Source organism: Streptomyces yongxingensis (assembly GCF_055597465.1).
In genome coordinates this window covers 8,901,972-9,017,314 of the sequence record NZ_CM145717.1, presented here as the reverse complement: position 1 = coordinate 9,017,314, position 115,343 = coordinate 8,901,972, and the positions used below count along the sequence as shown (strand labels likewise).

The following is a 115,343-nucleotide window of genomic DNA, read 5'->3' as shown; positions in this document are numbered from 1 at the left end:
CCGCCACCCCCCTCGCGAGAGGAACCGGCCGATGAACCACCTGCACATGGCCCTGTGGGGCGTCCTCCCCTACCTCGTCCTCACCCTCTTCACCGTCGGCGCCGCCTGGCGCTACCACTACGACCGGTTCGGCTTCACCACCCGCTCCAGCCAGCTCCACGAACACCGCATGCTCGCCATCGGCGGGCCGCTCTTCCACTACGGGCTGCTCTTCGTGATCGCCGGCCATGTCGTGGGCCTGCTCATCCCCGAATCGCTCACCGAACGGCTGCACGTCGGCGAATCGCTGTACCACGCCAACGCCCTGCTCGTCGGCGGCACCGCGGGGCTGGCCACCGTCGCCGGCCTCGGCATCCTGCTGTACCGGCGGCTGCGCGTACCGGCCGTACGCGCGGCCACCAGCCGCAGCGACAAAGCCGTCCACCCCCTGCTCGCCACCGTCCTGCTGGCCGGTCTCACCGCCACCGCGACCGGCGCGCGCCCCCACTCCTACGACTACCGCCAGGGCGTCTCGATCTGGTTCCGCAGCCTGTTCACCCTCGACCCCGACGTGCCCGCCATGGCCCACGCACCCCTGGTCTACCGGATCCACGCCCTGCTGGCGATGGCCCTGTTCGCCCTCTGGCCCTTCAGCCGCCTCGTCCACGCCTTCACCGCCCCCGTCGGCTACCTCACCAGGCCCTACGTCGTCTACCGCTCCCGCACCCCGGCCCCCCGGCGGCAGCGGGGGCCGGGGCATCGCTCGGTCAGGACGGGTTCTCCGCGTGGGTGAGGGTCGTCCAGGCGTTGAAGTAGTTGTCCGTGCCGGACGGACGGTGGGCCTCGGTGTACTTCTGGGTGTTGGACATGCTGATGCCGAGGCGGTTGTGGAGGGCGTTCAAGCCGACCTCGGTGACCTGGTCCAGGCCCTTCTTGACGGAGCCCCCGCACAGCCAGGACGGCACGGCGGCGCCGTTCTCGTAGGCGGTGTGGAAGCCCAGTGCGTAGCGCAGCCGGTCCTGGATCTTCGGGTAGAGGTCCTGGCCCTGGATGCGGCTGGTCTCCGCGATGTCCGCGATGGAGGCGATGCCCCAGCCGGTGTGCCCGAAGTCGCGGCAGGTCTCCTGGGCGAGGCCGTCGGCGAAGGTGCTCTGCCCCTGCCAGTACTTGATGATCTCGGCCTCGGTGTCGATGCTGCTGTCCGCGGGCGGCTTGGGCAGGTCGCCGTCACTGGTCAGGTAGACGTACGCCGGGACGCGGTCGAGGTAGGTGCTGACCGCCTTGTCGTAGGCGGAGCGGTCATCGAGGAAGACCGCGATGCCGATGGCCGCCTCGGTCATCACCAGTTCCCAGTTGCCGTTCTTGGTGGCGGCGCCATTGATCACCTCGGGGAGGTAGACGTTCCGCAGCATGGTGGCGAAGCGTCCGGCACCCGGCCAGCCGCCGTCGTAGGTGTACTTGATGATCTCGGCGGCGCGCGGCCAGGTGGCGCCGGACCAGCCGGACTGGAGCGGGGCGTTGCTGTTGGTGTGATCAGTGATCGTGGCGGACCAGGCGTCCATGATCTCGATCGACTTCTTGGCGTATCTGCTGTCCCGGGTGAAGTACCAGGCGAGCGCGTCGGTGTAGGCCGCGATGGCGTCCTGGCGCTCCTCGGTGCACCCGCGGTTGGGGTTGGACGATGAGCCGCACTCCACCACGGCGCGCGGTTGGGGGGTGCGCGACAGCGAGGCGTAGGAGCTGCCCATCATGTCGTCGTAGGCGGCCTTCCAGGGCTGCTGCCCGGCCTGCACCTTCGAGCGGGCGTAGTCGAGTTGGGCCCGGCTCACCAGCACCCCGGGGTGGGTGAAGGCGGCCGGCGCGGCCGTGGCCCGCGGGGCCGGTCCGCTGAGCTGAAGGCTCAGCAGACCGGCCAGCAGGGCGAGAACACTGAGTAACGCGGTTCTGGTTCGTGCCATCCCATGACCTCTTCTGTTCATGGATGAGAACACAGTTCCCAAATACGGACAGGAATGGCCTGGACCATAAGGACTGCCGGTGAACATGTCAATGAGTTCGCCGACTGGTTCCGCGACGACGCGGGACGTCGTCAGCGGACGCCGTAGGTCAGGTGTGTCGCGGTCGCTGTCGAGGTCACGCTCCGCTGGACCAGTGTGCGCGGCGCCCCGCCGGTGAACAGTGGCGTTCCGGCACCCAGCACGATGGGCGCGAGATGCGGCGACAGCACGTCGACCAGCCCGGCCTCGAGCGCCGAGCCGACCGTGGCGCCGCCGCCCATGAGGACGACGTCGAGGTCCTTGCCGCTGTCCGACGACGCCGCCTCGGCGCGCTCCCGCGCGGCGGCGACGGCGTCGGGCGGACCGGTGGTGACGAACGTCCAGTCGAGGTCGGCGAGCCGCACCGACTCCGGCAGCGAGCTCGTCACGACGACGAACGCGGGCTTGCCGACCTCACCGGCGCCGTAGCCGGTCGTGTCGTCCCAGCCGTTCGGCCCGTCGACCACGTCGAAGAGCCGGCGGCCGAGGACGACGGCGCCCGAGCGGGTGGTCCCCTCGCGCAGGACCCGGCGGTCGTCGGGGTCGCCGGAAAACGCCCAGGTGTGCAGGGCCTCGCCACCGGCGCCCAGACCGCTGTCCGGGCCGGGGTCGGGCCCGGTGACGAAGCCGTCGAGGGAGACCGAGGAGAACGCCGGGCTATCATACTTGTCAGTCAACACGCAAGTTACTTGTTAGGATCCCCGCATGGTCACCACTCGCCGCACCCAGCAGGAGCGCCGCGCCCAGGCCGAAGCCGCGCTGCTCAACGCCGCCGCCGAACTGGTCGTCGAGCACGGTGTGCGGTCGCTGACGCTGGCGCGGGTCGGCGAACAAGCCGGTTACAGCCGCGGAATCGTCACCCACCACTTCGGGTCCAAGCAGGCCCTGATCGAGCGACTGGCCCGCACGACGCAAACCGGCTTCGTCCCCGGGCTCGCGGACCTCCCACCCGGACTGGACCGGCTCCTGCGACTCGTCGACGGCTACGTCGGCGCCTCCGGGGGCGCCGGAACCATGAACCGGGCCTTCCTGCTGCTGTGGGCCGAAGCGGCCACCGCGTCCGAACTGGCCCCGATCTTCCGGGAGCGCGACGAGGCGTTCCGCTCCGACCTGCGCATCGACGTCGCCGCCGGCATCGCCGACGGCGACGTGCGCCCTGACGTCGATCCCGACGACGTCGCCATCGCGCTCCTCGGACAGCTGCGCGGGATCGGACTGCAATGCCTCCTCGACCCCCACACCGTCGACACCGCACGGCTGCGCCACACCGTCACCGACTACTGGCGCCGGGCATTGCGCGCCCCATAAGGCCCGGGTCACCCCGCAGTCGCGGAAGCCGGGGCGGTCGGCGGCGTCGAGGAGTTCGGTCGGCAGCAGGAAGGTCATGGCGAGCGTCGAGCCGGGCGCGAGCCCGGCGATCTGGCGCAGGGTGGCCGCGGTGGCCTCTTTGGTGAGGTACATGGTGACACCGGTGGAGACGATGACCGCGGGTCTGCCGGCGCCGAAGCCGGCGGCGGCCAGTTGCTTCAGCCAGTCTTCGCTCGCCTCGAAGTCGACCGGCACCAGGTGCAGCCAGTCGGGGACGCCGTAGCCGAGTTCGTCCAGGCGACGGCGTTTCCATGCCTGCGGGCCGGGCTGGTCGAGACGTACGGCCCGTCACCGTTGCGGAGCTGCCCGGAGTTGTGGTCGGTCGCGAACTCCAGCTCGTACCCCAGCGCCTGGAAGAACCTCGCCGACTTGCCCCAGGTTCCGGCGGCGGACCTGTCCGCCCTACTCCAGCCCCCGCTTCCCCGGCGCCCAGAACGGCTTGGTGAGCACCGCGCGCCGGTCCCAGCCCGCCTCCCGGACGAGCACCTGCCGCACCTGCTGCACGACACGGGCCTCCCCGGCGACGTAGGCGATCCCGCCCGGCTCAGGGGCGAGGCGCCGCACCGCGTCCGGGAGTGACGTGCCGCCCCTGGTCAGCCAGTCGAGGCGGTCCGAGTGGGTCAGCGGCAGCCGGTCCCCGGCCGTCTCCGTCTCCACGCAGCCGGAGACACGCGCCCCGGGCGGCAGCGCGGCCAGCATCGCGCCGAAGGCGACGGAGGCCGTCTCCTCCCCGACGAAGACGTGATGGGCGGCCTCGGGCCGGAGCGTGAACGACCCCTCGGGTTTGCCCAGCCGCACCCGCTCGCCGACCTCGACGCCGCCGCCCCAACGCGCCCCCGGACCCGCTCCGGGGTGCTCCAGCACGCACAACTCGACGGCACCGGAGGGGTCGTAGCGCCACACGGAGTACGTACGGCGGGTCAGCCCGGAGCCGACCAGGACGCGCACCTGCTGCCCGGGGCGGACATCGAGCCCGGCGAGGGCGTCGCCCTCGATGCGCAGCCGGCGCATGCGGGCGGCGATCGGCTCGGTCTCGGTGACGGTGCCGCGGAGCATCAGCAGGTCCAGGACCGGGTCCAGCAGCGTGGGCATGGGAGTGCTCCTCGGAGAAATCGGGTGCGTGCGGGGGGGGAGTTGGAGGTCAACGCTCGACCAGAACGCGATAGTACGCGTTCTCGATCAAATGCGATAGTGCGCGACTGGCGAGGGCGTTTGTGACCACCGCGAATCCCGAGGCCACGGGCTCATCCGCCGAGGTGCGGGACTCCGGGCCAACGCCGGCGGACGTACCTGCGAGATCGGCGGCTTCCCGGGTGTGGACCTCAAGTCCGAGAACGGCGGTCAAGCGCTACGCCCCGGCGCCCCGCCGAGGTCGGGCGCCTACTGGCCCAAGAGCGGGAGCCTCACACCGGCTTCCCCGCGCCGCTCGCCTCGTTCCCTCCGGACAGCAGGGTGTCCAGCATGTACTGGCGCGAGCGTTCGATGCCCTCGAGGACGACCTGCCTGATCTCATCCTCCGAGCCCCTCCTGATCGCCTCGACCAACCGTCCGTGGTTGACGCTTGTGTAGGGGGGCCGACCGAGTTCACCCCGGAGGTTGAGGAAGCGTTCGATCTCTTCGTGCAGCGTGTTGATCATGGGAATCATCAGCGACACGCGCGCCACTTCGGCGATCGCCACGTGCAGCAGCCGGTTCGCTTCGTTCAAGTCGGGACGCGAGGCGTTCGCCGCCACGGTCGCCGCGCTGAGTGCGTCCAGGCGGTCCAGATCTTCGGCACCGGCTCGCTGTGAGGCGAGCACGGCCGCTTCCGGCTCGAGGAGCCGTCGCAGGCGATAGGTGTCCTGGAGGTCGCCGAGGTCCGTCGGCTTGACGAAGGTGCCGCGCCGCGGGACGACGACGACAAGACCTTCCCTGCGCAGCGCGTTGATGGCTTCGCGCACCGGGGTCTTGCTCATCCCGTAGCGCTCGGCGAGCCACGCTTCGACGATGACGTCGCCGGGGCGGAGGCGGCATCGGATGATGTCGCGCTTGAGGGATGCGTACGCCTGTTGCGCCATCGACGATCCCGAACTCAAAACCACAGCTCCTCTTCAAGCACTGTGTGGCGGCCCTCGTCATCCGGCGACCACCTGCGCGAAGACCTGTTGACAGCTACCTTTCGCAGCGTATCATCCCTGTGAAATATCACAGGGATTGCACGGGTCGGCGGGGCTGATTCGTGCTGGACAGAAGCGGAATCCTCCCCGTGAGCACCTGCTGACCGATAAGGCTCCAGATGACGCAACTTCGAAGCAGCAGTCCCACCGTGGATGGCTCTATGAACCGCTTGTTCCGGGCTCTCAGCGCCCTGGAACGCGCGGGAAACAGGCTTCCCCATCCGTTCTGGCTGTTCTGGATCTTCGTGGCACTGCTCGGTGTGCTCAGTGCCGTACTGGCCGGCGTGGGCGTGTCCGTCACCCTGCCGTCGACAGGTGACTCCGTCGCGGTCAAGAACCTGCTCTCGCTTCAGGGAGCCAAGTTCGCCGCGGAGTCAGCGCTGGACAACTTCGCCGGGTTCGCGCCGCTGTCGGTCGTGGTCGTGGTCCTTCTCGGCGTCAGCGTCACCGAGAAGAGCGGCCTTCTCACCGCGCTTCTTCGCGTCACGATCGGCCGTCTGCCCGTTCGGTGGCTGACCTTCTCCATCGCGTTCGGCTCCATGATCGCGCACGTCATGAGCGACTCGGCCTACATCGTGATGATCCCGCTGGGAGCGCTGGCCTTCCGGACCGTGGGCCGCAGCCCGGTGCTCGGCCTGATGGTCGCCTACGCCTCGACGGCCATCGGCTTCAACGCCAGCCCGCTGGTGACACCAGCCGACGCGGTCAGGTCGTCCCTGGCAGCCGAGGCCGCGCACACCGTCGATCCGGACTATGTCATCACCCCGGTGGCCACCTACTTCTTCACCGCGGTCTCATCGGTGTTCCTCGCCGCCGTCATCGCCCTCACGGTCGACCGCGTCCTGGCCCAACGGCCCGAGTTCACAGCCACACCCGAGGACGACGCGGCCGCCGACAGGCTCTTCAACACCACCGCCCACGGCGAGGCACCCCAGCACAGCGGCCCGGCCGACGCGGCCCCCTCCTCATTCGCGCTGAGCGCCGTCGAGAAACGCGCCATGAGGCTGACCGGCGCGGTGCTCGTGCTCTACGTCCTGGCGGTGTCCGCGCTCCTGCTGCCGGGATCCCCGTTCCGCGGCGAGGGCGGCAGCATCGTCCAGTCCGTGGTCGTGGTGAACATCGCCGTGTTCATCTCCCTGCTGTTCGCCGTCCTCGGCATCGTCTACGGCATGCAGGTGGGCACGATCCCCTCACTGTCGTCCGTCCCCACCGCCATGGCCGACGGGGTGAAGTCCTTCGTCCCCGTGATCGTGCTGTTCTTCGTGGTCTCGCAGTTCCTCGCCTACTTCACCTGGACCGGCATCAGCAATGTGATCACCGTCGAGGGCGCCCGGCTCCTGAAGTCCCTGGACGCGCCCCACCTCATCATCCTGCTGGTGATCATCCTGGCCATCAGCGGACTGAACATCATCATCAGCAGCGGTTCGGCGATGTGGTCCATCCTCGCCCCCGTCGTGGTCCCCCTGGCGATGTACATCGGGCTCTCCCCCCAGGCGGCGATGGTCTCCTTCATGATCGGGGACTCGGTCACCAACACCACACCCATGAACGCCTACTTCGTCCTGGCCCTGGGATTCCTTCAGCAGTTCCGGAAGGGCGCGGGCATCGGAACCATGCTGTCCTTCACGGTTCCCGTGGCTCTCGCCGTACTCGTCTCGTGGTCGTCCTTCTTCGCCCTCTGGTACGCCCTGGGAATTCCGCTCGGCCCAGGGGTGCCCGTCAGATGACGCACCACCACGTCAGCACCTCGCACAGCTCGGCAACGCCGAGCCCACCCCCGCACCACTTCGACACGGAAGAGTCACGCACTATGGGCAGCATCGCCATCATCGGCGCAGGCAACGTCGGCCAGGCCATCGCCGGCCACATGTCCTTCAAGGGACACGACGTACGGATCTTCGACAGGTGGGGCCGCGATCTTGAACCGATCGAGGCCAACGACGGCATCGACATGACCGGAGACGTGGAGGGCCACGGCACACCCGCAGTGCTGACGACCGACCTCGGGCAAGCCGTGACCGGCGCCGAGGTGGTCATCGTCGCCGCGCCCGCCTTCGCACACGCCTACCTGTCCCGGCAACTCGCGTCCGTCCTCGAGCCGGACCAGCTGGTCCTGTTCCAGCCGGGCGTGCTCGGCAGCGGCGTCGAACTCGCGCGCATGTTCACGCTCGCCGGCCGACGGCCCTGCCTCATCGCGGAGACGCCGACCAGTCTGTACACGTGCCGGCTGCGCCGCCCCGCGCACGTCTACATCGGGGCGATCAAGCACGCCGTCCCGCTGGCCGCCGTACCCAGCGCGGACACGCCCCGGGCTCTCGACATCCTGCGAAGCTACTTCGGCGACCGGTACGTGCCGGGCGAGGACACGCTGACCGTCGGGCTCAACAACTGCAACCCCATCTACCACGTTCCGCCGGCGGTGCTGAACTTCAAGACGGTCGAGGACGCCGACTGCCACCCGCTGCACAGCCTGGTGACACCGCGCATCGCCGAGGTCATCGACGCCCTCGACCGCGAACGCCTTGCCCTGGCGGACGCCCTGGGAGTGAAGGCGGCCAGCTTCTGGGACTTCCTCAACACCGCGTACGAGGTGACCGAGGGCAGCTTCGTCGAGCGCATCGTGCAGGGCTACGGCCGTCAGGGATTCCCCGAACCCGACTCCGTCAAGCACCGGTACTTCACCGAGGACATCCCCTTCGGACTGGTCACCTGGAGTTCGCTGGCCGCGCAGATCGGACTCCCGCTGCCCCTGACCGACTCGTTCGTCGCCCTGGGCACAGCCCTGTGCGGACAGGACTTCGTGGCCGGCGGCCGCACAGCGCAGACGCTGGGCCTGCTCGGCTCCGACGTCGACGGCATCCGCGCCGCGTTCGTCGACGGCGCGGTGTAGACGCGCGCCACATCCCGTAATCCGCCGCCGCACGCCTCAATCGCCCGCCGTGCGAGCCGCCCGCTGCCCCGGAAGGCGCGATGCCATCCGGGGCAGCGGCCGGACGCCCCGGGCTCGGCGCTCCATCGCGCGGTGCGGAGGAGGCCCGGTTCGTGCGCCGAACTCCCGAGCCTCGCCCCAGAACCCGCCGCCCGTGCGGTACGGGCCGGGACCGGTTATGGCAGTACGACCAGTTCACGGCTGGTGCGGTTGAGTCGTTCACCGCCGTCGTCGGTGCAGATGACGATGTCCTCGATGCGGGCTCCGAACCGGTCGGGAAGATAGATGCCCGGCTCGACCGAGAAGGCCATGCCAGGCTCCAGCGGCAGGTCGGAGCCCGCCACGATGTAGGGCTCCTCGTGAGTTTCCAGCCCGATGCCGTGACCGGTGCGGTGGATGAAGTGCGGCCCGAAGCCCGCGTCCGTGATGACGTCCCGGCCGATCGCGTCCAGTCGCTCGGCGGTGATACCGGGCCGCACCGCATCGGTCTGGGCACGCTGGGCGGTCAACAGCACCTCATACAGCCGTCGGTACTCCGCCGGCGGCTCGCCGACGACGTAGTCGCGGGTGGAGTCGGAGCAGTAGCCGTCTTCGGTGGTCCCCCCGATGTCGACCACCACGGGGTCACCGGGCAGGATCACCCGGTCCGACAGCTCATGGTGGGGACTGGCGCTGTGGGGTCCGGAGCCCACGATGACGAAGTCGACCCGCACATGGCCTTCGGTCACGATGGCTTCCGCGATGTCCCGGCCGACCTCGCGTTCGGTGCGCCCGGCGCGCAGCCACTCGCCCATGCGGGCATGCACCCGGTCGATGGCCGCCCCCGCCCGGCGCAGCGCCCCGACCTCGGCCTCGGTCTTGCGGATCCGCAGCCGGCCGAGTACCTCTCCGGCGAGTGCCTGGTCGGTGCCGGGCAGCACGGCGCGGAAGGCGACGACCTTCTCGGCCCACATGTGGTTGTCGACGCCGACCCGGGCCATGCCGGCGGGCAGCCTGGCCGCGACGAGGGCGTACGGGTTCTCGGTCTCGGCCCATCCGGTGATCTCGATGCCGAGGTTCCCAGCCGGGGACGCGAGCGCGGCAGGCCGCTCCAACTCCGGCACCAGGAGAAAGGGTTCGCCGTCCACGGGGAGCACGAGACAGGTGAGCCGCTCCAGGGGCAGGGCGTGGTAACCCGTCAGATAGCGCAGGTCGGCGCCGGGGCTGATCAGCAGCGCGTCCAGGCCCGCGCCGGCAGCGGCCTCCCGGGCGCGCTCCAGACGGTCGGCGGGGTAGAGATCGGTGGGGATCACAGGGAGTTCTCCGTCCGGGTGTCGGGCTCTCGGCCGTCGAGACGACGAGCATCATCGCAAGATGCCCTCCACTCGGCGACATCGCCCTCGTGCGGCAGGCGCGCCCGCACCGGCGCAGGCGGCGGCCCCGGCACCGGACCAAGCGGCGGCCCCAGCACCGGCCCCGGCCCCGGCCCAGCACCGGAGACGGACCCCGAAGCCGTCGCGGTGGTCGGCCTCGGCGGTCACCGAACCGGTCGGCGACCGGGCGTCGCCCTTCCCTCAGTGCGCGTGATGATGCTCGTGGTCGTCCCCGTGGTCGTGGCCCGGGGGACGTCGCGCCAGGGCCTGGGTGCGCGTGCTCACTTCGTCCGTGGACACGACGCACAGGCCGACGAGCACGTCCTCCAGGGCGGCCAGCCAGAGCTGGTAGTAGCGATAGGGCTCGTCCCGGGTGAAAGCGGTCTCCCAGGCCGCGATCCGGGCGATCAGCGCGTCCTGGAATCGCGGCCAGGTGAACGCGCCTGCCTCGTACAGGCTGACGGCCATGGCGAAGGCGCGGCCCTCCCATGGCTCGGCGAACACCAACTCGCCGTTGCGGCGCGGTGGTGCGGCCGGGCCCTCGATGTCCAGTGGCGCGGTCATGGCGCCGCCACCTTGGCCACGCCGACCATCGCGTCCCGGGTCACCAGCGGCACGAGTTGTTCTTCGGACAGGTGCTCGGTGCCGGCCGGACGCTCGGGCAGTACGAACCAGCGCACCTCACTGGTGGAGTCGTGGACGGTGATCCGCACGTCGTCGCCGAGTTCGAGTCCCATCTCGGACAGCACCGTGCGGGGCTCCTTCACCACGCGTGCGCGGTAGGCAGGGTCCTTGTACCAGCTCGGCGGCAAGCCGAGCACCGGCCACGGGTAGCACGAGCACAGGGTGCACACCACCACGTTGTGGGTGGTCGCGGTGTTCTCCACAACGACGATGTGCTCGCCCTGCGGCCCCGAGAAGCCGAGCTCCTTGATGGCCGCCGTGCCGTCGTCGAGCAGCCGCCGCCGGTACTCCGGGTCGGTCCAGGCCCTGGCGACGACCTTGGCGCCGTTGAGCGGGCCCACGTTGGTCTCGTAGGTGGTGATCACCCCGTCCATCACCTTCGGGTCGATCAGGCCCCGTTCGGTGAGCAGTTGTTCGAGCGCCTCGGTGCGCAGGGCCACGGGAAGGGTCTCGTCCGGCCCGGCATTGGTGGCGGTCATGAGGTGGTCTCCAGGTAGCTCTCGAACAGCTCGGCGGTGAGCGCGAAGGGTTCGGCGTCGGCGCCCCACAGCTCGCGTGAGGCGAATCGCACCGAGTAGACGTGCTGCGGATGCTCGCCCTGGAAGTGGGCGTTGGTGTCCGGCAGCACGAAAGCGGGCTGGACGATCTCGACGATCCCGGTGTGTCCCCGTACGTAGCCCGGCAGCCGGGTGTGGCCGGGCACCGGCATGGCCTTGGCCCGTACACGCTCGCCGACAGCGAAGGCAGGCGGGGTGGCCACGGAACGCAGCGAGCCCTCGGCGGTCGGCGCGTAGTCGGGTACCGCGGGCTCGGGGACCGGCGGCTCCGCCACGTGTTCGCCCCGTAGGTTGCGGGCGCGGGCGTCGATGGCGCCCGGCGCCAGGATGGCGCTGTCGGTGAGCATCAGCTCCGCGCCGTTGAGCCATCGCCCGTAGTAGCCGTCGTCCAGGTAGGCGGCTCGGTCCAGACGCTCGAGCGCGTGCCGGAAGGCGTCCAGGTTGACGCCGCCGTACGCGATACGGCCGGAGAGACTCGCCAGCGCGAAGGCCCGGCCCTGCCAGGGCTCCTCGAAGACCGGCTCATCGCGCCTCGGCGGATGAACGGGACCCCATCCCGGGGTACCGCCCATGTCGGCAATCCCCTCCACGACACCACTCCCCGAATGACCACATAACGGGCTAGACGCCCGAATCGTATACGCCAGGTGGCATCCGTGCCGCGATGACGGCGCCTCGCGTACGCCGGTGCCGCGCCCCGGCACTGTTCCGTACTCTGGCGGCATGCGCATGCGCCCCACCTTGAGCTGGACCCCCGCCGAGGACCTGCCGCCGGGCAGCACGGATCTGGAACCGGTCGCCGATGCGCTGAGCACCGGCGGTGTGCTGGTGCTCAGCGGGGCGGGCATCTCCACGGAGTCGGGCATCCCCGACTACCGGGGCGTGGGCGGGAGCCTGAGCCGGCATACCCCGATGACCTACCAGGACTTCACGGCCGACGCCCGGGCCCGGCGCCGGTACTGGGCCCGCAGCCACCTCGGCTGGCGCACCTTCGGCCGCGCCCGTCCCAACGCCGGGCACCGGGCCGTGGCCGGGTTCGCACGGCATGGCCTGCTCTCGGGGGTGATCACCCAGAACGTCGACGGCCTGCACCAGGCCGCCGGCAGCGAGGGCGTCGTGGAACTCCACGGAAGCCTGGACCGGGTCGTCTGCCTTTCCTGCGGCGCGTTCAGCCCGCGCCGCGAACTCGCCCGGCGGCTGGAGGAGGCCAATGTGGGCTTCGAGCCGGTGGCCGCCGGAATCAACCCGGACGGTGACGCCGACCTCACCGACGAACAAGTCGGGGACTTCCGCGTGGTGCCCTGTACGCTCTGCGGCGGCATCCTCAAACCGGACGTGGTGTTCTTCGGCGAAGCCGTTCCGCCGCGGCGGGTCGAGCACTGCCGTGAGCTGGTCCGTGAGGCGGCCTCGCTGCTGGTCCTGGGCTCCTCACTGACGGTGATGTCCGGGCTCCGGTTCGTCCGCCAGGCGGCCCGGGCCGGGAAACCGGTGCTGATCGTCAACCTGGACCCGACCCGGGGCGACCGGCACGCCGTCACCCGGGTCGCGCTCCCGCTGGGAACGGCCCTCACCGCCGTGGCCGGCCAACTGGGCATCCCAGGGACTGCCGGAGGGCCGTCCCAGCCTGGAAGCCCTGCGTGAGAACGGCTGGACGCCGGTGGACGTCGGACTTCACGGCCGGGCTCCCGCTCACAAGGAACCGGTCAGGAGTTGGAGAACGAGGCTGGTGACCGAGACCACGGCCCACAGGCAGGCACCGAGGATGAGCGGTCGGGGGCCGGTGCGGCGCAGGCTTGCGAGGTCGGTGGCCAGGCCCGTCGCGGAGAGCGCGACGGTGATGAGGAAGACCGACAGCTCGCCGAGTCCGTGGTGGGCGGCAGCCGGGATGAAACCCAGGCTGTTCGCCGTGGTCATCAGCAGGAAGCCGATCAGGAACCCGGGCACCAGCCTGGCCACCTGAAGCCGGGGACGGGCCGTGGCCTCCGCCGCGGCCCGGTTGCGGCGCCTCACCAGCCAGGCCAGTCCCAGGCAGATGGGGATGATCATGAGGCTGCGGGTGAGTTTGACGACGACCGCGTAGTCCGCCGCGGTCCGGCCGTAGCTGGTGGCGGCGGCGACCACTGAGGACGTGTCGTTGACCGCCGTCCCCGCGAAGAGGCCGAAGCTGTGCAGGCTCATCCCCAGGAGGTGGCCGAGCAGCGGGAAGGTGAGCACGGCGGCGATGTTGAACAAGAAGATGGTGGAGACCGCGTAGGCCACCTCGGCCCCGGCCGCGCCGATGACCGGGGCGGCCGCCGCGATCGCCGACGCGCCGCAGACGCCTGTGCCCACGCCGATCAGCGTGCGCAGGTCCCCACCGATCCCGAGCCACCGGCCGATGCCGTATGCGGCGGTCAGACAGACCACCAACGAGCCGATCATCACCGGAATCGAGCCGACGCCCACCTGGACGATCTGGGCCAGCGACAGTTGCGAGCCCAGGACGACGACCGAAACCGGCAGCACCCGCTTGCTCGCGAAGCCGATGCCGGGGCGCAACCGGGCTCCTGGCCTCACCAGGGCGGCCAGCAGCACACCGAGGACGATCCCGGCCACCGGGCCGCCGACGAGCGGGAACGTCTTCCCCACCGCCGTGCCCGCCACCGCGAGAGTCAGGACGAGGGCCAGACCGGGCAGGAAAGAGGCCACGGCGGGCCGGGACGCCCGCGCCGGTTCAGCGTCCGGCCGTGCAGCCGGTTCAGCCTCCGGCCGTGCAGCCGGTTCAGCCTCCGGCCGTGCGGGGACCGGACAGTCCAGATCTTCACTCATGACCTCGACTCTGATGTGCTCCGGACCACGGTTGTAGCCCCGAGATCGTGAGGAGGTCATAGCCAACGGGCATGACTGCCGACCGGGTCCGACCCATACCCTGGAGCTATGAGCCAGTTGCCGGATCTGGAATCACTGCGGCTGCTCGTCCTGATCGGGGACGTGGGGAGCCTGAGCGGTGCGGCGGCGCGGCTCGGTCTGACGCAGCCGTCGGCGAGCAAGCGGCTGTCCATGCTGGAGCGCAGGCTGGGCCTGGTGCTGGTGGACCGAACGCGGCGGGGATCGCGGCTCACCGACGCGGGCCGGGCCGTGGCGGGCTGGGCCCAGCGGGTCCTCCAGGAGGTGGAGGGGCTGCTGACCGGCACGGAGGCGCTGCGTACGAAGCGGGACGCCGAGTTGAGGGTGGCGGCCAGCATGACGGTGGCCGAATGTCTGATACCGGGCTGGATCGGCGAACTCCGCCGCACTCGGCCGGAGTTGTACGTCGGCCTCCACGTGACCAACAGCGAACACGTTCCGGATCTGCTCCGCAGCGGGGCGGTGGACCTGGGGTTCGTCGAGTCCCCGCGGGCCCCGGCAGGGATGTCCGCCCGGCGGGTCGCCCGCGACCGGCTGCTCGTGGTGGTCGCCCCGGGGCACCCCTGGACGCGCCGCCGTCGCCCGCTGAGCGTCGCCGAGCTCGTGGCCGCGCCGCTGGTGCTGCGCGAACGCGGATCGGGCACCCGCGAGACCCTGGACCAGGCTCTGCGCAAGGCCGGCGTGGGCGAACCGCTGCCTCTCCTGGAGCTGGGGTCGGCGACCGCCGTGCGCAACGCCGTGATCGCCGGAACCGGCCCGGCAGTGATCAGCGAGCTGGCGGTAGGGGCCGACCTCGCCGATGGCCGCCTGGTGTCGGTGGAGGTCGAGGGCATCGAACTGCACCGTGACTTGCGAGCTGTCTGGACTTCGGGACGCGTCCTCGTCGGCCCCGCGGCGGAGCTTCTGGCCGTGACGAGACGCCGCGGAAAGAAGGCATGAGGCGTCCGCGGGGCGCGATGCGAAGGTGCTCGGCCCACGGGCCGGTGACGCCAAGCGCGGCCCTGCCCCCAGCCGGCCTGTAGTGCGCAGGCACCAGGACGCGCGAGTGGCTGGTCCGGGTGCACCAGGGGAAGACGGCGGCGGAGGACGATGCCCGGCAGGGGCGCCGGAGGGAAGTGTGGGAGGCGCGTGAATCTCGCGCATTCCCCTTGCCTAGCGGTGTCTGGAGTGATCAACAGGTGGCGACATTTCTCTACCGGATCGGACGGTGGGCCTTCCGGCGGCGCCGTCTCGTGGGTGGTGTGTGGCTGGGTGTCCTGGTGGTGGCCGTGGTCGCCGCCGCCGTGGCGCCGGCCGGGGAGGAAGAGGACCTCTCCATGCCCGGCACCGAGTCGCAGCAGGCGTTCGACCTGCTGGACGAGCGCTTCCCACGGAGCAACTCCCAGGGTGCCGAGGCCCGCTTGGTGTTCCAGGCCCCGGACGGGCAGTTGGTGACGGCCAGTGAGAACAAGGCGGCCGTCGAGGACACGCTCGGCTCGCTGGACGGGGGCGATCAGGTCGCGTCGACCACCGACCCCTATGAGACCGGCGCTGTCAGCGAGGACGGCACCATCGCCTACTCCACGATCACCTACGCCGCGGACGCCGTCGACCTGACCGGGTCGACGAAGAGCGCCCTCGAGGACGCCGCGAGCCGGGCCCGGGGCGCGGGGCTGACCGTGGAGATCGGCGGCTCGGCCCTGGACGCGGAAGAGGAGCCGGGCGGTACGACGGAGATCATCGGCGTGGCGGTGGCGGCGGTGGTGCTGGTCCTCGCCCTCGGGTCCCTGGTCGCGGCCGGATTGTCGCTGCTGACCGCCTTCGTGGGCGTGGCCATCGCCTTCGGCCTGGTCTCCGCGCTGGCCGTGCCGCTGGGCCTGACGTCCACCGTCGCCATCCTGGCGCTGATGCTGGGGCTGGCGGTCGGCATCGACTACTCGCTCTTCATCACCTCCCGCTTCCGCGACGAGCGCGCCCAGGGCAGCGAGCCGGAGGAGGCCGCCGGCCGGGCGGTGGGCACGGCCGGATCCGCCGTCGTCTTCGCCGGCGCGACCGTCTTCATCGCCCTGGTCGGGCTGGGGGTCGTCGGAATCCCCGAACTCACCAAGATGGGCATGGGCGGCGCGGGCGCCGTGGCGCTTGCCGTACTCGTCGCGCTGACCCTGGTCCCCGCGCTGTTCGGCTTCTTCGGCCGCCGGATACTGTCCCGCGCCGTCCGCACGGCACACTCGTATCGCCGGTCGGGAAGCGAGCGCCCGCACCCGGTGCCCACCGCGGCCGGCCGGGCCGGGCTCGCCACCCGCTGGGCGCGGTTCGTGCTGCGCCGGCCGGCCGCCGTGCTGCTGATCGCCGGACTCGGTCTCGGCGCCGTCGCCGTACCGGCACTGAGCCTCGAACTCGGGCTGCCCGGAGACGAGTCCAAGTCGGTGGAGACCACCCAGCGCCGTGCCTACGACCTGCTGTCGACAGGCTTCGGCCCCGGCTTCAACGGCCCGTTGACCGTGGTCGTGGACGCCTCGGAGTCCGCGGACACCCGGGCCACCACGGACCTGGTCGTCAAGACCCTACGGGGAGTGGACGGGGTCGCGTCGGTCGGTGATCCGGTTCTCAGCCGGACCGAGGACACGGCCGTCCTCACCGCCGTCCCGCGGACCGCGCCGAACAGCGGCGAGACCAAGGACCTGGTGCACGCGATCCGGGGCGCGGTCTCCGGTGTCGAGGCCGACACGGGCGCCGACATCCTGGTGACCGGCACCACCGCGATGAACATCGACATCTCCGAAGCCATGTCCGACGCCCTCATCCCCTATCTGACCGTGGTCATCGGCCTGGCGGTGCTCCTGCTGACGGTGGTCTTCCGCTCGGTCCTGGTCCCGGTCAAGGCCGCGCTCGGCTTCCTGCTGTCGGTGGGTGCCGCCTTCGGCGTCCTCGTCGCCGTCTTCCAGTGGGGCTGGGCGGCAGACCTGGTCGGCATCGAGCAGACCGGACCGGTCATGTCGCTGATGCCGATTCTCATCATCGGCATAGTGTTCGGTCTCGCCATGGATTACGAGGTCTTCCTCCTCACCCGGATGCGGGAGGTCTACGTCCATGGCGCGTCCCCCGGCGAGGCGGTCGTGGGCGGTTTCCGGCACAGCGGACGTATGGTGGCCGCGGCGGCGATCATCATGGTCAGCGTGTTCGCCGGATTCATCGGGATGAGCAGCCCGACCATCCAGACGATGGGTGTCGGCCTGGCCGCCGCCGTCGCCTTCGACGCCTTCGTGGTCCGGATGGCGATCGCACCCGCGGTCCTGGCACTGCTCGGCCACCGGGCCTGGTGGCTGCCCCCTATCCTGAACCGTGTGCTGCCGAATGTGGACATCGAGGGCGAGAAACTGAGCAGGCATGTCCCGGCCTCCGCGACCGTGCCGGACGCGGCGGTGCCGCGGCTCCCCGTCGGCCGGGACCGGCACTGAGCCGGCCATGACGAACACGGGTGGCGGTGGCCCGCGACCACGCGGCACGTGGTGGCGGGAGGCAGCGATCACGGCGACGGCGTTCGCGCTCTGTCTGCTCGGCGGCGTGGTGCGGGAGGACGGCAGCACGCTGTCACCGCCGCCTGCCGCCGCCTACGTCATCGCCGTGGTGTCCTGTGCCGTGCTGCCGGTGCGGCACCGGGCGCCCCTGGCCGCCATGGCGGTCACGACCGCGAGCGGCATGCTGGTGCCGCCGTTGGGTCTCCTGCTGAGCCCGCTCATCGTGGCCCCCGCCGTGATCACCGCCTACTCGCTCACCGTGCGCACCGCACGGCACGCGGTGAGCGCGGTGTCGCTCACCTCCGCGGCGCTGCTGGTCGCCTCCGCCCCCTTGTTCGGGGCCCTCTCGTGGAAGGACGCGAGCAGGGTGGCAGCGGTGGCGGCGTTCCCGCTGGTGGCCGGCGTACTCGGGCACTCGGTGCAGAACCGGCGGGCCTACCTGGCGGCCGTGGAGGAGCGGGCCCGGCGGGCCGAGAAGAGCCGGGAGAGCGAGGCGCGCCGGAGAGTGGCCGAGGAACGGGTGCGCATCGCCCGGGAACTGCACGACCTGGTGGCCCATCAGATCACCCTGGCCAACGCGCAGGCCACGGTCGCCGCCCACCTCTTCGACGCCCGTCCGGAGCAGACCCGCACGAGCCTGAAGGAGCTCGTCGAGACCACCGGCCACGCGCTCGACGAACTGCGGGCCACGGTCGGTCTGCTGCGTCAGTCCGGGGACGCGGCCGGGCCCGCCGAACCGGCGCCCGGCCTGTCCCGGCTTCCCACACTCCTCGAGTCCTTCCGCCGCGCGGGTCTGGAGGTGTCGGTGCACCAGGAGGGCACGGCCAGGCCGCTGCCGCCGGGAGTGGACCTCACCGCCTACCGCATCGTCCAGGAGGCCCTGACCAACGTGACCAAGCACGCCGGTACCGGTAGCGCCCGGGTGCGCCTCGCCTGGAACCGCGTTTCCGTGACCATCACCGTCGCCGACGACGGAGGGGGAGCCGGTACGGCGCCGACCGCGTCCACGGGACCGAGTGCGGCCACGGTGCCGGACCGTTCGCCCGGTTACGGTCTGATCGGGATGCGTGAACGTGCCACCGCGGTCGGGGGACACCTCTCCGCGGGCAGGCGCCCGGAGGGCGGCTTCCTCGTCTCCACCCAGCTGCCTCTCCGGCCCGCCAAGGACACGACGCGGAGGACTGACGGAGCGACAACCATGGAGGGGCGGATGGCCGACGGAGCGCCGGACGACGGACGGACGGGCGACGGAGAGGCCGGGGGTGCGCCGTGACGCTCCGGGTGCTGCTCGCCGACGACCAGGCCCTGCTGCGCGGTGCCTTCCGGATGCTTCTCGACAGTGCCGACGACATCACCGTGGTCGGCGAGGCCGCCGACGGCAGGGAGGCGGTGAGACTCACCCGGGAGCTGCGCCCGGATGTGGTGATCATGGACATCCGTATGCCCGAGGTGGACGGTCTCACCGCCACGTCGGAGATCTGCGCGGACCCGGAACTGCGTGCCAGCCGCATCCTGATCCTCACCACGTACGAGACCGACGAGTACGTCGCTCAGGCGCTGCGCGCGGGGGCCGGCGGCTTCATCGGCAAGGGCATCGGGGCCGAGGACCTGCTGGACGCCGTGCGTACGATCGCCGACGGCGACACTCTTCTGTCCCCCGCCGCGACCCGCTCCTTGGTCGCCCGTTTCCTGGCCACACCGGACGACGCCCCGCGGCACCACCCCGAACAGCTCGCCGTGCTCACCCCGCGCGAACGCGAGATGGTGGCTCTGGTCGCGACCGGCCTGTCCAACCAGGAGATCGCCGAGCGGATGTTCCTGAGCCCCTTCACCGTCCGCGCCCACGTACAGCGCGCCATGACGAAGCTGGAGGCCCGCGACCGGGCGCAACTCGTCGTCATCGCCTACCGGACGGGCCTCGCCCACGCCGCCCCCGACGGCGGCACCGGCCGCCTGTCGTAGTCCGACACCGGGGCCGGTCACGGCATCGGGGCGCATTCGGGCAGCGTAAGGGCCGAGTGGGCCGGTCGTGCTGTCGCGGAGGGCATGGTGACGAGGTCGCGCAGCATGGTGTCGCGTTGCTCCAGGGCCCGCGCCGTGGTGGGGAAGAGCGTGGCCGCGCCGTTGTCGACCAGGGCCTGATTCATGGCGACGAACTCGCGAATGTCGCGTTCGTAGGCGGCGAAGGCCGCGGTGTGGTCCCGGTGCGTGGCCAGGGCGTTGGCGAGCATGTAGGCACCGACCAGCGCAAGGCTCGAGCCTTGTCCGGTGAGGAACGACGGGGCGTACGCGGCGTCGCCGACGAGCGCGACGCGGCCGCTGGACCAGCGGGGCATACGGATCTGACCGGCCGTGTCGAAGAACAGGTCGTCCGCGTCGCGCATGGCGTTGACCATGCCAGGGACCTCCCATCCCGCGCCCGCGAAGACCGTGGCGACCAGGTCCCGCTGGGCGTCGGGGTTCCGGAGGGCATCGAACGGCGGTTCTGGTCGGTGGAAGTTCAGGAAGGCGTGCAGCTCGTCGTGGTCCCCGACGGCGTAGAGGGCCGCGGCTCTCCCCGGGGTGTTCCACAACACGAGCTCGCGGGAGAGCCCGAAGGTGTTCGGCATGGTGAAGATGGCGAAGCAGTAGCCGAGGTAGCGGTGGAACTGTTCTTCGGGGCCGAACACGGACTCCCGGGTGTGTGAGTGCATCCCGTCGGCGCCCACTACCAGGTCGAACGTGCGCCGTTGCCCACTGCGGAAAGCGACGTCGACCCCTTGTCCGGACTGGTCGAGGGTGTCGATGCAGTCGTCGAACAGGAATTCCACGTCGTCGCGGACCTTTCCGTAGAGGGCCGTGGCCAGATCCCCACGACGCACCTCGAGGTCCTGTCCCTCGACACCGCCGGCGACGGCGCTCGGGCTGAGCGAGGCCACTTCTCTGCCGTCGGCGCCGAGGAAAGTGCAGCGACGCGAGTCGATGTGCGCGTCCCGCAGTCGCGGCAGTATCCCCATCCGCCGGACCACCTCTGTCGCGGTACCGCGGACGTCGATCGGGTAACCACCGTCGCGCAGCGCGCCTGCCTTCTCCACCACCGTGACCGCGCATCCGGACCGGTGCAGCCAGTACGCGAGGGCGGGTCCGGAGATACTGGCCCCGGAGATCAGAACCGTGCGCTTCGGTGTCATGCCTGGACTCCTTTGTTCGTGTTCTTCGTGATACGGACAACGAGCAGTGACAACGCGGCGATGAGGCCGGCGAAGGCGAAACCCGTGACGAAGGCCGATTCGGCCGGCCGGCCCGTCATCGGGTCGGCCCCGGCGTCGAGGATCGCGCCGCCGGCCTGGGCGCCCAGGGCGACGCCGATCACGCGTGTCACCACGAGCAGGCTGGTGGCGATGCCGGTGTCCCCGGTCTCGACGGCGGTCGCGGCGCCGGCGAGCAACGCCGTGGTACCGACGCCCGCGGCGAACGCGGTCAGCACCTTCGCGAGGACGAGCTGCCATGCCGCGGTGTGCAGCGACGCCAGGGCGATCATCGTGGCCGCCGTGACGACGGTGCCCACGATGACCACGGCACGCGGGCCGAAACGCCGCGCCGCGACCCCGCCGACCGAATCGCTCACCGCCCCGGCGACGGCGCCGGGCAGCAGGAACAGTCCGATGTCGGTGGTGCCGGCTCCGAAGCCGTACCCGTCGGCCGATACCGCGAACAGCTGCGGGAGCAGAAAGATCACCATCCCGGAACTGATGGTGATGACGAAGGTGAACACGCACGCGTTCCACATCGCGGGCTGTGCCAGCATGCGGAGATCGACCATCGGCGAGGCGGCCCGGCGCTCGACGACGACCCATCCGGTCGCGAGGGCGGCCACGGCCACCGTGAGGGCACCGACCGCGAGCGGCGGCAGGTCGCCGCTCGTCACCTTCACGATCCCGATCATGAACGCGAGCAACGTGCCGCTCAGCAGAACCACGCCGGGCCAGTCGATCCTGTTGTCCGATGGGATCGGCGGATCATGCGGCATCAGCCGAGCCACGACCACCGTCGCCGCGATGATCGCGACCGTCGGCAGCGCGAACATCCCGTGCCAGGACACTCCTTCCGCGATCGGCCCGGCAAACAGCGTTCCCACCATGCCGCCGCCCGTGAAGAGCGCGACGACCAGCCCGATCGCCACCTGTGACTCTCCTGCCGGAAGGTGTTTGCGCACCAGGATGAAGGAGAGGGGCAGCGCACCCACCATGACGCCCTGCAATACCTGACCGAGCAGCAACACCGGCAGGTTCGGCGCCAGGCTGGCCAGCAGACCACCGGCCGAGACCACGGCCATCAGCCGGACCAGCACCCGCTTTCCGCCGTAGCGGTCGCCGAGTTTGCCCGCGACGGGTGTGACGACCGCGCCGGTGATGAGTAACGTATTGCCGACCAGTGCCCCTTCGGCAGGACTGACCCCCAGCTCGCGTTGGAGCAGCGGGAGCGCAGGCTCCACCACTGACTGAAGGGCGCCGAGGGCGAGTGCCAAGATGCCGAGGGCACCGATCGGCAGCCTCCCGATGCGGACCGGGGAAACCACAGCTTCGGACATGGACGTCCTTTTCATCCGGGGGGAATGCGCGAGGTTCACGCGCCTCCCACACTTCCCTCCGGCGCCCCTGCCGGGCATCGTCCTCCGCCGCCGTCTTCCCCTGGTGCACCCGGACCAGCCACTCGCGCGTCCTGGTGCCCGCGCACTACGGGCCGGCCGGGGGCAGGGCCGCGCTTGGCGTCACCGGCCCGTGGGCCGAGCACCGGGCCGCCGCCCCCGTATGGCCCGGTGGGCGCGGAGCGGTCAGCGCACCGTCAGGCGCCGCAGGCGTGGAGTCGCCGCATGCGCCGACCCGTCGACCTCGAGGCTGACGTAGCGGGCCGTCTCGGAGGCGGTCAGCCGGCGCACGCGGCCCCGGCCGGTGAGGGTCCCGGCGTCCCGGTAGGTGATGCCGTCCGTGCTGAAGCCGACCTTCGCGTCCGGCGCCGCGTCCGCCGTCCACTCGGTCTCCACCCGGCGGACCGGGCGGGCCGCGCCGAGGTCCACGACCATGCGGCCGCGCGGGCCCGGCTGCCACGCCGTGCGGGCGTCGCCGTCCACCGCCGCCGCGGGGTCGGACATGCCCTCCGGCAGCGGGCTCGTGGGGAAGACGGTCCTGCCGAGGGCCAGGTCGTCGAGCGGGTGGGCGGCCGCGCCGTCCAGGACGACGGTGATCGTCCGGCCCGCTGTGACGACGGCGACCTTGCTGCGTCCCTGGGCCCGGACGCGCAGGGTGCAGGAGGCCCCGGACAGGCGCACGGTCGCGCCGTCGACCACCTGGACCCGCAGGCCCGACGGCAGGCGTCGGCTCGTGACGGGGGTGAGCGTGAAGCGCGGGGGCAGCACGACCGCCGTGGCAGCGGGCAGCGCGGCCTCGAAGACTGTGCCGTCGGCGGTCAGGCTCTGCGTGCCCTCGAAGACCACCGTGTCCGTGCCGGTGCTCGGGATCGCGATCCGCGTCCTGACGGGCTCGCCGGAGAGGTTGAACAGGGTCAGGTGCCCATCCGTCAGCGTCGTGCGCACCGCGGTGGCCTCCGCCGTGGGTGCGGTCCCCCGGGCGATCGCGCGCAGCTTCCCGGCCGACGTGCCGGGGAAGCCCTCGACGAGGAGAGGGGCCGCCGGGCCGTCGCCGAGGACGATCGTGTCGTCGTAGACGCCGATCGGGTTCCGGCCGTCACGCACCACGAGCCCGGCGCGTCCCTCGACGTCGAGCCAGCCGCCGCGGCTGCTCACCGCCGGCCTCGGCCCGGTCGCCAGATCTCTCCAGTTCCGGCCGTCCGTGGAACCCTGGATGCGGTAGGCGCGACCGGCCGCCGATTCCCAGCGCAGGGTGACCCGGTCGATCCGGCGCTCGGCGCCGAGGTCCACGGCCAGCCAGCTGTCGGCGCGCGGACGGTCGGCCTTCGACACCGCCCAGCGGGTGGCGGCGTCGCCGTCGACCGCGAGCGGCGCGCCGTACCCGGCGTCGGCCGACGAGGCGGTGGCGGACCCGCCGCGCGCGAGGTCCGCGCCCTGGGCGCCGTCGCGCACCTCGAAGGCGTACAGGGAGTACCCGTAGGCCGGGTCGGGCCGCACGCCGAGCATGCGGACGTGGCGCACCGTCGTGGGGGTGAAGCCGAGGTCGTCGACCCGTCCGGCGGGTTTGTCGGTGGAGGTGTCGCGGGCGCGGACGGTCGCCTCGCCCTCCTCGAAGCGGTAGGTGCGCGTGCCATCGAGCCCCGGCATGCCGGGCATGGTCAGATTGTGCACGTCGAGGTGGCCCTCCGCGTCGGCGGTGCCACCGCTCGCGTAGACGATCGAGCCCGTCGGGAGCGTCGCGAACCCGGCCCAGCCGCCGTCGAGGCGCAGGAGCGTCGCGCTGCCGTCGAAGCCGTCGCGCGGGGACTCGTAGACGCGCACGGTACGGCCCTTGACCTTCGCGGCGGTGGCGGGCAGGAACATCGGGGTCGCGCCGCTGAGCCGGAACAGCCAGTCGTCGTGGGCCGGTTGCCAGGCGAACTTCACGAACCCGGGCTTCGTCACGGCACCGGCCCACGCGGCCCGCGACTGGTGCGACACCAGTCCTGGGCCGGTCCCGAAGTCCGTGACACCGGAGGCCCTCGCGAAGAGTTCCTCGCGCGACAGCGCCTCGACGGGCCGCCCGGACGCCGCCGCCCACACGTGCAGCAGGTAGCTGATCGCGATCTCGGCGCGTGCCTCCGGCTCGTACTTCGGCTCCCCCGAGAACTTCGCCATCCGGTGCTCGGGCGGGTACTGCTGGTATGCCTCCAGCCGCGACGCCAGTTCCTGCTCCGCACGCGCCGCGGCCTGGTCGCGCATCACCTGGGAGAGGAAGGCGAGCGGGATGACGTCCCTGCCGTAGAGGTGCTCGCGGTCGTTGACCATCGGCATCAGCGGTTCGCCCGCGTCGCTCATGACGCCCAGCAGCGTGTGCCACAGCGGCTGGGCGTTCGGCTGCCGCGCGAGAACCTGCGGGAGGGGGCGTCCGGCGGCCAGGAAGTGCGCGGCGTTGCGGCCGGAGGTGCGCCACAGCTCCTCTTGGTAGTGCGGGCCGAAGGAGCCGTGGTTCTCGACGATGAAGGTGTCGTACAGGTTGCGGGCGGTGTTCTCGGAGACGGGGACGCCGTCCACGCGGGCGGGGTTGGCGAGGTCGGCGGGCGGCAGCCCCGCCTCGTTGCGTGACCAGATGCCGTACCACGTGGCCCAGTCGGCGGCGCGGCGGTCGTCGTGGGCCCACGCGAGCGCCGGTGCGAGGGTCTGCGCGTACAGGCCCATCTCTTCCAGCTTGGTGTCGCCGACGTGTCCGCCGCTCAGGCCGTTCGGCGTCCAGTCGCCCGAAGCGGGGTCGTCGCCGCTGCCCAACGACACCGTGTACGCGGCCTGTTCGCGGACGATGGTCTCGATGTTCTGCTGCGTCGCGGTGTCGAGGTCCTTCCACAGCAGCCGGGCGGCGAGGACGAAGTACGACTGGAAGGTGGTGTCGAAGAAGAGCTTGCGGCCCCACTCGCTGCCGCCGGTGAGCCGGTTCGACGCGGCGAAGTGACGGATGGTGGCGAGCGTGCGCCGCTCGAGGGTCTCCCGGTCGATGCCCGCGCGCGCCGCGTCGTAGGTGCCGTGGGTGAGCAGGACCGCGTTGCCGAGGACCACGGCGAACCCGAAGTCCTTGGCCCGGTAGTGGCCCTGGGCCTCGTCCCACTGCGTCTCGGACCACCGGGTGTGGTCCGAGAGCACCCGCAGGTAGGTGGCCGCGACGGGGTCGGGCGGCGGGTCCGTGCGGCCCCGCGCCGCGTGGGCGCACGCGGCTCCGGTGAGCGGGGGCAGGGCGGCCAGCGCGCCCGTGAGACCGGCGAGGTGCAGGAAGCGGCGGCGGTCGAGGGGCGGGAATGGGTGCGACACGGAGCGATACCTCGGAGGAGTAGACAACGTTGTCAGAAGCGGGATGCCGCACATTCTTCGGCGGTCCCGGTCCGCGCGTCAACGGGTGCGACGTCAGCCGTTCACCGGTTTTCGCGGGGTACTACGGCGTTACATCCGGGTCCTCAGCCACCTCAGCTTCGCCGCCGCCTGGTACGGCCCGCCGCCCTCGTGGCCGTTGAAGTCGTATACCTCGATGGACTTCTCCTCGTGGGCCCAGGCGTTGAAGGCCGCGAACACGGTGGAGGGCGGGCACGTCTGGTCCTCGAGGGCGGTGGAGAAGAGCGCGGGCGCCCGGCCACGAGCGGCGAAGTGGACGCCGTCGAAGTAGGAGAGGGTGCGCAGCGCTTCTTCGGTGCGACCGCGATGCGTGCGGAGGAAGAGGCCGATCTCCCGGTACGGGCCCGAGTCCGTCAGAGTGGTGGCGCGCGGGAAGTCGCACAGGAACGGCACGTCCGGGGCGACCGCCAGCAGGTCGGGGACCAGCCCTCCCACCGCTATGGAGATGCCTCCCCCCTGGCTCTCCCCGATGACCGCCGTACGGGAGGCGTCGGTGAGGGGATGTGTGCGGGCGGCCTCCACCGCCCGCACGGCATCCGTGAACACCCGCCGGTAGTAGTGGTTCCCGGGCGCGTCGATCCCGCGGGTCATGAATCCCGGGTAGGCGGGGGCGGCGCCCACCGGGTCCGGAGTGCCGCCACCGCCGCCCCAGCCGCTGCCCTGGCCGCGGGTGTCCATTACGAAGTGCGCCCGGCCGGTGGACGCCCAGAGCAGGTGCTCGTGGGGCAGTCCCCGCCCGCCTCCGTACCCCACGAACTCCACGACGAGGGGCACCGGCTCGGCGACCGCCGCGGGCAGCGTCAGCCAGCCCTTCACCGGGTGACCGCCGAAACCGGCGAACGTGGCGTCGTACACCCGCACGGTGCTGAGGCCCGTGTCGACGGGCTCGAAGCGGGCGTCGAGGTCGTAACTCCGGGCCTCCGTCAGCGTGGCGGACCAGAACGCGTCGAAGTCGTCCGGTTCGGCGGAGGCGCCGCGGTAGCGGTGCAACTGTTCGCGTGGAAGGTCGAAGAGTGCCATGCGGGACCGCTTTCCCCAGGAGGACGGATGGTCGTGCGGTGGGTACCCGGTGCCGGCGGGGACCGTGTCTACCCCCGGGCCATCGCGATGGATCCGGCGAGGCGTTCACCCGCTTCGTAGATCATGTACGGGACGCCGTGGTCCGTGCCGAAGGAGGGGGCCGCGGCCCGGCCGTTCTCGGGTGCCGACGAGCGGGAGTTGTAGAAGACGCCGAGGTGGTTGCGGAGCGAGAAGTCCTTGCCCACCTCGGTGATCATGATGTCGCCGCCGCTGGACTTGTCCTTGTTGTAGACGACGAACGCGGAGCCGCCGCGGGTCAGCAGGTGCGGGCCGCCGACGTTGATCGCGCCGACGTCCGAGTGGCGCACCAGGGGCGTCTGGGCGAAGGTCCAGTCGCGGCCGTCCGCGGACCAGCCCCAGCCGATGTCCCGGTGGTTGGTGGTGTTGTTGGTCATGAACAGCATGACGTAGTGGGCGCCGCGGGAGGGCAGGTTGTGCCGGAACACCCGGGCGTAGGACGTCTCGGTGGTGCCGGCGGGCATCATGGACGTGGTCAGGACCACCTTGTCGTAGGTGAAGTGGATCCCGTCCTTCGAGCGGGCGAGGCGGGTGGTGGTGTTCTCGCCGTGGAAGTACAGCCAGAACTCCTTGACGTCCTCCTTCCACAGCACGTGCGGCGAGGAGACGTGGCTGACGGAGTAGTGGGGGTCCCATCTGTTCGACACGATGGGGTTCTTCGGGTACTCGGTGAACGGGCCTTCCAGGGAGTTGCCGTAGGCCAGGCAGATGCCGCCCGGCGCGTCGTGCGGCGCGTAGTAGAGGTAGTACCGGCCCAGGGGGTTGGCCAGCTTGTCGTACACCCCGCGGATCGTGGGGAAGATGATCTCGCCCGTCGGGTTGTACTTCAGCTTCGACGGGGTGAGCAGCGTGCGGACGTAGCTGTAGTCCGGGAATCCGCCGGGCGCGGCCGAGGCGGACGGCGTGGCCGAGGCGGACGGTATGGCCGGCCCGCCGACGGTGAGCGCCGCGCCGGACAGGGCGCTGGCGCGCAGGAACATACGGCGGTCGAGGCCGGATTGCGGTTCGGACATGATCGGCTCCTTGGGTCGGACACTGCGGGTTCGGTGGCTACGGGGTCGGGTGGCCACGGGGTGGGGTGGCCACGGGGCCGGGTGGTTGCGCGGGTCGGTCGAGGCGTGGGTCGGGTCGCCTTTGGTCACAGCTCCGTGAAGGCGGTGACGCACAGGCCGCCGAAGGCCACGGCCCACACGTACGGCAGGGTGCGCAGCATCACCTGGTGCGGGGAAACGCCCGCGTACTGGGCGCTCCACACGGTCTGGGTGCTGGTCGGGTCGGACACGCCGAAGACCTGGTTGTACGAGGCGGTCATGCCGAGGACGGCGACGGCCGGGTAGATGCCGGTGGCGACGAGGACACCCGCGATGCCGGCGCCGAGGCCGAAGACGTTCAGGGGACCGCGGAACAGGCACAGCGGCACCAGCAGGGTGAAGACGAGGATGAACAGGACGGTGTTCTGCGGGCTGACGGCCTTGACGAGGGGCTGCAGGGCGTCGACGGCGCCGGGCAGCTTCACCGCGGCGAGCAGGATGCCGATGGCCACGAAGAGGGTGATGGGCGGGGCGGCCACCTCGAATCCGCCGTAGAGGGTGCGCAGCAGGCGGCGGTTCATCTCCCGCGGCCGGGTCGTCGTCACCAGCGCGTACAGCACGCCGCCGAGCAGCGAGGGGATGATGGCCACGTCCAGGCCGAGGGCGAGGGTGAGCGGGACCGCCGGGGTGAGCAGGGCGTACCAGGGGGCGTCGCCGAGCCGCCGGCGGCGGTCGCCGCGCGAGGGCCGGGCCCGCACCGACTTCAGGGACCAGGTGTGCTCGACGCCACGGCGCCGGGACTCCACGAGGACGTAGGCGACGGCGGCCACCAGGGCGAACGGGAACAGCTTCACCATGAAGCCGCGCACCGTGTCGATGGGCAGGTCCAGTGCGGTGGAGAAGAACTGCCACACCGGCAGTTCGAAGGGCACGCCGACGGCGATCCCCATGAGGATCGTGCCCGCCGCGGTCACCTTGGGGATGCCGACCGCGATCATCGCGGGGATGCCGATCAGACCGGCGAGCATCGCGGCGGGCGCCGATCCGGTCACGGTGCCGACCAGGGCGGACACGGCGAGCACGCCGAGAGCGACGAACACCGGCCGGTCGCCGCCGAATTCGACGATCTTGCGGACCAGGGTGCCCGCGATGCCGGTCTCCTCCAGGAGCTTGCCGAGCCACGAGCCGAGCAGGATCGCGATCATCGTGGCGGCGAGCGCGGGCGCGCCCTCCTGGAGCACCGTGTCGAGCACGCCGCCCTTGCCGGACAGTGGCGCGTCCGCCAGGAACGCGATCACCACGGCGAGCAGCACCAGGGCGAACGCCGTGGGCAGCTTGCGGCTGAGCATGGCGGCGACTCCCGCCGCCATGACGAGCAGAATGACGACACCCATCGTTCAGTTCTCGCTTTCCGAGGACACGGCGGCGGCGAGCGCCTCCGTGAGCAGCAGGGGGCTGCGGCCCAGGCCGCAGGCGGCCTGGGCGTAGGCGTGCGCGGCGATCTCGTCCGCGCCCGCGACGTACGCGTACAGGCGGCGCCGCCCGAGTCGCAGCGTCGTGTGGCCCAGCGCCCGTTTGAACTCGGCGCGCACCGCGGCGTGGTGGAACCAGGCGTGTGCCCGCTCGTGGGCGAGGGCGGCGGCGCGCACCGACCCTTCCGGGAACAAGTGGCGCCAGCCGCGCTCGGCGACCAGCCGCTCGGCGCGCTCCACGGTGTCGGCGTACACCTCGACGACCGGCGGCCGGGACCGGTACCGGGCCAGCAGCCCGGCCTCCAACCCGCCGTCCCGTTCGACGACCCGGACGGTCTCGGGCCGCGGGGTCATCCGGCGGCCGAACTCCGTTGCCGCCAGGGCCCAGTGGCGCAGCAGCGCGGGATCGCGGTCCTCGTGCGTGGGGGTGCCCGCGAGGAGGCACACCGCGAGGTCCAGGTCGTGGTCGTCGTTCATGTCCGGGACTCCACGACGGCGACGACCGGCTCCCGGGGTCCGCGCGGACGCAGTTCGGTGCGGGCCAGCGCCAGCAGCGCCTCGGGGTCGAGGACGCCGGAGAGGTCCGCGATCCGGCCGCCGACCAGGAGCCGTACGGCGGGGGCACGCATTCCCCCGTCGCCGTAGGAGGTCGTGTCACGCACCAGTGCGGCCAGCGCCTCGCCGGACTCCTCGACGGTCATGGTCTCCACCCGGGCGTCCGGGGCACCGAGCCGCACCACGCCGTCCGCGTCGACCACGCGCACCGGGTGGCGGTCGGCCCGCAGCCGACGCCGCACCTCGGTGCCGTACACCGTGTACGCGTCCGTCCCCGCCAGCACTCGCACCCGTGCCTCCCGCGCCTTGAGGCTGGTGGCGGCGGCGCGCAGCCGCTCGTCCGCGTCGGCGCGGTGGGAGCGGTCCTGGGTGCGCAGTTCGGTGGCGCCCGTCGCGACCGCCCGGACGGTGTTGGTCTGCGGGTCGACGGTCACCTCCACCTCGACGCCGTCGGCGGCGGCGCCCTGGGCGACGACGGCCTGTTCGGCCTCGGCGCGCACCGCGAGGATCTGCTCCTGGGTGGCGCCGGGCACGATGCGCTCGACCTGTTCGCGCACCAGCGCCAGCGCCACCCCGATGGGGCTGATGACCTCGCTGTGCCGGGCGATGCGTCCTTCGAGCCCGGTGGAGGCGGCCAGATGCGGGGTCACCGCCGCCGCTCCCCCGCCGCCGCCCACGAGGAGGGCGGTGTCGCGGTCCAGGCGGTAGTCGTGGATCATCGCGTCCACCACCGTCTCGACCTGCTTGGTACCCGCGTCGAGCACCGCCCGTGCCGCGCCGGCCACGTCCGTGCCGAGCGCGGCGGCCAGCGGGGCGAGGGCGGCCCGCGCGACGTCCTGGTCGCTGCGCGCGAAGTCCCCCTCGCCGACCCGTCCGAGGGCGTTGGCCGCACAGGTCATCGTGACCGCGAAGCGGCCGCCGGCGGCGTCCAGGACCAGGTAGTCGTCGGGGTCGCCGTCCATCGGCCGGACCGTGGCCACCCGGGCGTCGCGCAGTTCGCCGGGCGAGGCGAAGCAGGCGTAGGGCAGGCCCGCGATGTGGGCGCTGCGCGGACCGACGCCGACCACCCGGCCGCCGGAGACCCGCACCATGGAGCCGCCGCCGACGCCGACCGTGCGGACGTCGAGCGCGTTCAGGTACGAGGTCTTGCCGAGGATCGTGGCGTGGCGCACCGCGACCCGGCCCCGCCGCACGACGCTGATGTCGGTGGAGGTGCCGCCCGTCTCCAGGAACACCCCCTCGCTGATCCGCTCCCGCATCAGCGCGCCCGCGACGCCCGCCGCCGGACCCGACAGGATCGTCAGGAGCGGGCGGCGGCGCATCTCGTCCAGGGACATGACGCCGCCGTCGCAGCGCATCACCATCAGCGGGGCCATCACACCGGCCTTCGTGATGGAGGCGTCCACCAGGTCGGCCGTCGCGAGCATCCGGGGCAGGATCGCGGCGTTGACCACCGCCGTCCGGGTCCGCTTGTGCAGTCCGTACATCGAGGTGATCTCGTGGGCGGCGGCCAGCGGCAGGCCCGTCGGCCGTGCGGCGTCGAGGACGGCCTGCTCGCCCTCGGGCCGGTCCACGCCGAACGGCTCGGTGGCGACGAGGACGTCGGCGCCGTCCGCGCGCACCCGCTCCACGGCCGCCAGCACCGCGGCCCCGTCGGAGGGGTCGGCCACGTGCGCGTAGGCCAGCGGGAGCCGCTTGCCGGGGGTGAGTTCGAGCTTGCCGAAGGAGGCGAGCCGCCGGGTGACCACCGCGCCGGGGCCGGCGCCGATCCCTATGAGGCCGACCTTGGCGACGTCGCCCTCCAGCAGGGCGTTGGTGGCCTGCGTCGTGCCGTGGGCCAGGAAGACCACGTCGGACGCGGTGCGGCCGGACTCGTCCAGGAGCCGCTGAAGCGCCTGGACGATGCCGTGGGCGACGCCGTCCTCGTGGTGGTGGCTGGTGGGCACCTTCACCTGGCCCACGAGGGCGAGCGTGGCGGCGTCGACCGCCACGGCGTCGGTGAACGTGCCGCCCACGTCGATGCCGACGCGGATGCGACGGTCTGGAGTCATGGCGGGCACCTCCTTGTGCGTTGACATGGGTGGGGTCGAAGACGTGGGGGCTCGAAGGGAGTGGGGGCGGGCGGTGAGGCGGGGCCGGTGAGCCGGGGCCGGTGACGCGGCGGGCCGGATCAGTAACCGCGGACGTCGGGCCAGCGGCGTTGCACGCCCGAGCGGTCCAGGAGGCGGCCGAACTCCTCGAACCGCTTGTCCTCGGCCTGCACCTGGTGCGGTTCGACCCCCTCGTCCAGGCAGTGGGCGGCGAGGGCGCCGGCGACCTCGCCGACGTTCCACTCGACCGGGTGCAGCCGGTAGCAGCCGTTGGTGATGTGGGTGGTGCCGATGTTCTTGCCGGCGGGCAGCAGGTTCCGCACCCGGCGCGGCACCAGCGCGCCGAGCGGGATCTCGAACGGCACGGAACCGACGTCGATGTACGTGTCCCCGCCCGTGGAGGGGTGCAGGTCGATGCGGTAGCCGCCGACCCCGACCGAGTCGCGGTACTGGGTCGTGCCGTACGGCCCGACGACGTCGATGGCGACGTCCTGCTCGACCACGGTCGTCACCGCCTTGATGCGCCGCGACTCGCGCACGTAGGCGGCCTTGGCCAGACCGTCCGCGGTGCCGGTGACGTCCGGACGGATGCGCAGCCCCGGGAAACCGGTGCCGCCGTCCGCGCGCGGCGCCTCGGTCTGCAGCCAGTACAGCACCGACAGCGACAACTGGCGGGCCTCGCGCAGGGCTTCGGCCTCCTGCCCGATGTACGGCTTGAGCCAGTAGTCGTTGAGTGGCCAGTTGACGAGGGTGATGTCGGAGCCGAAGGCGCCCGGCCGGTGCAGTCCGCGAGCGAGGATCCGGCGGAACTGCCACAGTTCCTTGTCCCCGGCGTCGGCGCTCTGGTCGGCGCTGACCGCCAGCGGGTCGAGGTCGGGGTTGGGCACGAAGGTGCGGGCCACGGGCTCCAGGGTGCGCGGGTCGGGCGCCTCGAAGCCGAGCAGCGGGCCCGGCCAGAAGTCGGGCCGGTACGAGCGCCAGAAGTCGTAGTCCTCGGGCCGGTCCACGGTGTGGTCCTCGCCCTCGTGGTGCGAGAGCGCGAAGCACACGGTGATGCCCTGCTGGTTGCCGGGCTGCGCCTCGGCGGGGGCGTGCGGCTCGCCGAACTCGTCCCTGGCCTCGGCCCCGCCTGCGTGCTCCACCCCGGCGAGCGCCAGCAGTTCGCCGGTCTCGGTGGCGTCGACGACGTACCGGGCGGTGAACGTGGTCCGTCCGCCGCCGCGCAGGTCGCGCACGGTCACCGCGCGGACCGTGTCGCCGTCGGTCTCGGCGGCCTCGGCGCGGTGCTCGGTCAGGACGGTCAGCAGACCGGCGGCCCGGTACGGGGCGAGCATGCCCTCCAGGACGGCGAGCGCCACCCGCGGCTCGTGGCACAGCTTGCTGACCCGGCCGGCCCCCGGGTTCAACCGCGCGAGCCCCAGCGCCTCGGCGCGCAGCGGGTACCACCGGCGGTAGTACTCGCGGATGCTCTCGCGCAGGGCGCGGTAGGTCGCCGTCACGCCGAACTGCTCCACCCAGGGATGCTCGTCCGGCGGCACCGCCTGCGCGGTGAGCTGACCGCCGATCCAGTCCGTCTCCTCGGTCATCACGACGCGCCGGCCGGCCCGGCAGGCGGCGAGCGCGGCGGCGACACCGCCGAGGCCGCCACCGACGATCAGGATGTCCGGTTCCGCTGTCACAGTGCTCCTCGTGGTGGGGGTGGTGCTTGGGGCGTCAGGGGGTGGTGGTCGAACCGCTCGGGGGCCCGGAGGCCGAGAGGCCGGGGCGGGCGAGAGCCGGGGCGGGCGAGAGCCGGGGCGGGCGAGAGCCGGGGCGGGCGAGAGGCTGGGGCAGGGCCGCGAGGACTCGCGGGAAGGCGGGGAGGGTCTCGGAAGGCCGCCGGGACCGGCGGTCACGGCCGACGGCCGGGTGGCCCCGCCGTCGCGCCGGTCCGGAACTCGCAGGCCACCAGCGGCTCGTGCACCTGCTCACCGGCGACCAGGGCGGCGAGGAGCCGTACGGCGGCCGCGCCGAGCTGATGCCGGGGCACGTCGAACCCCATGGGCACGGGCGCCGCGGCCAGGTCCGGCGGCGGACTGCCGAGCAGGCCGAGCGAGACGTCCCCGGGGCAGCTGAGCCCCGCCTCCCGGACGGCGGCGTCCAGCGCACGCCAGGCCGCGCCGGTGTCCGTCTCCTCCGCCACGAACGCCGTCACCCCGTCCGCGACCAGCGCGCGCATCCGCTCCGCCGTCACCTCGCGCACCGGGTCGGCGCAGCGCAGCACCGCCGCCGGGCCGGTCTCGGCACCGGCCTCCTCGAGCCCCTCCAGGAAGCCGCGCTCGCGGTCCGTGGACGCCGGGGCGTCGTCGTCCTCGCGCACCAGGACGATGCGCCGGTGCCCCAGCGCCGCCAGGTGCTCCACGACGGCGCGGCTGGCACTGAGGTAGTCGGCGCCGACCCAGGCCAGCCCCTCCAGTTCCTCACGACGGCCCAGGTGGACCACCGGGAAGCCGCCGGCCACGAGCCGCTTCAGCTCCGCGCGCGGCACATGGCGGCCGAGGAAGAGGCAGCCGTCGGCCAGCCGCACCCGGCTCAGCGCGTCCGGCCCCGCCGCGCCCGCCCCGCCGCTGCTCGACCCGGTGAAGAGCACCAGGTCGAAGCCGCGGGCCGCCGCCTCCTGCTCCACACCGACGAGGAACGGGTAGTACGAGTGCTGCACGTCCGTCGGGAACGTGGCGGTGAAGCTGAAGACGCCGAGGAGGTTGTTGCGGGCGGCGGCCAGCCGCCGCGCCGCCGGGTCGTGCGTGTAGCCGAGGCTGCGGGCGGCGTCGAGGACGCGCTGCCGCGTCTCCTCGGAGATCGTCGCCGCCTTGCCGTCCGTACGCGCCGACAGCACCAGCGAGACGGTGGCCTGGGAGACCCCGGCGAGCTGCGCCACCTCGGCCTGCCGCGGCCGGGAGGTGCGGCCCGCGGAGCCCGTGTTGCGGCCCGGCTTCGCCCGCTTCCTCGCATGCTCCACGCTTGCGTCCTTCTCGTCGAGTGAGCTGGTTATGCGCATTACCTATGCGCATAACCAGCACCCTGCAGGCCGGGTGCGGAGCGGGTCAAGCCCTGTGCGTCAGGTTTTCGCACCGGTTCGAGGACCCGCATCGGCGGCTGTGCGGTGGACACGTGAAGACGGCGTCGGATGCGCCGGTGGATGTGCTGTCCTCGGCCAGGGCGCACCGTACTGCCGGCGGCGCGGTATGCGGTCGGGATCCCGGCTCCGCGCCATGACGCGCAACCTCCGCATGTCCCGCGCCCTCTTCTCTACCGGCCATGACCGTACGCGCCGACGTGCCCCGGTCCGGGCCGCACACCGGCTGAGCGACTCCGGTTCCCGACTCCGACTCCGACCCTGACCCCGACTCCGACGCCACGAGGACACACCGCAGTGATGCCCGACGAACACTTCGACCGCATCGCCGACGACCTCATCGATCGTCCGCGCGCGGCCCGTCGCGTACGCCGGGAAACGCACCGCTCGGTTTCCGGGGAATCGGCTCACCGTGTGCCGGCGAAACCGCACCTGTGCGGCGCGCGCCGCGGACCGTATGACGCTCATCCGCACCCGGGACGTCCGGGCGCACGCCGGAACCGCGAAACCGTCCGAGCCGTCGTCTGCCTCGTGCGGACGGCCTCGGTGCACACGACCGACTTGGGGCAGACGTGCCGGAACTTGTACTGCATGCCAATGGACGCACCTGGACCCTGGACGCGACCCGGAGCTACACCATCGGGCGCGACCAGCAGGCCGACATCTCGTGCATCGACCGCCGCGTCTCCCGGCGGCACCTGGTGATCCGTTGCGACGGCGGGACGTGGGTCATCGAAGATCTCGGCAGCGCTAACGGCACGTTCGCCGAAGGGCGTCGTATCCAGCGGATGGAGATCGGCCACGGTTCGATCGTCCGGCTGGGAAACGTCTCCACCGGCATGCGGCTGGACTTCACCGGAGTATTCACCGGAGTCCTCACCGGAGCCTCGGCGGCGGTGAGTGACGATCAGCTGCGTGCCGACGCCCGGACAGTCGCGGGGCTGCCCCAGGGCGAGGCCCGCGCCGAGGCCCGGGACACCCACCGGCCCGACGGACCCACGGCCGGTCCCCGCGGGGCCGCCGCGGCTCTTTCCGTCGACCGGGAGCCCTCGGGCGTCCACCCAATCATCCAGGGGCAACGGCTGCGCATCGGTCGCGCGCAGGACAACGAACTCGTGGTGGAGGGCCCGTATGTCTCCCGCCACCACGCGGAGTTCCGGCCCCTGCCCGGTGGCCGTTTCGAAATCGTCGACCTCGGAAGTCACAACGGCACCTATGTCAACGGGCAGCCCGTGGACCGCCGGATCATCGGCCCGTACGACATCGTCGGTGTCGGCCACTCCACCTTCCGTCTCGCCGGAGACCGGCTGGAGGAGTTCGTCGACACCGGTGAGGTCTTCTTCGCCGCCCGCAACCTGACAGTGACCGTCGGGCACGGCAAGACCATCCTGGACGACGTCTCCTTCGGTGTCCCCGAGAAGTCGCTGGTCGCGGTGATCGGGCCGTCGGGGTCCGGGAAGTCCACCCTTCTGCGCGCGCTCACCGGCTACCGGCCCGCCGACCGTGGTCAGGTGCTCTACGACCACCGCGATCTCTACGCCCAGTTCGCCGAGTTGCGCCGCCGTATCGGCCTCGTCCCGCAGGATGACATCCTGCACAAGGAGCTGACCGTCGACACCGCCCTGAAATACGCCGCCAGGCTCCGCTTCCCCGGCGACACCAAGGCGGCCGAGCGCGAGGCCCGTATCGACGAGGTGCTCCAGGGGCTCAGGCTCGACGTCCACCGGCTCAAGAAGGTCGCCTCGCTCTCCGGCGGTCAGCGCAAGCGGGTCTCCGTCGCCCTGGAACTGCTGACCAAGCCCTCCCTGCTCTTCCTCGACGAGCCCACCTCCGGCCTGGACCCGGGCCTGGACCGTGATGTCATGAAGTTGCTGCGGGAGCTCGCCGACGACGGCCGCACCGTGCTGGTGGTGACGCACTCGGTCGCCGAACTGTCCCTGTGTGACCGGGTGTTGGTCATGGCGCCCGACGGCTCCGTGGCGTACTTCGGCCCCCCGGGCGAGGCCCTGGACTACTTCGGTCACGACAGCTGGGCCGATGTCTTCTCCGCCTTCGAGAACCATCGCGACGACGACTGGGGCGGGCGCTGGCGGGCTTCCCGGCAGTACCACCGGTGCGTCGCGGAGATCGACGCGGCCGTACCGCCGCAGCAGCCGGGCACCCCTGCGACGCAGCCGCCCGCACGAACTCTGCGGCCCAAACCACAGGGCTGGACCGGTCAGTTGTGGACCCTGATGCGCCGCTATGTGTCGGTCATCGCCTCCGACAAGGGCTTCATGGCCCTGATGCTGCTGCTCCCGGCCGTGCTGGGCGGAGTGAGCTGTCTGATCCCGGCGACCTACGGACTCGCCCCGCCACCGCCCAACAGCCGTTTCCGCTACAACCAGGAGTCCGGGACCATTCTGCTGGTGCTGGTCGTCGGCATGTGCTTCTCCGGCGCGGCCAACTCCGTACGTGAATTGATCAAAGAACGGGTGATCTACGAACGGGAGAGAGCCACGGGGCTGTCCCGATCCGCGTACCTGATGTCGAAAGTGATCGTCCTCGGTCTGATCACCACGATGCAGGGTGTGGTCATCTGCGCGATCGGCTTCTCCGTCCGCCAACTGCCCGCCCAGGGGCTGCTCATGCCCACGGCCGTCGAGGTCTGCGTGGTCATCAGCGCGCTGGGCTTCACCACCATGATGTTCGGCCTGGTCATCTCCGCGCTGGTGAGGACCCCGGAAAAGACCATGCCGCTGCTCGTGATGTTCGCCGTCGTCCAGGTCGTCTTCACCGGGGTCCTCTTCAAGCTGTTCGACTCACCGGGCATCGAACAGATCGGCTGGCTGATGCCCGCCCGCTGGGCCGTAGCCGGCGCCGGGACCACACTCGACCTCGCGCACACCATGCCGCCCTGGAACCTCGACAAACCGGACGACCTCGACCCGCTGTGGGCCCACACCGTCACCCAGTGGGGCATCGACCTCGGTGTGCTCCTGGCGATCGGACTGATCTGCGGCTTCGCGGTGGCCCGCCTGCTGCGCCGACACGAACCCGAGGTCATGCGGGACTAGCCCGTTCGGGACGCCCGCGCGATAATCGAGAATCTGCTAAATTATCGATAACTTCAGGCTGTGTCGCCTGGCGAAGCCCAGCTCACCCGTGACGGAGGATCGCAATGGATCTGGGACTGAAGGGGAAGACCGCCGTTGTCGGTGGTGCGTCTTCCGGGATGGGCTTGGGCATCGCGGAGGCGTTGGCAGCGGAGGGGGCCAATGTCGTCATGGTCGCGAGGCGCAAGGAGCTGCTGGAAGCCAACGCGGCGCGGATCGGTGCCCACGCGGTCTCCGCGGACATGACGTCACCGGATGAGCCGGCGCGAGTCGTCGGCGAAGCGGTGGAGCTGTTCGGCGGACTCGACATCGTCCTGTGGAACAGTGGCGGCCCGCCTCCGAGCCCCGCTCGTGACCTGACCACGCGGCATGTGATCGAAACGGTCGATCTCGTGCTGCTGCCGCTCATTCGTCTCGTCGAAGCCAGTGTGCCGCACCTGCGGCAGAGTTCGAGCGGCCGGATCCTGGCGATAACGACTCATGGGGTCAAGGAGCCCACGCCGGGCATGGCGGCGTCGAACGCGGTCCGCCCCGGTATCCACGGATACCTGAAGACGCTCTCGACCGAGCTGGGCCCGGACGGAATCACGGTCAACATCCTGGCGCCCGGACGGATCACCACCCCTCGCCGGGACGAGGTGTTCCCGGGCGGTGTGCCGCAGCACCTGACGGACGAGATCCCCTTGGGCCGGTGGGGAACGGTCCAGGAGTTCGCCGATGTCGCGGCGTTCCTCGCTTCCCCCCGTGCCTCCTACGTGACGGGGACAACGACCTGTATCGACGGCGGTCTGACGAAGGCCGCGTTCTGAGCCCAGGACGCCGGCGGCTGGGGACTGGGGCTGGGACTGGGACTGGGGCTGGGCCACGACGCGGTACCGGGAACACGCCACCAACCCTCTCTGTGCGCACGTCCGAGTTCCACCTCACGTGATGAAGGAGTAGTTGAATGAACCTTGATCTCGGTACCGCTCTCGTGAGTGCGGCTCGCGCGGAGGCGATGTCGCTGGGCGTCCCCATGGCGATCGCCGTGGTGGACACCGGCGGTGCGCTCGTCGCCTTCGCCCGGATGGACGGAACTCCGTTCCCGCTCACCGAGGTGGCGATCGGCAAGGCGTACACGGCCGCGGCATTCGCGCGTCCGTCGGCCGAGGTCGCCGAGGCATTCGCGGGTCGGGTGCAGTTCACCACGTCGATCAGCGTGGCCACCGACGGCCGAGTGATGTTCAGCAAGGGCGGGGTTCCGGTCTTCGCCGACGGAGCGCTCATCGGCGGAATCGGTGCCAGCGGCGGCACGGGACAACAGGACCTCACCGTGGTCGAGGCCGCCGTGGCCGCGGTTCTCCCCACCGAGGTGGCCTCGCTCTCGGCCGACGCGGCCTCCTCACGCTGACTCGGCCCACCAACGATGGGGAAAGCACATGGGACAACTGGACAACAGGATCGCCCTCGTGACCGGTGCCTCCGCCGGCATCGGTCTGGCCGTCGCCCGCCTGTTCGCCGCCGAGGGAGCGACCGTCTACCTCACCGGCCGCCGCGAGGCCGAGCTGGACGCCGCCGTGGCACACGTCGGCAGCCGTGGCATCGGTATCCGGAGTGACGTGTCCAAACTCGACGATCTCGACCGGCTCTTCGCCGAGATCGGTGAGCGCAGCGGCCGCCTCGACATCGTCGTGGCCAATGCCGGTGCCGCGGACTACGGCCTGCTCGGCGAGATCACCGAAGAGGAGTACGAGCGCGCCACCTCCGTCAATCTCAAGGGCACGATCTTCACTATCCAGAAGGCGCTGCCGTTGCTGTCGGCGGGCTCCTCGGTGACGCTGCTCTCCTCGAGCGCGGTCCGGCGCGCCACCCCGGGACTCAGTGTTTACGCCGCCACCAAGGCCGCGATCCGGAGTCTGGCTCGCACGTGGGCCGCCGAGTTGGGCCGCCGCGGAATCCGGGTCAACGTCCTCACTCCCGGCCCGGTCGAGACGCCCGGCGGGGCCGCGTTGCGAGCCGCGTTCCCGCAGGGCGGTCGGTCGTCCGCGGCGGCGAAGCCCACCGCATCGAACGCGCTCGGCCGCGTCGGCCGAGTCGAGGAGGTCGCTGCCACCGCCCTCTACCTGGCGGGCGCGCAGAGTTCCTTCACCACCGGTGCGGAACTGCTGGTCGACGGCGGCGCCACCCAACTCTAGACACCGTGTCGGCGGGCGCGGTTCCGGCGAAGCGGAAGCGCGCCACCGAGGGCAGTGAAGGAGACCGGATCGGTGGCATGGTGAAGTTCGCCACCCGCATGCGCATCTCCCCGATCTCGGCGTCTGTGATCCACTCTTCGCTAGTTAGCGCTAACGCAATATAGTAACGATATTTTTTCCACGTAGCGCTTTCCTGATAGGGTTCATGGCTGTGGCGACGGAGAAGGCAACGCGGGCGGGCGCGGTGTACGCACAGATCCGCGAGGACATCTTTCAGGGGGCGCTCGAGCCCGGACAGCGGTTGCGTCTCGTCGAGCTCGCACAGCGCTTCTCGGTCAGCCAGTCCGTCATCCGCGAGGCGCTGACGCGGCTCTCCGGGCAGGGCCTCGTCGTGGCCACGCCGCAGCAGGGATTCAGCGTGGTCACGCTGTCGTTGAAGGACCTCGACGAACTCACCGAAGCACGCCGGGACATCGAGTCCCTGGTGCTGCGCCAGGCGGTCGAGCGCGGGGACCTCACCTGGGAGTCGGCGGTCGTCGCCGCCCACCACCACCTGGCCGGCACCCCCATGACGCTGCCCGGCGGAGAGGTCAACCACGACTGGCTCGCGGTGCACGAGTGCTTCCACCAGACCCTGCTCGAAGGGTGCGGCAACGACCGCTTGCTGAGCGTCGCCCTCTCCCTGCGAGACGCGGCGACGGTCTACCGCCGCTGGTCGTTCCCCATCGGCCATGACTACGACCGTGACATCGCCGGTGAGCACCAGGCTCTGGTGGACGCGGTCGTCGCACGGGACGCTGACGCCGCGTCTCGCCTTCTGGCCCAGCACATCGACCGAACGTCCGCTTCCCTGCGTGCCGTGGCCCAAAGCGAGACCGTACGCGCCGGATGACGCGCCGCCGAACCAGCATGCCTTCATCGCCCGCCTTCCGGCCTCGGTCAAGCGCCTCCTCCCCGCCCCGAACCTGTCCGAGCGCATCGACGGGCTGTGCCTGGCCAGTGGCAGTACGCCGCCACCGGCATCGGCACCGTGCGCGACCGCTCGGTCAGCCCCGAGGACTACCGTGCGCTCCTGGCGGCGCAAGCCCGCACGGCCCGTGGACACCCACCCCGACCCCGCTCACGTCGGGCACGAGCTGAGCGTCACGCCGGCGGCCGGGTGAGTTTGGCGGCCACGGCGTCGAGGACCCAGTCCAGGCCGGTCGCGAAGGATGTCTCGGCGTCCACGTCCGTGCCGTCGTACACGGCCTTGGTGAGCGCCGGGAAGCGGCCCGTGGCCAACATCCTCGCCACATGCGGGCCGGAGGCGCGCCGCCAGTCGCGCTTGGACAGGCCCGTGGCGCGCTCGGCCCGGTCACGGCGAGGCCGCCCGTCCTCGCCGGTGGCGGGGACGGGCTGCAGGTCCTCGGGCGGGATGATCTCTTCCGGGGCCGCCAAGTTCACGTACCGGCCCCGGCGGTGTCAGGCATTCATGGCCGCCCAGAACTCCTCGAAGGACATCTGGCGATCGCCGTCGGTGTCGAGCGAGTCGATGAGCTCCTGGGCCTGCGACTCGGTGATCTCCGAGCCCTCCAGCTCCGCCACGACCCTCCGGTATTCGTCCGCGGTGACCAGCCCGTCCCCGTCGACGTCATAGCGCGCGAAGACCTTCCGCGCCGCCGTCTCCACGATGTCTGCCATGTGCTCCGCCCTTCTGGGATCTTCGCTGACGGGCCCAGGTTATCCGTCCGCCCGGAGCGACCCGGGCGCCGCCCGACCCGCCTGGCTGTTGTGGGCCAAGCTCGTTCCAGGACCCATGGCCTCCACCCCGATGAGCCGGTCCAGCCGTGGCCGCTCCGGCGGCCGGCGAGGGGCGCCAGTGGGTTCGCCCGCCGTCAGCGGAAGCTGAGTCCGGTGGCGGTGGACAGGTCGCCCAGGTCCACGTACTTGTAGTTGGAGCCCTCCCGGGGCTCACCGTCGTCGCCGGTCACCGTGGGGGTGTCCGGGGCATCCTGGATCACGGCGAGCCCACGCGGTATGCCGAACCGAACGACTGGTTGACGATGTCCAGGCTGTCGGTGCCGTCGGCACCGTCGATCGCGCCCTTGCCCGCGGCGACCCGGAAGCTCTTCACGAACGGGTTGCCCTTGGCCGGGTCGCGGTCATACATCGCGAAGGGCTGTCGCCCTGGCTGGAGACGACGACATAGCCACCGCCGCCCGGCCGGTCGAGCAGCGTGATGCCCTCGACGTCCGCGGTGAGGTGGTCCCCGCCGAAGCCGGGGTCCTCGCCGGGGGCACACTCCCCGGTGGCGGGATCCTGGGTGTACGGGACACCGAAGTCCCTGACCTTGTCGATCAAGGTGGGCTCGCCGGTGAGATCGGCGCGCAACCGCCAGACACCCACGTCTTCCTGGCCGGCGTAGAGCATGCCGTTCGCGGGGTCGACCCGCATGCCCTCGAGGTAGGGCTGCTCGCCCGGGTCCTCGCACGGAGGCCAGTCCGTAGGCGGTGGCCTGCTTGTTCACCTCGTCCTGGTCGGCCGAGAAGATGTACGGGGCCGACTTCTCGGCGGTGACGTCCTTGACGGGGCCCTCCGCACGGCTGCCGTCGATGCGGTAGATGACCAGCTTGTCGCGGCCGCGGTCGGTGGCGACGGCGAGGTTGGCGCCGTCGATGACGTCCACGTTGTTGATGCGGCCCGGCTTGTCCTCGGCGCTGGGCGCCTTCGGAGCGGGGAGCGATTGGACCTCGTGTGCCGCGAGGTCGTACACCCGCAGGCCGCCGACCTTCGCGGTGCCCAGTACCAGGCTCTTGGCCGGGTCGTTGGAGCCGCGCCAGATCGCCGGGTCGTCCGCGCTGGACTCGCCGCCTCTGTTCGGGTGACACCTCCGGCACCCGGACCGCGGTGAGCCCGTCGGCACACCCCCCGCGCATCACGCTTTCCTCGCGCTTTCCCGGGTGTTCCCTCAGTGGCCGCACCCCCACGCCGGCGACGGCTCCTCCGCCAGCGTGCAGGACACGGCCACCGCGAAGTCCTGCGGCCCATGGAGGAGTTCGGAGATGGCGGTGATCTCGATCAGGTACTCGCCGCTCGCCTCGACGGCCAGCCGGACGATCTGCACGTTGTTGGCCGAGTCAGCGGTCGCGTACGCCTTCCGGCGGGCGTGGTTGCCGAGTACGCGGCCACCGGCGTGACTGACCACGAGGGCCAGGGCGTGCTGTACCCCGCGACCTGGCGGGTCTGTCCACGCGAGACAGACGTTGAGCTCGGAAGGGCCCGCACAGCGCACGGGCAGCCGCACGGACTGCCCATAGGCGCGGAGGGCTTCGCAGCGGGAGCCCGGTGACCACGTGTCGAGGAACAGGAAGTCGCCGGACAGGCTGCGTGAGAGGTCCACCAGCCCGAAACCCTGGTGAGGGTTGGGCACGGCCGGGTGCCCGGCGAGGGCGTCGCGGCCGCGGAGCCACCGCGCGCCGTTGACCAGCGTCGCCTTGAGCAGCGCGGCGCTGGGCAGATGGTCTCGCGCGCCGAACCACTCGCCGGCGAGGGCGGCTGCGCCCGCGACCAGCGGCGCGGCCATGCTGGTGCCGCCCATGACCGCGTAGTGTTCGTTCCAGTTGAGCCAGAACCCGGACTCGGGGGCGGTCGCCGAACGCGCGGAGACCACGCAGGTGCCGGGCGCCACGACATCCGGTTTTATGCGTTCCTGCTCCTGGCATGGCCCCCGGCTGCTGAACGCCGCCATGCTGGCCGGATCACCGCCGAGGAACTCCTCGGCGATGGGCACGTCCGGAAAGTGCTCGGACGACCACTGGCCCCAGGTGAGTTCTGGCGCGTTGCGCGAACTGCGGCTCGCGCCGACAGTGAGCGCGTTCTTCGCGGTGGCGGGCGCGGTCACCGAGAACAGGTCGACGTCACCGCGCGGCCCGTGCAAGGGCGCCGCCGCACTGCCGCTGTTGCCCGCCGCCACCACGACCAGCATGTCGGGATGCGTCCAGACGAACTCGTCAATCTCCAGCGAGCTCATCCGGTAGACGGAACCGGCGTCCGCACCCCAACTGTTGTTGTGGATGCGCACTCCGACGTCGTAAGCCTCCCCCAGCAGTTCGTTGAGGTCCACGGGCAGGCCGGTGAGCCGGCCGTGCTCGTCCATGATCGACTGAAGGAACAGCATCGCGCCGGGGGCGGCCCCGCGGAACGCGCCGCCGGAGGCCGAGCCGTCGCCGAGCAGCGAGGCCGCCACATGGGTGCCGTGGCCGTCCGGGTCGCTCGTGTCGTTCGGTCTGCCGCGGGCCACGACCTTGAACAGCCGGCCGGCCAGATCGGGATGCCCGCTGTCCACGCCGGTGTCGGCCACACCGAGGATCTGGCCCCGCCCGGTGAGGCCGGGCGGCTTGGTGGGGCCGCGTAGCCCGACGATCCGCTGGGAGAGGTCGTTCAGCGGCTCCGGTGGCACGTACAGGTCCAGTGCCGCGACCTCGGGACGGCGCGCCAGTTCCAGCAGCCCGGGGTCGCCGAAGCGGCAGCGGAATCGCACCTTGCGCCGCCCGGTGCCCTCCTCGGGCCAGCCTTCATCCGCGAGCCAGGCACGTACCGCGTCCAGATCCTCCCGTTCGTGCACCAGGACCTCGTACCGCACCGGAGCGGCCCCCGGGGGCGGCGGGCCACCGGGAGAAACCACGTTCGCCATATCGACCGTGTCGCCCACCCCGTACGGACGCACCTCGGCGACGAAGCGTTGCGCGCGCAGGTCGGCGGCGCGATCCTCGGGCACCCGAATCACGTAGCAGTCCGCGCCGACCCTCTCGAGCACCACCGCCCCGAGCTCGGCAAGTCTGTCCCGCCAGTCCGCCTCGGGCACGGGATCGGTTCTCAGCACGAGGATTTCGCCGTAGCCGGGCACGATCGACTTCGGCTGGGCCTCGACAGCGGGGAGCGCGAGCGAGCCCAGCATCCAGTCGCGCGCCTTCGGGGCGAGCGGTTCGTGCGCCTCCGTGCCGATCGTCCGGTGGATCACCAGGCCGTGGTCGCGCAGGATGGCGAGGTCGCCTTCCTCCGCCGTGCCACTGACCAGATCGCCACGGACGGACGCCTCGCGCAGTGCGCCCAGGATCGCCTCGCGGTCGCTGCCGCCCGAGAAGTGCCCCACCACCGACACCGTGGCCATCCCGTTCACCAGCCTCCGAAGAAGATCTTCACGATGACCTCCTGGTGCGGGCAGGCAGGTGTTCCCTCAGCAGCCGCCGGACGTTCTCGACGACATGGCCCTCCTGTTGCGAGAGCATGTGGAGATGCCCGTCGGCGAGCTGAAAGACATTGGGGCCTTCCAGCTCGGTCAGGGTGCGCCTCAACGTGGCGGCCCTTGCCTCCGACGGTGGGTGGTCGGAGACGATGTCCTCACCGATGAGTTCTGGGATCTCCGCCCGCACACGGTTCAGCAGGTGATCGATGCCGAAGAACAGGAACACCCCGGCCGCCGCGTGATCGGCGGTGAACAGCGATGAGGACGCGGAGGCCAGGCGCGAATGAACCTTCAAGGAGAGCAGCGCGCCGATCTCGTCGGCCTCGAACTCCTGGTCGTGGCTCTTGCGCAGCCATTCGTCGCCCGAGCCGCGCGGCTGGTCGAGATGACCGGCGAGGAAGTGTCCGTATTCGTGTGCTACGGCGAAGGTCTCGGCCGCCCTCGCGAGAAGCAGGCTCTCGACACCACGCCAGGTGAGGTCGACCGGCTGCTTGCCGCCGAGCCTGCTGTCATCGTGCACGATGTAGGCCGCGAGCGCGCTGCTGAGCAGCGCTTCCGCTGCGTCTCGGTGCCGTACCATCGCTTCGGTCGGCCGCTGTTCGACGATCACGCCGTCGTCGGTCAGGGTGGCTTCAAGACGGCCCGTTTCCAGCGCGCGGGCGACCTCGACGAGCAGCAGACCGAGACCTGTATTGATGAGCAGCAGGGTGCCGCTACGTACGCGGCAGGCTTGCGCGTTGAACGAGTTGTGCGGGTACTCGCCGACGTACACCGGCCCGGGCAGGGTGAACCCCATATCGGCTGTCTCACGCTCGATCGCTTGGGCGATGCCATCGAGCCTGCTCCGCCCATCGCCAGGAGTGTCCCACCGGCCCAGCGCCCCGAGATCGACGGTTTCGCCGTAGACCTCCGCCGTTTGCGCCGCCTGCTCCGCGATCCTGCCCCACGCCTCAGCTCTTTCCTCCGGGGACAGGCGTGTCAGGAGATGCTCGACGCCGTGCCTGCTGAGCAGGTTCCGGTACTCGCGTTCCAGCGCGGTGCGGTCACGACTCACCCTTGCGCCCCCGGAATAGCCGGCGCCGGCGTTCAGTGCGAAGGCCGGCCATCCTGCCTTCGGCGCGCAAGACCACATCCCGGTCGGCCGACTTCATGGCGAGCCGGTAGTGGGTGCGCGCCCGCCGATGGTCGCACTCCTGCTCCCAGTACCACCCGAGGTTGTAGGCGGCGAGGTACTTCGACTCGCCGGACGCGCTGGTGTAGGCGTAGTCCCACAGTTTCTTCGCCTCGCCGCGCCGCCCCGAGTCGTCCTCGATGGTGCCGAGGTTGAGCGCGGCATCGGGGGCGAAGGTGGGGTCCGCCAGCTCCAGCGCCAGCCGGTAGGCGGTTCGCGCGCCGGGGATGTCGCCGCGGCCACCGCACAGTACGCCGAGCTGGACTGCGGCTCCCGACCGGACGAGCACAGGAACCTCGTCGCCGCCCGCCAGCGCCTCGCGGAACGCCGCTTCGGCCTGGTCCGGCTTGCCCAGCTTCACCTGGCTGAGCCCGAGATAGAAATGGGCTCCCGCGCGGGCAACCCGGTCCTCCAGCACTTCCACGGCCCGCTCGGACCACACCTCGGAGATGGCGAAATCGCCCCGGCCGTACGCCTTCAGCGCACGATCGAGCCCGAACAGCTCGGCGAGCACCTTGCTCACCGCGGCACACACGTCCTTGCGCTTCGCGTCCGCCTCTCCGTACATTCTCGCCCGCAGGTCTTTCGAGAAACTACCGACGCTGAACTTCCGCTCATCGTTTTCCCCGTAGAAACCCAGGAAATTGCCCGGAGGCGCGTCCGCACGCGGCCCGAGCGGGCTCTGGTGACGGGCCACCTTCTCCTCGATGTCGAACATGACGACGAAAAGATCCGCACGCCGGGCACGGACGCCACACACCGGACACGGCGATGCGGCCGCTTTCGTCGTGATGGCCTCGACCTGGTCCTGAGGCGGATACATCTGGACGTGAACGCAATGGCCGCATCGGTCCGAAACGATGAACATGGCTGCCCCCCACTCGATCTGCGGCCAGTATTCCAAAAGATGCAGCATGACTCGGCGGCCTCATCCACGAATACGCGCAAGGCGCATAAGAGGACACAGATTCCGGCATCCACCGGGCCGTTCCGGTACCGGAACGGTCAGCTTTCGGTTCCCGCGGCCCAGAGCACGGTGTCGCCGGACTTGATCACAACATTTCCGTCGGCCTGGAACACGAGGACCGCTCCTTGGTGGCCATGGGTCCGTGAGGACCACAGGAACTGCCCGCCGCTGTTGTAGACGACCAGGTTGCCGTCCGCCTGGAAGCGGGCGGAGTTGCCCTCACCCTTGGTCATCGCGGCCCAGCGCGGCTTGTGATCCTGGTCGGAGACCACCAGGTTGCCGTCCTGCTGCATGGTCAGACTCCTGGCCCCGGCCACCACGGACTCTCCGGCGGCCAGCTCAAACGTGGCCCGTATGACCTTGAGTGCCGCGCTCTTGTCCTGGGGCTCCTGGCTTTTCTGGGACTCTTGGGACTGCTGGGTCTCCTGAGGCTTTTGCGTCGAGGCGGACGGTGTCTTTCCCGCGGTCGCCGAGGAGGCCGAGCCGGACGGGCGTCCCTGCGCGGACGGCGAGGACTTGGCCGAGGAACGCTGCGTACCGAAGTGGACCACGGCCACCACGGCCACCACGGCCACCACGACCGCCGCGATGGCCGTGGTCAGCAGCCAGGCGGGCGGGCGGCGCCGACCGGGCTCGGCCGGGGCGGCGAGGACGGTGTCGGACCTCACCGCCGCCCCGGCCGAATCCTGACCGGCGGGGGCCACGGTGGATTGATGTGCGAGGTCGACCATGGTGCGCGCCGAATGCTCGGCCTCGGTCAGTTTTCCGGCGAGAACCGTGGGGCATTCCTCGGGCCACCGCCCGATCCGGCCGCCCCTCTCCTCCAGCCATCCGCTCAGCTCAGCCGCCGTCGGGCGCACGGCCGGGTCCTTGGCCAGACACGCGGTGAGCAGCGGCACCAGCTCCGGGGGGACCCCTTCGAGGTCGGGTTCCTCGTGGACCACTCGGTACATCAGGGCGGCGGCGGGGATCTGTTCCCCCGCGTGCGAGAAGGGGCCGCGTCCGGTCGCGGCGTAGACCAGCACGGCGGCCAGCGAGAACACGTCGGCGGGTTCGGCGGCGACACCGCCGATGGCCTGGTCCGGTGCGAGAAATCCGGGGGAGCCCACCGGGACACCGAGGCGGGTGTGCCGGCTGTCGTCGGCGGCCCGTGCGACACCGAAGTCGATCAGCCGTGGACGGTCGCGTGCCAGCAAGATGTTCCCGGGCTTGACGTCCCGGTGCGCGAGGTCGGCCTGGTGCACGGCCCGCACGGCGCCGCACAGTTCGGCGGCGAGGGAGAGCAGCGCGGTCTGCGGCAGCGGACCGTGGGCCGTAACCCATTCGGCGAGCGACGGCGCGGGAACATACTCGGTGGCCAGCCACTGCGGGCGCCGGCCCGGGGCGCTGTAGTCCACGACCGTCACGGTCCACGGCGAACGGACGCGGTCGCTGTTGCGTATCTCGCGGGCGAACCGCTCCTCGAACCCCGGCTCGGAGCTGAGATCGTCGCGGATCGTCTTGAGTGCGAGCAGCCGACCCGAAGCCGTACGGGACAAGAACACCTGCCCCATGCCGCCCGCACCGAGCCGGCCGAGCAACGGATAGCCGCCCATGGACGTCGGGTCCGACGGCTGAAGGTTATTCATGACGACTGTTCCCCGGAAGTGTGCATCAGCGCTCGAAAGGCGCTGGGCCTTGGCGTGCCTGCTGGTGAGCAGGGTGGTCCGCGTTCGCAAGTATGCCGGACGGGTTCGCCCTTCGCCCTTCTTTCCAGCTCATTGGCCAACCAGGTCACAGCCTCGCCACAGCGGCCTGACCACGACACCGGTAGGCGGCGCCGCCGGCCTCCAGTCCGTCCCAACGCCCGTGCTCCCCGCACACGTTGACGACTGGCGATCGCTAACGCGATGGTGCGATACGATTTCGCGGTAGCCGTATTACCGCGAATTTCTACACCTTCTGGAGAGGCCCATGCCCCCCGCGCCCACTCCCCCGCAGGCCGACGCGGCGACGGCCCCGGCCACGACGGCATCCGAGACGTCCGCGTCCGAGCGGTCCATGGAGATGCTGCGGATGCTGTCCGGTTTCCAGCAGTCCCAGGCGCTGTACGCGCTGGCCAAGCTCGGTGTGGCCACGGCGCTGCACGGCGGTCCGATGACGGTCGGGGAGTTGGCGAAGACCACGGAGACGGACGCCGAGGCGCTGGGGCGGCTGCTGCACATTCTCTCCGGCATCGGGGTGGTGACCCATCACGGTGAGGACGCCTTCGCGCTCACCCCGCTCGGCTCCACGCTGGTGGCGGATGTGCCCGGTTCGGTGCGCGACATGGCGATCATGTGGATGGAGACGCACTACGCGCCCTTCTCCGAGCTGCTCACCACCGTCCGTACGGGCATCCCGGCGGCCACGGCGCACTTCGGGCAGTCCTTCGCGGAGTGGCTGGGCGGCCACCCGGAGCACCTGCCCGTGATGGCGTCGGCGATGGCCAACCTGACGTACGGTCCCAAGGACGCCGTACTGGCCGGGTACCGGCTCCCGCCTGGCGAGCTGGTAGCCGACATCGGCGGCGCCGACGGCTCCGTGCTGGCCCGGCTGCTGGCCGACGAACCCGGTCGACGCGGCATCGTCTTCGACATGGAGCACGTGGTGTCCACCGCCCCCGCGCGGCTGGCCGGCCAGGGGATGGCCGACCGCATCGAGGTACAGGCCGGTGACTTCTTCGAGAGCGTGCCGGCCGCGGACGTCTACCTGCTGTCCACCGTGCTGCACGACTGGGACGACGTGTCGTGTGCGCGCATCCTGGGCCGGATCGCGGAGGCGGCGCCCCACGGCGCCCGGCTGGTGGTGGTGGAGACGGTGCTCTCGGAGGGCGATGAGCCGCATCCGAGCAAGCTGCTCGACTTGACCATGCTCGGCATGGTGTCGGGCCACGAGCGCCGGGAGACGGAGTTCGCGGCGCTGTTCGCCGGTGCCGGGTTCACCCTCGACCGGCGCGTCCCAGGGCCTGTGGACAGCCCGTTCGCCATCTTGGAGGCCACGCTCACCCGGTAAGCAGGGCGGACACGGTCCGGTTCCGCAGCCACCGCTCGGCGGTGTCCCAGTCCCAGCCGTTCTCCCGCACCAGCACGCGCCAGGACGACAGACCGAGGTAGTACCAGAGCACATCCGTGGCGCCCGGTACGTCGAGCCCCTCCCGCAGGGCGCCCAGCGCGGCGATCCGGTCGGCGGTGGTCCGCAGCGCGTCACGGAATCGCTCCTGGGCGAAGCGCAGCAGTTCGGCGGCGTACGCGTCGACCGAGGCCGCGTCGAGGAGGATCTCGACGACATCCGCGTGTTTCTCGCTGTCGCGGCGGATGCCCTCGACGGCGTACACGACGACGTCGCGGGCGTCGTCGGCCGCCGCGATCCGCGCCAGGGTTTGTTCGGCGATGGGGTCCTCGACGCCCACGGTGACCAGGTCGCGCAGAATCTGCGGCTTGCCGCCGGTGCTGGTGTAGACGGTGTTGGTGCCCACCCGGGCCGCGGCGGCGATCCGGGTGACCGTGGTGGCCACGTAGCCGTGAGTGGCGAAGAGCTCCTTGGCGGCTTCCAGAATCGACTGCCGGGTCGCGGCAGCGGCCTCCGCGCGGCGGGGCGAGTGGTAGCGGCGACCTGGCATGTGCCGACCGTAGCAAGGGCGCAGGTGGGGAGCCCAGCCGTGGCGCGGGCGGCGGGCCGACCGCGGCTACCGTGACGTCAGCCGACGGAGAGACCCAGATTGGTCACGTACCAGCGGCCTTCCACGACGCCGGCCTCGATCCTGACACCGACCTCGTCCTCCTTCACTCCGGTGGAGTGCGACAGGACGATGGCCTTCAACGTCTGACCGTCCACGGTGATCTGCTCACCGTCGACCGTCGCCTTCTTGCCGGTGACCGGGACCTCGGCGACCTTCACCGTCGGGTGATTCTTCGGCTGGTCGGGTGCGAACGAGGCGTGCAGGCGGTGGATTTGCTTCTCCATCTGTTGTGCCTCCGGCCCCTTGCCTCCGCACATCGCCTCAGTGCCGGGCTTCGCGGGAGACCCGTCGGTGGCCGGTGTCGCCATGACCGAGCATGCCTCCTTGGGACGGTCCTCGACGACCGCGGTCACCCACGTGGCCACCGTCCCCTGCACCGTGGACTGATCACCGGACCGCCCCTTCGGGGACGGGGTGGTTCCGGCGGTCGAGGCCGAGCCCTTCGCGTCCTTCGCGTCCTTCGCGTCCTTCGTCTTCGTCGAGTCCGCCGAACACCCCGCGAGGACCGGCACCGCGGCCATGACACACATGCTGACGATCCAGCCGACAGCATTCTTCTTCGACCTGGCCATTCCCACTTCGCTCACGCTTCCTCAATAGTTCTCATCGGCAAAGAAGCCCAGGAAATCCTTCATGTCCATCATCTCCTGGCCGAATATGCGACCGACCGCGACACTGTACCGGTCAGCCTGCACCCTCTTGTCCGGCATCCCCGGAACGAATTGCGGGGCTTTCCCCAGGTCATGCCGGGGTGACGTCCATGTCCATGAGCGGGGCGTACTGCTGGCCGGCGTAGCAGTCGGTGTCGTGCGGACCGCCCTGGACGGTCGGGCGTGGCAGGGAGACCTTCACCGCGAGGGCCAGGGGGTGGTTGACGACGAGGACCTGGTCGGGGTCGGCGCCGTAAAGGGCGGCGAAGAGGCTCTTGTTGAGGAAGCCGGTGGCGACGAGGGCGTCGTAGGCGGCCTGGTCATGGCACATGAAGTCGAGGGTGAGGGTGAAGGGGCCGGCGTTCTTGGAGCGGACCAGGGAGCAGTAGTCGAGAAGGGTGGTCACGGGGTTACAGCTCCTCGGTGACGGTGCGGAACAGCTCGGTCGGGGTGACGCCGGTGGCGACGTGGTTGAGGGTGAAGCGGTACAGGGCTCCGCGGTCCATCTCGGGCGGGGAATAGGGATAGGCGAGGGTGGAGACCAGGCCGTCGTACTCGGCGATGGGCAGGTGGCTGCTGGCGTGGGCGACGAATGTGGCGATGGCGTGGGCGGTCTCCTGGTCGGGTGCGGTGACGGTGATCAGGACGCCGAGTTCGCGCGGGGTGAGCGGATCGGGTTCGCTGCCGGTGAGGACGGCTCCGGCGCCGTAGAGGCGGTAGTCGATGTCGATGTCGGCGGGGTCGACCCGGCCGTTGAAGACGTCGAGGATCTTGTCGTGGAAGTACTGCTTGGCCATCGGCAGGAGCTTGGGGAGGGCGTCGATGACGACGCGGTCGCGCACGCCGCCGATGATGACGGTCTGGTAGCCGACGAGTTCGGCGCCTTCGAGCTTGTTGGTGTAGCCGTCGGCCGGGATGTAGCGGGCGCCGCGGACGCGGACGGTCCGCTCGTCGACCGCCTCGTAGGTCGCCCCGGTGGTGTCCAGCACGCCTGAGGGTTCGGCGACGTGATACGGGTCGGCGTTCTCGTACAGGGTGTGCGCGGCGACCGACCGGGGGGTCAGGCGGCTTTCCGCGGCCAGCGTGGTGACGTCGAAGTGGTCGTCCCGCAGCGTGACGAGCAGAGCGTTGGCGGACGGCGGGATGGCGCAGGCGGCGCCGCACTCGACGGTCTTGGCCATGTGCCAGGTCAGGCCCGGGTCGGCACCTCGCATATGAGGCAGTGCCGCGAACAGGGCGGTGTCGCTGGCGCGGCCGGCGAGGACGACGTCGCAGCCGTCGCGGAGGGCTTCCTGGATTGGCTCGACGCCCATCATCGCGACGGTGTGGCTGCGTTCGAACAGCTCCCGGTCGATCTCCGGCGCGTTCGCCAGGGGCCGGATCCGGCCCGCGTCGTAGAGGTCCTGGAGGCGCTGGACGGGCTGGTCGGAGTAGATCAGGCCGAGCTTGAAGCGCAGGCACTCCTCGGCGGCGAGGGAGCGGACGAGGGAGCCGACCCAGTCGACTCCCGCATCGCGGCCGGAGGTGCCGCAGGAGCCGATGATCAGCGGCACGCCGAGCTGGTCACGTGCTCTCAGGAGCAGCCGCAGGTCGCGGGTGACCGCCTGGGCGGACAGCTTCGGAGTGCCCGAACCGAGGGCGGCGGGGCCGGAATCGGTGGAGCCGGCGTCGCAGGCGATCACGTCCGGGCGGGCGGCGAGGCCGCGCGCGAGCGCGTCGGCGTCGAACCCGGCACCGAGCGCGCCGGTGGGGGCCAGGATGCGGAGTTCCATGAGGGTGGTGCCTTTCATCGGACCGGGGGGCGGACGTCGTGAGGCATCAGGCGGTGGCGCCGTCAGGGGCGTGTCGGGCCAGGCGGGTGAAGACGAGGAAGGTGACGCCCGCGAAGGCGGCGCCGTTCAGGAACATGCAGCGCCAACCGGTCAGGTCGACCGCGGTGCCGAGAATGGCCGGGCCCAGCGCCATGCCGGACGCGGACGCGATGGTGTAGAGGGCGGTGTACGTGGCCAGCACCTTCTGCGTCGGCGCGAGGTTCCACAGCGCGACCAGCGCGTTGACCGCGAACGACGCGTACCCGAGGGAGGAGAGCACCATCGCCACGACCGTGCCCGGGACGGTGGGGACGGTGAACCCGACGAGGACTCCGACGATGAACAGGACGACGCCGTACCGCACCGCGCGCAGTTGGCCGAGCCGGTTCGAGGCGTAGGCGATCGGCAGCACAGCCATCAGGAACGCGACCGCGCCCGGGAGAGCGAGGCCCCCGGCCTCACCGCGCGTCAGACCGAGAACCTGCGTGCCGTACGGGGTCATCAGCGAGCGCAGCGCCGACCACATGCCGGCGAAGCAGAAGATGCCGAGCATCAGCAGCGGCGTCGGGCTGGACGGGGAACGCAGCGCGTCCTTCAGCACCGCCCACGGAGAGCCGAACTCCCGTCCCTCGTCTGCCGATTCCGCCTCGGGCAGAAGGGAGTCGGTGTGGCGGCGGCCGAGGAAGACCCAGGACAGACCGAGCACGATCAGCATCAGCAGCGGGGGGATCGCGAAGGCGAGACGAAGGGACCGGTCGACGACGAGGAGGCTGATCAGAGAGGAGACGACGATGGTCAGACCGACGCCGCCCTTGATGAAGCCCTGGGCCTTGCCGCGGCTGGACGGCGCGACATAGTCCGAGATCAGCGTCTCGGTGACGCCTTTGAACGCGTTGGCGATCGCGGCGAAGCCGACCACGCACACCATCAGCGTCGGCAGATTCGTCGCCCAGGGAATGAGGATGAACGGCACGGTGGCAAGCACGGCGCCGATGAGGACGATCGGCCACCGGCCGGTACGGCGGCGGGCGAGCCGGTCGGAGAAGAACCCGACGGACGGCTGGGTGAGAATGCCCCAGGAATGGTCCAGGCCCATGATCAGCCCGATGACGCCCGCGGAGCTGAAGTAGTGCCGCAACTGCTCGGGGACCTGCGCGTCGTAGAAGTTCCAGACCGCTTCCTGAGCGAACACGGCGAGGGTCACCCAGAGCACCGCACGGCGGTTCATGCGCTCGCCCACTGCCAGGCGGGGCACCGTCGTGGCCGTGTCGGAGACGGGCGGGGATTCGAGCGTCATGAGGTCGCGGCTCCTGTGCTACATGCTATAGCAAGTGGGGGGAAGGTCAGCCCGCCTCACGCATCCGTACTCCGGGGCGGGCAAGCGGATCGAAGGTCAACCGCCGGACAACTGGACGAGAGCGGCGCGGTGGTGCCGCGCGGCAAGCGCCTCGGCGCGATCCTCGTCCCGTTCGAGCAGAGCGTCCAGGAGCTCGCGGTGCTCGTGGTAGCGGGCACGGAACGCCTCGGCGCGCTCGGGTACGCGTCTCATGGTGAGGTCGAGCCGTTCCTCTTCGCTGAACGCCCGGGCCTGACCCAGCAGACCCTCCAGAACGGGATTGCCCACGCACGCCTCGACCTGACGGTGAAAGAGGCGCAGCTTGTGGAAGACGGCGGTGAGCCGGTCGGTCACATCGGCTTCCATGCCCTGCTCGGCGACGGTCTCCTCGATACCGGCGACGATCTGGTCGGTCCGGCCGAGCAGCGAGACCAGGCCGGTGAGCTGCTCCGCGGTGGCGTTGCGGGCAGCGAGGCGTGCCATGAGGGCGGACAGGCGGACCTCGGCCTCGACGATCTCGGAGCGGACCGCCGAGGAGTGCTCGGCGATGCGCAGGGCACGCGGGCCCACCCTTTCGACGACCTTCTCGTGCACCAACTGCCGCAGCGCCTCACGGACGGGGGTGGGGCTCACGCCCAGGCGGGCGGCGAGATCGCGTTCGGTGATCTTCTCGCCCGGCCGCAGGACGCCCTCCCGGATCGCGGCCCGAAGCCGCCGGTATGCCTGGTCGGCCAGCGACGTGGTCTCCACGGGACCCAGGGCGTCAGTGCTCATGCCAGCGACAGTACGGCCTGCTATAGCAAATAGTCAATGGACCCCGGAGTAACCCGGGCCACTGCGGGCCTCGGGGTCGAGACCTACCCGGCCGCGCCCGGGACCGCGTCGAGCAGCGCACGGGTGTAGGCATGCCGTGGGCGCTCGTAGAAGTCCGCGGTCGCGGCGTGTTCCACGATGTCGCCGCGGTACAACACCGCGACCTCGTCACTGACATGCCTGACGACGGCGAGGTTGTGCGAGATGAACACCATGGTCAGGCCGAGTTCTCGGCGCAGCCCCGCGATGAGGTTGAGAATCTCCGCCTGGACCGAGACATCGAGCGCCGAGGTGATCTCGTCCGCGATCACCACCTCGGGCCGGAGGATCAGCCCGCGCGCGATCGCGATCCGCTGGCGCTGCCCGCCCGAGCACTCGTGGGGATACTGGTGGATGGTGTCCGCGGGCATTCTGACGGTCTCGAGCCAGTGGACGATCTCGTCCTGGTGCTTCTTCACCTTGGCATGGCGCGGGTCCACCGCTTCGGCGAGCGCCTCGCCGATGGTTCGACGGGGGTTGAGCGAGGAATAGGGGTCCTGCGGGATCATCTGGACCCGCCGTCGCATCCCCGTGCGGTCCGCACCGCGGGTGCCGAACACATCCAGGCCGGCGATCCGGACGCTCCCCCTCGTAGGCCGGATCGTACCGGTGAGGGTCTTCGCCAGAGTGGACTTCCCCGATCCCGACTCCCCCACGATGCCGACGGTGTGTCCCTTGGTGACATCCATCGAGATCCCGTGCAGGATCCGCGTCGCTCTCCTTCCCCAGCCGTAGCTCACCTCGAGGTCACGGACCTGGACGGCCGCCGCCCGTGCCGCCGTCCCTGCCGCCGCCTGTGGCACCGTCTGTGGCGCCGTCTGCTCAGCCATGCGAGTGCTCCTTAGCCGCTTCCGGGGTCCACGTCATGCCGGGCAGCGTCTCCACCGGCCTGTCGATGTCGGGCGTGGCCGCCAGGAGCGCCCTGGTGTAGGGATGCCGGGCGGATTCCACGCTGAGGTCCGCCGCGTCGATCTCCTCCACCACCTCGCCGTGGTACATGACGATCACGCGATGGCAGAGTGCCCGTACCACCCCGATGTCGTGCGAGATGAACATGATCGAGGTGCCGAGCCGGTCGTTGACGCGCTCCAGTTCGCGCAGGATCTCCGCCTGGACCGTCACATCCAGGGCCGTGGTCGGCTCGTCGGCGATGATCAGTCGCGGCTCGGTCGCCAGCGCCGTCGCGATCATCGCCCGCTGTCGCATGCCGCCCGAGAGTTCGTGCGGATACTGCTTCATGCGGCGCTCCGGCTGCGTCAAGTGCACCACCTGGAGTGCCTCCGCCATGCGGCGCCTCGCCGCCCGCGCACCGATGTGCTTGTGGGTGCGCAGCACCTCGGTGAGCTGGGTTCCCATACGCAAGGCCGGGTTGAACGTCGAGCCCGGGTCCTGGTAGACGAGGCTGACCGTCTCGGCCATGAGGCCCGGTGGGACCGGCCGGCGGAGGTCGAGGTCGCCGATGGCCATGCGGGAGGAGCCGAGGGTGAGGCCGTCGGGCAGAAGCCGGGCGAGGGACATCGCGGTCAGGGTCTTGCCCGAACCGCTCTCGCCCACGACACCGACGATCTCACCCGGCCTGATGCCGAACGAGACACCCTTGACCAGCGGCTTGTCCCCGCTGTGAATCCACAGGTCGTGTACGTCGACGAGATACTCGTCCCTCGGCACCGGCGTGTCCCGCTCGGGGTCCCGGGCACCTCTCCGGCTCGCCGTCCTCCTGGCCGTTCGCGGGTTCGCCGCGGCCGCGAGACCGTCGCCGATCAGGATCGCGGCGAGCCCGGTCACGATGACGAGAGCCGCCGGGCCCACCATCTGGAAGGGCCGGCCCGCCAGCAGCGACGGCAGCGCCTCGCTCAGCAGCTTCCCCCAGTCGTAGGAAGGCGCCTGGACGCCGATCCCCACGAACGACAGGGCGGAGAGGGCCGTGAGCGTGCTGGCGAACGTCGACGCCGACAGCACCAGCAGAGGCTCGGCCATATTGGGCAGCATGTGCCTGATCGCGATCCGCGGATGGCTCACCCCGAGCAGGCGCGCGGTCCGGACGTACTCCTGCTAGGACACCCGCGCGGCGAGATTCGCGGTGAGGCGGGCGAAGTACGGTATCCCGGCCACGCCGATGGCGATCACCACCGAGGAACCGCCCGCGCCGAGCACCGCCGCGACGACGAGCGCGAGAAGGAGACCGGGGAAGGCGACCATCGCGTCGATGACGCGCAGGCAGACCTCCCGGACCCGGGGCCCCATGAGCCACACGCTGGTGCCCAGGAGGATGCCGAGGGCGACCGCGATCGCCGTCGCGCCCACGGTCATCAGCAGGGTCAGTCGGGTGGCGACCATGGCGCGCAGCAGCACATCGTGACCGGCGGCGTCGGTGCCGAGCAGATGGCCGGACGAGGGCTGCGCGAACCGGCTGCCCAGCGCGTCCGCCTCGCCGGTGAAGAACACCGGTGCCAGTACGGCGATCAGGACGACGATGCCCAACAGGGCCAGACCGAGGACGAGTCCGGGGTTCCCACGGCGGCGTCGGCTACGCGGAGACATGCGATCCCCCGAGGGTCCGTTGGTCGATCAGCCCCAGCAGGACGTCGACGAGGAGGTTGACGATGGCCGCGATCATGCCGATGACCATCACCATGCCCTGGATCACCGGGTAGTCGCGGTCGAGAATGGCCTTGATGATGCCGCTGCCGAGACCGGGCAGCGCGAAGACGGACTCGATGATGATGGCTCCGCCGATCATCCCGGTCAGGATGAGCCCGCTCAGGGTCAGCGTGGTGGTGAGCAGGTTCGGCAGCGCCCACTTGACGTAGCGCTTGTGGGCCGGCAGCCGCCAGCCGTGCGCGGTGCGCATGTAGTCGTTGTCGAGTACGACCGCCGTTTCGCGGCGGACGACCCGGGAGACGGTGCAGATCGGTCCGATCACGATCGACGCGATGGGCAGCACGAACGACTGGGCGGCGAAGCGGGGGGTGTACGCCGGAGGGTAGAGCGGCACCACTCCGATGCCGACGGCGAACGTCACGACGAGGAACGACGCCATGATGTAGCCGGGAACGGCGTCGAGGAAACCGGTGACCACCCCGAACGCCGTGTCCAGCCATGTGCGTCGGCCACCGCGCGTGAGCACACCGACGATCATTCCCAGCGGAATCGAGACCAGCAGGACGATGACGATTCCCGCCAGCGCGATGGTGGCCGTGAAGGGGAGGCGGTTGAAGATGATCGTTTCCACCGGCTGCCGGTACATGAACGACGTGCCCAGGTGTCCGGAGAAGACGTCCCCCACGTAGTCGGCGAACCGCTCCCAGACCGGTCGATCGAGTCGGAGTTCGTGTCTGACGCGTGCGATGTCCGCGAGATCGGCGTTGGCGCCGGCGATGCCTGCCGCCGGGTCGCCGGGGATGAGCTGGACGATCAGGAACGACACGACGAGCAGCGCGAGGAAGATCGTGACCAGGCCGGTGAGCCGTCGGAGGGCGAACCCGAGCCAGGGCGAGGAGGATTGGCGGAGTCGTCGTGGACCTGTCGTCGAGCGGTCGCCCGCGGAGGCGGGTGGCGGGAGCCCCGGGATCTCCGTGGCGTCGGGAGAAGTCATGGTGTGTGCGGCCTTCCGGCTACTTGTCGATGCGGAGGGTGGCGGGGTCGAGATAGTCGTCGAAGGTGCGGATGCTGTATCCCTTGGCGACGACCGTGGTGGACGGCAGGGTCGACAGCGGGATCGCGTCGACCCGCTCCAGGAACGACTTCTGCGCGGAGTGGAGAGCGGCGCACCGCGCGGTGCGGTCCAGCTTGCTCATGGCCCGGTCGACGGCCGCGTATCCCTCGTCGTTGACCAGCCCCATCTTGTTGCGGCCGCCCTTTTCGGTCGGCGGGCCCATGACACGCAGGAGGGAGGAGGTGAGCGTGCCCATCATGTTGTTGTCGCCCTGGACGTTGATGTCCCAGTCCTTGCCGCCGGCGGCGGTCACGGTGGCCCAGTTGGCGTTGTCCAGGGAGTCGACCTTCACCGTCGCCCCGGCCTTGCGCAGCGCTTCGGCGATGTAGTCGTTACCGCCACGGAGCAGGGTCGTGCCCACGATGCGGAAACGGACCCCCTTCAGCTTCCTGGTGGCGGCGGCGCGGTCGGCGGCGACCAGCGACGACCGGTCGGTGTTGACACAGGGCACCTTGGCTGATCCGACCGAGCGGATCACGCTGCCCCGCTTGCCGCTGACGATGTCGCTGAAGGTCTGGGCGTCGATGGCCCGCGCCACCGCGGTGCGCAGGTCGGGCCGGTTCGCGAAGACGGTCCTCGGACGCTCGTTGAACAGCAGATAGGTCGTGGTGTTCGACGCACTGGAGGTGGCGAACCGGGAGTCGCCGTCGAACCGGTTCACGTTCTCGTCGGCGACCACCCCCACGTCCAGGCTGTAGGACACCAGCTTGGTGGCGATCGTCGAATAGTCGGTGATCGGTGTGAGGTTCAGATGCTTGGCGGGAACCCCCCGCAGCGGCTTGGCGAACCTCGGCCAGGCCGTGTAGCCGCTCCGCAGGGTGAGCCCGTACGACACGGCCGGCCGCGCGGAGGTCAAGGTGTAGGGGCCGGAGAACGCCCCCTTCACCTTTCCGGTCGCCAACTGCTTGGCATGGTCCAATCCCGCCGGGCACACGATCCCGGCCGACGGCAGACTCAGCCCGGTGAGGAAGTCCGACCAGGGAGCGGACAGCGTGGCCTTCACCGTTCCCGCTCCATCGTCGGCCGCGAACGTCGCCGTGGCCGACCCCAGCGCCAGGGTCCGGCCCGGGGATCCCGTCTCCGGCGAGGCGAAACGGGTCAGCGACCGCGCCACCGCGGACGGTGTGATCGGGCTCCCGTCGGAACAGGTCAGCCCCTTGCGGATGGTGAACGTGTAGTGGGCGGCGTCCTCCGCCTTCCACCTCGACGCGATCCCACCCACCAGGCGGTTGCCGGAGTCCTTGCGCACCAGCGTGTCGTACAGCAGCCGGGCCACGGTGTAGTCGTCGCCGCCGCCCGCCAACGCCGGATCGAAGGTCGCCGGATCGGTGTTCAACGACATGTTGATCGTGTCCGTCGACCCCCTCAGCGCGGCCTCGTCCACTCCGCACCCGGTGGCGCTCGACCCCAATGCGGCCACCACCGCCAGCACAGCACCCCGACGCAACACGACGCCTCCCACGCAACGGCCGAAAAGGTGCCCGGAGCCTAAGTCGCGCACATCCGTCGCCGGCCCACCGGGACGCACCACGCAAGAAATTCGGCAAAGGCGCGGCGCTGGTGCACGGTATTTCCGCACGACCCACCAGTAGGTTTCGGTCGTGTTGCGGTTGTCCGCACGAAAGCACGGCGTACCAGGCACCACAGAGCCGCATCGGCCCGGCCAGCGCCGGGTGCGCGCATGGTTCTGGCCGGATCGGCGTCCTCGCCGCATGATGCTGTGCATGGTCGACGCGCTGGACTTCCAGATCATCAACGCACTGCAGATCCATCCCCGGGTCTCATGGGCTCAGCTCGGCAGGATCCTCCGGGTCGACCCCTCGACGATTTCCCGGCGGTGGTCGGCCCTCACCGGCCGGCGGCAGGTGTGGACGAGCTGTTCCGAGGGCGACGCCCCGCACCTCCGCGATCAGATGATCTCCGCCCTGGTCGAGATCAGTTGCGTCCCCGGCCGGCGGGAACAGGTGCTCGCCGAACTCGGCCGGCAGGGGCCCGTCTCCAGCGTGCACTGCACTTCCGGCCCGCGGGACCTGTACATCATGATCTCCACCGACAGCCTGCTTTCCATGGACCGGTACATTGACGAGCGGATCGCTGTGATCCCCGGCATCCTCGGCACCCGCACCCACTACCTGCGAAAGATCTTCTTCGAAGGGTCGAGCTGGCGGCTGAAGACGCTCTCCAAGGAACAGGTCAAGGCGCTTCACGACCTCCGGCCGGCCGATCCGCCCAAGCAGCGCAGGGCCGCCCACCGGGCGGTCGTCGCCGCACTCGAGGCGGACGCCCGTCGTACCGCAGCGGACCTGCAGCGGGAGCTGGGCCGGTCCCTTTCCATGATTTCGCGGGACATCGACGCGGTACTCGCCGCGAGCTGGGTCAGATGGCGCGTGGACTTCGCACACGCCCTCATGGGCTGGTCCGCCGCGGCGGCGCTGTGGCTGGATGTCGAGCCCTTGGAGCTGGAGCGTGTCGTCGCCTCGCTCCGGCTGCTGAACCATGTGCGGCTGTGTGCCTCCATGACCGGCGACGCCAACCTCGCGGTGTTCCTCTGGCTGCGCAACCTGCAGGAGCTGGACGAGATCGAGAACCGGCTGACCACGGTGTTCCCCAAAGTGCTGGTGAAGGACCGGTGGATCGTCCCGAGGATCGCCAAGCGAGCCGGCCACATCCTCGACTTGGACAGCCGGCACCGTCGCTGGGTCCCCCTCGGCCACCACCCGGTGTTCGAGGACTGAGGAGACCGAGGGGGTGAGGGGGGAGGACACTCAGGGGTTGGGGGCGGGGCGCCGCCGTCGCGAACCATGCGTATCCAGGCCCGGATTTCGGTGATCCGTGCCGATGAACCGGCATGCGGACCGGATTCGCGGCACTTCTCGTAGCCTCGGCGCCAGGCGGCCCGGACGGGCGCCCGTGCACCGAGAAAAGAGAGGGCGCTCGTGGATTGTGAGCAGCTCGTAGCATTTCGCCGAGAACTGCACCGGAACCCGGAACCCGCATTCCTGGAGATCGGTACGGCGGCCCGGATCGAACAGGCCCTCGAGGGACTGGAGATACGCGTCCGCACGGGGAAGGCCGCTCAGGATCTCTCAGCCGTCGTCAACTTCCCGGCCCCGGAAACCCTGGACGAATGGGCGGCTCGCGCGGCGGATTCGGGCGTCCCGGAAGAGCGGGCCCGGTACTTCCGGGAGAACGGCACCGCGCTGGTCGTCGATGTCGAGGGCGCCCGTCCGGGGCCGCGCTGGGGGCTTCGCGTAGACATCGACGCGCTTCCGATGCGCGAATCGGCCGATGCCGCTCATTTCCCGGTGGCGGGCGGGTTCGCCTCGACGAACGGCGCGATGCACGCATGCGGCCACGACGCCCACGCCACCATCGGCGTCGGCCTGCTCCACCGCCTGTCGGACCATGACTTCGCGGGCACGCTCCGGGTCCTGTTCCAGCCTGCCGAGGAGGGGGTCCGGGGAGCGCAGACGATGATCGACGCCGGAGTGGCCGACGAGATCGACAACATGCTCGCGGTGCACATGGCCGGAGACATGGCCGTTGGCAGGGTCGTGGGGAGCTTCACCGGTGGCATGGCGACCCGCAAGCTGAAGGTCGACTTCGCGGGCAAGGCCGCTCACGCGGCCGGCACACCGGAGGCCGGCCGCAACGCGCTGCTCGCGGCATCGATGTCCGCGCTGGGCATCATGGGGCTCCCGCGCTTCAGCTCCGCGGACACGCGGCTCAATGTCGGCACGCTCGTCGCCGGCGACGGGGTGAACATCGTGCCCTCCTCCGCGGTGATGACCTGCGAGGCCCGCGCGACCGACGACGAGGTCGTCGATGAGCTGGTCGACCGGGTCCGATCAGTGGTGGAAGGGGCGAGCCTGGCCCAGGGGGTCCGGGCGAACGTCGCGGTGATGGGCCAATCCGCGACCGTCGCACCGGACGACGAACTGATCGACCGCATCGTCGACGTGGCCACCGCTCATGACGATGTCACCGAGGTCATCCGGACCCGGGCGTTCGCGGGAAGCGATGACGCCAACCTTCTCATCAGGCATGTCCAGCGGAGCGGGGGCAAGGGCGCCTATCTGATGGTCGGAGCGGGCAGCCCAGGGCCTCATCACAGCGAGAATTTCGACATCGCGGAGGAATCCATTCCGACCGCGATCGAGATCATCGAAGCGCTGATCCGGGGATGATCCGCCGTCGCGCGATCGGCCGAGTAACGGAGTGTTCCCTTTCGGCCCATCCGTCCAGATGTGGACCAACCGCACATCGGTCGTGCCCTGGATGATCGACGCCGGGGCCCGCTGCACGCGCCGCACGTCGGGTTTGCCGGTGCCGGCAGCCCCGAAAGCCCCCGTCATCACAGGTCACAAGGCACGTCTTCGTCATCAACGCACCCGCGGGCAGTCATCGCTCGGTAGATCCAGCTTCAAAACTTGAGCACAAATTCCACACATCTCTTCTTCAGACGGGCTCCATGTTCTAGATTGACCCGTGCTCTCACATGTTTGGACACGAGGCGACAAATAATGATCTACAGGTCCGGCGCTACGGGACAGCCAGCAGGCGCGTCCCCCCGGCGCCAGACGCGGGGGTGATCAATTCTCGGAGCCGGAGAGGGGCCTTGGGTGTGGGGAGCACCCGAGGTTTCGACGGGTTCCCGCGCACCTCGAGAATCTGGCAGGACATGCGAGTCCGCTGCCGTCTGGGTGGCGTGTCCACGTAGCACTGCACTATCCGGGATGTCATTCGCGGGAGGTGGGGGCCTCCCGGCGGAGGAACGGCGCGGCGGGAGGTGGGGGCCTCCCGGCGGAGGAACGGCGCGGCGGGGGGCGGGGGCCTCCCGAGGGGAGGAACAGTGCGGGAGGCGGGGGCCTCCCGGAGGGGGAGGAACAGTGCTAGGCGAACACGTCGAACCACTGGGGACCTGGGGGGTTCTGTGCGGCGAGGGGGATTAGTCAGCCCGTTTTCGTCGGAGCGCGGGCGTCTGACGAACGGGGCGATCGGACAGCCCGCGATCGACTGGGAGCAGCGGTACCGCCGTACCGTGATCACCAGCGATACCGTGGCCACCGCCTTCGTGGTGGCGGCGATCGGCAACTTCTTCGGGGCCCGGGACGCGGCCAACTGGCACGAGAAATGGGGGATTCTCGCATTCGGCACCGAGCTGCTGGTGCTGGGATCACTTGCGGTGAGCCGGTCATGGGCCCCGGCCGTGCTCGGCCAGGGCGCCGAGGAATTCCGCCGGCTCGGACGCTCACTGTTCACGGCGACCGTCGTACTGGCGCTCGGCGGGATCGCCCTGACCTCGCGCAACATCAAGCTCTGGATCTTCGTCGCGATCCCCGCGATCGCGCTCATCACCATGACCGCCCGGTATCTGCTGCGCCTCTGGCTGCACAAACAGCGGAAGGAAGGACGGTGCCTGCGACCGGTGCTCGCTGCCGGGAGCCCGGCCACCGTGCGCGACCTGATCACCCGAACCCGCAAGTTCCCGCACCTCGGCTGGCGGGTGGACGCGGTGTGCACGACGGACGGTCGCGGGCTCGACGGTGACCAACTGGACGGAGTGCGGGTCGTCGGCGGACTGACGGACGTCGCCAAGCACGTCCGACACGACGGCTACCGTGTCGTCGCGGTCACACCGGACCCGCACTGGTCACCGGACCGGCTGCAGCGGCTGGCCTGGCACCTCGAAGGCAGCGATGCCGAGATGGTCGTGGCCCCCGTGCTGATGGAGGTGGCCGGCCCGCGGCTGCACGTCGACGCGGTGCTCGGGATCCCGCTGCTGCGGGTCAGCATGCCGACCTTCACCGGGGGCCGCCGGGCGGTCAAGGTGGTCGTCGACCGGATGGGCGCGGCGATCCTGCTGCTGCTGTTCGCGCCGCTGATGGTGTTCGTCGGGCTGCTCGTGCTGTTGGACAGCCGGGGCGGGGTGTTCTACCGCCAGCGCAGGGTCGGCAAGGACGGCCGCGAGTTCACCATTCTCAAGTTCCGCACCATGGTGGCCGGGGCTGACGGGGCACGTGCCGAGCTGGCCGACCGCAACGAGGGCGCCGGTCCGCTGTTCAAGCTCCGCCGGGATCCGCGGGTGACCCGGGTGGGAGCAGTGCTGCGCCGGTACTCGATCGACGAGCTGCCGCAGCTTTTCAACGTGCTCACCGGCTCGATGTCGCTCGTCGGCCCGCGGCCTCCGTTACCGGAGGAGTCCGCCGCGTACGGCCCGGACATCCGGCGGCGGCTGCTGGTCAAGCCCGGGCTCACCGGCCTGTGGCAGATCAGCGGACGCAGCGACCTCCCGTGGGAGGAGGCGGTCCGGCTGGACCTGCGGTACGTGGAGGACTGGTCGCTCGCCCTGGACACAGTGATCTTGTGGAAGACGCTGCGTGCGGTGCTCCAAGGGCAGGGGGCCTACTGATGCGCGGAGGTCGTCGTCCGGCCGACGCACGGAAGGCAGGCCGCAAGGGCCTGCCTGGGGGGAGGAACGGGTCATGAGGATAAGCGTCTTCGGGCTCGGCTACGTGGGCTGTGTGTCGGCCGCGTGCCTGGCCAGCCTGGGTCACGAGGTCATCGGGGTGGACGTGAACCAGGTGAAGGTCGACCTGGTCAACGACGGCAAGGCCCCGGTGGTCGAGGAGCGGATCGGCGCGCTCACCGCCGAGGCCGTGCGGACCGGAGCGTTACGCGCTACCGGCGAGGTCCGCGAGGCGATCATGGACAGCGAGGTGTCGCTGGTCTGTGTGGGCACGCCGTCGGAGCCCAACGGCAGCCTGTGCACCACGTATCTGGAGCGGGTCACCGAGCAGATCGGCGCCGCGCTGGCCGAGCGGGGTGGGCGGCACACCGTCGTGTTCCGCAGCACCATGCTCCCCGGCACCTGTCTGAACCTGCTGGTACCGATCCTGGACAAGAACATCGGCGGCACGGCCGGGGTGGACTTCGGGGTCGCGGTCAACCCGGAGTTCCTGCGCGAGGGCACGAGCGTGCGGGACTTCTTCGACCCGCCCAAGACCGTCATCGGCGAGCTCGACCCGGCAAGCGGCGACGCGGTGATGGCGCTGTACGACGGCTTGCCCGGCGAGGTGTTCCGGGTGCCGGTCCCGACGGCCGAGGCGATCAAATACGCGGACAACGCGTTCCACGGCCTCAAGATCGGCTTCGCGAACGAGCTGGGCGCGGTGTGCCAGGCGCTCGGGGTGGACTCGCACCAGGTGATGGACGTGTTCCTGGCCGACCGCAAGCTGAACATCAGCCCCGCCTACTTGCGGCCCGGCTTCGCCTTCGGTGGCTCCTGCCTGCCCAAGGACCTGCGCAGCCTGGTCCACGCGGCGCAGCGGGCCGACGTCTCGGTGCCCATTCTCGCCCACGTACTGCCCTCCAACTCCGACCATCTGCAGCGCGCGGTGGACCTGGTCGAGCGCACCGGCAAGCGCCGGATAGGCATGTTCGGGCTGTCCTTCAAACCCGGCACCGACGACCTCCGCGAGAGCCCGCTCGTCGAGCTGGCGGAGAGGCTCTTCGGCAAGGGTTACGACCTGCGGATCTACGACGCCAACGTCAACCTCTCCCGGTTGATCGGCGCGAACCGCGAGTACATCGAGAACCGGCTGCCGCACCTCGCGCAGCTGCTCGCGGACTCCGTCGGCGAGGTGCTCGAGCACGCCGAGGTGTGCCTGGTCGGGACCAGGGACCCGGCCGTGCTGTCGGCGCTGCCCCAGGGCCACGGTCCGGTGCTTGTCGACCTCATCCGCCTTCCCGACGCCGAGGCGCGCCGGGCCGAACCGGGGTACATGGGCCTTGTCTGGTGACACAGCGTTCGGTGACACGGTCAGCGGCGACGGGTCGGACCGGCGCGCGCTGATCCTGGTGGAGAACCTGTCGGTGCCGTTCGACCGGCGGGTGTGGCAGGAGTGCACGACGCTGCGCGACGCGGGCTGGGAGGTGCACGTCATCTGTCCCCGGGGGGAAAAGCGGGACACGGAGCCGGAGGCGGAGATCGACGGGGTGCGGATCCACCGCTACCCGTTGCGCGCGGCCGCCGGAGGACCTGCCGGGTACCTGCGGGAGTACGGATCGGCGCTGTGGCACACGGCCCGGCTGGCCCGCAAGGTCGGCCCGGTCGACGTGGTCCACGCCTGCAACCCGCCCGACCTGCTGTTCCTGCCGGCGTTGTGGCTGAAGCGGCGCGGCGCGCGGTTCGTCTTCGACCAGCACGACCTGGTACCCGAGTTGTACCTCTCCCGGTTCGACCGCGGCGAGGACCTGCTCTACCGCGCCGTGTGCGCGCTGGAACGGCGGACCTACCGGGCCGCGGACGTCGTGCTCGCCACGAACGAGAGCTACCGGGACGTCGCGCTGCGCCGTGGTGGTCGGCGGCCGGAGGACGTGTTCGTGGTGCGCAGCGCGCCCGCGATCGAGCGGTTCCAACCGGTGCCGCCCGAGCCGGAGTTGAAGCGCGGCAAGCCTCATCTGCTGTGCTACCTCGGCGTCATGGGCCCTCAGGACGGCGTCGACTACGCCTTGCGGGCCCTCGCGAAGCTGCGCGACGAGATCGGACGGACCGACTGGCATGCGGTGTTCGTCGGCGCCGGAGACGCCTTCGACGCGATGGTGGAGCTGTCCCGGCGGCTCGGGCTCTCCGAGCAGGTGCGGTTCACCGGACGTATCCCGGACGCCGACCTGGTGCGCTACCTGTCCACCGCGGACGTGTGCCTCTCCCCCGATCCGCGCAATCCGCTCAACGACGTGTCGACCATGAACAAGGTCCTGGAGTACATGGCGATGGGCCGGCCGATCGTCTCGTTCGACCTGAAGGAGGCGCGCGTCTCCGCCGGTGACGCCGCCGTCTACGCGCCCGCCAACGACGAGGCCGAATTCGCGGGGCTCATCGCGCTGCTGCTCGACGATCCGGAGAAGCGGGCCCGGATGGGCAGGATCGGCCAGGAGCGGATCAGCGGGCCGCTCTCCTGGCGGAACTCGCAAGCGTCGCTGCTCGCCGCCTACGCCGCTGCCTGCCGTGACCACACTCCGGTGTCGGCGGGCGGCCCGGTGCGGCCAGGGAAGAGGCCGCGCAGTTGAGCGATGACACGATACGCCTGGTCACGATCGGGCGGATGCTCCGTCGGCGCTGGCGGCTTCTCACCGTCCTCACCGTGGTGGGCGCACTCGTCGGCTACGGCACCTCTTCGCTGTTTCCGCCGCGCTACACGACGTCGGCGTCGGTACTGCTGCCGGGGGCGTGGGAGGAGCGCGAGCTGCTGACCCAGGCGGAGATCGCGACCAGTTCGGTGGTGGTCGACCGCGCGGCCGCCACGCTCGGCTGGGCCGGGGTCAGCGGCAGCGAGCTGCGGGATCAGGTGAGCGCCAAGGCCGCCGACGGGAACATCATCAAGATCTCGGGTACGGCCGACACCCCGGAGCGTGCGCAGCGGCTCTCCGACCAGGTGGCCCAGCAATTCGTCACCTTCGCCGCGCGGCTCGCGGGCGACAGCACCGACCCCGAATCGGCGGCCGGGCCCGAGGCACTGCGGAAGAAGGTGGCGGAGACCAACCGCCGCATCACCGACCTGTCCGAGGCGGCCGATCCGGGGCGGACCGTGGAGAGCGTGCAGGCCCGCACCGAGCTCGCGAAGCTGCGTACCGCGCTGCAGGAGGCCATGAAAAAGCTGGACGAGGCCGACCCGGCGACCGACAAGGCCAACATGGTCGTCATGGGGTCGGCAGCCCGGCCGACCGGCGAGGCAGCGCCGACGGGGACGCAGTTCATCGTCGCCGGGGCGCTGCTGTCCTTCCTGCTCGCGGTCATCGGCCATCTCACCGCGGCACGGATGAGTCGCCGGCTGCGCACCGAACCGGAGATCGCCGCGGCGCTGGGCTCGGCGCTGCTGGGTACCGTCGACGTACCTGGTGAACCGCGCGCGCACCGGTCGGAAGGCCGTGGCCCGCGGGCCCGGATCCGCCGGCTGCTGGGCGTCGACATCCGGTGGGACATACCGACCCCGCGGACGTCCGGCGACGAGGCCGACAGGCAGATCCGCTACCGGCGGGTGTGCGCCCGCCTCCGGGACCAGCTACCGGCCCCCCGGCGGCTGCTGGTTGTCGTACCGGACGGCGACGAGATCGCCCGCCGGGCCGCCGGGCAGCTCGTCGCCGAGGCCGAGAGCGATCCTTCCCCGTCCGCTTCGAGCAGGGGATGCCCCATGCTGCGGGTGGTCGGGGTTTCGGTGTCCCAGCCGATGGTGCCGGACCGCGACACCGAGTCCGGTGCCCTGGTGGTGCTCAGCGCGGGCAGTTGGACCGCGGAGGAGCTCGCCGGCATCGCCGGGGCGTGTGCGGACGCGGGGCATGAGGTCGTCGGCATCGTCATCGCCTGCACGGTCCGGGCCCGTCCGACGCGGTCTGCCGGCCCGCCTCGGGATGCCGCCACGCCGGCGCTCGCGGTTCACGGCCACGCGCCGGGAGGTTCAGTGTGACGACGAGCAAGACTTCGGAGTCGTCGGCCTCCGTTCCGCTGCTGGACCTGCAGGCGCTGGTGGTGTCGGTGCGCAGGCGCCGCCGCCTCTGGTGCTCCTTGGCACTGCTCGGGCTGCTGGTCGGCGCGGCGGTGGCGGTCCTGCTGCCGCCGCCGCCGAGCGCGGTGACCAAGGTGCTGGTCGCGCACAAGGAGGACCAGCCGAACGACACCGGAACGCTGATCCGCACCGACGTCGCGCTGCTGCAGACCACGCGGATCGCGGGCAAGGCCCTGCAGTCCCTCAAGTCCCCGGAAAACCCGGAAGACTTCATGCGGGACTACCGGGGTACCGGCTTGACCAACAACCTGCTGCAGATCGATGTGACAGGTGACAGCGACGCGGAAGCGGTGGCTCGGGCCAAGGCGCTGGCCGACGCGTTCGTCGCGGACCATGTACGGCGGATGCGGGAAACCGCGAAGGCCGAGGCCAAGGCCCTGCTCGACCAGCGTGACCGCATGCGGGACGAGCTGGTCCAGGTCAACAAGGAGATCGGAGATCGATCGCCGGAGAGCGATCCGAAAGCGTCGGCGGGCATCGAGTCGCTCTTCACCCGCCGCGCCGAACTCAACTCGCGGATCGCCGATTTCGACCAGCGCGCCGCGGAGGCGCGCACCGGTACGCCCAAGGTCATCTCCGGCACGCAGATCGTGGACGCCCCGCGCGCGCTGCGGCACTCCCTGCCGAAGGCCGTCGTCACCAACGCCGTGATCGGGCTCGTCCTCGGGCTCGTCCTCGGGCTCGCGCTGGCCGCGGTCGGCACGGTGGTGGCGGACCGCCCCGTGCTGCGCCGGGAGATCGCGGCGAACCTCGGTGCCTCGGTCATCGCGGAGCTGCCCCGCCGGTCGGGCAGGCCGTGGCAGCGCCGACGCACCCGGGCGGCACGGACCAGGCTCACCGCGTCCCTGGCCCGCACCGTCCGCGACTCCGCGGAACCGGTGTCGCTGCTGGAACTGGGCTGTGCGCGCAGCACGAGCGTGATCGCCCTGGACGTCGGCAGGGCGCTGGCGGCGGAGGGGCCCGTGGTCATCATCGATGGTCTGCCCGGCCCGCAGCTCGCGGGCCACCGCCCGAAGCCAGGAGACCCCACCGTGGTCAGCGGCGAGCGTGCCGCGGCCGTGCCGGATCAGGAGCGCCGACTCGGAGTCGGCTCGGTCGCGCCCGGCACGGCGTGGACCGACCTCCAGTACCTCGGCACCCAGACCGTGCTCGTCGTGCGTGCCGGGCACGGCAGCGCCGCATGGCTGCACACCGTGGCGCGGCAGCTCGCGGACCAGAGCATTCCGGTGATCGGTGTCGTGCTGATCGACCCCGATCCGCGTGACCGGACCGACGGCACGCTGTGGGACGGGCTGCACATCGCGCTGCGGGGCCATGGCGAGCGGCCGGCCCGGCAGAACGGAACGGGCCGGCGGCGGACGGAGCGGCTGCCGATGTGGGCCGCACGGGTCCCGGACAGCGACCAGGAGGCGCAGTAGGACATGTGTGGCATCGCAGGCACCTACCGATGGCCGGACGGGAAGATCGTGACCGACCGGCTCACCGACACCCTCGCCCACCGCGGTCCGGACGGGGCGGGCCGGTACAGCCACCCCGTCGGCGTTGGCGAAGTGCACCTCGGGCACCGCCGACTGGCCATCATCGACCTGTCCGGGACCGGCGCCCAGCCGATGGTCTCGGACGGCCTCGCCCTGACGTACAACGGCGAGCTGTACAACGCGCCCGAGCTGCGTGCCGAGCTGGCGGCCGCCGGGGTGCGCTTCCGCGGTACCTCCGACACCGAGGTGCTGCTCGAGGCATGGCGGCGCTGGGGCACGGACTGTCTGCCCCGGCTGCGCGGCATGTTCGCGTTCGGGATCTTCGACGAGCGCACCGGTGACCTGGTGCTCGCCCGCGACCAGCTCGGCATCAAGCCGCTGTTCCTGCTCCGGCGCGGTGCGGGCCTGGTGTTCGCCTCCGAGCTCAAGGCGCTCGCCGCCGCGACAGGCGGGGCGCTGGAGGTGGACCACGCGGCGCTGGTGGCCTCGCTGCTGTACTACTGGGTGCCGGACTCGCGGTGCGCGTTCCGCGAGGCGGAGAAGCTGCCGCCGGGGAGCTGGCTGCGGTGCCGGCCCGACGGCCGGGTGGAGCGCGGCCGGTTCTGGAACCTGAAGGACGTCGCCGCCGAGGGGCGGGAGCGGGCCCGGGGCGGCGAGCGGCCGGATGTCGCCGCCATCGTCGAGGAGTCGACTCGGCGCCACCTGCTCTCCGACGTACCCGTGGCGACCTTCCTCTCCGGCGGTCTCGACTCCAGCTATCTGACCGCGCTGGCGGCCCGCGACCAACCAGGGATCTCCGCGTACACGATCGGGTTCCGCGCCGAGGACGCCAGGTTCGAGGCGATGCCGGACGACCTGCGCCATGCCCGGCAGGTGGCCGAGCGGTTCGGCGTCGACCTGCATGAGATCGAGATCGCCCCGAACGTGCTCGACCTGCTGCCGCGGATGACGTACCACCTGGACGAGCCGATCGGCGACCCCGCCGCGATCAACACGTACCTGATCTGCTCGGCCGCACGAGAGGCCGGGGTCAAGGTGATGCTCTCGGGGATGGGTGCCGACGAGCTGTTCGCCGGGTACCGCAAGCACCTGGCCAACCTGCTCGCACTGCGCTACCAGCGCGTCCCGCGGCCCCTGCGGCGCGGGGTGTCCAGGGCCGTGGACCGGCTGCCGGTCGCCACGTCCCGCCGGGGGTACCGGTCGGTGCGCTTCGCGAAGCGGTTCCTCTCCTTCGCCGATCTGCCGGAGGAGACCGCCTTCCGGCGCAGCTACACCATGTACGACCAGGACGAGCTGCTCGCCCTGGTCGATCCGGACCTGGCCGGGACGGTCGGGGACGTGCTGACCGAGCATGCGGATGTCTACCAGGACAACGACCTCGACGACTTCGTCAACCGCATGTGCCTGGGCGACGCCCGGATGTTCCTGCCGGGCCTGAACCTCACGTACACGGACCGCTCCAGCATGGCCGCGTCGACCGAGGTGCGGGTGCCGTACGTGGACGTCGAGGTGGTCAAGGCGGCGTTCGCGGTGCCCGGCGATCGCAAGATCGTCGGACGTCAGGGAAAGGCCGTCCTCAAGGAGGCGGCCACCTCGATCCTCCCCCGGGAGATCGTGTACCGGCCCAAGGGCCTGTTCAGCGCTCCGCTGCGGGCCTGGATGAGCCGGGATCTGGCACCGCTGGTGCGCGAGGTGGTCAACGACGGTGTGCTCGTCCGTTCCGGGTTCCTGCGCCGCGACGCGCTGGCGCGGATGGTCGCCGAGGACGCCGCCGGGCAGCGGGACTTCTCCAAACATCTGTGGCATGTGCTGACCCTCGAGTACTGGTATCGCGACGCGACCTCTGGGTCCGGCCAGAGCACTCGGTTAACGGCTTAGGAATCAGGGGAGTTCGGGTGAAACAGGTTGTGCAGAACTACAAGAGCGGCGAGCTGGCGGTGCTCGACGTGCCGGTGCCGGGATGCAAGCCGGGCGGTGTGCTGGTCCGCAGCGCCTATTCGCTGATCTCCACCGGGACCGAGCTCATGAAGGTGTCCGAGGCCGGCATGTCGATGCTGGGCAAGGCCCGCTCCCGGCCGGACCAGGTGGCCAAGGTCATGCAGAGCGTGGCCACCAACGGGGTGCCCGCCACCTACCGCAAGGTGATGGGCAAGCTGGACTCCTACACACCGCTGGGCTACTCGCTGTGCGGGGTGGTCGAGGAGGTCGGCGCCGGGATCGACGATGTGAAGGTCGGCGACCTCGTGGCCTGCGCAGGCAACGAGCACGCGCTGCACGCCGAGTTGAACTGGGTGCCGAAGAACCTCTACGTCCCGGTGCCGGACGGCCTCGCGCCGCGGCACGCGGCCTTCGGCACCGTCGGGTCGATCGCGCTGCAGGGCGTCCGCCAAGGCGAGCCGCACCTCGGCGACGTGGCGCTGGTCATCGGCCTCGGGCTGATCGGGCAGCTCGTGGTGCAGCTCCTCGCCGCCTCGGGAGTCCGCGTCGTCGGGGCCGACCCCGACCCGGTGCGCTGCGAACTCGCCGCGCGCCTGGGAGCTGTGGCCTGCGGCGATCCGGCGTCCGCGGCCGTGGAAACCGCCGCCGCCGAGCTCACCGGCGGTCATGGCGTGGACCAGGTGTACCTGGCCGCCGGCGGCGGCAGCAACCAGCCCGTCGAGCTGGCCGCCCGGCTCTGCCGGGACCGCGGCCGGGTCGTCGACATCGGCAAGTGCCGCCTGGACCTGCCGTGGAACGCGTACTACGAGAAGGAGCTCGACGTCCGGTTCTCCCGCAGTTACGGCCCCGGGCGCTACGACCCGGAGTACGAGCTGGACGGGCGGGACTACCCGATCGGCTACGTGCGCTGGACCGAGCGCCGCAACCTGGCGTGCTTCCTCGATCTCCTCGCCCTCGGCCGCGTCGACGTGGAGCCGTTGGTCTCCCACATCGCCGACTTCGATGACGCCGTCGAGACGTACCAGAGTCTGAAGGACGGCGACCTGAAGGCCGTGGCCGTGCTGTTCCGGTACCCCGAACACACGGGGGAAGCGGAGGAAACGGGCGCCCTGGCGGTGGCCGTGCCCGCGGTGAAGCGACCCAGCGGTGAAGCGTCCGCCCCGGCCCGGTATGCCAACGCGTCGGTGCGCCTCGCGTTCGTCGGCGCGGGAAACTACGCGACGTCGATGCTGCTGCCGCACCTGGCACAGCGCGACGGCGTCGACTTGTCCACGGTCGTCACCACCACGGCGCTGTCCGCGGCCAACGCGAAGCGCAAGTTCGGCTTCGCCGAGGCGACCACCGATCTCGACGCCGTGCTCGGCGACCCGTCCATCGACGCGGTGTTCGTGGTCACCCGGCACAGCTCACACGCCGAACTGACCCGAAGAGCACTGCTGGCCGGCAAGGCCGTGTTCGTGGAGAAGCCGCTGGCCCTCACCGAGGACGAGCTGGCCGGCGTGCTCGCGGCGGTGGAGGAGTCCGGCAACGACCGGCTGCAGGTGGGCTTCAACCGCCGGTTCGCGCCGCTGCTGCGGGAGGCCAGGAAGCGGTTCGGCGCCCGGACCGGTCCGGCGAGCGTCCGGTACCTGGTCAACGCGGGCCGCCTCGCGCACGGCAGCTGGTACCTCCGACAAGGCACCGAGGGCTCGCGGTTCGCCGGTGAGGGCGGACACTTCATCGACACGGTGAGCTGGCTGCTCGGGGCCGACCCGGTCTCGGTGTACGCGGTCGCCACGTCCGGCGACGAGGACCTTCAGGTCCTGCTGCGCTACCCGGACGGGTCCACCGCCACCATCGCCTACGTCACCAGCGGCCCGGCCGGCTTCCCCAAGGAGACGCTGGACCTGGTCGCGGACGGCCGTGCGCTGCGGCTCGACGACTTCGTCCGTGCCGCTGTGTACGTCGATGGCCGCCGCAAGCGGTGGGTCAGTTCGCGGCTGCCCAAGGCCCGGGACAAGGGCCAGAACGCCGAGCTGGCCGCGTTCATCAAGGCCGTGCGGACCGGCGGGCCGATGCCGGTGCCGCTGGAGTCGCTGGTCGCCACCACGGCGGCCACCCTCGCCGTGCGGACCGGCCTGGCCGGCGGTGCGCCGGTGACGTTGGCGAGGACGCGATGACCATGAGCGCGGGCTGGTACCTGCGGCGGCTGTCCCGGATGGGGCCGCGGGAGGTCGGCGGCCGGGTGGGCGACGCGGTACGCAGGCGGCGGTGGCGGTCGGCGCGGCCGGACTGCCCGGGCGTGACCGGCGCCCGGTTCACCGCGGTACTGCCCGCCGGGACGATCGCCGCGATACCTCCGGACGCCGCGAAACGTCTCATCGCCGAGGCGGACCGGCTGATGTACGGGCACGCCGAGTATTTCGGGGTGGTCCGCGACGACCTGGCCGACCCGGACTGGTGGTGCGATCCGAAGACCGGACGCCGGGCTCCGTGGGGCTACGCCTTCGACGTGCCGTACCGGAACGAGGACGCGGTCGGGGACATCAAGCAGATCTGGGAGCTGTCCCGGCACCAGTACCTCACCCAGCTCGCCGCCGCCTACGCGATCACCGGGGACGAGCGGTACGCCGAGCGCGTGGCCGCGCACCTGCGGTCGTGGTGGGCGGCCAACGCGCCGCTGCGCGGCGTGCACTGGATCAGCGGCATCGAGCTGGGCATCCGGCTGCTGTCCTGGGTGTGGATCCGCCGGCTGCTCGACGGCTGGCCGGGCGTGGCCGGGCTGTTCGAGGACAACCCGGTGGCGCGCAACCAGATCTGGCACCACCAGCGCTGGCTGGCCGCCTTCCCCAGCCGGGGGTCCTCGGCGAACAACCACGTCATCGCCGAGGCCGCCGGACAGTTCGCCGCGGCCTGCGCGTTCGGGTGGTTCCCCGCCTCGGCGCGTTGGCGAGCCGACGCGCTGCGGTCGCTGGAGCGGCACCTGCGCCGTAACACCTTCGGCTCCGGCCTCAACCGCGAACTGGCCACCGAATATCACGGACTCGTGCTGGAGCTCGGCCTGGCCGCGGTGGCCGAGGCGGATGCCGCCCGCGTGCCGGTCCCCGCGTCCATCCGGCTGGTGCTGCTGCGGATGACCGACGCGCTCGCGGCCATCGTGGACAGCCGGCTACGGCCGCCGCGTCAGGGGGACGCGGACGACGGGCACGGTCTGGTCGTGGACGGCGCGGGCACCGACCGCTGGGCCTCGCTGCTGGCCACCGGGGACGCCGTGTTCGGCCGGCTCGCCTGGTGGCCGGAGGTGACCGGTACCGATGTGCGCACCCCGCTGCTGGCCGCGCTCATCCGGCCGTACGCGAAAAATGGAACGGCACCGGCCGTGTCCCGCCCTCCGAGCCGGCCGGCCCACTTCGCCGACGCGGGGCTCACCATCCTGCGCGGTCCGGAGGAGATCTGGTGCCGCTGCGACGGTGGCCCGCACGGCTTCCTGTCCATCGCCGCGCATGCCCACGCGGACGCGTTGTCCGTGGAGGTCCGGCACGACGGGGTCGACGTACTCGCCGACCCGGGGACGTTCTGCTACCACGGGCAGCCCGAGTGGCGGCAGTACTTCCGGTCGACCCTCGGCCACAACACCCTGCGGCTGGACGGCGATGACCAGTCCGTCTCCGGCGGCCCGTTCCTGTGGACCCGGCATGCCCGCAGCCGCGTCCTGGCCGCGGACATCTCCGACGCCTCCGACGGGGGGACGGCCCGCTGGTGTGCCGAGCACGACGGCTACCAGGGCTCCGTGCACCGCCGCCGGGTGGAGCTGACGGCCGCGGCGGAGGAGCTGCGGGTGGTCGACGAGGTGCGCGGCCCGCGCCGGGCCGTGCACTTGGCGTTCCACCTCGGCCCGGCGATCGCCGCGGACCTGGTGGGGAACCGGGCACGGCTCACCTGGACCCGGGACGGCGAGGACCGCTCCGCGGCGCTCGACCTGCCCGGGCAACTCTCCTGGCGGGCGCATCGCGGCGAGAGTGACCCGCCGCTGGGCTGGTACTCCGCCGGGTTCGGGCGCAAGGAACCCAGCACAACGCTGGTCGGCACCGGCTTCGCCGACGGCGCGACGGGGTTCACCACCGTACTCAGGTTCCGCGGCTAGGGGGGCGCGTGGGGATCAAGTGGCGGCACTGGGCGTTGCCGGCGGCATCGCTGGCGCTGGCCCTGCCGGCGGCGACCGGCTGTGAGAGCACGCCGGACGCGCGGCCGAAGCCGACCGCCGCGCCATCCACGTCCGTGGCCCGGGTGTGCGCCAAGCCCGCGGCCGGGCCGGCGAAGGCGCCGGCGGGCGCGGTGACGGTCGACCCCGCGGTGGCCGGTGACCTGGCCGCGAAGACCAGGAGCAGCCCCCCGAACACCACGTTCTGGCTTCGACCGGGCGAACACCGGCTCGAGCCGGACCGCTACGCCCAGGTCATCCCCAAGGAGGGGGACCGCTACCTCGGTGCGCCAGGCGCGGTGCTCGACGGCCGGAAGAAGAACCAGTACGCGTTCGGCGGTACCGCCCGCAACGTCACCATCCGCTACCTGACCGTGCGGGGTTTCGTCGCGCCGCACGACGAGGGCGTGGTCAACCATGACTCGGCCGACGGGTGGGTGATCGAGCACGCGACGGTCCGGAACAACTCCGGTGCCGGGCTGATGGCCGGTGCCCGCCAGCAGGTCCGCGCCAGTTGCCTGCGCGACAACGGTCAGTACGGCATGAACGCGTACAAGGCCAAAGGCCGTATCAGCGGCCTGGTGGTCGAGGGCAACGAGATCGTGGGCAACAACACCGGCGACTGGGAGCGGCGGCGGGAGGGCTGCGGCTGCACCGGAGGCATCAAGTTCTGGGCCGTCAACGGCGCCGACGTACGCGGCAACTGGGTGCACGACAACCGCGGACCAGGGTTGTGGGCGGACACCAACAACAACGACTTCCGCATCGAGAACAACGTGCTCGAGGCCAACGACGGTGCCGCGCTGATCTACGAGACCAGCTACAACGCGGTCATCCGGAAGAACACGATCCGGCGGAACAACTGGGTCGAGGGCCGCAAGGCAGCCGACCGCGGCGACACCTTCCCGTATCCGACCATCTACCTGTCCGAATCCGGCGGTGAACCACGGATCCGAGCCCGCACGGACAAGATCGAGATCTATCGGAACGTGCTGGAGAACAACTGGTCCGGGATCACCCTGTGGGAAAACGCCGACCGGTTCTGCAACAGTCCGGCCAACACCTCGTCCGGTGACTGCACGTTGCTGGTGAAGAACACCGACCGCTGCGCACAGCCGGCGATCGCCACGGCACCGCTCTACGCCGACTGCCGGTGGAAGACCCAGCGGGTGGACATCCACGGCAACCGCTTCGTGCTGGACAAGTCCGTCGTCGACTGCACGGTGAAGTGCGACCGCATGGCGCTGCTGGCCAACTACGGCACCTATCCGGACTGGTCGCCGTACCAGGGCGAGCGGGTGGCCGAGGCGATCACCCGCGAGCAGCACAACCGCTGGCACGACAACGTCTACCGCGGACCATGGACATTCGTCGCCCACGACCCGAGCCGGACACTCGACCCCGGGCAGTGGCAGGGCACGCCGTACCAGCAGGACGCGGGCAGCACCTTCGGCGCGGGGGACGGTGGTTGAGATGGGCACGGACCACACGTCGAAGATCGTCGGGACGGTCTGGGGGCTGCTGGTCCTCAACACGCTCGGCTCCGCCGGGGCGAAGACCATCATCCCGCTGCCCCGCTCCCTCATCCAGATGGTCACCATGGGTGCGCTGGTCGCCGCGTTCGCGCTGGCACTCGCGGTCAATCTCCGGCTGCGCATCCGAGCCAGCGCCTATCTGTCCCTGCTCACCCTGCTGCTGGTGCCGAGCGTGATCTCCAGCGCGGACCTGGAGTCCGGGTTCGGCGCGCTGTTCCGCTGCACCCGGCTGGCCCTCTTCGTCGGCACGCTGTGGCTGCTCAGCCGCTGGTGGGACGGCGGCCTGACCTTCGTCCGGCACCACATCCGGATGTACTTCGCGGTGCTCGGGTCGGTGGCCGCCGGCCTGGTCGTCTCACCGGGCGCGGCCATGCCCGAGCTCTACGGCGGGCGGCTGGTCGGCGCGTTGTGGCCGCTCACCCCGCCGCAGATCGGACAGTACGCCGCGGTGATCATCGGGCTCACCGTGCTGCTCGTACTGGGCCGCCGGACCGACAAGGCGAGCGCGGCGATGGTCATCGTGCCGTCACTCGTCCTGCTCGCGCTGACCCATACCCGGACGGCCACGCTCGGCCTGTTCATCGGGCTGGCGCTGGCGATCGGCTCGCTCATCCTGACCAGCGCCGCCGCCCGCCGGTTCTTCACCTGGGCGGTGCTGTGCGCCGCGGTGGCCGCGGTGGGGTTCGCCTCCGCGCTCCAGGCGTGGTTCCTGCGCGGACAGAGCAAGGAGAACTTCTCCAACCTCACCGGCCGGGCCAAGGTCTGGGACGCCCTGCTGGCAGCGCCCCGGACGACCGCGGAGAAGGTGTTCGGCATGGGCCTGGGCGACAAGTCGTTCGGCGGGCTGCCGATCGACAACAGCTGGCTGGCCGTTTACCACGAGCAGGGGCTGACCGGCGTCGCCTTGGTGGCGGCGATCATCATCGTGCTGGGCGGCGTCGCGCTGCTGCGGCCACCGTCGCTGCAGAGGGCCTGCGCGATCTTCCTGATCAGCTACTGCGCGATCGCGTCGTACACCGAGGCCGGTCTTGGCGACGCCTCGCCGTATCTGCTGCACCTGGCCGTGGCCGCCTCGCTGCTGGCGGCACCTGCCGCGGCCACTCCCCTCCCGACGCCCGACGTCCCTCGACCACGCGTCCCGCGACGGGCCCGGATACCGGAGGTTCCTTGAGCATGCACGTCCTCGTGGTGCACAACCGCTACGCCTCGGCGCAGCCGAGCGGGGAGAACAAGGTCGTCGACCAGGAGGTGGAGCTGCTGCGCGGGGCCGGCCACCGGGTCGAGGTGTTCGAGCGGCGCAGCGACGACATCGCCGCCCGGTCCCTTCTCGGCAAGGCCGCGGTGCCGCTCCTTGTGCCGTGGAACCCGGCGGTGCGCGCGGAACTCGCCGCCCGGCTTCGCACCGAGCGGCCGGACGTGGTGCACGTCCACAACGTCTTCCCGCTCCTGTCGCCGGCGGTGCTGGCCGCCTGCGCCGACGCCGGCGTGCCCGCCGTCGCCACGCTGCACAACTACACCCAGGTCTGCCCGCCCGGCACGCTGCAGCGGGACGGCCGGCCCTGCACCGAGTGCGTCGGGTCCGCGCCGCTGCCCGCCGTCCGGCACGGCTGCTACCGGAGCTCCCGGCTGGCGACGGTGCCGCTCGCGGTCAGCCTGTCGGTCAACCGGCGGCGGTGGTGGTCCGGCGTGGAGCGGTTCTTCTGCATCTCCGCGGCGCAGCGCGATGTCCTGGTGCGGGCCGGCATGCCGGCCGAGCGGCTGGCGGTGAAGCACAACTTCGTGCCCGACCCGGGCACTTGCCGAGCGGACGAGGGCGAGCATCTGCTCTATCTCGGCCGGCTCGCGGAGGCCAAGGGCGTGACGCTGCTCATGGCCGCGTGGGACGAGCTCGCGGCGAGCGGTGGTGTGGGCGTGCCGCTCGTGGTCGCCGGCGCGGGGCCACTGGAGCGAGAGGTGACCACCTGGGCGGCGGGCCGGGACGACGTGCGGTACGTCGGCCTGTACGACACGGCGGAGTGCCGGAAGGCCATCGCGCGGTCGGTCGCCGTGGTGGCTCCCTCGACGTGGCTGGAGGCGTTCGGCCTGGTGGTCGTGGAGGCGATGGCGGCGGGGGTCCCGACCGTCGCCGCCGGTCACGGCGCCTTCGTCGAACTCGTCGAGGACGGGGCGACCGGTCTGCTGCACCGGCCGGGCGATCGCGCCTCGCTCGCGTCCCGCATACGCCGGATCACGGCCGAGTCGGCCCGTAACCGGGAGATGGGCCAGGCGGCCCGGCGCCGTTACGAGCGGGGTTTCAGCCCGGCCGTCGGGCTTGAGCGCCTGGTGGAGGGGTACCGCACCGCGATCGCGGGTCGGTCGGAATCAATGGGGGGCAACACATGACACGATGCCGGCTCTGCGGCTCGGAAGCGATGGCGAGCGTCGTCGATCTCGGGGCGACGCCACCATGTGAGAGCTTTCTCGCCGCGGACCAACTGGATCAGCCGGAGCCCGCGTACCCGCTGCACCTGCGGGTCTGCACCGACTGCTGGCTGGCGCAGATCCCGCCGCTGATCACGCCGGAGGAGACGTTCAAGGAGTACGCGTACTTCTCCTCGTACTCGACCTCCTGGGTGGAGCACGCGCGTACGTTCGTCGCCGACGCCGTGCAACGAGTGAGTCTCGGCCCCGACGCCTTCGTGGTCGAGGTCGCGAGCAACGACGGATACCTGCTGAGGCACGTGGTGGACCGGGGGATCCGCTGCCTCGGCATCGAGCCGTCGGTGAACGTCGGCGCCGCGGCCCGGGACGCGGGTGTGCCCACGCTCACGGAGTTCCTGGACCCGGCCACCGGTACGGCCGTCCGCGCCGAGCACGGCCCGGCCGACCTGGTCGTGGCCAACAACGTGTACGCGCACATCCCCGACGTGGTCGGGTTCACCCAGGGGCTGCGCGCCCTGGTCGCCGACGACGGCTGGGTCTCCATCGAGGTGCAGCACCTGCTGACCCTGATCGAGGAGAACCAGTACGACACGATCTACCACGAGCACTTCCAGTACTACACGGTCGCGTCCGCGACCCGGGCGCTGGCGAGCGGCGGACTCGCGCTCGTGGACGTCGAGTTGCTGCCCACGCACGGCGGCTCCATCCGGCTGTGGGCCCGGCCGGCCGAGGTCGCCGGCGAGCCCACTTCGCAGGTGGCCGACGTGCTGGCCCGGGAGAAGGCCGCCGGGCTGTGGGAGCTGTCCGGGTACACCGAGTTCTCCGCCCGGGTGGCCAAGGTGCGCCGGGACCTGCTGCGGTTCCTCATCGAGGCGGCCGAGCGCGGCGAGACGGTCGTCGGCTACGGCGCCCCGGGCAAGGGCAACACCCTGCTCAACCACTGCGGCATCCGGCCCGACCTGCTCCCGTACACGGTCGACCGCAACCCCTACAAGCACGGCAGGTTCACCCCGGGCACCCGCATCCCGATCCTGCCACCCGAGCGGATAGCCGCCGACAGGCCGGACTACGTCCTCGTCCTCCCGTGGAACCTGCGGGCCGAACTGGTCGAGCAGCTCTCCTTCGTGCACGAGTGGGGCGGCCGCCTTGTCTTTCCCATCCCGGAACTGAGCATTGTCGAGGTCGCGTCGTGAAAGGTCACAGCATGAAGGTCGTACTGTTCTGCGGCGGCTACGGGATGCGGATGCGCAGCGGCGCCGCCGACGACGTGCCCAAGCCGATGGCGATGGTCGGGCCGCGACCGCTGATCTGGCACGTCATGCGCTACTACGCGCACTTCGGGCACACGGAGTTCATCCTGTGCCTCGGGTACGGGGCTCACCACATCAAGGACTTCTTCCTCAACTACGAGGAGACGACGTCCAACGACTTCGTGCTGCGCAAGGGGCAGACCGAGCTGCTGTCCACCGACATCGCGGACTGGACGATCACCTTCGCGCAGACCGGCATCGAGTCACCGATCGGGGAGCGGCTGCGCCGGGTGCGGCACCACCTGGACGGCGAGGAGATGTTCCTCGCCAACTACGCCGATGTGCTCACCGACGCCCCGCTGCCGGAGATGATCGACCGGTTCGCCCGGCGCGACGCCGGTGCGTCGATGATGGTGGTGCCGCCGCAGTCCTCGTTCCACTGCGTGGACCTGGGCGAGGACGGCCTGGTGGGAGGCATCACCGCGGTGAGCGACATGCCTCTGTGGGAGAACGGCGGCTACTTCGTGCTCCGCCAGGAGGTCTTCGACCACATCCCGGAGAACGGGGACCTGGTCGCCGACGGATGCGCCCAACTGGCCAAGCGCGGCCGGCTGGTGGCGCACCAGCACCGCGGCTTCTGGAAGCCGACCGACACCGTGAAGGAGCGGGCCGCGCTCGACGACGCCTACGCCCGGGGCGACCGCCCGTGGGCCGTGTGGGAACGGGACAACGCCGGGGTCAGCGCGTGATCCGCCTCGGGGCCGGGCGCCTGGACCGGATCGTCGCGGTGGGCGCGCACTGCGACGACATCGCCATCGGCGCCGGTGGCACGCTGCTGACCGTGTGCCTCGCGCAGCCGGGTATCCGCGTCGACGCGCTGGTGCTCTCCGGCGGTGGCAGCGAGCGGGAGCAGGAGGAGCAGGCCGCGCTCGCCGCCTTCTGCCCGGACGCCGACCTGCGGCTGACCGTGCACAAGCTGCCGGACGGACGACTGCCCGCGCACTGGGAGGAGGCCAAGGCCGCGGTCGAGGAGCTGCGCGAGCGGACCGACCCGGATCTGATCCTTGCCCCGCGCACCGACGACGCGCACCAGGACCACCGCGGCCTGGCGAAGCTGATACCCACCGCGTTCCGCGATCACATGGTCCTCGGCTACGAGATCGTCAAGTGGGACGGCGATCTCGGCCGTCCGGCGGCGTACCAGCCGCTGTCGCCGGAGATCGCCGAACAGAAGGTGCGGCTGCTGCAGGAGCACTACCCCTCGCAGCGGCACCGGCCCTGGTACGACCGGGAGACCTTCCTCGGTCTGGCCCGGATCCGCGGCATCGAATGCCACGAGCGCTACGCCGAGGCGTTCGCCGTCACCAAACTCACTCTCAACCTGGGGGGTTGAACCTTGCGCGTACTGCTCACCGGACACCAGGGCTACCTGGGCACCGTGATGGCCCCGGTACTTGCCGCCGCCGGGCACGAGGTCGTCGGGCTTGACGCCGGCCTGTTCGCCGACTCCGTCCTCGGCGAGACACCCGCCGACCCGCAGGGACACCGGGTGGACCTGCGCGACGTCACGGCCGAACACGTGGCCGGGGTGGACGCCGTGATCCACCTGGCCGCGCTGTCCAACGACCCGCTGGGCTCGCTGGCGCCGGAGCTCACCTACGACATCAACCACCACGCGTCCGTACGGCTGGCCCGGCTGGCCCGCGAGGCCGGGGTGCGGCGCTTCCTGTACGCGTCGACCTGCTCGGTGTACGGTGCCGCCGGCGGCGACGACCTGGTGGGCGAGGACGCCCCGCTGCGCCCCGTGACGCCGTACGCGGAGTCCAAGGTGCGGGTGGAGGACGACCTGCACGCACTGGCCGACGGCGACTTCACCCCGGTGTACATGCGCAACGCCACCGCCTTCGGCTACTCGCCCCGGCTGCGCGCCGACATCGTGCTGAACAACCTGGTGGGCCACGCGCTCCTGTCCGGCGAGGTGCTGGTGCTCTCCGACGGCACCCCCTGGCGCCCGCTGGTGCACGCCGCCGACATCGCACGGGCCTTCACGGCCACGCTGACCGCGCCGCGCGAAGCGGTGCACGACCGGGCGTTCAACATCGGCAGCGAGATCAACAACGTCACGGTCGCCGAGATCGCCGAGCAGGTCGCCGAGGCGGTGCCCGGCGCGAAGGTGCGGATCACCGGGGAGAACGGGGCCGACCCGCGCTCCTACCGGGTGGACTTCTCCCGGTTCCGCGCCGCGATCCCCGGCTTCGACATCGAGTGGTCGGTCAAGCGCGGCGCGCTCGAACTCGCCGACGCCTACCGGAAGTTCGGACTTACCAAGGAGGACTTCGACCGACGCTTCACCCGTCTCGCCGTGCTGCGCGCGGCGTCCGACGCCGGCACCGTCGACGACACCCTGCGGTGGCGCCGATGACCCATCCCGGCGAAGAGATGCACGCCCTGGTGGAGCGGCTGTACCCGCTGTGCCGGAGCATCACCGGCGACGGTGTCCGCACCACCTTGGACATCGTCGGCGAGTACCTCCCGCTGCAGGTGCACGAGGTGCCGACCGGGACGCAGGTGCTCGACTGGACGGTGCCGCAGGAGTGGAACATCCGGGACGCGTACATCGCCGACACCGCCGGCCACCGGGTCGTCGACTTCGCCGCGTCCAGCCTGCACGTGCTCGGCTACAGCGTGCCGGTGTCGGCGACCATGCCGCTGACCGAACTGCGCGAACACCTGCACACCCTGCCGGACCACCCGAGCTGGGTGCCGTACCGCACCAGCTACTACAAGCCGGAGTGGGGGTTCTGCCTGGCCCAGGAGACCCTGGACGCGCTGCCGGACGGCGAGTACGAGGTGTGCGTCGACTCCACACTCGAAGACGGCCACCTCACCTACGCCGAGCACGTGGTCCCCGGGCAGGTCGCCGACGAGGTGATCGTCTCCTGCCACGTCTGCCACCCGTCGCTGGCCAACGACAACCTGGCCAGCATCGCGGTGGCGACGTTCCTGGCCCGGACGCTTGCGGAGCAGACACCGTGGTACACGTACCGGTTCCTGTTCGCGCCCGGCACCATCGGGGCGATCACCTGGCTGGCCCGCAACGCGGAGCGGGTGGAACAGGTCAAGCACGGACTCGTGCTGGCCTGCGCCGGGGACCCGGGCCAGTTGACGTACAAGCAGAGCAGGCGCGGTGACGCGGAGATCGACCGGGTGATGCGGCACGTGCTGGCCGCCTCCGAACGCCCGCACCACGTCACGGAGTTCACTCCGTACGGCTACGACGAGCGGCAGTTCTGCTCGCCCGGGTTCAATCTCGGCGTGGGCGCGCTCACCCGGACCCCGTACGCCGGCTACCCCGAGTACCACACCTCGGCGGACAACCTGGACTTCGTCTCCCCGGAGGCGATGGCGGACACCCTCGCGGTCTGCCGCGAGGCGTTCGCCGTCCTGGACCGCAACCGGAGCTACCTCAACCTCAGCCCCTACGGCGAACCACAGTTGGGCCGGCGCGGGTTGTACGACGCGCTCGGCGGCCGCAGCGACACCAAGCAGGCCCAGATGGCCATGCTCTGGGTGCTCAACCTCTCCGACGGCGAGCACAGTCTGCTGGACGTCGCCGAGCGGTCCGGGCTGCCGTTCGACACCGTCGCCGCCGCGGCCGACGCCCTGCACGGCGCCGGTCTGATCAAGGCGTGACGCCGATGACCACGGAGGGGGAGAAGACGACGGCACCGGCCGGGTCCGCCAAGCGGGCCCTGGTCGGCCGGCTGTCCTGGGGGCTGGCCGACCAGGCGGCCTCCAGCATGTCCAACTTCGCGGTGGGCATCTACGTGGCCCGCTCGCTGGGGGTGACCGCGTTCGGCGTGTTCAGCCTGGCCTGGGTGACCTATGGCGTGGTGCTCAACGTCTCCCGCGGCCTGTCCACCGACCCGCTCGTAGTGCGCTTCAGCGGTGTCTCGGACGCGTCCTGGCGCGGGGCGGTGGCCCGGTCGACGGGGACCGCACTCGGCGTCGGCACCGCCATAGGTGCGGTGTGTCTGGTGGCCGGGCTCGGTCTCGGCGGCCAGTTGGGGCCCGCGTTCGCCTGCCTCGGCGTCATGATGCCGGGCCTGCTGCTGCAGGACGCCTGGCGGTTCGGGTTCTTCGCCGCCGGCAATGGGCGCAAGGCGTTCGTCAACGACGTCGTGTGGGCCATCGCGCTCGTCCCCGCCATGGTCGTCGCGGCCCATGTGGGCAGCGTGGCCGCGTATCTGCTCGCCTGGGGCGCGTCCGCGGCCGTGGCCGCCGCGTACGGCTGCCTGCAGTCCGGCATCCGGCCCCGGATGGCCGAGGCGCGCGGCTGGCTTCGCGAGCAGCGCGATCTCGGCTACCGGTACCTGGTCGAGAACGTCAGCCTCGGCGGCGCGAGCCAGTTGCGGGCGTACGGGCTCGGCGCGATCGTCGGGGTCGGCGCGGTGGGTGCGGTGCGGGGCGCCGAACTCCTGATGGGCCCGTTCCTCGCCGTGCTGATGGGCCTGTCGCTGGTGACCGTCCCGGAAGCGGCACGCGTGCTGCGCCAGGCCCCGCACCGGCTCGGCCCGTTCTGCCTCCGGCTGGGCGGCGGGCAGGCCGTCGCCGCGCTCCTGTGGGGCGGGGCCCTGCTGCTGATGCCCGACCGGCTCGGCGACCTCGCGCTCGGCGACGTCTGGCACTCCTCCTCGCACCTCATCGTGGCGATCACCTTCAGTGTCGCGGGCGCGGGCCTCGGCACCGGCGCGGCGGCCGGGCTGCGCGCGCTCGGCGCGGCCCGGCGCAGCCTGCGCTGCCAGCTGTTCGCCTCCGCCGCTTACGTCGGCGGCGGGCTCGGAGGCGCTGCCGTGGCCGGCACGGTGGGCTCGGCCTGGGGTGTCGCCGCCGCCACCGTCAGCGGCTCGGCCGTGTGGTGGCTGCACCTGCGGTCCGCCCTGCGTGAGCGCGACCCCGACTCCGTTCCCGAAGTGAGGACCTCATGACCGACCGACCCAGGCTGAGCATCGGCCTGCCCGTGTACAACGGCGAGGAGTACCTGGCCGAGTCGCTCGACGCCCTGCTCGGGCAGACCTACGAGGACTTCGAGCTGGTCATCTCCGACAACGCCTCGACCGACGGAACCGAGGACATCTGCCGCAAGTACGCGGCGCAGGACTCCCGCATCCGCTACATCCGGCTGCTCAGGAACGTCGGCGCCACGCCGAACCACAACTACGTGTTCACGCAGTGCCGAGGCGAGCTGTTCAAGTGGGCCTCGCACGACGACCTCTACGCCCGCCACCTGCTGCGGCGCTGCATCGAGGCCCTCGACGAACAGCCCGACGTGATCCTCGCGCACGCCGACCAGGCCGTCATCGACGGCGACGGCCAGGTGAAGGTGCCGTACGAGTACACGCTCGCCACCGACTCGCCGCACGCGCCGGAGCGCTTCCGCAGTCTGCTGTTCGAGCCGGGCGGCGACGACTTCTACGGGGTGATGCGGGCCGACATGCTGCGCCGGGTCAAGCCCCTCGACAGCTACCACCACGCGGACCGCACGTTCGTCGCCGAGATCACCCTGCACGGGCGCTTCCACCAGGTGCCGGAGCTGCTGTACTTCCGCCGCGACCACCCCAACCGCGCCGAGCGGGCGAACCCGTCCAAGCGCGCCCGGTGCGTCAACCTGGACCCGCGCCGGGCGGGCCCGCTGCACCCGACGCCCCGGCTGCTCGCCGAGTACGTCTGGGGCTTCGCCTCGGCGATCCGGCGGGCCCCGTTGTCCCCGGCCGACCGGCGCGCGTGCTACCGCCACCTGGCCGCGTGGATGACCAGCCGGGTCCGGCCCGGCGCCGGCGAGCGGGTGGAGGACCGCGCCCCGGTCGACCCGGCCCTGCTCACGGTCTCCGTCGACGCCCTCGTCGCCGGCCGCGAGGGGCGGCGGACATGAAGACGTCGACACGCGTGGGCGTGTTCGGCCTCCTCGGCTCCGGCAACCTCGGTAACGACGGCTCGCTGGAGGCCGTCCTCGGATATCTGCGCACCGAGCACCCGGACGCGGTCGTGGACGCCCTGTGCGGCGGACCCGAGGCCGTGACGACCCGGTTCGGGATCCCCGCCACGCGGCTGCACTGGAACCGCGCGGAGTACCGGACCGCGTCACGTGTGGGCTCGATCGCGTCGAAGGGCCTGGGCAAACTCGTCGACGTCTTCCGCACCGCCGCCTGGGTGCGCCGGCACGACGTGGTGATCGTGCCGGGCATGGGCGTCCTGGAGGCCACGCTGCCGCTGCGGCCGTGGGGATTCCCGTACTCGCTGTTCCTGCTCTGTGCGAGCGGCCGCCTGCTCGGCACCCGGGTGGCGTTGGTCAGCGTCGGCGCCGCCGAGATCCGCAACCGGCCGACACGGGCCCTGGTGCGCTGGTCGGGGCGGCTGGCCGCGTACCGGTCGTACCGGGACGCCCAGAGCCGTGACGCGATGCGGGCGATGGGCGTGGACACCGCACGCGACGAGGTCTACCCGGACCTCGCGTTCTCCCTGCCGACGCCGTCGGCGAGCGCGCCCTCGGGCTCGCCGGGCACGGTCTGCCTCGGCGTCATGGACTTCCACGGCGGAAACGACGACCGCGCCCGGGCCGACGAGATCTACCGGCGCTACCTCGACGGGACGATCCGGTTCGTCCGCACGCTGGTCGAGGAGGGCAGGCCCATCCGGCTGCTCACCGGCGACCAGTGCGATGTGGCCGTGGTCGAGGCGATCCTCGACGCGGTGGACTCGCCGCTCGTCACCGCCGCCGAGCCGGCGTCACTGGCCGACCTGATGACGGAGATGGCGGCGGCCGACACCGTGGTCGCGGTCCGTTACCACAATCTGATCTGCGCGCTGAAGACCGGCACCCCGGTGCTCGCCCTCAGCTATGCGGCCAAGAGCGACGCGCTCATGGAGCGGATGGGCCTCGGCGCGTACTGCCACCCGGCCCGCGAGGTCGACGCCGACCGGTTGCTGGAGCAGTTCCGGACGCTGGAGAAGCGATCGACGGAGCTGCGACAGGTCCTCACCGAGCGGAACCAGACTGCCGCGCAGCAACTCGAGCACCAGTTCGCCGCCTTGAATGCGGCCCTGTTCCCGGCGGCCGACCAGCCGCACACCCTGCGGAAGGCTCCATGAAAGCGACCCAAGTCCCGGAGATCGCCGGCGCGTACCTGTTCGAGCCGACGCCGTACGCCGACGAGCGCGGCTTCTTCTGCCGCACCTTCGACGCCGACGTGGTCCGCTCGGTGGGCCTCGACCCGCACGCCTTCGTCCAGGACAGCGTGTCCCGCTCGGTCCGTGGCGTGCTGCGCGGCCTGCACCTGCGCTCCGGCTCGGGCGAGGCCAAGCTGGTGCGCTGCTCGTACGGGAAGATCTTCGACGTCGTCGTGGACCTGCGCCCGGACTCACCGACCTACCGCAACTGGGCCTTCTTCGAGCTGTCCGGCGAGACGCAGACGACCCTGTACATCCCGGCGGGGTGCGCGCACGGTTTCCAGACGCTGACCGAAACCGCCGACACCTCGTACCGGATCGACCGCCCGCACGATCCGGCCGAGGACGTGACGATCGCCTTCGACGACCCGGAGCTCGCCATTCCCTGGCCGCTGCCGGTCACATCGATGTCCCAGCGGGACCGGGAGGCGCCGAGCCTCGCCGAGGTCCTGAAGCACAAGGAGAGTTGAGGTCGGCGTGGACACCGAACACACCGAGAAGGCCGGGGAGTTCGTCCTGCCCCGGTCGCGGACGGCGAACGAGCGGCTGCACGCCATGATCCCCGGGGGCGCGCACACCTACGCCAAGGGCGACGACCAGTACCCCGAGCACCTGGCCCCGGTCATCAGCCACGGCCGCGGTGCCCACGTGTGGGACATCGACGGCAACCGCTACATCGAGTACGGCTCCGGGCTGCGGTCGGTCAGCCTCGGCCACGCCCACCCACGTGTGATCGAGGCGGTGCGGCGGGAACTCGACCGCGGCAGCAACTTCGTCCGGCCGTCCATCGTGGAGGTCGAGGCCGCGGAACGCTTCCTGGCCACCGTGCCGACCGCCGAGATGGTGAAGTTCGCGAAGAACGGCTCCGACGTCACCACCGCCGCGGTGCGCCTCGCCCGCGCCGCCACCGGGCGCCCGCGGGTGGCCATCTGCGCCGACCATCCGTTCTTCTCCGCCGACGACTGGTTCATCGGCACCACGCCGATGTCCGCCGGTGTTCCGGCGGCGACCACCGAGCTCACCGTGTCCTTCCCTTACGGGGACCTGGCCGCCACGGAGGAGCTGCTCACCCGCTACCAGGACGAGGTCGCCTGCCTGATCCTCGAACCCGCCACCCACACCGAGCCCCCGCCCGGGTACCTCGCCGGCCTGCGCGAGCTGGCCGACCGGCACGGCTGCGTCCTGGTCTTCGATGAGATGATCACCGGCTTCCGCTGGTCCGAGGCGGGCGCCCAGGGCCTGTACGGCGTCGTCCCCGACCTCTCCACGTTCGGCAAGGCGCTGGGCAACGGATTCGCCGTCTCCGCGCTGGCCGGGCGCCGCGAGCTGATGGAGCTGGGGGGCTTGCGTCACTCCGGCGAGCGGGTGTTCCTGCTGTCCACCACGCACGGTGCGGAGACCCACTCCCTGGCCGCCGCGATGGCCGTGCAGACCACCTACGTCGAGGAGGGCGTCACCGCGCGGCTGCACGCCCTCGGCGAGCGGTTGGCCGCCGGTGTCCGCGAGGCCGCGGCGAGCATGGGCGTCGGCGACCACATCGTCGTCCGGGGCCGGGCCAGCAACCTGGTCTTCGCCACCCTCGACGAGAACCGGCAGCCGTCGCAGCGGTACCGCACCCTGTTCCTGCGCCGGCTCCTCGCGGGCGGGGTGCTGGCCCCGTCGTTCGTGGTGAGCAGCGCGCTCGGCGACGCCGACATCGATCACACCGTCGACGTGGTGGCCCAGGCGTGTGCGGTGTACCGGAAGGCACTGGACGCCGCTGACCCCACCCCCTGGCTGGCCGGACGACCGGTGAAGCCCGTATTCCGCCGCTTGACGTGACGTGACGTGACGTCAGCGACGCTCCCGCCGACCGGCGTCGGCCGGCCACCGCGGTTGCCGCCGGAGCGTCCCGGCCCGGTCGCCCAGCCGGTCAGCCGTCCGGTCGACCAGCCACGCGGTCGCCGGTACCACCGCCAGCGCGGTGCACCAGCCGCCGAGGACGTCGGTCGGGTAGTGCGCGCCCAGGGCGACCTGCGCCCAGCCCATGGCGGCGCCGGCAACCAGCGCCGCGGCGAGCACGAGTGACGTGCCGGCCGTCCTGCCGAGGCCGAGCCGACCGGTCGCGAGCAGCGCCACCACGAGGGCGAGCGCGGTGAGGAAGGCGGTGTGCCCGCTCGGATAGGACAGGTTGCCGTCGCCGTGGATGGTGCGTCCCACCAGGTGCTTGAGCAGCGTCGCCGTCCCCACGGTCATGCCGACACCGACAACGACGAGCACCGCCGCGCGAGGACGCCGAAGCAGCAGGCAGCCCGTCACTGTGGCCACGACCAGCATGGCCGCTCCGCCGGGCTCCCCCAAGAAGTCCAAGGTCAGAGCGGGATACCGCCATGGCGGCCGCACACTGTCCGCCGTCGGCTGGATGATCCACCTGTCCACCGTGCCGGGCTCGCTGTGGCCGGCGTACAGGACCCCGAGCACGACCACCACCAGCGCGGCGAGGGCCGCGATCGGCCCGAGCCACGCGCGCGGCGAGGGGGGCAGCACCGCGGGCGCCGACCGGCCGGTCACGTCCAGGTCCGCTCCAGCCAGGCGATCCAACGCGAGCCCCCCGTCGTGTCCGACTCACCCTCAAGCCGCCCCGCGGACACCCGCTCCTGGCCCGTACGACTCCGCGGGAGCCGTCAGCCTGCGGCCCCGAACTCGCCAGCCTGGCCATCGCCCTGGCCAAGGGCACCGGGATCAGCCTCTCCTTGTCATCGTATCCAACAATCCGGTCGGGTACGCCCTCCGAGGACCCCGGCTCACATTCCTCGCGAGCTGGGCGACGCGGTTACACATCGTGATCAGGCGCTGAGCGGGCTCGCCGGTCGATGACCGCGTCAGGGCTACGATGAAGCCATAGCAGACCGCCGCACGGCGGCCACATTGCTGGGGAGGATTGCTGAACAAGGTCACGATTCGGGATGTCGCCGAGTTCGCGCAGGTGTCCCAGTCCACGGTGTCGAACTACTTCCACAAGCCCCGCAAGCTCTCCGACGCGACGCGGGAGCGGATCCGGCAGGCGGTGGACGCATTGGGCTTCGTGCCCAACGATGCGGCGCGGATGCTGCGCACCGGGGTGAGCCCGGTGATCGGCTACGTGGCGTTCGAGCTGGCGAGTGCCACGACTCCGGAAGTCGCGACCGCCATCGAGCGGCGGGTGTCCGCCGAGGACATGTATCTGCTGATGGCCAACGACACTGGGTCACGGCAACGCGAGCGCGACTATCTGCGGCTCTTCGAGCAGCAGCGGGTGTCGGGGATCATCATCGCCCCTGTCGGCGACGTGGAGGCGGAGCTGGCACGTCTGCGGCGGCGGGGCATCGCCAGTGTCCTGAGCGCGCGGCGCGCGGTCTCTCCTGCCCAGGCTTCGGTCTCGACCGACCATGTCACCGGCAGCCGTCTCGCGGTCCAGCATCTCATCGACCTTGGCCGCCGGAAGATCGGGTTCGTTGCTTCCTCGCTGGACCTGCGGCAGGTCGCCGATCGGCAGCGGGGAGCGCTGTCCGTGATCGAGGCGGTGCCGGACGCCACCCTTGAGATCATTTCTGTCCCCGAGCGGACGGTGGAGGCCGGGATCGCCTGCGCCGAGCGCCTCGCCCGTCGCGCTCCCGCTGACCGGCCCGACGCGCTCTTCTGCGTCAACGACCTGCTCGCCATCGGCATCATCCAGTCCTTCGCGGCAGGCCGGCGCATCCGTATACCGGAGGACATCGCGGTGATCGGCTACGACGACATCGAGTTCGCCCAGTCGACCATCGTTCCTTTGAGTACGGTGCGAACGCCGCACGCCGAGCTGGGGACAGCCGCAGCGGACCTGCTGTTCGACGAAATCGCCGGGTTGCGCGGTCCTGGAGGTGCGGACGGCGAGCGCACGGCCCCCCACATCGAGTTCGCGCCCGAGCTCGTGGTGCGCGCCTCGACCGTCGGCGCCTGACGCCGGCATCCTCGCCGGGTCGGCGCCGCGTCGATGTTTTAAATCGATTCACCATTTTGCTTGCCGACCTCTTGACGGCCCTGAGAGTCAGCGTGTTCTCATGCCTGCAGGGCTAGTAAAACGTATTACCAACCGCCCGGCGTCGAGAGTCCGCCGGTGAAGAGCGGAGCACCTCATGGCGGAGTTGAACACGGCCTCACCGCGGCTCGACCGCAGACACTGGATGCTGGCCGTGGCCGCCGGCATGGCATCGTTCCTCGACTCAGGAGCGATCATCTCGGTCGGCCTCGGGCTGGCCCTGTGGAAGGAGAGCTTCGGTCTGGACGTGTGGACCGTCGGCGTCCTGGGATCGACGCTGACGCTGTTCATCGCCGTCGGCGCACTGACCGGAGGACGACTGGCCGACCTCATCGGCCGCGGACGAGTGTTCTCCCTGACGATTCTGCTGTACGCGGCAGCCGCGCTGGCGGTGGCACTCGCTCCCAACTCCGCCGTACTGGTCGCCGGTGTCATCGTGATCGGTGTCGCCGCCGGAGCCGACCTGCCCACCTCGATCGCCGTGCTCTCCGAGCGGGCACCCGAGGGCACTCAGGGAAGGCTCGTGGCCTTCACCCACGTGATGTGGACAGCCGGCGTGGTCTTCACGACCTCCCTCGGCTTCGCCGTGTCCGCACTCGGCACGTTCGGCATCGGACTGATCTTCGCGACCTTGGCCGTGCTCGCCGTCGCGACCTTCGCCTTCCGCGCGTTCTACCCGCCGTTCCGGGAGCTGGAGACCGAAGCCGACGCCCGGCACACCGCCGAGGGAGTCGACCCCTCCCAGGCGCTCCCGGTGCGCGCGCTGTTCCGCGAGCGGACCTTCGCCGCGATGATCGTCCTGACCGCGCTGTTCTACCTGTTCTTCACCCTGGTCGCGAACACCTTCGGTTCGTTCAAGACCTACTTCCTCGTCACCGTCGGGGGCACCTCCCAGACCGTGGCGACGGCGCTCTCCTTCGGCACCACGCTCATCGGTCTGGCAGGCACGATCGTGTTCACCCGCATCGCCGACACCAAGTGGCGCAGCCGGTTCTTCGTCGCCGGGGTCGCGGTGTTCACCGCGTGTCAGCTGCTCATCGCGGTCACAGGGGGTGCCGTCCTGCCCGCGATGGTCGCCGCGCTGGTCCTGTACAACATCGGCTTCCCGTTCGTCGGTGAGGCGCTCTACAAGATCTGGACCCAGGAGTCGTTCCCGGTCAACGCACGGGCCACCGTGCAGGGCGCCACCATGGCCGTCGCACGTTTCATCGCATCAGCGTTCGCGCTGGTCACGCCCGCTCTCATCGACTGGAGCCCGTCGGTCCTCTACTACTTGCTGGCCTTCTTCGCCCTCGTCTCGGGAGCCATCGGCATGCTGGTCATCCGTCGCGTCCGCGTGTCGCGGGGAGCTCCCGCGGCACCCCGCCCCCTGACCACCCCCGCTGCCGGAGACGCCCGATGACCCCCGAGGAACACACGGTGCGTGTCCACGCCGTGCGCGTCGGATGGACCGACGAGACGTTCGTGGCGGACCCTCGCCCGCCACTGTCCTGGAAGACCGCCACCGGCCTGCCGTCGTGGGTCCAGACCGCGGCCGACATCGCCATGACACGAGACGGACGGACGACCACCGCTCGTATCGACGGACCCGATTCCGTCCTCGTCACCTGGCCCTTCGCACCGCTGCGGCCCGGCGAGACGGTCCTCATCCGGGTGCGGGTCCACGGCCACGACGGGTCGGCGTCCCCCTGGAGCGCCGACTCCGAAGTGACCGCGGGTTTCCTCCCCGCCGATACCTGGCACGCGCGGTTCATCGGCTCGGGCGCCGAAGAACCTCACCTGCTGCGGGGCGTGTTCGACGTACGGGGCCAGGTGCGCCGGGCCCTGCTGCACTCCACCGCGTTCGGCGCCTACGACATACACATCAACGGGACGGCCGTCGACGATGCCGAGCTCAAACCCGGCTGGACGAGCTACCAGTGGCGTCTCAACCTCGAGGTCGCGGACGTGACCGCACACCTGCGCCCCGGCCGCAACGCTCTCGGCATCACCCTCACCGGCGGCTGGTACACCGAGCGGTACGGCTTCCGGGACGCCGCCCGGCGCTTCTACGAGGGCGCACCTGCCGCCGCCGCCCAGCTCACGCTCGAATACGAGGACGGAACCGTGGACACCGTCCTCACCGACGAGCGATGGCGCTGGTCGCGGGGGCCGGTGGTGTCCGCGAGCCTCTACCAGGGCGAAACCTACGACGCCCGGATGGACATCCCCCAATGGTCCGCCCCGTCGTTCGAGGACGCGGCCTGGGCCCCGGTCGGCATCGTCGCCGTACCCGACGTCACCCCGACGATGCGCACCCTGCCACCGGTCCGCGTCATCGAGCACCGTCCCGTCGAGCGCGTCCTCACCACACCGAGCGGCAAGACCATCCTGGACTTCGGGCAGAACCTCGTCGGCCGCGTCCGCATCCGCGTCAGAGGGGAACGCGGGCACACCGTCACCCTGCGCCACGCCGAGGTGCTGGAACAGGGCGAACTCGGCACCCGGCCCCTCCGCAACGCCGCCGCGACCGACAGTTACGTGCTCAGCGGCGCGGAAGAGGAGACCTGGGAACCCCGATGGACCTTTCACGGCTTCCGCTATGTGCAGGTGGACAACTGGCCGGGCACCTTCACCCCCGAACACGTGTCAGCCGCGGTCGTCCACACCGACATGCCGAGAACCGGCGGCTTCGCCACCTCACACACGCTCCTGCAGCGCTTCCACGACAACGTCGTATGGGGCATGCGAGGCAACTTCCTCTCCATCCCGACCGACTGCCCGCAACGCGACGAGCGCCTCGGCTGGACCGGAGACATCCAGGTCTTCGCGCCGACCGCCGCGTTCCTGTACGACTGTGACGCCTTCCTCCGGTCCTGGCTGGAGGATGCCGTGCTCGAGCAGCGAGCCGCGGACGGGGTGATACCGGTGGTCGTGCCGGCCGTGATTCCGCAGGTACCAGGGCTCTTCCAACCGGTCGCGGCCTGGGGAGACGCCATCACGGTCGTACCGGCCGTCCTCTGGGAGCGCTTCGCCGACCGGGACATCCTGGAGCGCTGCTTCGAGGCGATGGCGGCTTGGGTCGACGTCGTACGGTCCCGGACAGGCGGCACCCTGCTGTGGGAGGAAGGGCTGCAGTTCGGTGACTGGCTCGACCCGGACGCGCCACCGGAGCGCCCCGGCGACGCCAAAACCGACGCGGGCATCGTGGCCACCGCCTACTTCTTCCGCTCGGCGGACCTGACCGCCAGGGCGGCCGCCCTGCTCGGCCGGGACGCCGATGCGCGTCGTTACGAGGACTTGGCCGCACACATCGCCCACGCCTTCCGCAGCGCGTACATCACACCGCGCGGCCGCATGATGTCCGACGCGCCGACCGCCTACGCCCTCGCGATCGTCTTCGGCCTGGCACACGATGAGCAGCGGCAGGCGCTGGGCGATCGCCTCCGGGACCTCGTCCGCTCCGCCGGCTATCGCATCACCACCGGCTTCGTCGGCACCCCGATCATCTGCGAGGCACTCACCGCGACAGGCCACGCCGCCGCGGCCTCACGGCTGCTCACCCAGACCGAATGCCCTTCCTGGCTGTACCCGGTGACGATGGGCGCGACCACCGTGTGGGAGCGCTGGGACTCGATGCTCGAGGACGGGACGGTCAACCCGGGGCAGATGACCTCGTTCAACCACTACGCGCTGGGCGCCGTGGCCGACTGGCTCCACCGACGGGTCGCCGGGCTTTCCCCACGGGAACCGGCCTACCGCGTCATCCGGGTCGCCCCCGTCCTGCTGGGCGACCTCGATGACGCCTCGGCATGGCACGAGACGCCGTACGGACGAGCGTGTGCCGGATGGCGCCGCGAAGGCCACACGGTGCGCTTCCACGCGGAAATACCACCGAACACCCGCGGTGTCGTCGAGCTTCCCTCCGGTGCCCGATACGAGGTGGGGAGCGGCGCCCACACGTGGACCGAAGACCATCCGCGGGCCGCTGCCCCACGGACCAGACTGACCCTCAGCAGCGGCCTTGCCACGATCATCGACGATCAGCGGGCCTACGATGCCGTGCTCCAAGCGATCCGCGGCATCGACGCGGCGCGTGCCGACACCTTCCGCCGGACCACACGGTGGCGGGCCGGGCGAGCACTCCGCGAACCCCTGGACAAGGCCCCGTTGGAGGTCTTGGCGGCGGTCGAAGCGGCTCTCGCCGGCCTGACGACCGACGAGGCCCATCCCTGACCCCCACCGGTGGCGCACGGGCGTATCGGAAGCCGCCGGCGCCAGAGGCTGAGTGTGGGCCGCAGGAGCGGACCGTCCGGACGAGAGACTCAGTGCATGTGTGAGCCGCCGTTGACGTCATACGTCGCACCGGTGAGATAGCCGGACTCGGGCCGAGCGAGGAAGGCGATGACATCGGAGACGTCGTCGACTCCGCCGATGCGGCGCGCCGGGATATCGGCGATCATGGCCGCCTTCCGGGCGCTGTCGAGTTTCCCCTCGGTGATCTCGGTGTCGATCAGGCCAGGTGCGACGGAGTTGACGGTGACGCCGGACGGGCCGAGTTCGCGGGCCAGGGACCGGGAGAAGCCCAGGAGCGCGGCCTTGGCCGCCGAGTAGGCCACGCCACCGAAGACTCCGCCCCCGCGCTCTGCCGACACCGAGGAGAGGAAGACGATGCGGCCGAAGCCCCGTTCCACCATGCCCGGCGCCACGCGGTGGGTGACCAGGAAGCTGCCACGGACGTTGACCTCGAAGATCCTGTCCCACTCCTCGGGTGTCGCGTCGAGGAACGGGGTGGGTGAGGTGATTCCGGCGTTGTTGATGAGGGCGCCGATCGGCGGCAGCGCCGCCTCGACCTGGGTCGTCGCGGCGTCCACGGCGTCGATGTCCGTGACATCCGCGGCGATGCCCAGGGCCTCGACCCGGTGTTGCGCGGCCACTTCTCGCGCGGTGTCCTCGGCTGCCTCCTTGTCCACGTCGAGGACGGCGATGTGATAGCCCGCGGTGGCCAGGGCGTGCGCGGTGGCGCGGCCGATACCGCGGCGGGATCCCGCTCCCGTGACGACGGCGGTGCGGGGGGTGTGCTGGGCTTCCATGGGTGACTCCTTGTGTGTGTGCCTGCACGCTGGGATGCCGACGTCAGAGTTCTTCGCGGACACGTGCGGTGATCGCGGCCACCGACAGGCCGTAGCGGTCGTGCAGGGTGGGCAGAGCACCGGCGTCGAGGAAGGCGTCCGGCAGGCCGATGGGGACGATGTGTGCCGCGGTTCCGGCGAAGGCGAGGCAGGAGGCGACCGACTCGGCGAGCCCTCCGATGACGCTGTGGTTCTCGAGGGTCACCACGAGGCGTCCGTCGGCGGCTTCGCGCCGGACGGTTTCCTGGTCGAAGGGCTTGATGGTGGGCACATGGAGGACTGCCGCGTCGATGCGGTCCCGCCGCAGTTCGTGTGCCGCGGTGAGGGCGCGCGTGGTCATGAACCCGGTGGAGATGAAGAGCACGTCGCGCCCGCCGCGCAGTTCGGCGGCGCGGCCGAGTTCGAAGCGGTAGTCGTACTCGTCGAGCACGGTGGGTACGGCCCCGCGCAACAGCCGCATATACGTGGGGCCGGGGGCAGCGGCCAGGGCGGGGACAGCCTGTTCGATCTCGACCGAGTCGGCCGGGTCGACAATGGTCAGTCCGGGCATGCCGCGGAGGATGGCCAGGTCTTCGGTTGCCTGGTGGCTGGGGCCGTAACCGGTGGTCAGCCCGGGGAGGGCGCCGACCACGTTGACGTTGAGGCGCGGTTCGGCGATGTCCAGGCACAGGAAGTCGTAGGCGCGCCGGGTGGCGAAGACGGAGTAGGTCGAGGCGAACGGGACCAGACCTACCTCCGCCAGTCCGGCGGCCGCCCCCAGCATGGCCTGTTCGGCCATGCCCATTTGGAAGAACCGCTGGGGGTGGGCGTCGCGGAAGACGTGCATGTCGGTGTATTTGGCCAGGTCCGCCGAGAGCCCCACGACGTCGGGGCGCTCTTGGGCGAGCCGGGACAGGGCGTGGCCGAAGGGGGCTCTGGTGGTGCGCTGCCCCTCCTCGGCGATGGAGGCGATCATGGCGGAGGTGGTGAGCTTGCGCGGTGGAGCCGCGGCAGAGGGGTTCATCCGGCGTCTTCCTTCTTCCAAGGTGCGTCAGGTCGCGTCTGTCGGGATGGCTTCGTCACGCGCCCCGCGCGTCGAAGCCTCCGGTGTGCTGCTGGGTCAGCTGGTCGCGTGCGATCTGCCATTCGTGCGCCTCGACCCGCATGAAGTGCGCCTTCTCCCGGGTCTCCAGCAGCGGCACCCCTCGTCCGATCCGGGTGTCGCAGATCAGCACGGCCGGTGTCCCGTGGTGGCGACGCAAGGAGTCGAAGGCCGCGACGAGCGCTTCGATGTCGTTGCCGTCCACCCGGACCGCGTGCCAGCCGAACGCTTCCCACTTGGCGGTGACGGGTTCGGTGCGCAGCACGCCTTTCGTGGGGCCGTCCGCCTGGAGGGCGTTGACGTCGACGATGGCGGTGACGTTGTCCAGGCCGTGGTGGGCACAGGCGAGGGCGGCCTCCCAGGTGGAGCCTTCGTCGAGCTCCCCGTCGGAGAGCAGGTTGTACACGTGTGCGTCACTCCCCTGGTGCCGGAGGCCGAGCGCCATTCCGGTGGCGACTCCCAGCCCGTGGCCGAGGGAGCCGCCGGAGATCTCCATGCCGGGGGTGTAGGAGGCCATGCCCGACATCGGGAGGCGTGAGTCGTCGCTCCCGTAGGTGGCGAGTTCGGCGACGTCCAGCACACCGGCCTCGGCGAGGGCCGCGTACAGAGCGATGGCGTAGTGGCCGATCGAGAGCAGAAACCTGTCGCGCCGCGGCCATGCCGGCTCGGCGGGGCGGTGGTTGAGGACGTCCTTGTAGACGACGGCGAGCAGGTCCGCGACGCCGAGGGCCTGGCCGATGTAGCCCTGCCCCTGCACCTCCCCCATGTCCAGTGCGTACCGGCGAATGCGGTAGGCGGATTCCTTCAGCGCGTTGACACGCTCGGCGCGGGACATCGGGCTCCCTGCCCTGACGGGTGTCGAAGCGGGTGGGGTCGGTGGCACGTTCTTCCTCATTTCCGGGATCGGAGGGTGATGGGCTTCCGCGAGCACGGGCAACCGGTCGAGACGGCTCGCTGGGCTTATCGCACGGCCTTGGAAACGGTCGGTCCCGCGGGGAGAGACGAGGGGCTCACAGCACGGTCTGCGGCGTCCCTCTCCGCCGAGCCCCAGGTCTCGCGGGTGGTCAGCGTCGCGACCAGGCCCAACAGCCCGTAGGTGCTGAACAGAGCGGCGGGCCCGGCCCATCCGGTGGCGGAATAGAGCGCTGTGGCGATCATGGGGGTGAAGCCCGAGACGACCGCCGAGAGCTGATAGGCCATGGACGTTCCGGCCGTGCGGGTCTTGGTGGCGAAGAGTTCGGAGAACCAGGCGCCCTGGACACCGGCAAGGGCGTTCTGGCAGACGGTGTAGCTGATGACGAAGGCGATCAGGACCAGCGCGGCGGTCTCGGTGTTGACGAGCAGGAACATCGGGACGCCCCACAGCAGCATCACCGTGCAACCCATCAGGTACACCGGCCGGCGCCCTATCCGGTCGGACAGGCTGCCCCACAGCGTGGTGGCGGCGATGCCGAGGGCGGCGGCGGTCACCAGGGCGGTGAGGCTGACCGCGCTGGAGATGTCGGGGGCGTCGCCGTCGTCCAGGTAGGACAGGACGAAGGTCACGGAGACGGCGTAGCCCGCGGTCTCCGCGCTCCGCAGGCAGAAGGCTCGCAGCACATTGCGCCAGTCCTCGCGGAAGACCTCCAGCAGCGGGTTCTTGGCGACGTCGCCGGACTGCTGCAGCGCCTGGAACTCGGGGGACTCATCGATCTTGAGACGGATCAGGATGCCCACCACGATCAGGACGGCGCTGAGCAGGAACGGCACACGCCACGCCCAGGTGTCGTTCAGAGTGTGATCGCTGAAGAGGAACGCGAGGTTGGCGAGCAGCAGGCCGACCGGGAAGCCGGCCTGGGTGATGCCCGTGTACAGGCCGCGTCGTCGCCAGGGGGCGTGCTCGAACGTCATCAGGATCGCTCCGCCCCATTCGGCCCCGAAGGCGAGTCCCTGGATCACGCGGACGATCACCAGCAGGATCGGTGCCCAGACCCCGACCATCTGGTAGGTGGGCAGACATCCGATCAGGACGGTCGCGATGCCCATGAGGAGCAGTGAACCGACCAGGACGGGCTTGCGGCCCATACGGTCCCCGAGGTGGCCGGCGATGACGCCGCCCAGCGGACGGGCGGCGAACCCGATCCCCAGCGTCGCGAACGACAGGAGCGTCGCGGACATGGGGTCCGAGTCGGGGAAGAAGACATCGCCGAAGTACAGGGCGGCGGCCGTTCCGAAGCCGATGAAGTCGTAGGTCTCGATGGTCGCGCCGATCCCGCATCCCACCGCGACTCTCAGGCGCTCGGGCGACCCCTGAGCCGCCTGGCCCGGCGGTATGAAGCCAGCCATACCGATCCTCCTTGATCGTGGACGAGGTGGCTGTCCCGAAGCTCCTCGTGTCGGCTGTTGTCTGTTAACAGTCGAGAGTGATGTTGTGCCGCGGAGGAAGCGGTGTCAACCCTTCCGGGGGTGCGGATCTTCCGTCGCCCTCGGAGACCGACCGTCCCGGGACAGGCGGACCGCAGGTCCCGCCCGGGCTGCCGGGCGGGACCTGCGGTCGGGAATGTGCCGGTTCAGGCAGCCGGCGTCAGGCGGTGGTCAACGTCCTGGGTCAGGCAGTCGAGCAACCGCGGCCATGGCGCTTCACGGTGCGCCGCACCGAACCCGTCAGGCGATCTCGGCGTCGCGGGAGACGTCGCGTTCGATTCCAAGCTGCTGCATGGCCGAGGCCATGTGCGTGTGCAGGACCTGCTGGGCCGCCGCCGAGTCCCCGCGCTCGATCGCGTCAACGATCGGCATATGGCCCGTCGCGGACATGGCCACCTCACGGCGTTCACCAGCGGCGCTCATGATCACCACACGGATCGGCCCCTCGAGGTGACGCCATGTCTTGAGCAGCATCGAATTGCCGGAAAGCTCGCACAACAGCAGATGGAAGGCGAGGTCCATTTCCACCGTCACATCGAGGTCCACGCCTCGTTCAAGGGCCTGCCGCAACTGCTCCAGAGCCGCGCGGAGAGCCTTCACGGCCTCTTCCCGCCGCGGTGACGCGATGATCTGCGCGACCGCCAGGCTTTCCAGCGCCTCCCGGACCTGGAACAGCTCACGGACCTCCGTCGGGGTCAGCTGCGAGACGCGCAGCATCCCGCGCGAACCCGCGGTGACCAGACCTTCCTGCTGGAGGTGACGCAGGGCTTCTCGCACCGTCCCCCGGCTCACGGACAGCCGCTCGGCGATCTCCACCTCGCCAAGATGATCACCGGGGCGGTACTGACCAGTGGTGATGGCCGTACGCAGCGCCACCAGGGCACGCTCCCGGAGTGTCATCGTGCGAGTGAGACTGGATAGCGGCTGACCAGCCACGACAGAACCCCCTTCGACTATCCGAACGATCATAGTAGCGCGCATCTGTCACCTGTTGACAGTCGGCAAACGTGTGCGTTGTGCGGTATCAGGCCAGGGAGATCAGGTCGGCGTACTCCTCGCTCCACAGGTCTTCCTCCCCGTCGGGGAGGAAGAGAACCCGGTCGGGGCGGAGTGCCTCCACCGCGCCGCGGTCGTGGGTGACCATGACGACCGCGCCCGGATAGTCGCCCACGGCGGCCAGGACCTCGTCGCGGGAGACCCGGTCCAGATTGTTCGTGGGTTCGTCGAGCAGCAGCACGTTCGCGCCGGAGTGGATGAGGCACGCCAGCGCCAGCCGGGTCTTCTCGCCGCCGGAGAGCACACCGGTGGGCTTGTCGGCGTCGTCGCCTCGGAACAAGAACGCGCCCAGCACCTGTCGCGCCTCGCCGTCGGTCAGCCCCGGGGCCGAGGACGACAGCGTCTGGAACACCGTCGCGGCGGGATCGAGCGTGTCGTGCTCCTGGGCGAAGTACCCCAGACGCAGGCCGTGGCCCGGCACCACCCGTCCCCGATCGGGCCGCTCCTCACCCGCCAGGACGCGCAGCAGCGTGGTCTTGCCCGCACCGTTGAGCCCCAGCACGACCAGACGGCTGCCCCGGTCGACGGCCAGGTCGATCCCGTCGAAGACCGTGTGCTCCCCGTACGACTTGGCCAAGCCGACCGCCGCCAGCGGGATGCGACCGCAGGGTTCCGGGGTGGGCAGCCGCACCCGGGCCACGCGTTCGGCCCTGCGCGCCGGCTCCAGTTCCCGCAGCATGGTGTCCGCGCGCCGGACCATGTTCCGGGCGGCCACCGCGGTCGCCACGTGCGATCGCATCTTCTCCGCCTGCGCGCGCAGCGCCGCCGCCTTGCGTTCGGCGTTGGCGCGCTCCCTGGCCCTCCTGCGCTCGGCGGCCTCGCGGTCGGCCTGGTAGCGCCGCCAACCGGTGTTGTACACCTCGATCGCGAGCCGTTCGGCGTCGACGTGGAAGACCCGGTTCGCCACGGCCGCGATCAGATCGGTGTCGTGACTGATCATCAGCAGTCCGCCGGGGAACCCCGACAGGAAGGTACGCAGCCAGGCGACGGAGTCGGCGTCGAGGTGGTTGGTCGGTTCGTCGAGCAGCAGCGTGTCCTGCTCGGCGAAGAGAATTCTCGCCAACTCCACCCGCCGGCGCTGCCCGCCGGACAGTTCCCCGAGCCGCTGTGTCAGTACCCGGTCGGGCAGCCCGACGCCCGCGGTCACCTGTGCGGCACCGGCCTCGGCCGCGTATCCCCCGAGGACGTCGAACTCGTCCTGCGCCCTGGTGTAGGCGCGCATGGCCCGGTCCCGCTCGGTGTCGGACCGGGCTTCGGCCATGGCGGTCTCCGCGGCGCGCAGTGCGGCCGTGACGCGGTCCAGGCCGCGGGCGGCCAGGACCCGATCCATGACCGTCTGGTTCTGGTCGGCTCCGCGCGGGTCCTGTGCGAGGTACCCGACCGGTCCGGTCGCCTTGATGGTCCCGGTGGCGGGCCGCAGTTCACCCGCCATCGTGCGCATGAGCGTCGTCTTGCCCGCTCCGTTGCGCCCGACGAGGGCGACCCGGTCGCCGGGTGAGATGTGGAAGTTGACGTCCGACAGCAGCAGACGCGCGCCGACCCGCACATCCACATCACAAACTGTAATCACCGCATACTCTCCGTGGTTTCCTGAAGGCAGACCTGTCCCCGAGGCGGAACGGGTCGCTAGGAAACACGCGGAGTCGACATGCCGGTCACGCTAGCAACCCACTGACGAGACGTGCCAGCCGATTCTTGGTGCGCACGGGGCCGTGCGGCTCAGCCCACAGCGGCACTCTCCCTCGCGGGGGCAGTGCCCCGCCCCGCCGCACCCGAACGGCGATGCGCAGTTGGGCGCGGCGGGGCTGTGGGGCTGCGCGGACAGCGGATACGGCGTCGACGTCCACCACATGCCGCTCGTGAGGCCGACTCGTTCACCGGTTCAACCGGTCTTGGGTCGAGCGAGTCCGAGGTCGTAGGCGAAGATCACGGCCTGGATGCGGTCGCGGGCGCCGATCTTGGCCAGGATGCGTCGGACGTGGGTCTTGACGGTGGACTCGGCCAGGACGAAGTGGGCGGCGATCTCGCCGTTGGTCCAGCCCTTGCCGATGGCGACGAGAATCTCGCGCTCACGGCCGGTGAGAGCTTTCAGTCTCGCCTCCTGAGCCGGGCGATCGACAGGTCGCGGGAGGTGCTGGGCGTATTCGTCCAGGAGGCGGCGGGTGAGTGCGGGAGCGATCACGGCGTCGCCGGCGGCGACGGCCCGGATACCGGCGAGGAGTTCTTCGGGGCGCACATCCTTCAGGAGGAACCCACTGGCGCCCGCCCGGAGGGCAGCGTGGACGTATTCGTCGAGATCGAAGGTGGTCAGCACGAGAATGCGGGAGCGGTCGCCGGCCGCGACGATGCGGCGAGTGGCCTCGATGCCGTCCATGCCGGGCATGCGGACGTCCATGAGAACGACGTCGGGGCGTAGCTCTGCCGCCAGGCGGACGGCTTCGGCGCCGTGCGCGGCCTGGGCCCCGGGTTCAACGGCCCGCTCCAACTCGTCGCGGAGACGCCCACCGCTTCCGATCAGCAGACCCTGCGGAACCTGACCACGCGGGTATCCCGCACCGAGGGCGTCCCCGCCGCAACCGTCCTGCCGGCCAAGCCCGACGCCAAGATCGGCGTCGTCCAGGTCGTCCCGAAGACGTCGCCGCAGTCCAAGGAGACCGCGGATCTCATCACCCACCTCCGGAACGACGTGATCCCGCCGGCCGAGCAGGACAGCACGCTCAAGGTCTACGTGGGCGGCCAGACGGCGGTCTTCGACGACTTCGCCGATGTGCTGACGGGCAAGCTCCCGCTGTTCCTCACCGTCATCGTCACGCTCGGCCGCGTGTTGCTGCTCGTCGCGTTCCGCAGCTTGCTCATGCCACTCACAGCCGCCGTCATGGTTCGGCGTGATCGTCGCGTTCTTCCAGTACGGCTGGGGCTCGGAGCCCTTCGGGCTCGGCGCGGCCGGCCCCGTCGAGGCGTTCCTGCCGGTCATCACGCTGTCGGTCCTGTTCGGCCTGTCGATGGACTACCAGGTGTTCCTCGTCAGCCGCATGCACGAGGAATGGGTCCACACCCGCGACAACCGGCGGGCCATCGCAGTCGGCCAGGCCGAGACGGGACGCGTCATCACCGCAGCGGCCACCATCATGTTCGCCGTGTTCATCGCCTTCAGCTTCGGAGGCGAGCGGATCGTCGCCGAGTTCGGCATCGGCCTCGCCGCCGCCGTGGCCATCGACGCGTTCGTCCTGCGGACGGTCCTGGTCCCGGCCGTGATGTACCTCTTCGGCAAGGCCAACTGGTGGCTTCCCCGCTGGCTCGACAAGCGCCTTCCGCACCTGTCAGTCGAAGGCCCCACGGAAACGGCCGGGGAGAGCCGGCAGCCCGAGCCGATCGCCCGATGATCTCAGCCCTCTGATATCGCGGGAACCCGCTGCCTGCACGGACCGGCGTACCGAACCGCCCTGGCGACGCGCGCCTGACCGGCACCTCACCGGCAGGCACCGTCGCCTGTTGACCGACATACCGCGTATGTACACGGTGTGGGACTACCACGGAAACGCTCTGGAACCGCGGGTGTTCGACCACAGCGAAGGCCCAGGCGCCCGGTGGGCCAGAGCGCTGAAGACGGGCACCGAGGTGATGTTCAAGGCCCCCCAACGTAAGAGAGGGCTCCTACGCCGTGGCCACCGTCCTTGTCCTGGCCGTGCCGGTGCTTCTGGCTGTCATCGGCGGTCTGCACTGGTACGTGTGGCGCCGCCTCGTCCGGGACACGACCACACCCGGCACGACGTGGCGCCGACTGGGCACAGCCGTGTTCGTCGCAGGGCCCGTGCTCATGCTGACAGCGTTCGTCGGCTCACACATCGGCCTGCCGTTCCGGATGGTCCCAGCAACTGAGCCGCTGGGCTTCTACGCCGGCATGGTGTCCGAGGAAGCCGGGCCGGTGACGCGGAGCACGAGCTTGGTTCCGCCGGTGAGGCCCCTTGAGGACCGGTCGAAGGCACCGGGGCCCTCCTCAAGGGGGAGTACCTCCGTGGGCAGATCGAGTACGCCGTCGCGGAGCTGGCCGGCGAGGACAGCGAGAGTCTCCGCGTCCGGACGGACGTAGAGATCGGTCGAAGTGAGTTCAGCGCTCGCGGCCGGGGCGTCCGAGGTGATGGAGCACAGCCGGCCACCCGGACGGACGAGTTCCCCGGCGGTGGCGGCCGTTCCGGGGGCTGCGGCGAGCGCCGCGTCGAAGGTGCGACCGACCTCGCGCGGCCAGGCGGGGCGGCGGTAGTCGATGACATCTGCCGCGCCCAGGCGGCGCAGCCGGTCGAAGGAGCGGGGGGACGCCGTCGCCGTCACACGGACTCCGGCCGCGACCGCGAGTTGCAGGACGAGGGCTCCGGTCACTCCCGCTCCGTTCGTCACCAGCAGGCGCATGCCGCTGGACAGGTCCAGCCAGTCCAAAGCCTGCCAGGCGGTCAGGCCGTTGACGGGGAGGGCCGCCGCCCGCGCCGGGCCCAGACCTTCCGGCACAGGTGCCGCGTCCGCGGCGCGCAGCAGCACCCGCTCGGCCCACAAGCCGCTGTGACCGGGCAGCGGAGCACTGTGGGCCAGCACCAGGTCACCCACGGCAGGGGCCGTGACATCCGGCCCCACGGCGACGACACGACCTGCGCCCTCCACCCCGAGGGCCGCCGGAAGGCGCAGGCCCACGTCCCATCCACCGGAGGCGAGCAGCCGGTCCCAGGGGCCGACCCCGGCGGCCAGGACGTCGAGCAGGATCTCGCCCGGCCCGGGTGACTGGGGCCTGGGCAGCCGTAGCGACTGGACCGGACCGGACATCTCGGCGACCCCACAGGCCCGCATCCGTGCATCACCTGGCTCCGACTGCGGCATGACGCCTCCGGGGAGAATGGACTCCCCCCGAGTGTGCACTGCCGTACTGACGCGGCGTCGGTCGCCACGCGCATCAGCGGTGAAGCGTCTCACGGGTGAGGACCGACGCTCAGGGGGCGGCGAGTGGTCACCGCTCTCGCCTCCCTGGTGCTCCGAGTACGTCGCGGTCGCGCAGGTCGCTCGGGTCCGGGAGCGGGACCACGGGCAGTTCGGCGTCCAGGCCGGCCTCGACCGCGCCCTCGCGGGGTTCCCGCAGCACTCGGGAAATTTCCGGCGGATAAGGGCTGACCAGCAGGAACGCGCCAGGTGGCCGTAATCCGGGTGGCGAAGTCGGCGGGGGCTGCTCGATCACCTCTGGGTAGGTCTCTCGTTTGGCGTGCTCGGCCAGTGCCCGGTCCGGCGTGCGGTCAGCGCTGGTCCAAGGCCCGCTCGATCGCGCGGCGGGCCCGGCCCGCGGCCGCCCGGTCGTGCTGGAGCTGCATGGCCGCGTTCAGTGCCAGCCCGGCGGCGACGATCTCGAACAGCGCCTGGTCGATGTCGAACCCGGCGGGTAGCTCGCCGTTCTCCACCGCCGCGGTCAGGTCCGCCCGCAGCTGTTCCCGCCAGCGCGACCACACCTCGGCCACCGCGTCGCGGACCCGGCCGGGGCGGCTGTCGTACTCGGTGAGCGCCGCGGTCATCAGGCAGCCGCCGGGCAGCAGTGGCGCTTCCAGGTAGCCCACGGAGTTGGCGCACACCGCGCGCAGCCGTCGCAGACCCGGCGGCTCGGCCAGCGCGGGCTCGACCACCCGGTGCCAGAAGTCCACGAACGCCTTGTCCAGCGTGGAGATCTGCAGCGTCTCCTTGGTGCCGAAGTGCTTGTGCACCCCGGACTTGCTCATCTCGAGCTCCTCGGCGAGCCGGCCGATGGTGATGCCGTCCAGCCCTTCCTCGGAGGCGATCTCGGCGGCACGGCCGAGGATCCGGCCCCTGGTGGCCTGCGCTTCGGCCGCTGAGCGTCGTGGTGACATGTGACGAGGATAGCGTACGTGCGTTCGCTATTGATTTAGCGAACGACCGTACGATAAATTCCGCGGCAACCAACCACCGGGACGAAGGAGTGCGGGATGCGGGTGCGACGACTGGGCTGGGCCGGACTGGAGATCGAGGCGGGCGGCAAGCGACTGGTGATCGACTACGTGCGGGACCTCTCACCGCTGTTCACGGGGTGGAAGCCCGGCGAGGGGCTGGTGGTGCCGAGCGGAAAGGTCACCGCCGCACTGGTCACCCACCTGCACCGGGACCACACCGACGCGTCCGCGCTCGCGGACGCGCTGACGCCGGGGGCGCCGGTGCTGCGACCGGCGCCCGGTCACGGCGACGACGTGGACAACGTGACGACGCTGCCGGCCGAGCGCGAGCTGGCCCTGCACCGGCTGGCTGCCGAGGTCGTGGATGCCTGGTCCACCCGCGAAGCCGGGCCGTTCCGCGTCACCGCGGTCCCCTCCGTCGACGGGCTGGGCGACCCGCAGCTGAACTGGGTGGTGCAGGCCGACGGGCAGCGGGTCTTCCACGGCGGCGACACGATGTTCCACGGCTACTGGTGGCTCATCGCGCGCCGGTTCAGCCCGTTCGACGCGGCGTTCCTGCCCGCCAACGGCGCGGTGGTCGACGCGCCGCACCTGCAGCCGCCGAGCCCGCTGCCCGCCGCGATGGACCCGAGGCAGGCCGCCGCGGCCGCGGAGATCCTCGCCGCCCGGTACGCGGTGCCGATGCACTACGAGGCGGAGCAGCCGGACAAGATCGCGGGCTACGTCGAGGTCTCCGACCCGGAGAATGAGTTCCGCACGCACGCCGGACGGCGCGCACACGTGCTGGCCGTCGGGGAATGGCTGGACCTGGCCACATGACCGGAAACCCCGCCGCGCCAACGGGCTCCGGCAGCAACAGGACATGGGGCCGACGCGCATGAAGGAGACCACGAACACCGGTGGTCACGCCGGGCGCTGGAGCACGGCGGCGCCCGGCTCGCTGAGGTTGCCGGCCACGGCGATCACGCGCCGTGCGGCGCGTCCCGAACTGACGCGTCACCGGCCGACGGCCCGTCAGAAGTCGTACGGCTTCTCGGTGCTCCAGTTCAGCACGTCGGCCTCGTTCCAGCTGAACCGCGGCTTCTCGCCCTTGGCGTCGACGGAGTAGAAGGGGCCGTCGTGACCGTCCGCGCCGCGCAGCGCGATGGCGAACGACTGCGCCGTCTGGTTCTTCGAGCCGTAAGTGAAGAGGTTCACCGCGCTGTACGCCTTGCCGCCGGGCTGGAGCGTGATGCGCTTGTCGCCGCCGGGGTTGTCCTTCTTCGAGTGCGGCAGTACGGCGTCGTCGTCGCCGAGCTTCACGGCCGGGTAGGAGGTGACCCAGCATGGCTTGGTGCCCTCGTTCGACGCGGTGACCAGCAGGTGGTCGCCCTGCTGCCCGGCGAACCGGTGCACCGCGGTGACCAGCGTCTCGTCGCCGCGGCACTGCTGGGCGGCGACCGTTGTGCTCTTGCTCGCGACCTCGTCCGACCCGCCCGAGGCGGTCGCCGAGCGCGCGCCCGCCTTGGTGTCACCGCCGCTGTTGGCCTGCTCCGCGCCGCCCTTGCCGTCCCCGTTGGACGCGGACCGGCTCTGCGCGGTACCGGCGGCGTTGTCGCCACCCGCCGCCTTCGAGCCGCCGTCGGCGCCACCGCAGGCGGTCAGGCCCAGCGCCAGCGCGGCGGTGACGGCGGCCAGGGTGACGGTGCGAATCCGGGAAGTACGCATGATCGGTTTCCCCCTGCGTTTCGTGCGGGAGTCTTCTTTGGTCGTTCCCGCGGTGTGGACACCACTTTCCCCGGAGCCACTGACGTTCTGGAAACGCCTCACTCACGTCCCGCAAACGAACCGCGCGCGAAGGGCGGGTCTCGTCCGTGACGTTGGTCTGCCACCGCGACACCTGGGACTCCGTCGCGGGGACTTCCGCACGTGCGCGGCGGCGCCCGGTCAGTTGTGCGGCGAGCCTGTGTACGCCGTCCGCCACGCGGTGCAGGGTGTGTGGGGCAAGGGCGATGTCATCGAGGCTTTTCGTTGCGTGGGGCCACGTACCGCAGCCGGGTGGAGGGGTCAGCTCGGGGCCGGGGCCTGGAGCGGGGTGATGTCGCGTATGAAGACGGGCTTGAGGTGCTTCTCCGGCAGCGCGTCGGGCAGTTGCTCCCAGTCGAGGACGCGGGAGACGACGCGTTCGGGCGAGACGTTCCCGGAGGCGGCGAGGTCGAGGGCGTGCGGGATCGGCTCGATCGCCTCGGCTGTGCGGGCGCCGTAGTTCTCGGCCAGACGGCAGTGCTCGACGTCCGGGTCGACGTAGAGGATGTCGCCGGCGCCGAGAGCGCGGGCGATGTCGCACACGTACAGGCCGATGCTGCCGCGGGCGACGACCAGGACCCGGGCGCCGGGACGGGCCCCCAGGTGCGGGGCGACCAGGCGCCAGGCAAGGGACCAGTTGTCGCCGGCCGAGGCCATGGCGACCGGGTCGAGGCCGACCGGCAGCGGGACCAGCATGGCGTCCGCGTACGGGACGCGGACCAGGTCGGAGAAGAGCCCTCCCCAGCTGCCACCGATCGGCGCGCCGTACATGGCCATGTGCGGAACCGACGCACAGTGGGCGGTGAGCCCGCCGCTGCAGGGGGCGCAGCTGCCGCAACTGATGGACCAGGGCACCACGACCAGATCGCCGGGGGCCACGCTGGTCACCCGGTCGCCGATGTCGGTGACGCGGGCCACGCATTCGTGGCCGAGGGCGAACGGCCCGCGTTGGGCAGCCGTCGAGGCGTACATCGAGTGCTCCGGGCGGGGAGGTGCCGGCCCGTCGCCCGGCGGGCGAGCCGACGCTGTGGGGGTGGGCACAACGACCGTAGGGCGCACTCAGCGGTTGCTCAGCTGCTCAGCGGCTTGCCGTACTTCTGAGCCGTGGACAGGTTCGGGAGGCCGAGCGTGCGGGGCGAGAGGGCCGTCGAGCCGTCGGCCGAGCCGCTGCGGAAGAGCCATGCGGCGCCCAGGGAGGCGTTCTCGCCAGGGGAGCCGACCGTGACATCCGGTACACCATCGGCGTTGCAGTCGCCCGAGGCGACCGCCGCGCCGAAGGTGTCGCCCGCCTCGGCGACGCCCGGGACACCGGGCGTGTCCTGGTTCCAGGAGACGGATGTGGCAGCGCCGCCCGCGTCGAGCAGGCCCTGATCGCTGCCGGAGAGCAGCCACGCGGCGCCCGCCCCCGCTTTGTTTCCGATGGCCTCACCAGGAGCGCCCGCGATCAGGTCGTCGCGGCCGTCGCGGTTGACGTCGGCGACCGCGAGGGCGGCGCCGAAGCGGTCGCCGTCCTCGGCCACGCCCGGGACACCCGCCGTGTCCTGGTTGAGAGTCTGGGCGCGGCGGCCGAACGAGCCGCTCGCGGGGCTTCCGTAGTGGACGTGGACGCCGCCCCCCTTGGCGAGTTCTTCGGGGCCGCACGGGTCGTCGATGTTCTCGTCGGCGATTTCACGGCACTCGCCGAGGGCCAGGTCGTCGTGGCCGTCACCGTCGAAGTCGCCGGCGGCCAGGGCGGTCACGCCGGCGTTGTCCGTGTTCCAGAAGTTGGCCATCTCGGACCGGTCGGTGTCCCACTTCCACAGGCGCACGTGAGACTGCGTGTTGGGGTTGCCCGCGGTCCAGTACGCCACGGCCAGGTCGTCGCGGCCGTCGCCGTCGAAGTCGCCGGTGGCCAGGACGGGGGCGCGGCCGCCCATGGGGGCGGCGACGACCGTGGTGATCACGCTGTCTTCCCCCTGGATGACACGAGCGACGACCTTGTCCGTGCCGCCGATCACGATCTCCTTGTTGTCGTCGCCGGTCAGCTCGGCCGCCGCGACCGATGTGCCGTACGCAGCCGACGGCGACGGCCCGGTCAGGACCGTCGCCCCCGGTCCCGGCTCGTCCGTCGAGCCGCCTATGGCGATGACCATGCCCGCGTCCGTACCGCGGTCGGTGACGTCCTCGCCGGGGACACCGGCGAGCAGTTCCGCGATGCCGTCGCCGTTGAGGTCCACCAGGGCCACGGATGCGCCGAAGCGGTCGCCCGCCTCCGGGGTGCCGGGAACCTCGGGAGTGGCCTGGGTGACACGGACGCTTCCGTAGGAGCCGACGCCCTTCGGGCCGCCCCAGACGACGTTCACGTACCCGGCCTTGGCCTGGCCGCCGACGGTCCCGTCCGGGACGCCGACGGCGAGGTCCGCGTAGCCGTCGCCGTTGAAGTCGCTCGTGGCGGTACGAGGTGCGGCAGCGGTGGCGCCGGACGGGAACACCAACCCGGCGGTGGCCACAGCGCCGGCTGCGATGGCGTACGTCAGGATGCGGCAGCTGTGTGGCACGGAGGCTCCCACTCGGTCGACGGGTACGGGTCATCTGGTGTGACCGTCGAAGGGCGGAGCTGGTTGTACGGAGTTCACCGGTGGTTGGCGCCGGGTTAACGGTAGGCGGGCCTCGGTCCGAGCGGACACGGGCGGCGTTGCCGATGGCTCTTCGGCCCGCGTGGCCGCGGACGGCTGCGAAGGCTTCGCGTCCGTGTCCTCCTTCGATTCCTCCGGACCGCACGCGCATGCCACCAGTGCCACGCAGGCCGATACCGCCACAGGACCGGGCGCCCGCGAACGACCTCCGGTCGCGGCTCTCGTCGCGCTCCTGGCCGCGGCTCTGTCGCACCGGGCCAGGCGCCGGGGCGCTGCCGCAAGGCGCTGGCCTCGGACAACGCGCCCCAGCAGCTCGGCAGCTCCCCCGCCACGCCGACTACTTCCCTGCACCTCGTCACGCGCCACGGTCAGGAGGACCGATCCGGCGAGCCGAGCATGCTACGACCGTAGTCGTGGCAGAACAAGCCTGGCCGGATCTCGGCCTGGTCCCGGGCCCAGGCCGCAGGGTGGCCATGCTTGGGTCAGCGCGCCGTCGCGAGGTGGCCGTCCACGAGCGAGAGGCTGCGGGCACGCAGGGTCGCCCTGGCCTGTTCGTCGTATGCCTGGTCGATCGCGCGGGCGGGCCGGAGGCGGTCGAAGAACTGGCCGGTGGTGCCTTCGAGGGCGGGGTCGACGGCGAGCCTGCGGGTGGCCTCGGCTCCCGAGTCGAGGGTGTCGGCGGTGACGCCGATCTCGGACAGGACGATTTTTGTCGGCATGTAGGTGCCGGGATGCAGGCAGGTGGCGGTCAGCTCGGTGGGCGCGAACCGTCCGCCGAGGTCGAAGCAATGCATGATCTGCGCGAGCTTGCTCTGGCCGTAGGCGCGCGTGCCTGAGTAGCCGCGCTCGAGCATGAGGTCGTCGAAGTCGAGCGGGTGCTGGCCCAGGGAAGAGACGTGGACCACGCGGGCGGCGTGCCGCGTGGTCGCGGAGGCCCGCAGGAGCGGGAGCAGGTTCTCGGTGAGCAGGAAAGTCGCCAGATAGTTCACCGCGAAGCGCAGCTCATGGCCGTCGCGGCTGGTGCGGCGCTCGCGTCCGTCGGGCTCGCCTGAGCCGATGCCCGCGTTGTTCACGAGCACGTCGAGGGTGTCGACGCTGTCCGCGATGGTATCGGCCAGCCCGGCCACCTGGGCGAGGTCGGAC

General features: G+C 70.9%; 95 protein-coding genes and 5 pseudogenes (2 of these 100 cut by a window edge). 44 read left to right on the top strand and 56 right to left on the bottom strand.

All coding sequences use genetic code 11. From position 1 onward, the window contains the following. Both narJ and narI read left to right on the top strand, forming a co-directional pair. Window positions 1-35 carry the end of a nitrate reductase molybdenum cofactor assembly chaperone gene (narJ, locus tag ACZ6TD_RS38690; protein WP_471345607.1) on the top strand. The gene continues 601 nt to the left of window position 1, outside the view, so only the last 35 of its 636 coding nucleotides appear in the window; its start codon lies off the left edge, out of view; the stop codon is at window positions 33-35. Then, the gene (gene narI / locus ACZ6TD_RS38685) at window positions 32-772 is read left to right on the top strand and encodes a respiratory nitrate reductase subunit gamma (RefSeq protein WP_471345605.1); all 741 of its coding nucleotides are present in this window, start codon (window positions 32-34) and stop codon (window positions 770-772) included. The genes narJ and narI overlap by 4 nt, the downstream gene beginning before the upstream one ends. On the opposite strand, the gene ACZ6TD_RS38680 is transcribed toward narI, so the two are convergent. Together ACZ6TD_RS38680 and ACZ6TD_RS38675 are read right to left on the bottom strand one after the other, a co-directional pair. Continuing rightward, entirely contained in the window at window positions 747-1,937 is a 1,191-nt protein-coding gene (locus tag ACZ6TD_RS38680) for an alginate lyase family protein (protein WP_471345603.1), read from the bottom strand. The genes narI and ACZ6TD_RS38680 overlap by 26 nt on opposite strands. Before the next feature lie 131 nt (window positions 1,938-2,068). Then, on the bottom strand, window positions 2,069-2,692 hold the full coding sequence (locus tag ACZ6TD_RS38675; RefSeq protein WP_471345601.1) for a dihydrofolate reductase family protein: 624 nt from the start codon (window positions 2,690-2,692) through the stop codon (window positions 2,069-2,071). A 28-nt stretch (window positions 2,693-2,720) separates the two neighbouring features. Between ACZ6TD_RS38675 and ACZ6TD_RS38670 the strand changes: the two genes are divergently transcribed. Further along, window positions 2,721-3,323: a TetR/AcrR family transcriptional regulator gene (locus ACZ6TD_RS38670; protein ID WP_471345599.1), complete on the top strand. Its 603-nt coding sequence runs from the start codon at window positions 2,721-2,723 to the stop codon at window positions 3,321-3,323. Between the two features lie 21 nt (window positions 3,324-3,344). On the opposite strand, the pseudogene ACZ6TD_RS38665 reads toward ACZ6TD_RS38670, so the two are convergent. The 4 genes and pseudogenes from ACZ6TD_RS38665 to ACZ6TD_RS38650 all read right to left on the bottom strand — a co-directional run. Further along, window positions 3,345-3,671 (bottom strand): annotated as a pseudogene (locus ACZ6TD_RS38665) (class I SAM-dependent methyltransferase); the annotation flags it as partial. Beyond that, window positions 3,659-3,730, bottom strand: a pseudogene (locus ACZ6TD_RS38660) (VOC family protein); the annotation flags it as partial. The pseudogenes ACZ6TD_RS38660 and ACZ6TD_RS38665, both read right to left, overlap by 13 nt. Window positions 3,731-3,785: 55 nt before the next feature. After that, the gene (locus ACZ6TD_RS38655; RefSeq protein WP_471345597.1) at window positions 3,786-4,475 is read right to left on the bottom strand and encodes a siderophore-interacting protein; all 690 of its coding nucleotides are present in this window, start codon (window positions 4,473-4,475) and stop codon (window positions 3,786-3,788) included. Between the two features lie 311 nt (window positions 4,476-4,786). Beyond that, window positions 4,787-5,440, bottom strand: a complete 654-nt coding sequence (locus ACZ6TD_RS38650) for a GntR family transcriptional regulator (protein WP_471345596.1) — start codon at window positions 5,438-5,440, stop codon at window positions 4,787-4,789. A 260-nt stretch (window positions 5,441-5,700) separates the two neighbouring features. Here ACZ6TD_RS38650 and ACZ6TD_RS38645 point away from each other — a divergent pair, with 260 nt between their 5' ends. Together ACZ6TD_RS38645 and ACZ6TD_RS38640 are read left to right on the top strand one after the other, a co-directional pair. Then, complete coding sequence (locus ACZ6TD_RS38645) at window positions 5,701-7,266, top strand: AbgT family transporter (protein ID WP_471345594.1); 1,566 nt, start codon at window positions 5,701-5,703, stop codon at window positions 7,264-7,266. 83 nt (window positions 7,267-7,349) lie between these two features. Then, window positions 7,350-8,429: an NAD/NADP octopine/nopaline dehydrogenase family protein gene (locus tag ACZ6TD_RS38640; protein ID WP_471345592.1), complete on the top strand. Its 1,080-nt coding sequence runs from the start codon at window positions 7,350-7,352 to the stop codon at window positions 8,427-8,429. A gap of 215 nt (window positions 8,430-8,644) precedes the next feature. Here ACZ6TD_RS38640 and ACZ6TD_RS38635 read toward each other — a convergent pair whose 3' ends face one another. The 4 genes from ACZ6TD_RS38635 to nthB form a co-directional block, all read right to left on the bottom strand. Continuing rightward, complete coding sequence (locus ACZ6TD_RS38635; protein WP_471345591.1) at window positions 8,645-9,760, bottom strand: M24 family metallopeptidase; 1,116 nt, start codon at window positions 9,758-9,760, stop codon at window positions 8,645-8,647. 261 nt (window positions 9,761-10,021) lie between these two features. Beyond that, window positions 10,022-10,384 carry a nitrile hydratase accessory protein gene (locus ACZ6TD_RS38630; RefSeq protein WP_471345589.1) on the bottom strand — a complete coding sequence of 121 codons (363 nt, stop codon included), beginning with the start codon at window positions 10,382-10,384 and terminating at the stop codon, window positions 10,022-10,024. Beyond that, window positions 10,381-10,983 carry a nitrile hydratase subunit alpha gene (nthA, locus tag ACZ6TD_RS38625; RefSeq protein ID WP_471345587.1) on the bottom strand — a complete coding sequence of 201 codons (603 nt, stop codon included), beginning with the start codon at window positions 10,981-10,983 and terminating at the stop codon, window positions 10,381-10,383. The genes ACZ6TD_RS38630 and nthA overlap by 4 nt, the downstream gene beginning before the upstream one ends. Further along, a complete protein-coding gene (nthB, locus tag ACZ6TD_RS38620; RefSeq protein ID WP_471345586.1) occupies window positions 10,980-11,633 on the bottom strand; it encodes a nitrile hydratase subunit beta in 654 nt (217 codons plus the stop codon). The genes nthA and nthB overlap by 4 nt, the downstream gene beginning before the upstream one ends. Window positions 11,634-11,784: 151 nt before the next feature. Here nthB and ACZ6TD_RS38615 point away from each other — a divergent pair, with 151 nt between their 5' ends. Continuing rightward, on the top strand, window positions 11,785-12,702 hold the full coding sequence (locus tag ACZ6TD_RS38615) for an NAD-dependent protein deacetylase (RefSeq protein ID WP_471345584.1): 918 nt from the start codon (window positions 11,785-11,787) through the stop codon (window positions 12,700-12,702). A 48-nt stretch (window positions 12,703-12,750) separates the two neighbouring features. On the opposite strand, the gene ACZ6TD_RS38610 is transcribed toward ACZ6TD_RS38615, so the two are convergent. Further along, window positions 12,751-13,749 (bottom strand): YeiH family protein, encoded by a 999-nt coding sequence (locus ACZ6TD_RS38610; protein ID WP_471345581.1) that lies wholly within the window; start codon window positions 13,747-13,749, stop codon window positions 12,751-12,753. A gap of 228 nt (window positions 13,750-13,977) precedes the next feature. Here ACZ6TD_RS38610 and ACZ6TD_RS38605 point away from each other — a divergent pair, with 228 nt between their 5' ends. From ACZ6TD_RS38605 to ACZ6TD_RS38590, 4 genes are all read left to right on the top strand, one after another. Further along, on the top strand, window positions 13,978-14,886 hold the full coding sequence (locus tag ACZ6TD_RS38605; protein ID WP_471345579.1) for a LysR family transcriptional regulator: 909 nt from the start codon (window positions 13,978-13,980) through the stop codon (window positions 14,884-14,886). A gap of 239 nt (window positions 14,887-15,125) precedes the next feature. Next, complete coding sequence (locus ACZ6TD_RS38600; protein WP_471345577.1) at window positions 15,126-17,384, top strand: MMPL family transporter; 2,259 nt, start codon at window positions 15,126-15,128, stop codon at window positions 17,382-17,384. 7 nt (window positions 17,385-17,391) lie between these two features. Continuing rightward, window positions 17,392-18,717 (top strand): sensor histidine kinase, encoded by a 1,326-nt coding sequence (locus ACZ6TD_RS38595; RefSeq protein ID WP_471345575.1) that lies wholly within the window; start codon window positions 17,392-17,394, stop codon window positions 18,715-18,717. After that, complete coding sequence (locus ACZ6TD_RS38590) at window positions 18,714-19,406, top strand: response regulator transcription factor (RefSeq protein WP_471345573.1); 693 nt, start codon at window positions 18,714-18,716, stop codon at window positions 19,404-19,406. Before ACZ6TD_RS38595 ends, ACZ6TD_RS38590 begins: the two co-directional genes overlap by 4 nt. Before the next feature lie 17 nt (window positions 19,407-19,423). Here the strand turns inward: ACZ6TD_RS38590 and ACZ6TD_RS38585 are convergent, their stop codons facing one another. From ACZ6TD_RS38585 to ACZ6TD_RS38540, 10 genes are all read right to left on the bottom strand, one after another. Then, window positions 19,424-20,614 carry an FAD-dependent monooxygenase gene (locus tag ACZ6TD_RS38585; protein ID WP_471345571.1) on the bottom strand — a complete coding sequence of 397 codons (1,191 nt, stop codon included), beginning with the start codon at window positions 20,612-20,614 and terminating at the stop codon, window positions 19,424-19,426. Beyond that, on the bottom strand, window positions 20,611-22,014 hold the full coding sequence (locus ACZ6TD_RS38580; protein WP_471345568.1) for an MFS transporter: 1,404 nt from the start codon (window positions 22,012-22,014) through the stop codon (window positions 20,611-20,613). The genes ACZ6TD_RS38585 and ACZ6TD_RS38580 overlap by 4 nt, the downstream gene beginning before the upstream one ends. 243 nt (window positions 22,015-22,257) lie before the next feature. Beyond that, a complete protein-coding gene (locus ACZ6TD_RS38575; protein ID WP_471345566.1) occupies window positions 22,258-25,389 on the bottom strand; it encodes a discoidin domain-containing protein in 3,132 nt (1,043 codons plus the stop codon). A gap of 129 nt (window positions 25,390-25,518) precedes the next feature. Further along, entirely contained in the window at window positions 25,519-26,487 is a 969-nt protein-coding gene (locus ACZ6TD_RS38570; RefSeq protein WP_471345564.1) for an acetylxylan esterase, read from the bottom strand. Between the two features lie 68 nt (window positions 26,488-26,555). Beyond that, complete coding sequence (locus ACZ6TD_RS38565) at window positions 26,556-27,578, bottom strand: glycoside hydrolase family protein (RefSeq protein WP_471345562.1); 1,023 nt, start codon at window positions 27,576-27,578, stop codon at window positions 26,556-26,558. A 125-nt stretch (window positions 27,579-27,703) separates the two neighbouring features. Next, a complete protein-coding gene (locus ACZ6TD_RS38560) occupies window positions 27,704-28,990 on the bottom strand; it encodes a TRAP transporter large permease subunit (RefSeq protein ID WP_471345560.1) in 1,287 nt (428 codons plus the stop codon). A 3-nt stretch (window positions 28,991-28,993) separates the two neighbouring features. Beyond that, on the bottom strand, window positions 28,994-29,545 hold the full coding sequence (locus ACZ6TD_RS38555) for a hypothetical protein (RefSeq protein ID WP_471345558.1): 552 nt from the start codon (window positions 29,543-29,545) through the stop codon (window positions 28,994-28,996). After that, a complete protein-coding gene (locus ACZ6TD_RS38550) occupies window positions 29,542-31,674 on the bottom strand; it encodes a hydantoinase/oxoprolinase family protein (protein ID WP_471345555.1) in 2,133 nt (710 codons plus the stop codon). Before ACZ6TD_RS38550 ends, ACZ6TD_RS38555 begins: the two co-directional genes overlap by 4 nt. A gap of 119 nt (window positions 31,675-31,793) precedes the next feature. Beyond that, a complete protein-coding gene (locus tag ACZ6TD_RS38545) occupies window positions 31,794-33,392 on the bottom strand; it encodes an FAD-dependent oxidoreductase (RefSeq protein ID WP_471345553.1) in 1,599 nt (532 codons plus the stop codon). A gap of 212 nt (window positions 33,393-33,604) precedes the next feature. Further along, window positions 33,605-34,630: a LacI family DNA-binding transcriptional regulator gene (locus tag ACZ6TD_RS38540; protein ID WP_471358425.1), complete on the bottom strand. Its 1,026-nt coding sequence runs from the start codon at window positions 34,628-34,630 to the stop codon at window positions 33,605-33,607. Between the two features lie 770 nt (window positions 34,631-35,400). Here ACZ6TD_RS38540 and ACZ6TD_RS38535 point away from each other — a divergent pair. From ACZ6TD_RS38535 to ACZ6TD_RS38515, 5 genes are all read left to right on the top strand, one after another. After that, complete coding sequence (locus ACZ6TD_RS38535) at window positions 35,401-37,884, top strand: ABC transporter ATP-binding protein/permease (protein WP_471345550.1); 2,484 nt, start codon at window positions 35,401-35,403, stop codon at window positions 37,882-37,884. 104 nt (window positions 37,885-37,988) lie between these two features. Further along, window positions 37,989-38,732 carry an SDR family oxidoreductase gene (locus ACZ6TD_RS38530; protein ID WP_471345548.1) on the top strand — a complete coding sequence of 248 codons (744 nt, stop codon included), beginning with the start codon at window positions 37,989-37,991 and terminating at the stop codon, window positions 38,730-38,732. Window positions 38,733-38,869: 137 nt separating this feature from the next. Then, on the top strand, window positions 38,870-39,313 hold the full coding sequence (locus ACZ6TD_RS38525; protein WP_471345546.1) for a GlcG/HbpS family heme-binding protein: 444 nt from the start codon (window positions 38,870-38,872) through the stop codon (window positions 39,311-39,313). A 28-nt stretch (window positions 39,314-39,341) separates the two neighbouring features. Continuing rightward, entirely contained in the window at window positions 39,342-40,097 is a 756-nt protein-coding gene (locus ACZ6TD_RS38520) for an SDR family NAD(P)-dependent oxidoreductase (RefSeq protein WP_471345544.1), read from the top strand. Window positions 40,098-40,302: 205 nt separating this feature from the next. After that, a complete protein-coding gene (locus ACZ6TD_RS38515) occupies window positions 40,303-40,989 on the top strand; it encodes a GntR family transcriptional regulator (protein WP_471345542.1) in 687 nt (228 codons plus the stop codon). Window positions 40,990-41,240: 251 nt separating this feature from the next. Here the strand turns inward: ACZ6TD_RS38515 and ACZ6TD_RS38510 are convergent. The 9 genes and pseudogenes from ACZ6TD_RS38510 to ACZ6TD_RS38470 all read right to left on the bottom strand — a co-directional run. After that, window positions 41,241-41,450, bottom strand: a pseudogene (locus ACZ6TD_RS38510) (TetR/AcrR family transcriptional regulator C-terminal domain-containing protein); the annotation flags it as partial. Window positions 41,451-41,558: 108 nt separating this feature from the next. After that, a complete protein-coding gene (locus ACZ6TD_RS38505) occupies window positions 41,559-41,777 on the bottom strand; it encodes an EF-hand domain-containing protein (protein ID WP_471345540.1) in 219 nt (72 codons plus the stop codon). A 194-nt stretch (window positions 41,778-41,971) separates the two neighbouring features. Next, window positions 41,972-42,097 carry a hypothetical protein gene (locus ACZ6TD_RS38500; RefSeq protein WP_471345537.1) on the bottom strand — a complete coding sequence of 42 codons (126 nt, stop codon included), beginning with the start codon at window positions 42,095-42,097 and terminating at the stop codon, window positions 41,972-41,974. A 109-nt stretch (window positions 42,098-42,206) separates the two neighbouring features. Next, window positions 42,207-42,530: a phytase gene (locus tag ACZ6TD_RS38495; RefSeq protein ID WP_471345535.1), complete on the bottom strand. Its 324-nt coding sequence runs from the start codon at window positions 42,528-42,530 to the stop codon at window positions 42,207-42,209. A gap of 175 nt (window positions 42,531-42,705) precedes the next feature. Next, window positions 42,706-42,999, bottom strand: a pseudogene (locus ACZ6TD_RS38490) (phytase); the annotation flags it as partial. Between the two features lie 45 nt (window positions 43,000-43,044). Next, on the bottom strand, window positions 43,045-45,246 hold the full coding sequence (locus tag ACZ6TD_RS38485; protein ID WP_471345532.1) for a S8 family serine peptidase: 2,202 nt from the start codon (window positions 45,244-45,246) through the stop codon (window positions 43,045-43,047). A 28-nt stretch (window positions 45,247-45,274) separates the two neighbouring features. Then, window positions 45,275-46,375, bottom strand: coding sequence for a M48 family metalloprotease (locus tag ACZ6TD_RS38480; RefSeq protein WP_471345530.1), 1,101 nt, complete (start codon window positions 46,373-46,375; stop codon window positions 45,275-45,277). Then, entirely contained in the window at window positions 46,365-47,408 is a 1,044-nt protein-coding gene (locus tag ACZ6TD_RS38475; RefSeq protein ID WP_471345528.1) for a hypothetical protein, read from the bottom strand. Before ACZ6TD_RS38475 ends, ACZ6TD_RS38480 begins: the two co-directional genes overlap by 11 nt. A gap of 89 nt (window positions 47,409-47,497) precedes the next feature. After that, on the bottom strand, window positions 47,498-49,087 hold the full coding sequence (locus ACZ6TD_RS38470) for a protein kinase domain-containing protein (RefSeq protein ID WP_471345527.1): 1,590 nt from the start codon (window positions 49,085-49,087) through the stop codon (window positions 47,498-47,500). A gap of 325 nt (window positions 49,088-49,412) precedes the next feature. On the opposite strand from ACZ6TD_RS38470, the gene ACZ6TD_RS38465 reads away from it, so the two are divergent. Continuing rightward, entirely contained in the window at window positions 49,413-50,492 is a 1,080-nt protein-coding gene (locus tag ACZ6TD_RS38465; protein WP_471345525.1) for a methyltransferase, read from the top strand. Here the strand turns inward: ACZ6TD_RS38465 and ACZ6TD_RS38460 are convergent. The 11 genes from ACZ6TD_RS38460 to ACZ6TD_RS38410 all read right to left on the bottom strand — a co-directional run bounded on the left by ACZ6TD_RS38460 (window position 50,482) and on the right by ACZ6TD_RS38410 (window position 61,033). Then, entirely contained in the window at window positions 50,482-51,099 is a 618-nt protein-coding gene (locus ACZ6TD_RS38460) for a TetR/AcrR family transcriptional regulator (RefSeq protein WP_471345523.1), read from the bottom strand. The two genes, ACZ6TD_RS38465 and ACZ6TD_RS38460, sit on opposite strands and share 11 nt — an antisense overlap. A 77-nt stretch (window positions 51,100-51,176) precedes the next feature. Next, window positions 51,177-51,806, bottom strand: a complete 630-nt coding sequence (locus tag ACZ6TD_RS38455; protein ID WP_471345522.1) for a hypothetical protein — start codon at window positions 51,804-51,806, stop codon at window positions 51,177-51,179. Between the two features lie 154 nt (window positions 51,807-51,960). Continuing rightward, window positions 51,961-52,275 (bottom strand): DUF4387 domain-containing protein, encoded by a 315-nt coding sequence (locus ACZ6TD_RS38450; protein ID WP_471345521.1) that lies wholly within the window; start codon window positions 52,273-52,275, stop codon window positions 51,961-51,963. Window positions 52,276-52,279: 4 nt separating this feature from the next. Beyond that, the gene (locus ACZ6TD_RS38445; RefSeq protein WP_471345518.1) at window positions 52,280-53,641 is read right to left on the bottom strand and encodes an acyclic terpene utilization AtuA family protein; all 1,362 of its coding nucleotides are present in this window, start codon (window positions 53,639-53,641) and stop codon (window positions 52,280-52,282) included. A gap of 46 nt (window positions 53,642-53,687) precedes the next feature. Next, window positions 53,688-54,977 (bottom strand): MFS transporter, encoded by a 1,290-nt coding sequence (locus ACZ6TD_RS38440; protein ID WP_471345515.1) that lies wholly within the window; start codon window positions 54,975-54,977, stop codon window positions 53,688-53,690. A gap of 96 nt (window positions 54,978-55,073) precedes the next feature. After that, window positions 55,074-55,790, bottom strand: a complete 717-nt coding sequence (locus ACZ6TD_RS38435; protein ID WP_471345513.1) for a GntR family transcriptional regulator — start codon at window positions 55,788-55,790, stop codon at window positions 55,074-55,076. Window positions 55,791-55,873: 83 nt separating this feature from the next. After that, a complete protein-coding gene (locus ACZ6TD_RS38430; RefSeq protein WP_471345511.1) occupies window positions 55,874-56,698 on the bottom strand; it encodes an ATP-binding cassette domain-containing protein in 825 nt (274 codons plus the stop codon). Continuing rightward, window positions 56,691-57,887, bottom strand: a complete 1,197-nt coding sequence (locus tag ACZ6TD_RS38425; protein ID WP_471345509.1) for an ABC transporter ATP-binding protein — start codon at window positions 57,885-57,887, stop codon at window positions 56,691-56,693. Before ACZ6TD_RS38425 ends, ACZ6TD_RS38430 begins: the two co-directional genes overlap by 8 nt. Before the next feature lie 33 nt (window positions 57,888-57,920). Next, entirely contained in the window at window positions 57,921-58,409 is a 489-nt protein-coding gene (locus tag ACZ6TD_RS38420; RefSeq protein WP_471345507.1) for a hypothetical protein, read from the bottom strand. Then, window positions 58,396-59,463 (bottom strand): ABC transporter permease, encoded by a 1,068-nt coding sequence (locus ACZ6TD_RS38415; protein WP_471345505.1) that lies wholly within the window; start codon window positions 59,461-59,463, stop codon window positions 58,396-58,398. The genes ACZ6TD_RS38420 and ACZ6TD_RS38415 overlap by 14 nt, the downstream gene beginning before the upstream one ends. Before the next feature lie 19 nt (window positions 59,464-59,482). Next, window positions 59,483-61,033, bottom strand: coding sequence for an ABC transporter substrate-binding protein (locus tag ACZ6TD_RS38410; RefSeq protein WP_471345503.1), 1,551 nt, complete (start codon window positions 61,031-61,033; stop codon window positions 59,483-59,485). Window positions 61,034-61,307: 274 nt separating this feature from the next. Between ACZ6TD_RS38410 and ACZ6TD_RS38405 the strand changes: the two genes are divergently transcribed. The 23 genes from ACZ6TD_RS38405 to ACZ6TD_RS38295 all read left to right on the top strand — a co-directional run bounded on the left by ACZ6TD_RS38405 (window position 61,308) and on the right by ACZ6TD_RS38295 (window position 91,998). Then, complete coding sequence (locus ACZ6TD_RS38405; RefSeq protein ID WP_471345501.1) at window positions 61,308-62,318, top strand: Lrp/AsnC family transcriptional regulator; 1,011 nt, start codon at window positions 61,308-61,310, stop codon at window positions 62,316-62,318. 201 nt (window positions 62,319-62,519) lie between these two features. Beyond that, the gene (locus ACZ6TD_RS38400; protein ID WP_471345499.1) at window positions 62,520-63,770 is read left to right on the top strand and encodes an amidohydrolase; all 1,251 of its coding nucleotides are present in this window, start codon (window positions 62,520-62,522) and stop codon (window positions 63,768-63,770) included. Between the two features lie 746 nt (window positions 63,771-64,516). Continuing rightward, on the top strand, window positions 64,517-65,995 hold the full coding sequence (locus tag ACZ6TD_RS38395) for a sugar transferase (protein WP_471345498.1): 1,479 nt from the start codon (window positions 64,517-64,519) through the stop codon (window positions 65,993-65,995). Window positions 65,996-66,068: 73 nt separating this feature from the next. Beyond that, window positions 66,069-67,385 carry a nucleotide sugar dehydrogenase gene (locus ACZ6TD_RS38390; protein ID WP_471345496.1) on the top strand — a complete coding sequence of 439 codons (1,317 nt, stop codon included), beginning with the start codon at window positions 66,069-66,071 and terminating at the stop codon, window positions 67,383-67,385. Beyond that, window positions 67,375-68,655: a glycosyltransferase family 4 protein gene (locus ACZ6TD_RS38385; RefSeq protein ID WP_471345494.1), complete on the top strand. Its 1,281-nt coding sequence runs from the start codon at window positions 67,375-67,377 to the stop codon at window positions 68,653-68,655. The genes ACZ6TD_RS38390 and ACZ6TD_RS38385 overlap by 11 nt, the downstream gene beginning before the upstream one ends. Further along, a complete protein-coding gene (locus ACZ6TD_RS38380) occupies window positions 68,652-70,049 on the top strand; it encodes a Wzz/FepE/Etk N-terminal domain-containing protein (protein WP_471345492.1) in 1,398 nt (465 codons plus the stop codon). Before ACZ6TD_RS38385 ends, ACZ6TD_RS38380 begins: the two co-directional genes overlap by 4 nt. Beyond that, window positions 70,046-71,566, top strand: a complete 1,521-nt coding sequence (locus ACZ6TD_RS38375; protein ID WP_471345491.1) for a Wzz/FepE/Etk N-terminal domain-containing protein — start codon at window positions 70,046-70,048, stop codon at window positions 71,564-71,566. The genes ACZ6TD_RS38380 and ACZ6TD_RS38375 overlap by 4 nt, the downstream gene beginning before the upstream one ends. A gap of 3 nt (window positions 71,567-71,569) precedes the next feature. Further along, window positions 71,570-73,504, top strand: a complete 1,935-nt coding sequence (gene asnB, locus ACZ6TD_RS38370) for an asparagine synthase (glutamine-hydrolyzing) (RefSeq protein WP_471345489.1) — start codon at window positions 71,570-71,572, stop codon at window positions 73,502-73,504. 17 nt (window positions 73,505-73,521) lie between these two features. Then, window positions 73,522-75,723 (top strand): bi-domain-containing oxidoreductase, encoded by a 2,202-nt coding sequence (locus ACZ6TD_RS38365; protein WP_471345487.1) that lies wholly within the window; start codon window positions 73,522-73,524, stop codon window positions 75,721-75,723. Further along, window positions 75,720-77,687, top strand: coding sequence for a heparinase II/III family protein (locus ACZ6TD_RS38360; protein WP_471345485.1), 1,968 nt, complete (start codon window positions 75,720-75,722; stop codon window positions 77,685-77,687). The genes ACZ6TD_RS38365 and ACZ6TD_RS38360 overlap by 4 nt, the downstream gene beginning before the upstream one ends. Before the next feature lie 8 nt (window positions 77,688-77,695). Then, window positions 77,696-79,216 carry a right-handed parallel beta-helix repeat-containing protein gene (locus ACZ6TD_RS38355; protein ID WP_471345484.1) on the top strand — a complete coding sequence of 507 codons (1,521 nt, stop codon included), beginning with the start codon at window positions 77,696-77,698 and terminating at the stop codon, window positions 79,214-79,216. 1 nt (window position 79,217) lies between these two features. Beyond that, a complete protein-coding gene (locus ACZ6TD_RS38350; protein WP_471345482.1) occupies window positions 79,218-80,450 on the top strand; it encodes an O-antigen ligase domain-containing protein in 1,233 nt (410 codons plus the stop codon). A gap of 2 nt (window positions 80,451-80,452) precedes the next feature. Further along, entirely contained in the window at window positions 80,453-81,661 is a 1,209-nt protein-coding gene (locus tag ACZ6TD_RS38345; protein ID WP_471358423.1) for a glycosyltransferase, read from the top strand. Then, a complete protein-coding gene (locus tag ACZ6TD_RS38340; RefSeq protein WP_471345481.1) occupies window positions 81,658-82,893 on the top strand; it encodes a class I SAM-dependent methyltransferase in 1,236 nt (411 codons plus the stop codon). The genes ACZ6TD_RS38345 and ACZ6TD_RS38340 overlap by 4 nt, the downstream gene beginning before the upstream one ends. A gap of 11 nt (window positions 82,894-82,904) precedes the next feature. Then, window positions 82,905-83,699 carry a glycosyltransferase family protein gene (locus ACZ6TD_RS38335; protein ID WP_471345479.1) on the top strand — a complete coding sequence of 265 codons (795 nt, stop codon included), beginning with the start codon at window positions 82,905-82,907 and terminating at the stop codon, window positions 83,697-83,699. Then, the gene (locus ACZ6TD_RS38330; protein WP_471345477.1) at window positions 83,696-84,343 is read left to right on the top strand and encodes a PIG-L deacetylase family protein; all 648 of its coding nucleotides are present in this window, start codon (window positions 83,696-83,698) and stop codon (window positions 84,341-84,343) included. The genes ACZ6TD_RS38335 and ACZ6TD_RS38330 overlap by 4 nt, the downstream gene beginning before the upstream one ends. Window positions 84,344-84,346: 3 nt before the next feature. Next, window positions 84,347-85,372, top strand: a complete 1,026-nt coding sequence (locus tag ACZ6TD_RS38325; protein WP_471345475.1) for an NAD-dependent epimerase/dehydratase family protein — start codon at window positions 84,347-84,349, stop codon at window positions 85,370-85,372. After that, a complete protein-coding gene (locus ACZ6TD_RS38320) occupies window positions 85,369-86,643 on the top strand; it encodes a DUF4910 domain-containing protein (RefSeq protein ID WP_471345473.1) in 1,275 nt (424 codons plus the stop codon). The genes ACZ6TD_RS38325 and ACZ6TD_RS38320 overlap by 4 nt, the downstream gene beginning before the upstream one ends. 5 nt (window positions 86,644-86,648) lie before the next feature. After that, the gene (locus ACZ6TD_RS38315) at window positions 86,649-87,938 is read left to right on the top strand and encodes a hypothetical protein (RefSeq protein WP_471345471.1); all 1,290 of its coding nucleotides are present in this window, start codon (window positions 86,649-86,651) and stop codon (window positions 87,936-87,938) included. Continuing rightward, entirely contained in the window at window positions 87,935-88,882 is a 948-nt protein-coding gene (locus ACZ6TD_RS38310; RefSeq protein WP_471345470.1) for a glycosyltransferase family 2 protein, read from the top strand. Before ACZ6TD_RS38315 ends, ACZ6TD_RS38310 begins: the two co-directional genes overlap by 4 nt. Beyond that, a complete protein-coding gene (locus ACZ6TD_RS38305) occupies window positions 88,879-90,099 on the top strand; it encodes a polysaccharide pyruvyl transferase family protein (protein ID WP_471345468.1) in 1,221 nt (406 codons plus the stop codon). Before ACZ6TD_RS38310 ends, ACZ6TD_RS38305 begins: the two co-directional genes overlap by 4 nt. Beyond that, window positions 90,096-90,647, top strand: coding sequence for a dTDP-4-dehydrorhamnose 3,5-epimerase (gene rfbC, locus ACZ6TD_RS38300; protein WP_471345466.1), 552 nt, complete (start codon window positions 90,096-90,098; stop codon window positions 90,645-90,647). The genes ACZ6TD_RS38305 and rfbC overlap by 4 nt, the downstream gene beginning before the upstream one ends. A gap of 85 nt (window positions 90,648-90,732) precedes the next feature. Next, entirely contained in the window at window positions 90,733-91,998 is a 1,266-nt protein-coding gene (locus ACZ6TD_RS38295) for a glutamate-1-semialdehyde 2,1-aminomutase (protein WP_471358420.1), read from the top strand. Between the two features lie 12 nt (window positions 91,999-92,010). On the opposite strand, the gene ACZ6TD_RS38290 is transcribed toward ACZ6TD_RS38295, so the two are convergent. Further along, on the bottom strand, window positions 92,011-92,727 hold the full coding sequence (locus ACZ6TD_RS38290) for a phosphatase PAP2 family protein (protein WP_471345465.1): 717 nt from the start codon (window positions 92,725-92,727) through the stop codon (window positions 92,011-92,013). A gap of 370 nt (window positions 92,728-93,097) precedes the next feature. Here ACZ6TD_RS38290 and ACZ6TD_RS38285 point away from each other — a divergent pair, with 370 nt between their 5' ends. From ACZ6TD_RS38285 to ACZ6TD_RS38275, 3 genes are all read left to right on the top strand, one after another. Further along, complete coding sequence (locus ACZ6TD_RS38285) at window positions 93,098-94,135, top strand: LacI family DNA-binding transcriptional regulator (protein WP_471345463.1); 1,038 nt, start codon at window positions 93,098-93,100, stop codon at window positions 94,133-94,135. 175 nt (window positions 94,136-94,310) lie between these two features. Further along, window positions 94,311-95,615, top strand: coding sequence for an MFS transporter (locus tag ACZ6TD_RS38280; protein ID WP_471345461.1), 1,305 nt, complete (start codon window positions 94,311-94,313; stop codon window positions 95,613-95,615). Further along, a complete protein-coding gene (locus ACZ6TD_RS38275; protein ID WP_471345459.1) occupies window positions 95,612-98,428 on the top strand; it encodes a family 78 glycoside hydrolase catalytic domain in 2,817 nt (938 codons plus the stop codon). The genes ACZ6TD_RS38280 and ACZ6TD_RS38275 overlap by 4 nt, the downstream gene beginning before the upstream one ends. An 89-nt stretch (window positions 98,429-98,517) precedes the next feature. Here ACZ6TD_RS38275 and ACZ6TD_RS38270 read toward each other — a convergent pair whose 3' ends face one another. The 7 genes from ACZ6TD_RS38270 to ACZ6TD_RS38240 all read right to left on the bottom strand — a co-directional run bounded on the left by ACZ6TD_RS38270 (window position 98,518) and on the right by ACZ6TD_RS38240 (window position 106,379). Further along, window positions 98,518-99,285, bottom strand: a complete 768-nt coding sequence (locus ACZ6TD_RS38270; RefSeq protein WP_471345457.1) for an SDR family NAD(P)-dependent oxidoreductase — start codon at window positions 99,283-99,285, stop codon at window positions 98,518-98,520. Window positions 99,286-99,328: 43 nt separating this feature from the next. Beyond that, window positions 99,329-100,327, bottom strand: a complete 999-nt coding sequence (locus ACZ6TD_RS38265; protein WP_471345456.1) for a transketolase family protein — start codon at window positions 100,325-100,327, stop codon at window positions 99,329-99,331. 55 nt (window positions 100,328-100,382) lie between these two features. Beyond that, complete coding sequence (locus ACZ6TD_RS38260; RefSeq protein ID WP_471345454.1) at window positions 100,383-101,240, bottom strand: transketolase; 858 nt, start codon at window positions 101,238-101,240, stop codon at window positions 100,383-100,385. 125 nt (window positions 101,241-101,365) lie between these two features. Then, window positions 101,366-102,730 (bottom strand): MFS transporter, encoded by a 1,365-nt coding sequence (locus ACZ6TD_RS38255; protein ID WP_471345452.1) that lies wholly within the window; start codon window positions 102,728-102,730, stop codon window positions 101,366-101,368. A gap of 318 nt (window positions 102,731-103,048) precedes the next feature. Further along, complete coding sequence (locus ACZ6TD_RS38250; RefSeq protein ID WP_471345450.1) at window positions 103,049-103,684, bottom strand: GntR family transcriptional regulator; 636 nt, start codon at window positions 103,682-103,684, stop codon at window positions 103,049-103,051. Window positions 103,685-103,832: 148 nt separating this feature from the next. Further along, window positions 103,833-105,434: an ABC-F family ATP-binding cassette domain-containing protein gene (locus ACZ6TD_RS38245; RefSeq protein ID WP_471345448.1), complete on the bottom strand. Its 1,602-nt coding sequence runs from the start codon at window positions 105,432-105,434 to the stop codon at window positions 103,833-103,835. Between the two features lie 312 nt (window positions 105,435-105,746). Beyond that, window positions 105,747-106,379, bottom strand: a complete 633-nt coding sequence (locus tag ACZ6TD_RS38240) for a response regulator (RefSeq protein WP_471358418.1) — start codon at window positions 106,377-106,379, stop codon at window positions 105,747-105,749. Between ACZ6TD_RS38240 and ACZ6TD_RS38235 the strand changes: the two are divergent. Then, window positions 106,317-107,247, top strand: a pseudogene (locus tag ACZ6TD_RS38235) (MMPL family transporter); the annotation flags it as partial. The gene ACZ6TD_RS38240 and the pseudogene ACZ6TD_RS38235 sit on opposite strands and share 63 nt — an antisense overlap. Before the next feature lie 508 nt (window positions 107,248-107,755). Here the strand turns inward: ACZ6TD_RS38235 and ACZ6TD_RS38230 are convergent. The 3 genes from ACZ6TD_RS38230 to ACZ6TD_RS38220 form a co-directional block, all read right to left on the bottom strand. Next, the gene (locus ACZ6TD_RS38230) at window positions 107,756-108,700 is read right to left on the bottom strand and encodes an NADP-dependent oxidoreductase (protein ID WP_471345446.1); all 945 of its coding nucleotides are present in this window, start codon (window positions 108,698-108,700) and stop codon (window positions 107,756-107,758) included. A gap of 157 nt (window positions 108,701-108,857) precedes the next feature. After that, window positions 108,858-108,989, bottom strand: coding sequence for a hypothetical protein (locus tag ACZ6TD_RS38225; protein ID WP_471345445.1), 132 nt, complete (start codon window positions 108,987-108,989; stop codon window positions 108,858-108,860). A gap of 148 nt (window positions 108,990-109,137) precedes the next feature. Next, window positions 109,138-109,740, bottom strand: coding sequence for a TetR/AcrR family transcriptional regulator (locus ACZ6TD_RS38220; protein WP_471345443.1), 603 nt, complete (start codon window positions 109,738-109,740; stop codon window positions 109,138-109,140). A gap of 96 nt (window positions 109,741-109,836) precedes the next feature. On the opposite strand from ACZ6TD_RS38220, the gene ACZ6TD_RS38215 reads away from it, so the two are divergent. Beyond that, window positions 109,837-110,619, top strand: a complete 783-nt coding sequence (locus tag ACZ6TD_RS38215) for an MBL fold metallo-hydrolase (RefSeq protein ID WP_471345441.1) — start codon at window positions 109,837-109,839, stop codon at window positions 110,617-110,619. Window positions 110,620-110,814: 195 nt separating this feature from the next. Here the strand turns inward: ACZ6TD_RS38215 and ACZ6TD_RS38210 are convergent, their stop codons facing one another. The 4 genes from ACZ6TD_RS38210 to ACZ6TD_RS38195 form a co-directional block, all read right to left on the bottom strand. Beyond that, a complete protein-coding gene (locus ACZ6TD_RS38210) occupies window positions 110,815-111,507 on the bottom strand; it encodes a DUF4232 domain-containing protein (RefSeq protein WP_471345439.1) in 693 nt (230 codons plus the stop codon). Between the two features lie 339 nt (window positions 111,508-111,846). Continuing rightward, a complete protein-coding gene (locus tag ACZ6TD_RS38205; protein ID WP_471345437.1) occupies window positions 111,847-112,557 on the bottom strand; it encodes an alcohol dehydrogenase catalytic domain-containing protein in 711 nt (236 codons plus the stop codon). 98 nt (window positions 112,558-112,655) lie between these two features. Further along, window positions 112,656-114,122, bottom strand: coding sequence for an FG-GAP-like repeat-containing protein (locus ACZ6TD_RS38200; protein WP_471345435.1), 1,467 nt, complete (start codon window positions 114,120-114,122; stop codon window positions 112,656-112,658). Between the two features lie 560 nt (window positions 114,123-114,682). After that, window positions 114,683-115,343, bottom strand: the 3' portion of a protein-coding gene (locus ACZ6TD_RS38195; protein WP_471345433.1) for an SDR family NAD(P)-dependent oxidoreductase. It continues 188 nt past the right edge of the window; only the last 661 of its 849 coding nucleotides appear in the window; its start codon lies off the right edge, out of view; its stop codon occupies window positions 114,683-114,685.

Excerpts from the sequence above, each read along its gene's own strand:
- narI (WP_471345605.1), top strand. The coding sequence starts at position 32 with ATGAACCACCTGCACATGGCCCTGTGGGGCGTCCTCCCCTACCTCGTC.
- ACZ6TD_RS38680 (WP_471345603.1), bottom strand. The coding sequence starts at position 1,937 with ATGGCACGAACCAGAACCGCGTTACTCAGTGTTCTCGCCCTGCTGGCC.
- ACZ6TD_RS38670 (WP_471345599.1), top strand. The coding sequence starts at position 2,721 with ATGGTCACCACTCGCCGCACCCAGCAGGAGCGCCGCGCCCAGGCCGAA.
- ACZ6TD_RS38655 (WP_471345597.1), bottom strand. The coding sequence starts at position 4,475 with ATGCCCACGCTGCTGGACCCGGTCCTGGACCTGCTGATGCTCCGCGGC.
- ACZ6TD_RS38650 (WP_471345596.1), bottom strand. The coding sequence starts at position 5,440 with ATGGCGCAACAGGCGTACGCATCCCTCAAGCGCGACATCATCCGATGC.
- ACZ6TD_RS38645 (WP_471345594.1), top strand. The coding sequence starts at position 5,701 with ATGAACCGCTTGTTCCGGGCTCTCAGCGCCCTGGAACGCGCGGGAAAC.
- ACZ6TD_RS38640 (WP_471345592.1), top strand. The coding sequence starts at position 7,350 with ATGGGCAGCATCGCCATCATCGGCGCAGGCAACGTCGGCCAGGCCATC.
- ACZ6TD_RS38630 (WP_471345589.1), bottom strand. The coding sequence starts at position 10,384 with ATGACCGCGCCACTGGACATCGAGGGCCCGGCCGCACCACCGCGCCGC.
- nthA (WP_471345587.1), bottom strand. The coding sequence starts at position 10,983 with ATGACCGCCACCAATGCCGGGCCGGACGAGACCCTTCCCGTGGCCCTG.
- nthB (WP_471345586.1), bottom strand. The coding sequence starts at position 11,633 with ATGGGCGGTACCCCGGGATGGGGTCCCGTTCATCCGCCGAGGCGCGAT.
- ACZ6TD_RS38615 (WP_471345584.1), top strand. The coding sequence starts at position 11,785 with ATGCGCATGCGCCCCACCTTGAGCTGGACCCCCGCCGAGGACCTGCCG.
- ACZ6TD_RS38605 (WP_471345579.1), top strand. The coding sequence starts at position 13,978 with ATGAGCCAGTTGCCGGATCTGGAATCACTGCGGCTGCTCGTCCTGATC.
- ACZ6TD_RS38595 (WP_471345575.1), top strand. The coding sequence starts at position 17,392 with ATGACGAACACGGGTGGCGGTGGCCCGCGACCACGCGGCACGTGGTGG.
- ACZ6TD_RS38585 (WP_471345571.1), bottom strand. The coding sequence starts at position 20,614 with ATGACACCGAAGCGCACGGTTCTGATCTCCGGGGCCAGTATCTCCGGA.
- ACZ6TD_RS38580 (WP_471345568.1), bottom strand. The coding sequence starts at position 22,014 with ATGTCCGAAGCTGTGGTTTCCCCGGTCCGCATCGGGAGGCTGCCGATC.
- ACZ6TD_RS38570 (WP_471345564.1), bottom strand. The coding sequence starts at position 26,487 with ATGGCACTCTTCGACCTTCCACGCGAACAGTTGCACCGCTACCGCGGC.
- ACZ6TD_RS38565 (WP_471345562.1), bottom strand. The coding sequence starts at position 27,578 with ATGTCCGAACCGCAATCCGGCCTCGACCGCCGTATGTTCCTGCGCGCC.
- ACZ6TD_RS38560 (WP_471345560.1), bottom strand. The coding sequence starts at position 28,990 with ATGGGTGTCGTCATTCTGCTCGTCATGGCGGCGGGAGTCGCCGCCATG.
- ACZ6TD_RS38555 (WP_471345558.1), bottom strand. The coding sequence starts at position 29,545 with ATGAACGACGACCACGACCTGGACCTCGCGGTGTGCCTCCTCGCGGGC.
- ACZ6TD_RS38550 (WP_471345555.1), bottom strand. The coding sequence starts at position 31,674 with ATGACTCCAGACCGTCGCATCCGCGTCGGCATCGACGTGGGCGGCACG.
- ACZ6TD_RS38530 (WP_471345548.1), top strand. The coding sequence starts at position 37,989 with ATGGATCTGGGACTGAAGGGGAAGACCGCCGTTGTCGGTGGTGCGTCT.
- ACZ6TD_RS38525 (WP_471345546.1), top strand. The coding sequence starts at position 38,870 with ATGAACCTTGATCTCGGTACCGCTCTCGTGAGTGCGGCTCGCGCGGAG.
- ACZ6TD_RS38520 (WP_471345544.1), top strand. The coding sequence starts at position 39,342 with ATGGGACAACTGGACAACAGGATCGCCCTCGTGACCGGTGCCTCCGCC.
- ACZ6TD_RS38515 (WP_471345542.1), top strand. The coding sequence starts at position 40,303 with ATGGCTGTGGCGACGGAGAAGGCAACGCGGGCGGGCGCGGTGTACGCA.
- ACZ6TD_RS38505 (WP_471345540.1), bottom strand. The coding sequence starts at position 41,777 with ATGGCAGACATCGTGGAGACGGCGGCGCGGAAGGTCTTCGCGCGCTAT.
- ACZ6TD_RS38495 (WP_471345535.1), bottom strand. The coding sequence starts at position 42,530 with ATGCGGGTCGACCCCGCGAACGGCATGCTCTACGCCGGCCAGGAAGAC.
- ACZ6TD_RS38485 (WP_471345532.1), bottom strand. The coding sequence starts at position 45,246 with ATGGCCACGGTGTCGGTGGTGGGGCACTTCTCGGGCGGCAGCGACCGC.
- ACZ6TD_RS38475 (WP_471345528.1), bottom strand. The coding sequence starts at position 47,408 with ATGCTGCATCTTTTGGAATACTGGCCGCAGATCGAGTGGGGGGCAGCC.
- ACZ6TD_RS38470 (WP_471345527.1), bottom strand. The coding sequence starts at position 49,087 with ATGAATAACCTTCAGCCGTCGGACCCGACGTCCATGGGCGGCTATCCG.
- ACZ6TD_RS38465 (WP_471345525.1), top strand. The coding sequence starts at position 49,413 with ATGCCCCCCGCGCCCACTCCCCCGCAGGCCGACGCGGCGACGGCCCCG.
- ACZ6TD_RS38460 (WP_471345523.1), bottom strand. The coding sequence starts at position 51,099 with ATGCCAGGTCGCCGCTACCACTCGCCCCGCCGCGCGGAGGCCGCTGCC.
- ACZ6TD_RS38445 (WP_471345518.1), bottom strand. The coding sequence starts at position 53,641 with ATGGAACTCCGCATCCTGGCCCCCACCGGCGCGCTCGGTGCCGGGTTC.
- ACZ6TD_RS38440 (WP_471345515.1), bottom strand. The coding sequence starts at position 54,977 with ATGACGCTCGAATCCCCGCCCGTCTCCGACACGGCCACGACGGTGCCC.
- ACZ6TD_RS38435 (WP_471345513.1), bottom strand. The coding sequence starts at position 55,790 with ATGAGCACTGACGCCCTGGGTCCCGTGGAGACCACGTCGCTGGCCGAC.
- ACZ6TD_RS38430 (WP_471345511.1), bottom strand. The coding sequence starts at position 56,698 with ATGGCTGAGCAGACGGCGCCACAGACGGTGCCACAGGCGGCGGCAGGG.
- ACZ6TD_RS38420 (WP_471345507.1), bottom strand. The coding sequence starts at position 58,409 with ATGTCTCCGCGTAGCCGACGCCGCCGTGGGAACCCCGGACTCGTCCTC.
- ACZ6TD_RS38415 (WP_471345505.1), bottom strand. The coding sequence starts at position 59,463 with ATGACTTCTCCCGACGCCACGGAGATCCCGGGGCTCCCGCCACCCGCC.
- ACZ6TD_RS38405 (WP_471345501.1), top strand. The coding sequence starts at position 61,308 with ATGGTCGACGCGCTGGACTTCCAGATCATCAACGCACTGCAGATCCAT.
- ACZ6TD_RS38390 (WP_471345496.1), top strand. The coding sequence starts at position 66,069 with ATGAGGATAAGCGTCTTCGGGCTCGGCTACGTGGGCTGTGTGTCGGCC.
- asnB (WP_471345489.1), top strand. The coding sequence starts at position 71,570 with ATGTGTGGCATCGCAGGCACCTACCGATGGCCGGACGGGAAGATCGTG.
- ACZ6TD_RS38360 (WP_471345485.1), top strand. The coding sequence starts at position 75,720 with ATGACCATGAGCGCGGGCTGGTACCTGCGGCGGCTGTCCCGGATGGGG.
- ACZ6TD_RS38350 (WP_471345482.1), top strand. The coding sequence starts at position 79,218 with ATGGGCACGGACCACACGTCGAAGATCGTCGGGACGGTCTGGGGGCTG.
- ACZ6TD_RS38345 (WP_471358423.1), top strand. The coding sequence starts at position 80,453 with ATGCACGTCCTCGTGGTGCACAACCGCTACGCCTCGGCGCAGCCGAGC.
- ACZ6TD_RS38340 (WP_471345481.1), top strand. The coding sequence starts at position 81,658 with ATGACACGATGCCGGCTCTGCGGCTCGGAAGCGATGGCGAGCGTCGTC.
- ACZ6TD_RS38335 (WP_471345479.1), top strand. The coding sequence starts at position 82,905 with ATGAAGGTCGTACTGTTCTGCGGCGGCTACGGGATGCGGATGCGCAGC.
- ACZ6TD_RS38320 (WP_471345473.1), top strand. The coding sequence starts at position 85,369 with ATGACCCATCCCGGCGAAGAGATGCACGCCCTGGTGGAGCGGCTGTAC.
- ACZ6TD_RS38315 (WP_471345471.1), top strand. The coding sequence starts at position 86,649 with ATGACCACGGAGGGGGAGAAGACGACGGCACCGGCCGGGTCCGCCAAG.
- ACZ6TD_RS38310 (WP_471345470.1), top strand. The coding sequence starts at position 87,935 with ATGACCGACCGACCCAGGCTGAGCATCGGCCTGCCCGTGTACAACGGC.
- ACZ6TD_RS38305 (WP_471345468.1), top strand. The coding sequence starts at position 88,879 with ATGAAGACGTCGACACGCGTGGGCGTGTTCGGCCTCCTCGGCTCCGGC.
- rfbC (WP_471345466.1), top strand. The coding sequence starts at position 90,096 with ATGAAAGCGACCCAAGTCCCGGAGATCGCCGGCGCGTACCTGTTCGAG.
- ACZ6TD_RS38295 (WP_471358420.1), top strand. The coding sequence starts at position 90,733 with ATGATCCCCGGGGGCGCGCACACCTACGCCAAGGGCGACGACCAGTAC.
- ACZ6TD_RS38280 (WP_471345461.1), top strand. The coding sequence starts at position 94,311 with ATGGCGGAGTTGAACACGGCCTCACCGCGGCTCGACCGCAGACACTGG.
- ACZ6TD_RS38275 (WP_471345459.1), top strand. The coding sequence starts at position 95,612 with ATGACCCCCGAGGAACACACGGTGCGTGTCCACGCCGTGCGCGTCGGA.
- ACZ6TD_RS38270 (WP_471345457.1), bottom strand. The coding sequence starts at position 99,285 with ATGGAAGCCCAGCACACCCCCCGCACCGCCGTCGTCACGGGAGCGGGA.
- ACZ6TD_RS38265 (WP_471345456.1), bottom strand. The coding sequence starts at position 100,327 with ATGAACCCCTCTGCCGCGGCTCCACCGCGCAAGCTCACCACCTCCGCC.
- ACZ6TD_RS38260 (WP_471345454.1), bottom strand. The coding sequence starts at position 101,240 with ATGTCCCGCGCCGAGCGTGTCAACGCGCTGAAGGAATCCGCCTACCGC.
- ACZ6TD_RS38255 (WP_471345452.1), bottom strand. The coding sequence starts at position 102,730 with ATGGCTGGCTTCATACCGCCGGGCCAGGCGGCTCAGGGGTCGCCCGAG.
- ACZ6TD_RS38230 (WP_471345446.1), bottom strand. The coding sequence starts at position 108,700 with ATGCGGGCCTGTGGGGTCGCCGAGATGTCCGGTCCGGTCCAGTCGCTA.
- ACZ6TD_RS38220 (WP_471345443.1), bottom strand. The coding sequence starts at position 109,740 with ATGTCACCACGACGCTCAGCGGCCGAAGCGCAGGCCACCAGGGGCCGG.
- ACZ6TD_RS38215 (WP_471345441.1), top strand. The coding sequence starts at position 109,837 with ATGCGGGTGCGACGACTGGGCTGGGCCGGACTGGAGATCGAGGCGGGC.
- ACZ6TD_RS38210 (WP_471345439.1), bottom strand. The coding sequence starts at position 111,507 with ATGCGTACTTCCCGGATTCGCACCGTCACCCTGGCCGCCGTCACCGCC.
- ACZ6TD_RS38205 (WP_471345437.1), bottom strand. The coding sequence starts at position 112,557 with ATGTACGCCTCGACGGCTGCCCAACGCGGGCCGTTCGCCCTCGGCCAC.